This is a genomic window from Nocardia sp. NPDC004168 (genome assembly GCF_040610355.1).
In the GTDB taxonomy this organism is placed as follows: domain Bacteria; phylum Actinomycetota; class Actinomycetes; order Mycobacteriales; family Mycobacteriaceae; genus Nocardia; species Nocardia sichangensis.
The window spans coordinates 168,548-282,315 of the sequence record NZ_JBEXME010000005.1; the positions used below are offsets into that span (position 1 = coordinate 168,548).

Genomic DNA, 113,768 nt, shown 5'->3' on the forward strand with positions numbered 1-113,768 from the left:
GACATCGACACGGATCGCCGACGGCGCCCAGGCGACGCCGGGCATGTCCGCGCGCACCTGCCGGCCGGGATGGTTGATCTGCATCCACACCCGCGCGCCGCCGCTCTTCGCGGCGACGGCCCACCGACGGAACGGTTCCAGCGGCGACTCCGCGTCCAGGACGACTCCGCCCGGCCCGGTGAGCGCCTCGGCGTGGACCATGACATTGCCGGTGATGATCAGTCCGACCCCGCCTCGACTCCAACGTCGATAGAGCCGGAACAGGGACTCGTCGGGGAGTTGACCGGTTGCGGCCATGTTCTCCTCCATAGCGGCCTTGGCCAGCCGGTTGGCGACCACGGAGCCGTTCGGGAGGGTGAACGGCGCGAAGACCGGTGAAGTCCGCTCCGCGCCGCCTGACCTCGCAGGGATGGGGGCTGTTGATGGCATCGCCGCTCCTGAATGCGGTAAGTTTACATTGCTAACATGAGCCTAGAAAGGGATGTAAGCGATGTCAACTTCGGCGAAGAGGAGTGGCTACCATCACGGCAACCTCAGGGCGTCGCTACTGACGGCGGCGATGCACCTACTCGAAGTCGGCGAACCGTTCTCGCTGCGTGCCATCGCTCGCGAGGCAGGCGTGTCGCCGACCGCGCCCTATCGGCACTTCGCCGACCGCGACGCCCTGGAGTCCGCGCTGGCCGTGCAGGGCTTACGTGACCTGAAGGCGGACCTGAGCGACGGACGCGAGCTCCCGACATCGGCGGCGGGGCTCGGCGAGCTGGCGGTCGCCTATGTCGAGTTCGCCCTGCGCCGGCCGGCGTTGTTTCGCCTGATGTTCGGCAACGCCTGCGACGAGGGCAACGAGGAGCGGGTCCAGGCGGCAGCGGAAATCCACGATCTCGTACAACTCGCGATGAAGCAGGTCTTCCCGGACGGCGACCCCCAGGCGCTGGCCTCGGCATGGTGGGCGCTGGCCCATGGCATGGCATACCTACACCTGGACGGCAAGCTCCCGGCGGAGTCGAGCCACGAAGTGGCCGATCGAGTGCGCGCCGCGTTCGCCGCGATCCTTTCCGCGCGCACACAGTAGGCCGGCGCCGCCCAGAGTGTGCCCACTCACACCGACACGGGTGTTGACAGTGCTCACATCCCGCCCTAGCCTTGCCAATGTGCGCAATGTAAACATTCAGGAGGATGACCAACCATGAGCAAACGCATCTTGAACGTCGTCACCAACGTCGGCCACTACGACGACCCGTCCCACCCGACCGGTTTGTGGTTGTCCGAGCTCACCCACGCCTGGCAGGTCTTCGAAGAGCACGGATTCGAGCAGACCATCATCAGCCCGGCGGGCGGCCCCGCTCCCCTCGAACCGCGGTCACTGAAGTTCCCCAACTACGACAAGACCGCGAAAGCCTGGCGTGCCGATCCGGCACGGATGGCGCTGCTGGAGAACACCGTCAGCCCCGACCAGATCGACTCGGCCGACTACGACGCCATCTATTTCACCGGCGGGCATGCGGTGATGTACGACTTCCCCGACAGCGAGGGCCTGCAGCGCATCACCCGGGAGATCTACGAGCGCGGCGGCATCGTCTCCTCGGTCTGCCACGGCTACTGCGGCCTGCTCAACACCAAGCTCTCCGACGGGTCCCACCTTGTCGCCGGTCGCAGGGTGACCGGGTTTGCCTGGCAGGAGGAAGTCCTTATCCGCGTAGACAAGCTCGTGCCCTACAACGCCGAGGACGAGATGAAAAAGCGCGGCGCCCGCTACGAGAAAGGCAAGCTGCCGTTCCTCTCCTACGCCGTGGTCGACGGCAACCTCGTGACCGGCCAGAACCCCGGATCAGCCAAGGAGACGGCGAAGAAGGTCGCCGCCCTGCTGTGACCCCTCCGCACCGGCGTCCGACCCGAAGTGGATGGCCCACGCGCCGCCGAGCCGGGCGGACATCTACCGCTGCCCCGCCTGCCGTACGAACGATTGTTCCTCGGCCCGTGACAAGCAGGTGTAGTCCACCGCTGGATACAGGGCTTCACGCACGACAGCGTCGGGGTGACCCACGGCTGCGGTTCGATGCAGCTCTGCTGGACGGTTGCGCTGCCCCTGAAACGACGGGATCGACCGGATCGGCGCCACCCGCTCGGACGCCACCGCCGTGGCGTCCGGCAGAAGCGACGGACCTCTCCAGCCTCTGGATCGACGAAGCCGACTTCGAACCCTCGAACTGGCTCCGCCGCTACCCCGCTTGGCACCAGGTGCAGACCATGCCCCTGGCTGGTCACCGACCACCTCCCACTCCGACGCTTTGGCATAGGTCCAGGGAGTCGAACCGGTGTGTATGCCAGATAAGGCGTGAGCGTTCCTCGGGATAAGGCTGGGTAGTCGGCTGGGCGCTGTAGACACGAGTGGATCGGCTTCCCGGATCGTAGGACGCCCAGCCAGGGTTTCCGGTGGTCGCGAAATGCACCCAGTCGCTGCGCATTTGATAGGAGACCTCCAGGACCTCATTCGCGGCGTTCGGGTAGGCCAAGGGGTGGCCACGCACCTCGTCGGCGCTGAGCGTGCCGAACACAAGCAGCATGTCGAGGCTGTGCGAGGCACCCTGATCCCGGCGGAAGCTCCAGCACAGTTCATAGAGCCACACGGGTCCATGCCCGGCGTATTGGGCATCGGCGAGATGCAGGCTCGGCATCCGAAGCAGCCAGTCGGAGTTGACGAGCTCATACAGCTGTTCAGGGGCGGCCTCCGGGTAGGCGGCGCGGTATCCGCCGCTGCTGTCCGAGACGGGCGCGAGACGTTCGAGTGCGGCGGTCGCCTGCTCATCGGTCATCTCTGTGCCGCGCCGGGCGTTGAACAGCGAGTACTCGTCACGGGTGTGTCCAATGAGCAGATCGATACCCCGCGCGGCACCGTTGGCGAGCGAATGCCACGGCGCAGCAGGCAGTACGACGCCATCGACAACCGGTGAGAACGGCGTAGGCGTCAGCGCCGTGGGTCCCCACGATTCGACGAATTCGGGCATCTTCCGACTCACCGCGTCGGTCGCCTCGATCAGCGCACGCGGCGGGATACCGGCGAGCTCATCGACGGTGGCGCGCACACCGAGTTCCGCGGCGATCGTCGCGGAGATCGCGCCGGCGAGCCGTGGGGAGAAGTACGTGCCCGGCAGGCTCTGCGATATCGCACGACGAAACAGCCCCGCTGCCATGGGCATAGCGAGCAGCGCCGCGACAGAACCAGCCCCTGCGGACTGGCCGAACACAGTGACGTTGCCGGGATCGCCGCCGAACGCGGCGATATTGTCCTGTACCCACCGCAAGGCTGCGATCTGGTCGAGAATGCCGCGGTTGTCCGGGGCTCCGGCGATGTGGGCGAAACCTTCCACGCCCACTCGATAGTTCATGCTGACCATCACCACACCGCACGCGGCGAGAGTCGCACCGTCCTGGTGCGGGTTGCTGGCGGCGCCCTCGAGGTATCGGCCCCCGTGAATCCACACCATCACCGGCAGCCGGGCGGTACCAGGCTCGGGTGACCAGACGTTGAGCGTCAAACAGTCCGCGGAATCATCATCGGCGCTGCCGGACACCGACGACATCACCGAACCTCGATGGCTCGCTTGGGGAACCGGTGGACCGAACTCCAGCGCGTCGCGGACACCATCCCAGCGCTGTACTGCAACGGGAGCCGCGAACCGACGCGCGCCGAATGGTGACTCGGCGAAGGGGATGCCCCGGAAGATCGCGACTGCGTTCTCCCACCTGCCGCGCACAATCCCCGCAGTCGTTCGGATCTCTGGTTCGAAACGCCCCCAACCTTCAACGCGCACATCAGAACCCCCGCCAGTCACGCCCACCACCCCGTCCATGCCGTTCGTCGACGCCAGATCGCGGGTGATCATGCCACAGTGGCCGAGAATTTCGAGACATTGGCCAGATACACATTTACGGTCGTCAGATTCACTGATACTTGGCCAGTTTCATTGAGACGGGACACTCCAGGTCCAGTCGTCTCCGAAATCAGCCCTCCAGTTCTGACCTCCGATAAGTGAACCTTATCGGCGGTCAGGACGACGCTTCATGTCCGGCTACCGTTGTGATAATTACGTTTCGTAGCGTTGGTAGTGACGTAACTAAACCGCCACGAAAAGAGCGAAAAACTGGGTACCCCCTCTGCTGACTTCAAATGTCAGTTCTCATCTGATCTGCCGGGATAGGTGATAACCGAAGTGGCTTGCCTGTCGGGACGGGCCGAAGGATGCCCTCTGCCCAAAGCCGTATCCCCCGCGAGCTTCGTGAGGACGTCGGCCGTGTCGCTCGCAACGCCGAGGTGACCCTGGAGCAGATCGCCGCCGATTTCGGGATCCACCCGGTGACGCTGGCGAAATGGATGCGCCAGGCCGACGTCGAGGAGGGAACCGAGCCGGTGTCCGGCGGCATCCTGCGTACCGATCGCGGATCGCAAGCCCGGCCGATTCCGCAGCCGAAAGTTCGCACGCCCCGACTCTTCACGGCATGACCGGATCGGTGGGCCGCGTCGGCGCGGCCGGTGACAACACCTGATCGAACGGACCTATAACGTCACTGTGACGCATGGTGTTTCCGTGCGTCAGCGCGCATCGGACGGCACTAGCGCAGGCGAATTGTCACTCGACAGACTCCGCAAGTGCCGCCGCTTCGGTGCCGTAGGCTGGCATTCCTGCGCCGAAAGTCGTGGCGCGAACGAGTCCGTCATCGTTAGGAACACGGGAGCCGAACCATGGACGATCGATCCAGTGTGGTCGCGGTTCCGGAGTCGGTGCGCACCGAGTTGCGTCGTGGGGTGCGCAGCGTGCTGGTCGATGCGGCGGCACTGCGGCTGGTGCGTGACCGTTTCGATGACGATCAAGCCGGATCGCTGCGGCGGTATCTCGAAGCGTCGCAGTCGGCGAACACGCTGCGCGCTTATCGGGCCGACTGGGTGGCGTGGTCGGCGTGGTGTGCCACCGAGGGGCGTCAGGCATTGCCTGCCGACGCGCTCGACGTGGCCGTCTATCTCGCGGCGGCGGCCGACGCCCGCCGCGCCGGCGGCGAATGGGCGTTCAGTCCCGCGACTTTGGAACGCAAGTCGGCCGCGATCGCCGCGGTGCACGCGGCCAACGGCCTGCCGTCACCGACTCGATCCGATGTGGTGCGCCTGACGCTGCGCGGCATCCGCCGCACCCGGCGGGCGCAACCCCGACGTAAACGCCCTGTCCTGCTGCACACTCTCGATCAACTGCTGGGCGGACTACCCGAACCGGGCTGGCCCGCCGAACCCGCCCGGCGCCGGGATTCGCTCGTGCTGCTCGTCGGTTTCGCCGGCGCCCTTCGCCGCAGTGAACTGGCCGGTCTGCGCATCGGGGACGTCGAAGTCGGTCTCGACCACACGACCGGCGAACCGATTCTGTTGATCCGGCTGCCCGCGACGAAGACCGACCCTACCGGCGCGGCCGAACAGCGCGTGGCGCTCCCCCGTGGCCGCCGTCCCGCGACCTGCCCGGTCTGCGCCCTCGCCGACTGGCTACGCCTACGCGAAACACACGCCGCTGCGGGGACTATCGGTGTCCGGTCCTGGCTCGCCGACCTTCCCGCGAGATCGGCCGACATCCACCGTTGCCACGGCTTCACCGGCACCACGCTCACCGACGCGGATCTACCTCTCTTCCCCACCGTCAACCGGCACGGCGCGATCGGCGACCGCGCCATGTCCGGGCGGGCGGTCGCCGAACTTGTCAAGCGTTATGCCGCCAGGGCCGGGCTGGACCCCGACCTGTTCTCCGGACATTCGCTGCGCGCCGGCTTCGCCACACAGGCCGCGCTCGGCGGCGCCAGCGACCGCGAGATCATGCGTCAGGGACGCTGGACCAACCCGCGCACCGTTCACGGCTACATCCGCACCGCCAACCCCCTGGAAGACAACGCAGTGACCAAGCTCGGATTGTGAGCCCGGAATCAGGATGAATCGCATTGAATGCAACACCGCATTCTCGCGATGAAGGCTGCGACGCACATCGAGAGCAATTGCCACCCTCGCGGGTCACCGCGAAAATCTCGCCCTTGATTACATTTTCCGGCCGTGCACGGGTCCACCTGGCTCGGCGTGCCGGTAAGGATCGTGTCACCTGGTACATGAAGCTGTCGTAAAAGCCCCGCCGAGGATCTGCCGGCCGACTTCGAGGAACGCCGCATTTCGCACTACGAGAAGCTGGGCAAAGCCCTGGATCCGACGAAATTCATCAATGACCTGCGCGAGGAGATGGGCGCCGAACTCGACGCCCTGCACGCCGCACTGCCGCACTGTCCCTGGTTGGAGATCAAGGAGCGCCGGCAGGGCGCCATCAAGCTGCTAGGGCTACCCAAGGCGCTGGAGCCGCGCTACCGAAGTCGTGAATTGCAGCGGGAGATCAACAGCGGCCTGAACGTGGTCGAGTCCTGGAACAGTGCCAACTCGGTCATCTACTACGGCAAGACCTCCGAGATCGCGTCCAACCGGCGCGACGAGCAGGAGATGAGTGTGCTGCGCCTGCTCATCTGCCAGGCCGCCCTGGTCTACGTGAATGTCCTGATGATCCAGGACGTTCTCGCCGATCCGGACTGGGACGGCGTACTTGCCGCCGAGGACGAGCGCGGCCTGACCCCGCTGTTCTGGTCGCATGTACTGCCGTACGGCGAGGTCGAACTCACCATGACTACCCGCCTTGCTCTCGGCGGATGACTCCGACTCACTCCATCGAGTGTGAGTGGCGCACATCACATCGCATCGTGTCATGTCTCGGTGATCCGCGGTGTCTTGAGGGCATGACCGAACACAACACACACCACAAGGTCGTCGTTATCGGCGGCGGTTATGCCGGCACAGTCGCGGCCAATCATCTGCGGCTGCGCACCGACGTCGATATCGCGCTTGTGAATCCCCGCCCGAGGTTTGTCGATCGAGTCCGGCTGCACCAGTTGGTTGCCGGTACCGGCGATGCGACGGTCGATTACGGCACGCTGCTCGGTGAAGGCATCGAGCTGGTGGTCGACAGCGCCACGCGCATCGACAGCGCCGCCCGCACGGTGCGACTGGCGTCGGGGGGCGCGCTGGACTACGACCATGTCATCTACGCGGTCGGCAGCACGGCGGCCATACCGTCGGTGCCTGGTGCGGCCGAGTTCGCTTTCCCCATCGCTGAATTCGAGGCTGCGCAGCGGCTGCGCGCCAGGCTGGACGAGTTGCCCCTCGATGCTCCGGTCACCGTGGTCGGCGGCGGGGCAACGGGTATCGAAACGGCCGCTGAACTCGCCGAACAAGGACGCATGGTCACTCTGGTGTGTGGTGGATGCCTGATGCCGTCACTGAGTGCGCCGGGTCGCCGTTACGTCGCCAAGTGGATGTCGCGGCACAATGTCGTCGTGCTCGAGGCCAGCAAGGTGACCGAAGTCCGGCCGGATGCGGTCGTTTTCGCCGACGGGGGGATGCGTCCGAGCACGCTCACCATCTGGACGACCGGATTCGGCGTGCCGAAGCTGGCGGCAGACAGCGGGCTTCGCACCGATGCCCTCGGCCGGTTGCTCACCGACGAGACACTGACGAGCATCGACGACGAGCGCATCGTGGCGACCGGCGACGCCGCCGCACCTTCAGGGCAGCCGCTGCGGATGAGTGGCCAGGGCGCGGGCCCGCTCGGGGCGCAGGCCGCCGATACCGTGCTGAGCCGCGTCGCGGGCACCGAACCCGCGGCGATCGACCTGGCCCTGTTGGGAACCTGCGTCAGCCTCGGCCGCCATGTCGGTATCCGGCAGCTCGCGCGCAAAGACGACATCGCGATCAACCTCTACATCGGCGGTCGTGCGGGCGCGAGAATCAAGGAGATGACCTGCAAGATCGGGGTAAGCAAAATCCGCCGGGAGGCCCGCAAGCCGGGTTCGCTGGCCTGGCTCAAGGGCGGCCCGCGTCCTGAACAGTCGTCCTCCACCGGACAGGTGGTCGGGTCCGCATGATGACCGACGAGCACACCGAGCGTTTCACCTTGCTGCGGCCGTTGCTGTTCACGATCGTCTACGAAATCCTGGGCTCGGCGACCGAATCCGACGACGTGCTGCAGGACAGCTATCTGCGATGGGCCGAGGTGGACCTTGCGACGGTGCGCGACACCAAGTCGTATCTGGCCCGGCTGGTGACCCGTCAAGCGCTCAACTCTGTGCGCGCCGGCACGCGCCGTCGTGAGGACTACATCGGCCCGTGGCTGCCTGAACCACTGCTGGTCGACGAGCACGACGCATCGGCGGATATGGTGCTCGCCGAGTCGGTATCGATGGCGATGCTCGTTTTGCTGGAAACACTCACTCCACACGAACGTGCGGTATTCGTGCTGCGCGAGGTGTTCGGCTTCGACTATGACGAGATCGCCGCAGCGGTGGGCAAATCCGTGATGACGGTGCGCCAGGTGGCCCACCGTGCGCGCTCCCACGTACACGCGCGGCGTAAACGCTTCGAGCCCGTCGACGCAGCCGAGATCGCGCACATCACCGAACAGTTCATGACAGCGGCGACCACTGGTGACACGGCCGGGCTGCTCTCGCTCCTCGCTCCCGAGGTCACCTGGACCGCCGACAGCGGCGGCAAGGCCACCGCGGCGCGGCGACCGGTGGTGGGCGCGGAGAAGGTGGCCGCAGTCCTCATCAAACTGTTCCACGCCAGGCAGCCGACGTCGGACATGCGGATAGAGATGGTCACCTGCAACAACACGCCCGCGATGGTCGCCTACCGCGGCGAGCTGCTCGAAGGTGTCTTCCTGATCGAGATCTCCGACGGGCAGATCACCAACCTCTACGCCATCCGCAACCCGGACAAACTCGCCACGGTGACGGTCCCGCGCAGGATCAGCCGGTAAGGCCGGACGATGTCGTGGTGTTCCGTATGCCGATCCGCCACCGGAACACCGGGCTCGGCAGCCAGGTCTACGACTGGGCCGACCCGTTCGGCAAGCTGTTCCTGCAAACCCTTACCATGGTTGCCGAATTCGAGGCTAACCCGATCACCTGCGGACCCGCGAGGGCATGGCCAAGGCCCGCGCGAAAGGCCGCCTCGAGGGCAAGCAGCCGAAACCATCTCTCGCCGAGCGGAAAACGATCCACCGCCGCTACCACGACCCCGCCGATGACGCGAGCCTGGCAGACCTCGCCGAGGAATACAGCGTCGGCCGCTCCACCATCCACCGCATCATCAGCGCAGCCGCACCACGCGCATAGCGCTCATGTACCTGGTGACACGTTCCTTACGGTCACCCCGCCTCGTGGGCACGTCTCCTGATTTCCGGGGTGGCACCGATCTCGCGGCAAGTCGCCATGACAAGCGGCGGTCGGACAGTCGGCGGCCGGAGCGGATCACAGTATTTCATGGCCCGCGCCGATCTCGGCACTGCCGACTCCCTGACCTGGGATATGACAGAACGAGTGCGTCAATTTGAACCGAAGGCCACCTGTTCGACTTTCTCGTTTGCGCGAAGCGGCATTTTATGTCCGCTGCGACAGGCCGATACCGTCGAATTCACGGAGTGGAATTTTCGGTCGGCCGAAGAGTGCGCGGCCGCATTGCGCGCCGGTGACGTAACCTCGGCGGAACTGACCGACGAAGCGATCGCTCATATCGAGCGGGACGGCAAGGTGGCGGCCGGCGTTCTTTCGTAGCGGCCGGCGACGGTGCGGGGTTGTTCGAGCCGGTTGATACCGCGGCGAGCATGTTGCGTGCCGGTAGATAGCGGGTCGAACGCCGGTGGCCGGCGTGGCAAGCGGCGGCGGCCGGCCCTTGTGAGGTGAATGGCGTTCACCTATGGTGGTGAACGCCATTCACCTCCGAGAGGGTTTCGCTGTGCCCATTGATTCGCACCCGTCGACGTCTCCGACTGCCGACCGTGGCGTCATGGCCGTTCTGGCGGCTGGTGGCATCGTCACCACGCTGGTGCAGACCGCAGTCGTGCCGCTGCTGCCGCAACTGCCCCGGCTGACCGGCGCGGCACCGGTCGATGTCGGGTGGGTGGTCACACTTACGCTGCTGACCGGCGCGGTCGCCACCCCGCTGCTTGGGCGTGCCGGGGACATGTACGGCAAGCGGCCGATGCTTCTGCTCGCGCTCGGGGCACTCGCCGCCGGGTCGCTGGTGTGCGCATTCGCCTCCACCCTCCCGTGGCTGTTGGTAGGGCGGGCGCTGCAGGGTGTGGGCGCGGCGGTGGTGCCGCTGTCGATCAGTTTCCTGCGGGGTGTGCTGCCGCCGCAGCGGACGGGTTCCTCGGTGGCGCTGATGAGTTCGACGGTGGGCATCGGCGCGGCTCTTGGTCTGCCGCTGGCCGCGCTGTTGGTGCAGTACGCGGACTGGCACGCGATGTTTTGGGCCATGACCATGCTCTCGACGGGTGTGCTCGCCCTGGCGTGGCGGCTGCTGCGGAAAGAGCTGGTCCGGTCGCCGGGGCGTTTCGACCTACTCGGGGCGTGCGGGCTGAGTGCGGGGCTAGTGTTCTTGCTGCTGGCTTTGTCGAAGGCAGGTGAGTGGGGCTGGGGCAGTTGGCGGGTTCTCGGCCTGTCGGGGGCGGCGCTGCTGATCCTGACGGGCTGGACTGTCCACCAGCGCCGCGTGTCGCGGCCACTGGTGGACGTGCGCCTCGCGATGCGTCCGGCGGTTCTGCTGCCCCACCTGGCCGCGTCGCTGGCCGGGTTCGCCTTCTACGCCAACTCCCTCGTCACCGCGCAACTGGTCCAGGCGCCCCGGGTCACCGGGTACGGTCTAGGGCTCTCGGTGGTGGCGGCGGGTGTATGCCTACTGCCCAGCGGTGTGATCATGGTGTTGTGTGCTTCCTTGTCCGCCCGCCTGTCCGCCGCCCGCGGGGCCAAGGCCACCCTCACCCTGGGCACGATGATCATCGCGGGCGGCTATGGCCTACGCATCGCCGACAGTCGGCAATTGTGGGCGGTCATCGTGGGCGCGGCCGTGGTCTCGGTCGGCACGGCACTCGCCTACTCCGCCCTGCCCCTGCTGATCATGCGGGCGGTGCCGCTGGAGCAGACCGCGGCAGCGAACGGCCTCAATGTTCTCATGCGCACCATCGGGCAAGCCTTGTGCAGCGCGGTGGTCGCCACCGTGCTGGCCCAGCACACCCGCCCGTTCGCCGACACGGCGGGCGTGGCCGTGGCGGCGCCGACCCTGAACGGGTACCGGATGGCCTTCGCCGTCGCAGGCGCGGTCGCTCTGCTGGCCTGCGCGGCCGCCTGTCTCGTCCCGCGCCAGCCGCGATCCGCGCCGTCCCTCCTCCAGGAGCCTGAACAAGATGTCCGACCCGAACTCCCCCTCTCCGCGCAGTGCCCGCCTGCGATCGAGGTCCATAGATCCGCCGAAGCCCGACCCGGCCCAGGACCGGTCGGCACGACCGCGTGATGCCGACGCCCGCCGTGCGGACATCCTCGCCGCAGCCCGGCGCGCCTTCGCACGCCACGCCTACGCCGACACCACCATCGCCGCCATCGCCGACGACGCAGGCGTGAGCCCGGCGCTCGTGATGAAGTACTACGGCACCAAGGAACACCTGTTCACCCAGGTCTTCACTTTCGACGCCGACGCCACCGCCCTCTTCGACGCCCCCTTGGACCGCCTCGCCCGGCACATGGTCTTGCATCTGATCGCCACCCAACGCGGAAAGACCCGCGACCCGATCCTGCGCATCGCCTTCTCCCGCCACCACTTGGAACTCGGCGGGCAGGCACGAGCCAACTTCCGCACGCAGGTCATCGACGCCCTCGCCGCCCGCCTCCCTGGCCCGGGCGCCCCGCTGCGAGCGGAGATGGCCATCGGTGTGCTGCTCGGCCTCGGCGCCCTCTACGCGACCGTCCAAGCCGACCAGCTCACCCAACTGGACCCCGACGAAGTCGCCGACCTGTACGTCCCACTCCTGCAACCCCTGCTCTGCGGCGAGGCCCCGACGGGCAGCTGACCAGCGCGGGATTGGCCGAACCCCCACTGGGTGGGGTGCCAGTGGCCTTGTGTAAGTGCCGTGGAGAGAAGCCCGTACCTGATATTTGCTGGCGATATGCTGACTGAGTGCTGTCAGTCCAGGCGCCGATGCTGGCCGTCTCCGGACGGCCACCGCGGGAGCACGGCCGGTGGGCGTTGGAGATGAAATGGGACGGCATTCGCGCCCTCGCGCGGTGCCGGGCGGGGGAATGCCGGTTCTACAGTCGCAACAATCGGGATCTCAGTGGGTCATTTCCTGAGCTCACGGCGGTTCTCGCCGAACTGGGCGAGGGGGGTGAGCTGATCCTCGACGGGGAGATCGTGGCGCCGGATCCGAAGACGGGGGCGCCGTCGTTCGCTCGCCTGCAACGGCGGATGCATGTCGTCTCCCCCAGCGCGGAATTGCTGCGAGGATTCCCGGCGCAGTATCTGGCGTTCGATCTCCTGGCTGTCGAGGGTGCGTCCATCATGAACCTGCCCTACACCGAGCGTCGCGAGCGTTTGGCGGAACTGGCGCTGGACCGGCCTCTGGTCCGGACCCCGCCGTACTACCACGATATCGACGCCGACACGCTGCTCGACGTCGCTCGCGAACACGGCTTGGAGGGAATAGTCGCCAAGCGTCTCGATTCCGCCTACTACCCCGGGCGGCGGTCTCCGTTGTGGATCAAGACGCCGCTGCGCAAGACGACCGAGGTCGTCGTAGCGGGCTGGCTGCCCGGTACGGGCCGTTTCTCCGCGACGTTCGGCTCGCTGGCGCTGGGTGCCTACGACGACAACGATCAGCTGGTGCACGTCGGCAATGTCGGCACCGGCTGGACCATGCGCGACCGCCGTTCGCTGCAAGTTCGCCTGAACGAGCTGTCCCGCTCCGACACGCCCTTCGACGTCCCTCCGCCGCGCGCGGTGGCGGCATCCGCCCACTGGGTCGAGCCGGTCCTCGTCGGCGACATCGAATATCGCGAAGCCACCTCCGAGGGCCTGCGCCACCCCAGCTGGCGCGGGCTGCGCCCCGACAAGTCTCCGCGTGAGGCGAAAATGCCTTTATAGAACCAAATGCACCGCTGTATTGCTGATTGCTCGCACCGTTTTGGCTCGTAGATCGCTCGTCAGCGTAGGCGTACATCACCGCTGACTGGAACTGCGCTCCTGCCGATCCGCGTTCGGGTGGCGAATCGCTACCACGCGAAGTTCTGCGAGCGGGATTGACCGGGTCGTGCGGATCAGTACTCCCAGGGGTCGAGCCCCGCCTCGTATGCGGCTGCCTCGTCCTTGTCGTGCAGGAAACGCGGGTCCACCACGCCCTCGAGTGAAGTGTCGCTGATCGGTCCTGGATGCCACTCATTGCGCACGAGTTTCAGCAGGAACTCGGCCATTCCGCACGGATACACCGACCACTCGTGGTTCATGCGGGAGTACACCGCGACTGGCCATCGATCCGGGTCCTGGTCCGTCGTGATCCAGCACAGAGTGTCGGCCGCAGCTGTTCCGCCCCAGATGAGCAGGTCCTCGAGCCGATACCGGCCCCTGTCGGCGGGAGCCCACTCGTTGACCCCCTTGTCCGCGAGCGCTGCCTGCGAGAGCCTCGATACCTTCACCATCCGCGCCTCCTCCGAGGAGACGACAGGGGTGAACACGACGACCATCTCCTCGATCGTGCCGCTGCCGAAGGCTGCAACGAAGGACCGATAGTCGGCCGGAAAAGCAGTTTCGTAGATCTTCTCCGCCGCACTCCAGTTGACGGTGTCCCCGCAGGTCGGCCCGATGCACGACAGCACTTCTCCGAGGCCCGCCATGGCGGGCTGATCCTCACTCACGCTCCAGTTCCCATCGAGTCGGTGCCCCACCATGTTGTGGCATTGTTTGTCCTTCAGGCTGTGCATCTCTCGTCGGGGCGCGCCATATCCGCCCGGTTTCGGCGAATGCTACTGCACCCCTATGACCTATCCGTCGACGCGAATGGAACGGAAGCCTGGAGCCAGGCGATCTCCCGCAAATGTCAGCGCCGGTCGCCTCGCTGCTCACTGGGCCCGGCGCTGACCGATTCAGTCAGCGCGCTATGCGGCTACTTAAGACTGGTGTCAGGGCTTGATCCCGGCCAGGATCGAGTCCCAGGTGCCCGGTGGGAGGCTCCCTATGTGGCTGCCCCCGGCTTGTTCGGTGTGGCTCACTAATGGCCTGCGTCCCATCGGGTTACCGTGCGGGTGCGGCTGGAAAAGGTCTGCCCTGGCTCGAAGTAGCGGTGCCCTTCCCGCACGGACACCCAGTTCGTTCGGACTTCTGGAAGGACGGCGGGCGCAGGTGCGGGTGTTCGCCACCGGCAACGGCTACGTGATGTCCGGTTCCGGGTCGGCAGTGCTGCCACCGCAGTCGAATGCGTCGTCGGCCGAGTCACCGTCGCGGGTCGGCTCCGCCCGAAGCAGTTGCGGCTGAGCCCGATCGCGCCGAGCTTGCCTCCTCGCGCAACGTGATCTGGTCGCGAGTTGATCGTCGAGGTCGACGACCTGGTCGCCGGAGGCCCGTAGGCCAGGCCCGGCGTCGAGCGGCCGGTCGGTGCCTAGCGGCTCGGGGAACCAACCTCTTCAGAGGAAAACGCGAGCGATCTCCAGCCACCGCCGTGCGTCCGCGCCCACCGCGGTGAGGTCGGTTTCGGCCAGGGACCTGCGCTGGGTGACTCGAAGACAGAAGTCGAAGGCACTGCCCTGCACCCGTTGCCCGGCATCTTCCGGGCCCCAGCCCCAGGTCCGGCCGTCGGGCCCCGTCAGCTCGACGCGAAATGGCTCTGCCGGAGTTGGCAATTGGGCCGCGTAGAACGACAGCTCTCGTCCTACGACTCCCAGCGAGGCCACATGGCGGAGCCGATCCGTCGGACGGTGTGAGACGCCCAGCGCATCGAAGACATCCTGCCCGTGCGCCCACGTTTCCATCAGTCGAAGCGGCACCATGAGCGCGGCGGTCAGCTGCGAGCCGTACCACGGAAACCCATGGTCCAGTGGAACATCACGCAGCGTCGCCGCCACCTCGGCTCGACCGGCACGCCATTGTTCCAGCAGTACCGAGCGCGGTTTCGCCGCTCCCGCGGCGGCGTCGTGATCGGCGTATCGCCTGCCTGCGGCTTCGGCCCGCTTCAGCACGGCGTCGAATGCCTGTGGGGTCTGTATGGCGATGAGAACGTTCGCATCAGTTGCGGCAAGATGAGCGATCTGGTGGGCGATTGTCCACCCTGTCGCCGGTGTGTCCTTGGACCAGTCGGCTTGCCCTGATACCAGGGCGTCGAGTTCATCTCCTTCAGCAACCGAGTCGGGCAGAGCAAGATCGCGCTCCACATCGGACATGTCAAGGCGTAGTCCAACATCCGGTATCGCCTTCACACGCATGGTCGAACATGATCACCATCAATGTAGCCGCCGACCGTGCCACGCAGCCGACGCATCCGGAAATCCCGCGGAACCGGGTAGTCCGCCCCAGCCTGTCCGGCCGGGGCGGACCTGCACCGGTTCCGCGCCCGCGCGCTCAGACGGTCGCGACCGGAGCCCCTGCGCCGGTCGCGCCGACCCGGCGACGCCGCCTCGGCGCCAGTAGGGTCGGGTGCTTCACGGACCAGGCCGCGAGCGAGCAGATCAACTCCTTCACGCGGGCGGCCTTGCGGCCCACGTCGACCTTGGAGGTCGGCTGATCCTCCTTGGTCACCTTCTGCACGATGGCATCGCGGCGGCCGAGGCTGATGCACTGGCTGTTGTAGCCGATGGGGGCATCGGGAATCTCACGTCCGGTCAGCCGAGCGGCAATGGCATCGGCGCCCAGCCAGGCCATCGGGGAGGCGGTGGCGCAGCCCATGCGCAACATCCTGCCACCCACTCCCGCGGCGTGCGCGGCATCGCCGACGGCGTATACATCCGGGTGCGAGACCGAGCGCTGGGTAGCGTCGACGACGATCCGCCCGGTCTCGGAGACGGTCAGAGTGCTGGCGGCCGCGATCGGGTGCACGGCGAATCCCGCTGTCCAGACGGTCATTTGCGAAGGGATCTGCGCTCCCGATCGGGTGACCACGCCATCTTCGGTGACCCTTATGACGTCGGCGTGCTCGTGGACGGTGATACCGAAGCGTTCGAACGCGCCGCGCAGGTGGCTCTGTGCCTTCTCGTCGAGCCAGTCGCCGACGCCGCCGCGCGCGGCCATCGCGACCTTCAGATCCGGGCGCGCCTCGGCGATCTCGGTGGCGACCTCGATACTGGTCAGGCCACCACCTACGATCAGCACGGTCTCGCCCGCCCGCAGCCGGCTCAGACGTTCCCGCAGCCGCAGCGCCGCCTGCTTGCTCGCCACCTGGTGGGCGTGTTCGACAACGCCGGGCACGCCGAAATCGGCGACGGTGCTGCCAAGGGCGTAGACGAGTGTGTCGTAGGCGAGGGTCTCGGCCCCCTGATCGCCGATCAGTTCGACGGTCTTGCGGTCGGCGTCGACCGAATCGACCCATGCGATGCGCACCTGGACGCCGGTGCCCGCGAACATCTTCCGCAGTGGACGAACCGGCAGGTCCTGCCCGGCGGCGAGCTGGTGCAGGCGCACCCGTTCGACGAAGTCGGGATCGGCGTTGACCAGGGTGATCTCGACGTCGTCGCGGTGCAGTCGCTTGGCCAGGCGGCCGGCTGCGGTGGCTCCGGCGTACCCGGCTCCGAGGACGACGATGCGGTGCTTCATGGTGTTGCTCCTGTCTCGGTGGGTTCGGAGCTTGAACCGGACAGCCGCACGAATGCTGACAGGAGCAGGGTGTGATGTGGGTCACCATAAATCGGGCAGGGGTTCTCCCGGTGCGTAGGTGGCCCACTGGCGATTGGCGAATGCCAGCTTGTCGGGGTTGACGTGGGCGTGCACGGCGGCGATGCCGTCGGCGGTCACCTCCAGCACCACGACGCCGACGATGCGATCCTCGGCCACCAGGATCAGCGCGGGCCTGCCATTGACGATCGCGGCGAAGGGTGTGGGCTTGCCGCCGAGCTTGTCCCACTTGGCACCCGTAGGTTTGATGGCCAGCCGCACGAACATCGCGATGCGCTCGGCGCCGACGAGCGGCCTGTTCAAGGTGGCGAAGAAGGCGCCGCCGTCACCGATGATGGCGGCGTCATCGGTGAGTAACCGCACCAGCTCGTCGGTTCGTCCGCTGACCGCCGCGGCCAGGAATTCCTCCACGATCCGGCGGGCGGCGGTCTCGTCCACCTCGATACGCGCCCTTTCCACGGCCAAGTGCTGTTTGGCGCGGCGATAGACCTGCTGGCAATTCGATTCTGTGATGTCGAGCAGGTCGGCGATCTCGTGGTGCGAGTAGCCGAAGGCCTCGCGCAGTACATACACCACGCGTTCCTTGGCGGTGAGCCGTTCCATGAGCGTGAGCATGGCGATCGACACCGATTCGCGTTGTTCGACGGTGTCGGCCGGGCCCAGCATCGGGGCGCCAGCCAGCAGCGGCTCCGGAAGCCATTGCCCCACATAGGTTTCCCGGCGCGCACGGGCGGAGGTGAGCTGGTTGAGGCAGAGATTGGTGAGCACCTTGGTCAGCCACGCCTCGGGCGTCTCCACGTATTCGCGGTCGGCGGCCTGCCAGCGCAGATACGTCTCCTGCACCGCGTCCTCGGCGTCGCCGGCCGAGCCCAGCAAGCGGTAGGCGATCGCTTCCAGGCGACCCCTGGAGCGTTCGAACAGATCGGCCTCGCGCGTGAGCAACATGTCGGTCATGGTCGGCCATGCGCACCGGTCGTGTCCAGCGGTAGCGGTCCCCAACCAGCTTGCTCGGAGGCGTCGCGCACGTGCCGGCCGCGACCGGGAACTCGCACTCGCCGACAAGCAGCTCATCCTTCAGCACAACGCTCGGGGGCGTATCCGGCTTCGACATGCACAGTGCCGCCGGCACAATATTGTTCGGTCGAGTCACGGTCGCAGGCCAGGACCGGTGGACTGAACGCGTTCGTCCTCGAAGTCCAGCCGGTAGACCGCGGGCATCGGCATGGCGCGGCTGAATGCCCAGTCGACCTCGCCGCGACCGAACGCGATCAGCGCCCGGGAGATGAACGTCCCGTGGCTGCCCACGACGACGGTCCGGCCGCGGTGCCGGTGCGCCAGCGTCGTCAGGATCGCCGCGGCCCGGTCGGACAACTGTCGCAGGCTCTCGCCACCGGGCCTGGCGAGCGACGGCTCGGCCCAGTTTTCACAGTAGTAGCGCGCATAGTCGGGTGTCGGGCCGATCCCGGACTCCCACTCGCGCAGATCGTGGTCGGTTTCGATGGGCAAGCCGGTGCGACGTGCGAGCGGTTGGATGGTTCGGACTGCGCGGAGGTAGGGGCTGGAGAAGATCACGGTGGGCGACAGGGCTGCCAGGTCGGTGACCAGCAGCTCGGCTTGTTGTTCGCCTGCCGCGGTCAGTGACCGCTCGTAGTCGCCCGGCCCTCCCGCGCGAGGGGTGAACGGCTCAGCGTGACGGACCAGGACGAGAGTGGAGCGGGCAGTGTGCCGGGTAGCGATTCGTCGCACCACATCGGGAAGCAACGTGTGTTCGGCGTGCAGCACCCGCGCGCCGAGTGTCTCGACGGTGTCACCCGGCTGGACCGGTACCTCTACCTGGGCGATGATCTGTCCGGTGTCGTATTCGTCCGAGACGAGGTGGACGGATACGCCGCTGACGGGATCTCCGGCGTCGAGGACGGCTTGATGCACGTGCCCGCCGTACATACCGGGGCCGCCGTGTCGGGGCAGCAGTGCGGGGTGGACGTTGATGATCCGTCCGGAGAACTCCGCTCTGGTGCGCGGCCCGATCTTCTTCAGGTATCCGGCGGTGACCACCCAGTCGGCCGAGTACTCGACGAGCGCGGCGCGGATGGCTTCGTCGGGGTCGTCGTGGGTGCGTCCGGACAGGTGGCGGGCGGGAATCGCGTTGTCGCGGGCGTAGCGCAGCGCACCGGAGTCGCTGTTGTTGCTGATGACGAGCACGATCCGGAACCGTGCGTCCGCCACAAGGGAAGCTCGGTGCAGCGCACGCAGATTGGATCCGTTGTGGGAGGCGATCACCGCGACGCGAAGTTCCGGCACGGCTTCGTAGTCTGGCACAGCGAACTCGCCATGGTCGGTGTGATCGACGCTGGGCGTCGCGGAGGGCGAAGCGGCCGGGTTCGCTTCTCTGCTGCGGGTTGCGAACTCGAACGGCCGGGCCACAGGCAGGTCAGCGAAGGTCTTGCGGCCGGTGGGCGTGATCTTCGACGGATGCGGGCCACTGATCGATCCGAGCCTGCGGGGTGCGGCGGCGGGATCGCAGGAGGTCGCGGAAGCCGCGATCGGCGCGCAGTTGCGAATGTGCGCGTGCCGCATAGTGTTCGACGTGGCGGGCGGTGGGATGCCTGCGCCGGGCTTCGGCGAGCCATCCGGTGGCTTGGCGGAGGGCTTCGGTGCGGGTAAGGGGTGGGTCGGTGGGGAGCAACAGGGTGGCGTGGTCGGGGTCGACGACGATCGCGGAGCCGAGGTGTTGCAGGCAGCGGCCGATGCCGAGGTCGTCGTCGAGGGCGCGGTAGGCGGTCAGGGCGAGCTGCCAGCAGCGCAGGGCTCGGCGGGGTTCGCCGCGGGCCCACCACATCGTGCCCATGGTCTCGTGGGTCTGCGCGCGTCCGTCGGGATCGAGGCCGGCGCGGGTGAGGGACTCGGCGAGTTCGAGACGATCCTGCGCGGCGTCGAGGCGTCCTTGCCGGATGTGCACGACGGCGAGATTGATCAGGGCGCACACCTCACCGGCGACGTCGTCACGCGGCAGCAGCCACCACGCGGTCTCCAGCTGCTCGGCCACCTTGTCCAGCACCGGCGAGCCGGCGTCCAGCTCCCGCAGCGCCGCCTGATGTTCCCAGCGGGCGGCCAAGCTCGTCGACAATCGCCGCGGCCGGTAGCCGCGCGGCCGCTCGGTGAGCCGTCCCGCCCGCAACAACAGCAGATCGCGGTTCAGCTCGTCGGTTTCGGGAAGCGAGCACAGATCGTCGGCCACTCCGCGCCCGTTCTCCCCCAGGCCGATACGCGCGTACCACACGTCCAACGCGTTGCCGATGTCGACCAGGTGCGCGACGGCCGCCGGGGGATAATCCACACCTCGAGCCGGTGGATCCGGAGAATCCGGTGGATTCACTCGAGCCGCGCACGCGTCCACCAGGGCGCGCAGGTACGGTTCCTCGGTTTCGAACCAGCGGCGAGCGCCCACCGCGAAACGCCGTGACTCCAGCGCGATGGCCCAGCGCCCCGCGCGGTCGGCGTAGTGGTGCAGCAGCGCGGTGAGCGCCGCGGCCCACTGCGGTCCGGCGGTGACCGTCGCTCGATCCGGCAGCCTGGGCACTTGTCGCACGCACCACCGCTGGGCACCGTGCCCGGCGAGAATTCCGCGGCGGTGCAGACCGTCCAGCAGTCTCGCCGCGGTGCGGGCCGAGGGTTCCCGTGCCAGCGGCAACCGTCCCGGCGTGTCCCGAATGGCGTTGAGCACCGCCAGCAGCGCGACGGTTTCATAGTCGTGCACCGGCAGGTCCCGCAGGACCGCGGCGATGAGATGCCCGTCGAGCGCCGCGACCGTCCGTCGCGGCGGCGCGGCTTCCCGTGGCCTCCGGTCGGCGAGCGCGGGGCCCGGCTCGATGAGACCGGCGATGAGGTCCATGTCGCGGGCGGTGCGCATCTTGGTGCGATACCCGCGTGCGAACCGGTACAGCGCGTAGGTTGCCGCCGCGGCGATGAACAGCACCGACAACCAGCGCAGCGGCCCGTTGAAGAACTGCACGACGGCGTTCTCGCCGAACGAATTCACCACCAGGGTGCGCACCAGTTCGAACAACACCGTGTAGGCGACCAGCGACGCGGTGCCAAGGAACCCGATCCAGATCGAGGATCTGGGTGTGGCGGTCTGCCCGACCGGTTCGGTGTGCTCGGTCGAGGTGCTCACCCGATTCCTCCCTCGCCGCCGGCGGCTCGCGTCATCGCAGCACTCCACCGGTCAGGCCCGGCACCACCCAGCGCCGCCAGGTCACCAGCAGCAGCGCCACCGGCAGCACGGCCGACGCCAGCGATCCCGCGGCCAGTTGCGCGCTGTTCTCGCCGAATTGCCGTGCTCCGCCCCACAGCAGCAGCGACCACGGGCTCGCGCCCGCTCCGCTGACCACGAGGCCGATGAAGAAGTCGTTCCACACCTGCACGAACTCCAGTACCGCCACCGCTCCCAGCGCGGGTCCGGAGGAGGCCAGCACGCGCTGGGCGATGGTCCCCGGACTGGCCAGTCCGTGCAGTGCGTCCGCGGCGGTGCTGCCCGGCGGGGACAGCATCGCGCCGCGCAGCACGAGGATGGCGATCGGCAGTCCGGCGGCGGCGTGCACGAGGATCAGCGGGATGCGGGTTCCGGACAGTTCGTACGTGTCGACGAGACCGTCGATCGGCCCGAGGTAGGTCTGTGCGGGCATCACCGCCAGCACCACCAGCGCTACGACGGCCAGTCGTGCGGCGGTGCCGTTGGGTCGCAGCGCGGCCAGCCGGTAGGCCACCGGCGCGGCGGCGGTGACCACGACCACCGTGACGATCCCCGCGACCCAGGCGGTGGTCTGCAGCGAACGCCACAGTCCGTCGTCGCCCGACACCAGAGCTATGGCCGAGAAGCCGAAGCCGTCGTGCGTACGCAACCCGGTATAGGCGAGCACGCCGATCGGGTACAGCACCAGCACCGACACCAGCACGATGCCCGCCGCCCGCACCGGACCGATGCGCCGCCGTCCCGCCACCGAGATCGCGCGCACCGCCGACCAACTCGCGCGGTGATGGCGTACGTCCACTTGCAGCAGCCAGGCGACCGCGCCCACGAGTACAGCCAGCGGCAGCGCGTAGGCCGCCGCCGCGCCGGGCTCGGCGTCGGCGGCCAGCCGCCACCAGTGCACGGTCGCGCTGTCGACCTGGTATTCGAGCGCCCCCGGCACCCCGATCAGCACCACGTCGAACACCCGCGCGGCCGCGACGCCGACGGCCAGTCCGGCGATCAGCAGCACCGGCCGCAGCAACTCGTACAGCCGGACCGCCAGCGGTCTGCCGTCGTCGCGGTAGAGGTACCCGGCGCGCGCCGGATCGGCTTCGATCGCATGGATTCCCGCGCGGAACAGCGCGGTGAGGAAACCCAGCCAGGTCCACAGGAACGCCGACCCGAGCATCGCCGCCAGCCACCACCGGTAGAGCCCGACGTCCTCGATGTCCAGCCACCGCGCGCCGTTGCCGAAGATCACCCGGAACGCCACCCCGGACACGAACGCCGACACCCCGAACGGCACGATCAGCGGCAGCCACAACCAGCGCGCCGCCCGGCCCCACCAGGCGATCGCCAGCGCCGCGAGCAGCAGCCCGATCCCGAACGCCACCCACAACAGTGTGCGCAGGTACGCGCCGCGACCGTCGGCGTTCATCGTGCCGCCCAGCAGCCACAGTCCGGCGATCGTGGCACCGATCGACGACGGCCACAGCAGAATTCGGATCCACGGCACACCCCGCCGCCTGCGCAGCGCGGCGGGCAGCAGCGCACCGGTCGCCGCGACCGCGCACGCGAGCACCGACAACGGGCTGGCCCGGGCGGCGATCAGCACGGTCCATCCCGCCGGTAGCACCAGCAGCGCCACCGTCAGCAGCGTCGCCGGCAGCCCGGCCACCCAGCCCAGCCAGCGCCGTGGCCTGCCGCCCGCGACCAGCGGCCCGCGCATGCGGCGGGTGGCCAGCTCGATGCGCAGACCGTTGACGTCGAAATCCGGAGGCATTGTCATCGGCCCCGCCGATCGACGTCGTCCAGCGCGGCGATGGCACGGTCGGTGGCCTCGGTCGTTCGCGCCTGCCCGCCATCGCCGATCGCGATGAGGAACTCCGTCAGCACCCGCCACAATCCTTCCCGTCCGCCCACCGGCCCGATCCGGTCGGACAGATCGAAGGTGCTGCGCGCGGCGAGCTCACCTGCCGAGGGCGCCAGCAGCGGCGAGTAGTCCGCCTCGGTGCGCAGGTTCGGGGCGAGAAAGCCGCCGTAGCGCTCGATCCACGGCAGGGGGGCGCGAGCGGCGGCCAGTTTCTCGACCAGTTCGTCCGCGCGCGGGGTCGCCTGCCGCGTCACCACGATCACGTCACCGCCGACGATCTTCGGCCGCCCCGGCGCGGTGTCCACCGGCGGGAAGGCCACCACCCCGACGGCGTCGTCGATCTCGCGCCCGGACGCGCGGACCGCGCTGCGCACGATCGGTTCGGCGAAGTCCGGCGCCACGACCGCCGCGGCCCGGCGATGCTGGAACACCTCTCGGATGGCGTCGGAGAACTGCCTGGTCAGCGCGACGCCGACGCCACCGGGGAACGCGTGCCGCTGTCCCCACAGAATCCCTAGATGACCGAAGGCGGCCCGCACCGCCGGGTTGTCCCATTCCCGTTCCCGGTGGTTCTTGGAGGCCAACTCGTCGTAGATGCGGGGTGATTCGGCGAGCAGGACGTTCTCGAAGAAATCGGTGAGCACCCAGCCGTCGGCGGCGGCCAGCGCCAGCAGGCGGGTCGGCGTCTGCGCGATCACCTCCATCCGGTCGACCCAGCCGTCGAGCGTCCATGCCGCCGGCTCACCCAAGCCGTGGGTGTCGAACTGTTGGCGGTCGAACCACACCAGCGATTTGTCCGCGGCTTTGAACGGCACACCGTAGAGCCGACTCTGGTAGCGCAGCAACAGTTGCCAGGGTTGGGCGTAGCGGGTGCCGAGTTCATCGGCCCACACCGTCTCGGCGAGGGGCCGCAGTTTGCCCGCGTCGGCGAGTTCGCGCACCCGCCCGGCTTGCGGAAGCAGCACCACGTCCGGCGCGGAGCGGCCGCCTGCGGTGAACGCGGTGTCGGTGTTGTCGCCGAGGGGGATGACCTCGACCTCGAAGCCCAGGTCCAGCCCGTCCAGGACGGCGTGGAAGGCGGCGAGTTCCTGGCCGCTCCAGGACACGCCGACGCGCACCGCGTCCGAGCTGCCCAGCAGCACCTCCGGCGCGCACGCGGCAGCCAGCGGGAGGACCATTCCCGCTTGCAGCACCGCTCTGCGCGTCCCCATCGACCCCCGATGTCATTGCGTGCCAGTCGAACTCGATTATGCGTCAGAGTCGTCGCGCCGGTGGCCGCTTCGAAAACTCTCGTGCGCGGGCGCGGACGCCTCTGCTAGCGTCACCGGCATGGAGCGCGCAGCTGTGACGACGACGCCGGAATTCGTCCCGGCGCGCTGATCCACGTTCATTCCAGCTCCGGGGCGAGTGCCCCGGGGTTTCGTCTCGTGGTCACTCGCCCTGTGTCGACGAGGAGACCATCATGCCCGACCACCGCGGCCTCGGCCGTGCGCTGAATCTGTTCGACACCGACCCGCTCATCGGCGCGGGACTGCCGTTCTGGCTGCCGGACGGCGCGGCCGTGCGCCACGCCCTCGAGGATTACATCCGCGCCGCCGAACGCCGCGCGGGCTACCACCACGTGTATTCGCCGGTGCTCGGCAAACGTGAACTCTACGAATTGTCCGGACACTGGGAGCATTACCGCGACGAGATGTTCCCTCCGATGGATCTCGGCGGTGAGCAGGTGGTGCTGCGCCCGAGCCTGTGTCCCCATCACGCGCTGCTGTTCCGCTCCCGTGCGCACAGCTATCGCGAATTACCCCTGCGCATAGCGGAATTGGGTGGCATGTATCGCTCCGAGCTCTCTGGCGTGCTGGGCGGATTGACCCGGGTGCGCGGGATCCAGCTCAACGACGCGCATATCTTCTGCACCCTCGATCAAGCCGCCGACGAGGTCGCCGCAGCGCTGGCGATGATCGCCGACGCCTATGCCGCACTGGATATCCGCGCCGCCCGCTACCGGTTGTCGCTGCCCGGTCGCGGCGGGAAATACGTTGCCGCTCCGGGTTTGTGGGAGCGGTCGACCGCCGTGCTCACCGCCGCCTTGGACGAGCGCGGCCTGCGTTACGACGCGGTGGACGGCGAAGCCGCGTTCTACGGCCCGAAGATCGACGTGCAGGTGCGCGACAGCGCGGGACGGGAGGCCACTCTGTCCACCGTGCAGGTCGATTTCCATCAACCGGAGCGGTTCGATCTGCGCTACACCGGCGCCGACGGCGTCGCGCACCGTCCGGTCATGGTGCACCGCAGCATCATCGGCAGCATCGAACGGGCCGTGGCCCATCTGATCGAATGCCACGGCGGCCGGTTCCCGGCCTGGCTGGCGCCGACCCAGGTGGTCGTGCTGCCGGTGACCGAGGCCCAGCACTGCGCGGCCGCCCGATTCGAACGCCGTTGCCGCGAGAGCGGGCTGCGGGTGGCGGTCGCGCCGCCGGATCGCGGCAGCCTCGCCGCTCGCATCCGGGAGCACCGGCTCGCGCCGTATCAGGCGATCATCGGCGCGGAGGAACTCACCGCCGACCGTGTGGCGTTGCGGCTGCGTGACGGCCGCCGCCTCGACCCGTTGCCCGCCGCCGAAGCGCTCGACCGCATCGCCGCTCTGCTCGCCGCCCACAGCGCGGCATTGTGGGACGACTGCTGACGGGATCGCGGCGGCAGCCCGGGTCGGCATGATGTGAGCCTTGCCACAACGTGGTACGTGCGCGTACCGTACGGGTGGTACATCGAAGTACCACACGAGGAGGTGGGCGTATGCCCGCTGTGCGACTTCCCGACGGGCCATCCACCCCGCCGATCGTGCAGAACCTGCAGATCCTGACCGGGCGCACCCGGACCTGGCGGCGCATGCACGACCGTTACGGATCGGCCTTCACCATCCAGATGCCCCGATTCGGGCGGTCCGTCGTACTCGCCGACCCCGCCGAGATCAAAGCCCTGTTCACCGCGAGCGCCGACCTCGTCGACAACATCGACATCAACCTCGGTCAATTCCTCGGCCCCGGTTCGCTGTTCGCGCTCAGCGGGAACGAACACCGCAAGCAGCGCAAACTGCTCACCCCACCCTTCCACGGCCGCAGACTGACAGTGTACGAATCGCTCATCGAAGAGGAAGCCGTCCACGAGATGGCCTCGTGGCCCTCGGGCCGCGAGTTCGCGACGATGGACTCGATGATGCGGATCACGCTGAACGTGATCCTGCGCGCGGTCTTCGGCGCCGAAGGCGCGGATTTCGAAGAACTGCGCCGACTGCTGCCCAGACTCGTCCTGATCGGCTCCGGTCTCGCCGCGATCCCGGTTCCCCAGCGGGCGCTGGGCCGGTTCGGCCCCTGGGCCCGCTTCGCGGCCTACCGCCGCCGCTACGACGAGATCGTCGGACAACTCATCGACCGCGCCGCCAGCGACCGGATCGAGGAGCGCGACGACGTGCTCGCGATGATGCTGCAAGCGCGCTACGACGACGGCTCGGCCATGTCACACAGTGAGATCGCCGACGAATTGCTGACCCTGCTCACCGCCGGACACGAGACGACGGCGACCACGCTGTCGTGGACGATCGAGCGGCTGCGCAGGCACCCGGATATCCTGCGCCGCTTGGTCGCCGAAGCCGACGCGGGCGGATCACAACTGCGCGAGGCGACGCTGCTGGAGGTGCAGCGCGTGCGGCCGGTCATCGACGCGACCTTCCGGCAGGTCCGGGCCGAAACCCTGCAACTGGGCCGGTGGACCCTGCCCAAGGGCCAGAAGGTCGTGGCCAACATCCGGTTGATGCACGACAACGAGGAACTCTTCCCCAATGCCCGCGCCTTCGACCCCGACCGATTCGTCGGCGTGCGCCCGGGCACATTCAGCTGGATCCCGTTCGGCGGCGGCAGCCGCCGCTGCATCGGCGCCGCGTTCGCCACCATGGAGATGAACGTCGTGCTGCGCACGCTGCTGCGCGATTTCACGCTCGAACCCACCGATGCCCGCGACGAGCGCACGCACTTCCGCGGCGTCGCGCTCGTCCCGGCCGAGAAGGGCCGCGCCGTGGTGCACCGCCGCACACCGCCGTCCAGTGGGCAAGCGCTCGACCGCACCGCCGAGGCGGCGGTATGAGCGAGCAGTTCGCCGAAGTCGGCCGCGGCGTCACCCTCGCCTACGAGCAGCACGGCTCCGGCGGTGTCCCACTGCTGTTGATCGCCGGATTGGGTCAACAGTTGCACGAGTGGCCCGACGGGTTGTGCGAGCTCTTGGTCGCGCGCGGCTGCCAGGTCATCCGTTTCGACAACCGGGACGTCGGCCGCTCGACGCACGCGAATTTCCCGCCACCGGCGCCGGTGCAGATGCTGCGGCGGCGCTGGCATCGCGAGCAGTACACGCTGGCCGATCTGGCCGCCGACACCGTCGGATTGCTCGACGCGCTCGAGCTGCCCTCGGCGCATCTGGTCGGCATGTCGATGGGCGGAATGATCGCCCAGACCGTCGCCGCCCACCATCCCGCCCGGGTCGCATCCCTGACCTCGATCATGTCCACCACCGGCGCCGCGCGGGTCGGCCGCCCGGCCTGGTCGACCTGGCGGTTGATGTTCGCCCGACCGGCACGCACCCGCGACGAGCACATCGATCGCACCGTGCGCATGTACCGGCACATCCGCTCGGCCGGATACCCCTTCGACGAGTCCGCCGTGCGCGCGCGAGCCGCCCGCACCTGGGATCGCGACCCCAGGCCCGCAGCGGGCGTCGGCCGGCAATTGGCGGGCATCGTGAAATCCGGTGACCGGACCCGCGAACTGCGCGCGGTCACCGCCCCGACCTTGGTGCTGCACGGCGACCGTGACCGGATGGTCGCCCCGACCGGCGCCCGCGCCACCGCTCGCGCGATCGCGCACGCACGCCTGCACAGCCTCGCGGGTATGGGCCACGACCTGCCCGCCGCGGTGTGGCCGACACTCGCCGACCTCATCCACGAACACATCCGCACGTCCGAAAGCAGGAGCATCGATGCCCCGCACCCGTAGGCCGTTATCCGGCCGCCCGGTCATGATCACCGGCGCGGCCTCCGGGATCGGCCGCAGCCTCGCCCGATTGCTTTCCCGCACCGGCTCTCCCGTCGCGATCGCCGATATCGACCAGGCCGGGCTGAAGGAGACGGCGGCGTCGCTGACCGGGCCGGTGCTGACCCGCGTCCTGGACGTGCGCGACGCCGCCGACCAGCTCGCCTTCGCCGACGAAGTCCGCGACTGGCTGTCCGCGCCGCTGGCCGCGGTGTTCAACAACGCCGGTGTCGCGGTCTCCTCCTCGGTGCTCGACGCCGTCGCCGAAGACGACGAATGGCTGCGGCGCATCAACTTCGACGGAGTCGTCAACGGCACCCGCGCCTTCCTGCCCATTCTCGTCGAGCAGGACCACGGCGTGATCGTCAACACCTCCAGCGTGTTCGGGCTGCTGGGCATGCCCAACCAAAGCGCCTACTGCGCGGCCAAATTCGCCGTCCGCGGGTTCACCGACGCCCTGCGCCAGGAACTGCGCGGCACCGGGGTATCCGCGGTGAACGTCCACCCTGGCGGCATCAGCACCAACATCGCCCGCAACGCCCGCGTCCGCAAGGACCCCGAGGGCCGGGGCCGGACGCACGAGCAGATGGCGGCGGAATTCGAGACCATAGCACTGACCACGCCGCAGAAGGCGGCCGAAATCATCCGCCGCGGAGTGGAACACGGCAAGTCCCGCATCCTCGTCGGCCCCGACGCCTACCTGTTCGACGCCCTGGCACGGGTGACACCCACCCACTACTACGGTGTGGTCGCGCTGCTCGAGCGCAGCCTGCGCACCCGGGAACCGAAAGGAGCACGGGTATGAGCGAACACCTCGACGTCCTCATCATCGGAGCGGGCCTGTCCGGCATCGGCGCGGCCCACCACCTGCAGGCCGCCTTCCCGCACCGCACCTACGCGATCCTCGAAGCACGCGACACTCTCGGCGGTACCTGGGACCTGTTCCGCTACCCCGGAGTGCGTTCGGACTCCGACATGCACACCCTCGGATATCGATTCCGCCCCTGGACGCAAGCCGAAGCCATCGCCGACGGTCCCGCGATCCTGCGCTACATCCGCGAAACGGCCGCCGACGCCGGCATCGACCGGTTCATCCGGTACGGGCACCGGGTGACCGAAGCATCCTGGTCCAGCGCCGAGTCACGCTGGAAGGTGTCGGCCGAACACGACGGCGGCACCCGCGAATTCACCTGCGACTTCCTGCTCGTGTGCAGCGGTTACTACCACTACGACGAGGGCTACACCCCGCAGTTCGCCGGCATCGGCGACTTCCGCGGACAGCTGGTGCATCCGCAGCACTGGCCCACCGACCTCGATCACGCGGGCAAGCGGGTGGTCGTCATCGGCAGCGGCGCCACCGCGGTCACCCTGGTACCCGCGCTGACCGACACCGCCGCGCACGTGACGATGCTGCAACGCTCCCCGACCTACATCCTGCCCGTGCCCGCCCGCGACGCCCTGGCCAACCGGCTGCGCGCACTCCTGGGACCGAAACGGGCCTACACCGTGGTCAGATGGAAGAACGTGCTGGTCAGCACACTGATCTACCAGCTGAGCCGACGGCGGCCCCGGCAGATGCGCAGATTCATCCGCAACCTGACCGTCAAGCAACTGCCCGCAGGCTACGACGTCGACACCCATTTCAAACCCGTCTACCAGCCGTGGGATCAGCGGCTGTGCCTGGTGCCGGACGGCGACCTGTTCCGCGCCATCCGCGACGGCCGCGCCACGGTGGTCACCGATCGCATCGACCGGTTCACCGCGACCGGGCTGCGCCTGGCATCCGGCCGCGAGCTCGACGCCGATGTGGTGGTGACCGCGACCGGGCTGCGACTGCTCGCGCTCGGCGGCCTGCGCCTCACGGTGGACGGACACGAGGTCGCACTGCAGCACACCATGGCCTACAAGGGCATGATGCTCAGCGGAGTGCCGAATTTCGCGTTCACCATCGGCTACACCAACGCGTCCTGGACACTGAAAGCCGATCTGGTCAGCGAATTCGTCTGCCGACTGCTGCGGCACATGGACGCAGGCGGCTACCGGCAGACCACCCCGTGGCCCGACCCCGCCGTGACACCCACACCGCTGCTGGACTTCCAAGCCGGTTACGTATTGCGCGACATCGACCGATTCCCCAAAGCGGGTTCGCGGGCTCCGTGGCGGCTGGGCATGAGCTACGCCCACGACGTGCTCACCCTCCGCTACGGCCGCATCGATGACGGCACCATCCGCTTCACCCGCGGCGGCACACCCTCCGACGACGACCAGACGATGGCATCGGCACACGATTCCGGGCAATCCACAGCCTGACATCCGGCCGCGGACTCGGGCCGGACGCGACGAACCGAAAGGAGTAACTAACCTGATTCTCGTGACCCGCGCCGCGCCCGTACCCCGCACCTCCGCCGACAACGGCACGGATTCGGGGTTCCGCCGCCGCCTGCTCGACGCCATGGCCGCCGCCGTGCGCGAACGCGGCTACCAGGACTCGACCGTCGCCGACGTGGTTCGTTATGCCCGCACCTCGCGCCGCACCTTCTACGAGCACTTCACCAGCAAACAGGACTGCTTCATCGCCCTGCTCAGCGAGCACCACAAGGACATGATCCAGCGGATCGATGCCGCGGTCGACCCGCACATGGCTTGGCGCACCCAGGTGCGCCAAGCCATCGAAGCGTGGATACGCACCGCCCAGCAAGAGCCATCCCTCACTCTCAGCTGGATCCGTGTCGTTCCCGCCCTCGGTGACGACACGCGCCAGTTGCAGCGCGAGGTCGGCGAGTCGTTCGTGGCGCTCATCCAGAAGCTCGCCGACACACCCGAATTCGCGGCCGCCGGACTACGGCCGCCGTCCCGCCAAGTGGCGACCATCCTCTTCGGCGGCTTCCGCGAACTCATCGCCACCACCGTGGAAGACGGCGACGACATCGCGGACATCATCGACGTGGCAGTCGAATCCGCGATCGGGCTGATCGGCCCCCACCGCTAGCGCCCGGCCGCGCTCACCGCGCGGCGTCGACGAACGCCCCATCGGTCAGCACCGGCACCACCCCGCTGCTGTCGAGTTCGGTGGCCGCCGCGACATCCTGCGCGAACCCGCCCTCGGCGAGTTCGCGGCCGGAGGCGCAGTCCCGGATCAGCGCCGCCACATCGGCGATCCCGCCGTACGCCACCGCGGCGGCGTGCGCTTCCGGAGACAGCGGCCCGACTGCGCTGCGCGCCAGTGCCGCGGCGACCGCCCCCGCACCGAGCCAGTCCTCCACCGCTGGCCGCAGCCCGTCGCGGCCGGGCCAATGCTCACCTGCCGCGATCACGGCGACCGGCTGGCGCGCGCTTCCCCATCCTCGCCCGGCGATCCAGCGAGCGACCGCGCTCGCGTTGCGCAGGCACGCCGCGACCACCGGCACACCGCTGACGGCCGCGGAGATGGCCGAACCATTGGGCGAGGGCAGCACGAGCCGCTCGGCGACCGGCGCGCACCGCAACGCCGCCGGAGACAGCGACCACGGCTGCCGCTCCGATACCGCCCGCCGCCCCACCGCCAGCTCCGCGCCGTGCCGCGCGGCGAACTCCGCCGCACCGCCGTCCCGCCACGGATAGGGCAGCACTCGCGTCCCGGCTTCGACCGCGACCGACACCGACGTTGTGAACGACAGGACGTCGACCACCACCACACACGCGCTCCCGGGCCCCAGCGCCAGCGCACCGGTCAGCCCCCACTCCAGCCGCACCCCCCACGGCTGCTGCCGCGCCCACTCCGCGATCTCCGCCACGAACTCCCCTCCCGATCGACACTGCCGAGGTCTGCCACGAATGACGCTGTCCCCCGCTGGACCAGGGCGAACGCGTACTCGCCCCACATGAACGGGTCCCCGCCGCCCGGCCCGGCGAACTCGGCGACCGACGCTCGGCTCAGCCCTGCTTGGGCCGGTCGGGCCGGTAGAACCACTCCTCCAAACCGAAATCCTCCCGAATCTTCTTCTGGTCCACGAGGAACTGCTTGGTTCCCGTCAGCAACTGGATGCCCAGCGGCGCGAAGATCTCGTCGGGAATGTAGCTCTCACGCGCGGTGGCGCGCACCACCGCTTCCGGCGATTTCGACTGGGACACCTCGTAGTTCACGTAATCGTCCCAATGCGCCTTCGCATACCGGTTGGCCTCGGCGATCACCGACTGCCACGCGGCACCGAACTGCGGATGGCTGTCGAGGAAGTCCTGGCTGCTCACCGAGGAACTGGTACCCGCGAGATCGGGATGATTGTCGTGAATCGAGTCGACCTGGTGGAAACCCTTGGCCAGGAACGCGTGGAAGAACGACGACGGGTTCACATCCGGCAGCGCGACCGCCGCGATATCGCCGCCGTTGAGCGGAGCCTCCGCGTCGGTGGCCAGCAGATGCACCAGCTGGGCCTGGATGCCCTCGGCCTTCAACGCACCCTGCAGATACCGATCGATGTAGGAGCCCGACTGCACGCCGATCTTCTTGCCCGCCAGATCCTTCAGCGTCCGGATCGCCGGATCCTTGGCCACCACGCCCGCGTTGTAATCCACCGCCGCGATGGCCAGCAGCCGCGTCTTCAACCCGCTGCCACGCGCGACCAGAGCAGGCGTGTCACCGTAGGTGGCGACGTCGAGGCGGCCGCCGACCAGCGCCTGGTTCAGGTCGGGACCGTTGGGGAAGCTGTAGACCTCGATGGCGTCCACCCCCAGCGGCTTCAGCGCGGGCAACAGGGCTCCGCGCTGATGGGCGAAGCCGACCGGCCCGGTCAGCACGTTGCCGGTGCCGATGGTGCCGATGCGGAGGGTCTTGATCTCGGCGCGGGTCGCCGAGCCCGCGTCGTCCGACCCGCAGCCGGTGAGAACCAGCAGCAGGGCGGACACGACAGCGGGCACGATCAGCCGGAGTATGCGCATGATTCGCTTTCGTTGTTCAGAGTTCCGACAACCGCGGCGGCGGAGTGCCGTGCGGCAGACGCGGCCCCACCGCGACCAGACTGCCCGGTTGGCGGCCGCGGCCCCAGCCCAGCTCTTTGCGGTAGCGGCCGATGTGCTCGCCGCGCACGGTGTCGTGATCGGCCAGCGGCGTCGACTCGGGGTCGACGTACAGCGCGTCCGTGGGGCAGTAGGCCTCGCACATGAAACAGGTCTGGCAATCGGACTGCCGCGCGATGACCGGGATTCCGCTGTCGGTGCGGTCGAAGACATTCGTGGGGCACACGTCCACGCATTTGTCGCAGCCGATGCAGTCACCAGCGCGCAAGATCTCGATCATCACGCCACCGCCGAAGTGGTCGCCGCCGCGGACGTCGCCGTCCACACCTCGTCCAGCCCGCCGGACAGGATGTGATGGTGCTGCTTCGGGTCCAGATCCGGATGATCGGCGCGTTTGCTCATCCCGCGCGTCTCCGTCCGCGCCAGCGTCGACCGGTACATCAACCGTCCCACGGCGGTGATGGCCGCGGCCTGCCGAGCGCGCACCCGCTCGTCCCCCGTGCCGCCGCCCAAGCCGCGGGTGGCCTGCTCCCACACGTTGTCCAGCCGCTCCAGCGCGGGCCCGACCCGGTCGCCGTGGCGCAGGTAGTTCTTCTCGAACGGGATCAGCTCTTGCTGCGCGGCTTCGACCACGTCCGCCGCCCGGACCGACTCGGCGCTCTGCGGCCGCAACCCGGTGCGCCCGGCACCGCGCAGATCGGCACTGCGCGCCCCACCGGAGCTCAGCGCGAACAACGCCGCGCCGCGGCCCGCCCAACTGCCCGACGACATCGCCCACGCCGAATTGTGGCTGCCGCCACCGGTGAAACCGCCACAGATCCGCTCCCTGGTCGCCGCGTCACCCGCCGCGTACAAGCCCGCGACCGAGGTAGCGCAGTCGTCGTCGACCACATCGATGCCGCCGGTGCCGCGCACGGTGCCCTCGGCGAGCAGATCCACCTCGAACCGGTCGGTGAACGGGTCGATACCGCGCCGATCGAACTGGAGGAAGAAATTGGGCTGCCCAAGCCGCATCTGCGCCTGCACCGCCGCGTCGGCACGATCGAGTTGCGCGAACACCTTCTCCCGCAACAGTGTTCGCGCGATCACCGAACGGCCCTTGGTCGAGCCCGCGCCCTCGAGTACCCGCCCGTCCTCGTGGAAGAACGTCGCGTAACCGTAGTAGGCGGTCTTGGTGATCGTCGACCCCTTCGGCACGATCGCATAAGCGTTGGAGAACTCCATCCCCGAGAATCGGGCGCCCACCTCGGCCGCCATCAGCGCGCCGTCACCGGTGTCGACATTCGTGCCCAGCGCCCGGGACAGGAACGCGCAACCGCCGGTGGCCAGCACCACCGCACCGGCCGCGATGCGATAGTCCCGGTCGGCCTGACGCTGGTAGCCCGCCGCGCCGCGCACCACGCCGTCGTCGTCGACCAGCAACTCCAGCGCGGGCGAATGGTCCAGGATGCGCACCCCGGCACGTTTCACCCACGCCCGCATCCGGCGCATGTACTCCGGGCCCTGCACGCCGGTACGGATCTGCTCACCGGTGGCCGGATCCACAGGGAACGGATACCGTCCCTCCACCGCGAGCCGATTCATGTTCGCGTAGGTCTGATCCAGCACCCGGTCCATCCAATAGTGATCGGCCAGATGCCCACCCAGCGCTTCCCGGCTGGCCTTCGCGTTGGCCCGCGCGGTCGCCTCCGGCGCCACGTACCACACGCCGGTGCCGGACGGGGCGGTGGCGCCGCTGGTCCCGCAGTAGCCCTTGTCCACCAACGTCACCTCGGCGCCGGCCTCGCGGGCATGGATCGCGGCCCAGCAGGCGGCGGGCCCGCCGCCGATCACCAAGACGTCCGTACTGATCTGCAACGGTTCACTCATACGTCTGCTCCTGTCGGTGCCTCGGGATTCACGCCGAGTGCGAGCAGCAACCGGCGCCGGAGTGCGGAGAATTCGGGGTCGACCACCGAACGCGGGCGGGCGACGGTGATGTCGAAGGATTCGGCGATGCGGCCCTCGCGCAGCACGAGCGCACGGTCGGCCAACAGCAGCGCCTCCTCCACGTCGTGGGTCACCAACAGCACCGACTGGCGGTGCAGCGTCCACAGGCGCGCCACCAGAGCCTGCACTTTCAACCGGGTCAGCGCGTCGAGGGCACCGAACGGCTCGTCGAGCAGCAGCAGTTCCGGATTGCGGACCAGCGCCCTGGCCAGCGCCACCCGCTGCGCTTCCCCGCCCGACAAGGTCGCGGGCCACGCATCCGCTTTCGCGACGAGCCCCACTTCCTCCAGCGCCGTCAACGCACGCGCCTTGCCGGCCCGGTCGACGCCGAGAACGACGTTGCGCCACACGGTGATCCACGGAATCAACCGGTGCTCCTGGAACACGATCGCCTTCGATCCCGGCACGTCGAACGACCCACTGAAGCCGCGGTCCAGCCCACCGATTCCGCGCAGCAGCGTGCTCTTACCGGACCCGCTGGCGCCGAGCAGGGCGACGAACTCCCCCGGCGCGATATCCAAGTCGACCCCGCGCAGTACCGTGCGCCCGCCGAAAGCGCGCACCGCCCCGCGGATACGGACACCGGTCCCGATGGTGGCGGTCATCTACTTCCCCTCGTATCCGGTGCGCCAGGCCAGGAACCGGTGTTCCAGCACGCGCACGAACAGATCGGTGAGCAACCCCAGCACCGCGTAGATCACCAGGACCAAGAAGATCTGATCGGTCCGCAGGAACTCCTTGGCATCGTTCATCAGGAACCCGAGACCGACCGGCGTGGTCTGCATCTCCGCGACCACCAAGGTGAGCCAGCCGACGCCCAGTGCCTGCCGCAAACCGACGAAGATCTGCGGCAACGCACCGGGCAGGATGATCTTGGTGGTCAACTCGAACCGGTTGAGGCCCAGCGACTCCGCCGCCTCTACCAACCGCCGGTCCACACCCCGGATCCCGGCCAGCACGTTCAAATAGATCGGGAAGATCGGCGCGACGATGATCAACGCGATCTTGAACGAATCGCCGATGCCGAACCAGATGATGAACACCGGCACCAGCGCCAGCGTCGGCAACATTCGCAACGCCTGTAGCGGGCCGTTCACCAGATCTTCGGCGACGCGGAACAACCCGGCCGCCACCCCGCACACCAGACCGATGCCGATGCCGATCGCCAACCCGACCGCCACCCGACGCCCGGAGGCCGCCAGATGTTGCCACAGCTCGCCCGACCTGATCAGCTCCCACCCGGCCTCGAGCACCTCCGTCGGCGCCGGAGTGGTCGTGCCGAGCCAGGATCGGGCGCCCAACTGCCAGACGATCACCGCCAAAATCAGCCCGGAAGACGCTCTGGCCAGGCCGATCAGCTTCCGGATGAACGGGGCCGGGCTTTCGACGACCGCCTCGGCAGGGGCGGAAGGCGGCGCGGATGTGGTCGGATCCAACTGCAATGTCATCTGACGCGGTCCTCACACGAGAAGTACTGTCCGGAACAGTAAGGTGCGCAGACGGTTCACAGAATGATTGCGATCAGCGCGATCCTGAACCCGCGCGCGGGTCCTTTCACTCCTGCCGCACCACCCCCATCAGGCACGATGCGGGCATGGACGGGCGAAATCCGCACGGGGCAAGCGCTTTGCTCGGCCGCTGAGGGGCGCACCTTTCTCGGCACACCCGGCCCACCGGAGCGGATCGCGAGGTGATCCCGGCTCAAGTGGCCCTACCCGGACCGAGCAACGCTCACCCTACGGCGGGGAGATCGTCCAGCGCGCCGATGAGGGGAGTCAGTCGCTCTAGTTCTTCCCGATGTGTGGCGCTGAGCAAGGCCAACGTTTCCTTGCCCGCCTCGGTCAGCGTGAGGTGTACGACGCGACGGTCGGTGCCCTGCCCTCGTTTCCGAGTGACGAGGCCGAGTTGCTCGGTGCGATCGATCAGCTGCACCACGCTGTGGTGGCGGGCGGACAGGTAACCGGCGACCTCCCCGATGCTCGGCCCGCCGGGGTGGGAGTGTCCTCGGATCGCCAGCAGGAGTTGGTGCTGGGTGTCGGTGAGTCCCACTTCGGCCGCCCCACGCTCACTCCAGCGCAGCAGCTGGCGCAGCACGGTACGAAACGCCAGCAGCCGCGTGTATTCCTGGTCGGTGAGGTGGCCCGATGAGGACATCGACCCTTCCATCATGGAGTGATATTATCACAGGATGATATAAGTGAGCGGCGATCAGGACGGGTCGCGTTCCTGAACCGATCGTGAGCCGCCCGGCTCGGGAGAGCTTCGATACGCCACTACGTCCGAAGGGTGGTGGAAACATGAGTAGTGAAACCATGATGAGCCGGCATCCCGACATCGTGGAATTGCGGGAGAAGTACGAGCGCGCCTCCGAGGCACCCGACGCCCAAGCGGTCACCGGCCTGATGTTCCTGACCGGGCTCTACCTCGCGATTTCCCCCTGGGTCGTCGGGTTCAACGGACTCTCCACATTGACCGTCAACAACCTCGTCGTCGGCATCGCTCTGGCCATGCTCGCACTCGGGTTCGCCTCGGTGTACGGCCGGACGCACGGCATCGTCTGGGCCGCTCCCCTGATCGGCCTCTGGACGATCGTCGCCCCCTGGATCGTCAGCGGCAACGTCGATACCACCTCGACGATCTGGAACAACGTCGTCACCGGCGCCGTCGCCGTGCTGCTCGGCCTGGCCTCGATGTTCCTCGGAATGCGCAGGACCGGGGGACTCACCGGCCCAGCACCTCGAGCGGAAGCGACGCGAACCCAGCGCCCGTCCGGGCTCGGGCCGGAGACCTCCACACGGTGAAAACGCAGTTCCCCGAGCGCTCTGCCGAGTGAGCGAATCGACGCTACGCGCGTCCAGCTGATTCGGCCCTGGCCGGCACGCGTGTCCGGTCCAGGCCCTCGGCGAGCGCGGGCACTGTTCCCAGGCAAACACCGACTCCACCGGGTTGATGCTCAGCTTCGCCACCTGCCTCATCGGGTTTCGCGGTGCGGCCGCTCGGGCGGACGAAGGGATCCGATTCTTCGCCCGGCACCTGAAGTGAGGCGGAGCCGTCAGGCCGGCAGCAGACGATAGGAGCTGTCGGCCGGTATCCCGCACATCGACGACAGGTCCCGACCCTCATCGATGGTGGTGACCAGCAGAGTCACAACCGCACCGAGCGCGGCGGTACTGCCGCGCTCGGGGGCGGCGCACCTCAGAATCGTGTGGTGAAGGTCCCGCCGGATCCGCTGCCGCACAGAGCTGGGGATCCGTTGCCCCACAAGGCTATCCATTCGATCGTCGCTGTACTCATCCAATGATGGCTGCTGTGTCGGACGCAAGCCGTCTGCTGAGCGACCGCGCCGTCTTGTGCCCTGTGTCACAGTCCCAATTCACTGTGACGTATTGACCATCGACGGTCCGTCCAGCATGGTGTCGATAGGTTAACAAGCGCTCAGTTACTTGCTGGAAGGTTCACAGTCATGCCCGAAGCCGTCATCGTCTCTGTCGCCCGCTCGCCGATCGGTCGCGCAGGCAAGGGTTCGTTGCGGGATCTCCGGCCCGACGACTTGGGGGCGCAGATCGTCCGGGCCGCGCTGGCGAAGGTGCCTGCCCTCAGTCCGAACGGCATCGACGACTTGATGCTCGGGTGTGGCCAGCCCGCCGGTGAGTCGGGCTTCAACCTCGCTCGAGTCGTGGCGATTCTGGCGGGCCTGGATCGGGTGCCCGGCACAACGGTCAACCGGTACTGCTCGTCCAGTTTGCAGACGACCCGCATGGCGCTACACGCCATCCGGGCCGGCGAGGGAGACGTCTTCATCTCCGCCGGCGTGGAGACCGTGAGCCGCTACGTCACGGGCAGTGCCGACGGCCTGCCCGGCACCGAGAACCCCGTATTCGCCGACGCGGTGCGCCGTACGGCGAAATTCGCTGCGGGCGGCGAGGCCTGGACCGACCCGCGCACCGAGGATCTACTGCCGGACGTCTATATCGCGATGGGGCAGACCGCGGAGAACGTGGCGCAACTGTGCGGTGTGAGCCGTGCCGAACAGGACGCTTTCGGTGTCCGCAGCCAGAACCTCGCCGAGGCCGCCCTCGCCAACGGATTCTGGGAGCGCGACATCACCGCGATCACCCTGCCCGACGGCAGTGTCGTCTCGCACGACGATGGCCCGCGGCCTGGAGTCACCCTGGAGAAGGTCGCCGAACTGAAGCCGGTGTTCCGGCCCGACGGGACGGTGACGGCCGCAAACTGCTGCCCGCTCAACGACGGCGCCGCCGCGGTCGTCATCATGTCGGACACCAAGGCCGCCGAACTCGGCCTGACGCCACTGGCTCGGATCGTCGCGACCGGAGTCAGCGCGCTGTCGCCGGAGATCATGGGCTTGGGGCCGGTGGAGGCGTCCAAGCAGGCGCTGGCCCGGGCCGGGATGACCATCGATGACATCGACCTGGTCGAAATCAACGAAGCCTTCGCCGCCCAGGTCATCCCGTCGGCGCGGGAGCTGGGCGTCGACTTCGACAAGCTCAACATCAACGGCGGCTCGATCGCGGTGGGTCACCCATTCGGCATGACCGGCGCCCGCATCACCAGCACCCTGATCAACTCCCTGCAGTTCCACGACAAGCAGATCGGTTTGGAAACGATGTGCGTCGGCGGCGGTCAGGGCATGGCGATGGTGCTCGAGCGCCTGTCGTAACCGCTGACTCCGCGAAAGGGATTCAATGATGAACAGATTCGAAGGCAAGACAGCGATAGTCACCGGTGCGAGCCGGGGCATCGGGCTCGGCATCGCGCAGCGCTTGGTGGACGAGGGGGCGCGAGTCGTGATCACCGCCCGCAAACAGGACGCGCTCGACGAAGCGGTGGAAGCACTGGGCGGGCCGGACCGCGCGCTGGCCGTCGCGGGCCGTGCCGATGACGTCGAGCACCAGGCGGAGACCGTCGCTCGCGCGATCGACACGTTCGGTAGCGCCGACCTCCTCGTCAACAACACCGGCATCAACCCGGCGTTCGGGCCGATGGTCGATCTGCCGTTGGACGTGGCCCGCAAGATAGTCGAGGTCAACTGCCTGGCCGCGCTGTCGTGGGTGCAGCAGGCGTATCGGGCCTGGATGAAGGACTTCGGCGGCGCGATCGTGAACGTGTCGTCGGTCGCCGGTCTCAAGCCGGCGCCGGGCATCGGCTTCTACGGTTCGAGCAAGGCGATGCTCACGCACATCACTCAGGAACTCGCGGTCGAACTCGGCCCGAACCTACGGGTCAACGCCGTCGCCCCTGCGGTGGTGAAGACCAAGTTCGCCACTGCTCTCTACGACGGCAGGGAGGACGAGGTCGCCGCGGCGTACCCGCTGAAGCGGCTCGGCGTGCCCGAGGACATCGGCAGTGTGGTGGCGTTTCTGCTCTCCGACGACGCGAGCTGGCTGACGGGGCAATTGCTGGTCGTGGACGGCGGCGTCACGCTGACAGGCGGAATCTGACATGGCGCGGATGAAAGCGTGGCGAGTCCATGAGCTGGGCGAACCGGGCACGGTGCTGCGGCTGGAGGAGGTGGAAGTTCCCGAGCCCGGCCCGAGCCAGGTTGTCGTGCGGGTCCGCGGCGCCGCGGCGAACTTTCCCGATGTACTGATGTGCCGCGGCCTCTATCAGGTCCGGCCGCCGTTGCCGTTCACGCCCGGCGTCGAGTTGTGTGGCGAAGTGGTGGCGGTCGGTGCCGACGTGGCCGGGATCGCTGCCGGTGACCGGGTGCTCGGAGGCGCGGCGCTGCCGCACGGTGGTTTCGCGGAATTCGCCGTGCTGGAGGCCGCCCAGACCTTCCCAGCGCCGCCGTCGTTGGATGACGCGGAGGCGGCTTCGCTGTTCATCGGCTACCAGACCGGCTGGTTCGGATTGCATCGGCGCGCCGGATTGACCGCGGGCGAGACCCTCCTGGTGCATGCCGCGGCAGGTGGCGTGGGCAGCGCCGCAATCCAGCTCGGCAAGGCCGCGGGCGCCCGGGTGATCGGAGTTGTCGGTGGCGCCGAAAAAGCCTCCTACGCCGAGGATCTGGGCGCCGACGTGGTCATCGATCGGCATCAGCTGGACTTCGTCGACGTTGTGAAGGACGTAACCGGCGGTCGTGGCGCCGACGTGATCTACGACCCGGTCGGCGGCGAGGTGTACCAACGGTCCACGAAATGCGTCGCCTTCGAGGGCCGCATCGTGGTCGTCGGATTCGCCGGCGGCGAGATCCAAGCACCGGCATTGAATCATGCGCTGGTCAAGAACTATTCGATCCTCGGCCTGCACTGGGGTTTGTACAACACCCAGGATCCGAGCGCCGTCGCCGAATGCCATCGCGCGCTGACCGCACTTGCCGCCGACGGCGCGATCCGTCCTCTGGTCGGCGCGCGGCTGGGACTGGCGGAGGTCGCCGGCGCCGTGCAGCGACTCGCGGACGGCAAGACCGTCGGTCGCGTGGTCTACACCCCCTGAACTCAGCATTTCCACCGCAATCACATCTTCGAGGAGTATTCATGACCGATCCGACACAGCGGACCGCCATCGTCACCGGCGCGGCTCGCGGAATCGGCGCCGCTGTCGCCCGGCGGCTGGCCGCCGACGGTATGGCAGTAGCCGTGCTCGACTTGGACGAGGCCGCATGCAAGACGGTCGTCGACGACATCGAGGCAGCCGGTGGACGCGCGCTCGCGGTCGGTGTCGATGTTTCCGACGAGGCCGCGGTTACCCAGGCGGTCGATCGCGTGGCCGCCGCGCTCGGCGCACCGACGGTGCTGGTCAACAACGCCGGGATCCTGCGTGACAATCTGCTGTTCAAGATGAGTGCCGACGACTGGGATGCCGTCATGAACGTGCACCTGCGCGGTTCGTTCCTGCTGGCCCGGGCAGCGCAGGCGCACATGATCGAGCAGAAGTGGGGTCGCATCGTCAACCTGTCCAGCACCTCGGCGCTCGGCAACCGTGGCCAGGCCAACTACGCGGCCGCCAAGGCCGGGCTGCAGGGATTCACCAAGACGCTCGCACTCGAACTCGGCAAGTTCGGCGTCACCGCGAACGCGGTCGCCCCGGGTTTCATCGAGACGGAGATGACCGCGGCCACGGCCGCCCGGATGAACATCTCCTTCGAGGAGCTCAAGGCGGCGATGGCCGCCCAGATTCCGGTTGCCCGTACCGGCACTCCCGCCGACATCGCGCACACCGTGTCGTTCCTGGTGAGCGAGGGGGCCGGCTTCGTGTCCGGCCAGGTGATCTACGTGGCCGGCGGCCCACGGAACTGAACGGAGGAAGGAGAGCTGTGCAGATATTCCAGGGCCTGTCCGAGCTGGAGGCCGCGGTCGGCACCCACCTCGGATACAGCGATTGGCACACGGTGACCCAGGAACAGATCGATCGCTTCGCCGAAGCTACCGGGGATCACCAATGGATCCATGTGGATCCCGCGAAAGCCGCCGCCGGACCGTTCGGCACCACCGTCGCACACGGGTTTCTCACCCTCTCGATGGTGCCGATGCTGGCCGGTCAGGTATACGCCGTGCGGGGCCTGTCCATGGGTGTCAACTACGGCACCAACAAGGTCCGATTCCCCACTCCGGTCCCGGCCGGATCCCGGGTCCGAGCCGGTGTCGAACTGGTCTCGCTCGTGCCGGGCACGATCGGGTCGCAAGCAGTGCTCCGAGTGACCGTGGAACTCGACGGCTCGGACAAGCCCGCGTGTGTGGCCGAGACGGTCGCGGTGCTGGTGCCGTGACGGCCGATCAGAAGGATGACAGATGACTCGACCCGACGCGGTCCGCGACGATCTGCGGCGCGGGGTGGAAGCCGTACTCGAAAAGCACGATCCGGCCACCACCGATGCCGTGACCTTTCACCGAGCCAGGTTCGACGCGGGCCTGGCCTGGGTTCACTTTCCGATCGGGCTCGGTGGCCGGGCCGTCGACCGGGAACTGCAACCGTTCGTCGACGCCCTGTTCGAGCAGGCCGGATCTCCGGACAACAACGCGGCGATCAACGGTATCGGTCTGGGTATGGCCGCGCCGACGATCCTCGCCCACGGCACGACGGAACAACGGCTGCGCTTCCTGCGTCCGCTGTGGAGCGGGGAGGAGATCTGGTGCCAGCTGTTCAGTGAACCGGGGGCAGGCTCGGACCTGGCCGCGATCGCCACCAGGGCAGTGCGTGACGGCGGTGACTGGGTCGTCAACGGGCAGAAAGTGTGGACTTCGGTCGCGCATAAAGCGCAATTGGCGATCCTCGTGGCACGCACCGATCCCAGCCGCCCCAAGCATGCGGGGCTGACCTACTTCATCTGCGATATGACCGCACCCGGAGTCGAGGTGCGGCCGCTGCGGCAGATCACCGGCGAAGCGGAATTCAACGAAGTCTTCCTGACCGACGTTCGGATCCCCGACACGCACCGCCTCGGCAAGGAAGGAGAAGGCTGGCGAGTCGCAACCACCACTTTGAACAATGAGCGCGTCTCGATCGGGGGGCGCGCGCTCCCCCGCGAGAGCGGAGTGCTGGGCGCCGCCGCCGGCCTCTGGCGCGAATTCCCGGAAAAGCGCACCCCCGAATTGCACCACCGGCTGTTGCGATTGTGGGTGGATGCCGAGGTCTCCCGGCTGGCGGCGACCCGGCTGCGTCAGCAGGTGGCCGGCGGCCAGCCCGGGCCGGAAACCTCCGCCGTCAAGCTGTCGTTCGCCCGAGTCAACCAGCAGGTTGCCGGATTGGAGGTCGAACTGCACGGCGAGGACGGCCTGCGATACGACGATTGGACGATGGTGCGCCCCGACCGGGTCGATTTCGCCGGTCGTGGCGCCGGTTACCGCTTCCTGCGGGCCAAAGGCAATTCGATCGAGGGCGGAACCTCCGAAATCCTGCGCAACATCATCGCCGAACGGGTCCTCGGGCTGCCGGGTGAACCCCGTGCGGACAAGGACATCGCCTGGAAGGACCTGAGCCGATGAGCGACATCCTGCTGCTCGATACCGATGTCGAGACCTCCTTGCGCAGCGCGGTGCGTGACCTGCTCACCACCCGATGCGACCCGTCCGCGGTCGCGCGGGCCTACGACGGCGATCGGACACTGACCCGGACGCTGTGGACATCGATCACCGACGACCTCGGGCTCGCTGGTCTCCTCATCCCCGAGGACCGCGGCGGAGCGGGCGGTACGGCCCGTGACGCCGCCGTCGTCCTCGAGGAGTTCGGACGGTTCGTCGCACCGGTCCCATTTCTGACCAGCAGCGTCGTTGCCGCGACCGTCCTGCTCGCGGGCGACTCCACGCTGGTCGGTCGGCTCGGCGACGGTAGTTGCAGCGCAGCGCTGCTGACGCCGTTCTCCACCGCGCTCGCGACGCACATCCCGACCTTGACGGCTGATGCGGAGGGCCGGCTGTCCGGACTGGTTACCAGCGTCGCCGGCGCGCTCGACGCCGATGTGCTGCTGGCCGCCGTCGAGACGGCCGACGGCACGGAGGTGCACGCGTTGACGGCCGCCGCGGCGCAGATCAAGCCGGTGGTCTCCCTGGATATGACCCGCCCGCTGGCTGACGTCGCTGTCGACTCCGTGCCGGGCCGGGTCGTCGTCGCCGCCGAATCCGGTTGGGCAGCTATCCAATCCGGCTTGACACTCGGCGCCGCACTCCTCGCGTCCGAGCAAGCCGGAATCGCCGCCTGGTGCCTGGAGACAACCGTCGAGTATCTGAAGCTGCGACGCCAATTCGGCCGGGTGGTCGGCGGATTCCAGGCGATCAAGCACCGCCTCGCCGACCTGTACGTCGAGGTCGAGTCGGCCTCGGCCGCCGCGCGGTATGCGGCGGGAACATACGCGGCCGACGACCCCGACAGCGTGATCGCCACCGCTGTCGCGGCGTCCTATTGCAGCGATATCGCGGTGCGGGCCGCCGAGGAGGCCATCCAATTGCACGGCGGGATCGGCATGACCTGGGAGCACCCGGCACACCTGTACCTCAAACGCGCGAAGGCCGACCAGATAGGACTGGGAAGTCCCGGCCACCATCGGAGATTGCTGGCGGACCTCGTCGGGCTGCCCGCGTGAGAAAGCTGAATGCACTGAACATGCTGCTCACAGGTGCCGATACCGGCAAACTCGTGCTCGTTGTGTAGAGCCATACTGTCCAGGTGACCGATACAGAGGACCTATCGCGCGCGGACCAGACCCGAGCGCGGCTGCTCGACGCCGCGGTGGTGGCCTTCGCCGAACGCGGCTTCCACGGGTCGACCACCCGCGACATCACATCGATCGCCGGGGTGAGCACGGGGACGATCTACGTGTATCACCGTTCCAAGGAAGAGTTGCTCTACCAGATCTCACGCGCCGGTCACCTGGAGACCCTGGAGCGCGTCCGCACTGCCATCGCTTCGGCACAAGACCCCGCCGAGCAACTGATCGCCGTGATGCGGGAGTTCACGATCCATCACGCCCGCTCCCACACCGTCGCCCGAATCATCAATTATGAGCTCGCCGCACTGAGCCCAGAACATCAACAGGAGATCAAGGCAATCCGGCGTGCGATCGAGGGCGAGGTCCGGTGCTTGATCGAGCGCGGGGCGGCCGCGGGGGTGTTCGAGAACTCGAATACCCATATGGCCGCGGCCGCTCTACTTTCGCTGGGAATAGATATCGCGCGCTGGTACCACGAGGGTGGCTCCTGGTCACCGGAGGACATCGGCGACTATTACGCGGACCTCGCGCTGCGGATCGTGGGCGGTCGAAGGTCGAGCCCCCCGGAGTCCGCTCGATCGTGAAGCGGTCAGGATGATCATGCGGAGCGACGCCGCGGAACTGCTCGCGAGGATCGCGGGAGAACTGAGCCGACATGCGCTCGGCTTGTCCGAACGTTTGACGGAGCAGATGCTCCACATCGAGCCGGAGCTGCGCGGCGACAGCCGCGTGGAGTCACTACTGCGGGCCAGCGTCACCGGCAACGTCGTGATCGCGTTGCATATCTACGAGCTGGGGCTCGACATCGACGAACTCGAAGCTCCCACGGAGGCATTGGAATACGCCCGGCGCATGGCCCAGCGCGGCACTTCGATCGCCGCCCTGCTGCGGGCCTACCGCATCGGGCAGCGACTGTTCAACGACCACATGCTCGGCGAGCTCACCGCGGCGACCAACGACGTCGCCCTGATCACCTCCGCAGTGGCCGAGATGACCGACCGCTCGTTCGCCTATATCGATCGGGTCTCCCAACAAGTCGTGACCGCCTACCAGGACGAGCGGGACCGGTGGCTGCAGAACCAGATGGCCGTCCGTACCGCGAGGGTGCGCTCGATCCTGTCCGGACAGCGCGTCGACCCGGATGACAGCGAGCGCACACTGGGATATCGGCTCGACCGAACCCACCTCGGCATGGTCATTTGGTCCGACGCGGGCGCCGACCAACTGCGCGTGGCCAAACAAGTGGCGACGGCCATCGCCGATCAGTTGTCCTGCCAAGGACCACCGCTGCTGATCCCGGCCGACGAATCGACCCTGTGGGCGTGGCTCCCGCAACCGGAACTGGATGTCGATCCCGCCGCGGTGCGCACTCCGGAGCAGACATGGGCAGCGGTGGGCAGACCTGCCACCGGACTGGAAGGCTTCCGACTGACCCATCGCCAGGCGGCACAAGCGCAGGTCGTCGCGATGTCCGCACCGGCACCGCAGCGCGCGTCGATGTCTTGTTCGGCTCAGCTCGGGCCGATCGCGCTGATGTGCTCGGACCTGACCGCCACCCGGGCATGGATCAGCGAAATTCTCGGGTCGCTTGCGCGTGATGACGATGCCACGGCGCAACTCCGCGAGACCGCGCGTGTCTTCCTGGAGACGAACGGCAGCTTCCAGACAACGGCAGAGCGGCTGGTGCTGCACCGCAACACCGTCCAGTACCGGATCCGCAAGGCGGAGGCGGTACTGGGACATTCGCTTCGGGAGCGACGACTGGAGGTCGAGGTCGCCCTGCTGGCCTGCCGATGGCTGGGGTCGACCGTGCTGCAGCCCGTGGGGTGACCGAGACATCCGTCGTGCGCGGCGCACGATCCCTCCCGCTATCTTCATGCGCTCACAATATGGTCCAGGTCACATCACCTTCCTAACGTGGCGTTCACGCAAGTGAGCTGCCGAGTTAGCAAGGAGATCGACATGCACTTCGCTGCCCTGCCCGATATACGTGCCGGAGGCTTCCCCACCAACCCGTGTCTTGCCGACGACAATTCGGGAAGTATCACCAACGCCGAGTTCCTCGACTTCGTGCGGAAGTACGCCGATCGGTTGTCGGAGGCGGGGATCGGTGTCGGCGATGTCGTGGCCGTGATGTTGCCGAACCGGCTCGAATTGATCGTGACATTGTTCGCGGCTTGGCGGCTGGGTGCCGCGGCGACGCCGATCGACCCGTCGTCGACCGCGGCCGAGTCCGACTATCAGCTGGCCGATTCCCGCGCGCGCGTCCTTGTCTGCGCTGACGAACGCGAGGCCGGCCAGGCCGATCAACCGCAGCGAATTGCGCTGGCGGAGCTGAATCGGCACGAAGGCCGCGGCGGCGCCGCGGAAGCGACCGAGTTCTCCAACGACGCGCTCGCGTTGATCATCTACACCAGCGGCACCACCGGACGTCCCAAGGGCGTCGAGTTGACGCACGCCAACATCATGGTGATGGCCGAGACGATGGTCGCCGGTATGCGGTTGACCGCCGAGGACCACAGTCTGCTGATCCTGCCGCTGTTCCACGTCAACGGCATCGTGGTCAGCGTGCTGTCGCCGCTGCTCGCCGGCGGCCGGGCCACTGTCGCGGGCCGGTTCTCGCCGCGGACCTTTTTCGACAGGGTCGAGGCGGCGCGGCCGACCTATTTCTCCGCGGTACCCGCCATCTACGCCATGCTGTCGGCGCTGCCGGCGGAGATCCGGCCCGACACCTCCTCGGTCCGGTTCGCGCTCTGCGGTGCGGCTCCGATGCCGGTCGAACTGCTCACCCGATTCGAGGAGCGCTACGCGATCCCGATCTACGAAGGCTATGGCCTGTCGGAGGGGACGTGCGCGAGCACGGGCAATCCACTCGACGGTGTCCGCAAACCCGGCACCGTCGGTCTCGCGCTGCCGGGCCAAGAGATCGCCATCGTCGACAGCGACGGCAATTTCCTCAGCGCCGGATCGGTGGGCGAGGTCGTGGTCAAAGGCCCGACCGTGATGCGGGGATATCTGGGCCGGCCGGAGGAAACGGCCAAGGTGATCGTCGATGGCTGGCTGCACACCGGAGACATCGGTCGCATGGACGCCGACGGCTACCTCACCCTGGTCGACCGCATCAAGGACATGATCATCCGCGGCGGAGAGAACATCTATCCCAAGGAGATCGAGTCCGCGATCTACACCCACCCACAGGTGCTCGAGGCCGCCGTGATCGGTCGACCGCACCCGGTCTACGGCGAAGTGCCCATCGCCTTCGTGTCCTATCGCGACGGTGCCGCGGTCGAGCCGGAACAGATTCTCGAGCTACTGCGGAAGTCTTTGGCCGCCTACAAGCTTCCCGAGCTGATCGTGACCGTAGACGAGATCCCGAAGAACCCCGTCGGGAAGATCGACAAGCGGATTCTGCGCCGCCGCTCGGTCGATGCCACCCTCTGACCCCCTCCTCTCCCTCTCGAAAGACACCTGCCATGGGATTCACGAAACCCGATCTTCCGGACATCGACTACGCCGAATGGAAGACCCGCCCGCGCGGTGAACGGCTGCGCACCGTCGCCGAGCACTGGGTCGAGCACGGCTTCGGCACGCCTCTTGCCGTCTACCTGCTCTACCTCGTCAAATGCGCCTTGTACGTCCTCGGCGCGGCCGCGGTGATCTCCCTGACCCCCGGGCTCGGGGCGCTCACCGACATCAGCTCGTGGTGGACCGAACCGATCGTCTACCAGAAACTCGTCGTCTGGACTCTGCTGTTCGAAATACTCGGGCTCGGATGCGGGTTCGGACCGCTCACCATGCGGTTCCTGCCGCCGCTCGGCGGGCTGCTGTACTTCCTGCGTCCCGGCACCCTGCGGCTGCCGCCATGGCCGGGCAAGGTGCCGTTCACCCGTGGTGACGAGCGCGGGCTCATCGATGTCGCCTTGTACGCGGTCGTCCTCGGATCCGGAATCCAGGCGTTGCTCGCCTCCGGCCGCGGCGTTCCGCCGGTGGACGGCGGCCATGTAGGCCTGCTCGATCCCATGGTCGTCGTCGCTCTGGTCATCGCCCTCTGCGTGCTCGGGCTGCGAGACAAGACGGTGTTTCTGGCCGCACGCCCCGAGCACTACCTGTTGATGCTGCTGATGTTCTTCGTCCCCTTCGCCGACATGGTGATCGGATTCAAGCTGGTCATGCTGGCGCTGTGGTGGGGTGCGGCCACGTCCAAGCTCAACCATCACTTCGGGCACGTGGTCGCCGTCATGATGAGCAACAGCCCCGTCATGCGACTCGGATGGCTCGAGCGCAAGATGTACCGCAACCCACCGCAGGACCTGCGGCCGTCACGTATCCCGGCTCTGCTGGCTCACGGCGGCACCGTCGTGGAATACCTGGTTCCCGCCTACCTCGTGTTCCTCGGCCACGGCGGCCCACTGACCTGGGCGGCGATCATCTTCATGGCCGTTTTCCACCTGCACATCATCTCCACCGTCCCGATGGGCGTGCCGCTGGAATGGAACATCTTCTTCATCTTCAGCCTGTTCTACCTGTTCGGACACTACGGCTACATCCACGTCCAGCAGCTTCGATCACCGCTGGTGCTCGCGATGATCCTCTTCTCCGCACTTGTCGTGGTCGTGGGACATATTCGGCCGCAATGGGTTTCGTTCCTGACATCGATGCGCTACTACGCAGGCAACTGGGCCACAAGCGCCTGGTGTTTCCGCGGGGACGCCGAGCTGAAACTCGAGCAGCACGTCACCATGAGCGCCGCGCTGCCGGTCACCCAGCTGACCAAGCTGTACGGCCCCGAGACCGCCGACATCCTCATCCAGACCGGGCTCGGCTGGCGATCGATGCACACCCACGGCCGGGCACTCAACGGCCTCATCGCACGCGCCGTCGACAACCCGGAGGACTACGCCGTCCGCGACGGAGAGATTGTCGCAGGCCCGCTGCTGGGCTGGAACTTCGGTGAAGGGCACTTGCACAACGAACAGCTGCTGACAGCGCTGCAGCGGCGCTGCCAGTTCGAGGAGGGCGAGCTTCGCGTCGTCGTCCTCGAATCTCAGCCCATCCACCGGCAACGCCAGGCATACCGCATCATCGATGCCAGAACCGGAGTCATCGAGGAGGGCTACGTACTGGTCGAGGACATGCTTGCCCGCCAGCCATGGCCGGAGCCGGACGATCTGTTCCCGGTTCATCCTCTCCACCACGACGACACCCAGGATCTGCCCTCGGCGCGTGCGCGATGACCACGGCGATCGTGGTCGGCTCCGGCCCGAACGGACTGGCTGCCGCCGTGACACTGGCCCGGCACGGGGTCGACGTCACCGTGCTGGAAGGTGCCGCCACCATCGGCGGCGGCACCCGCTCCGGCGAACTGACCCTCCCCGGTCTGCTGCACGACCACTGCGCCATGGCCCACCCCATGGCCGTCGGCTCACCGTTCTTCGCCGGAATCGACATGGCCCGCTACGGATTGAAATGGGCATGGCCGGAAATCGACTGCGTTCACCCGCTCGACGACGGAACAGCGGCAGTGCTGTATCAATCCGTCGAAGAGACCGCGGCGGGCCTCGGGCCGGACGGGCCGATCTGGCGCCGCCTGTTCGCCGGCCCCGCCGCTGGATACGAACTGCTGGCGAAGGACGTCATGCAACCGCTCCTACGGATACCGTCACATCCGCTGCGGCTGGCCCGATTCGGCATCCCGACCCTGATCCCCGCCGCCGCACTCGGACGGCTGTTCCGGACCGAGCGGGGACGGGCGTTGTTCGCCGGGAACATGGCGCACGGCTGGCAACCACAGCACCGGATCCTGTCCGCGGCGATCGGTCTCGGCATCACCACCGCGGGCCATCGCTACGGGTGGCCCGTTGCGGTGGGCGGCTCACGCGCTATCACCGAAGCCATGGCGGCGGCGCTGAGAGATCTGGGCGGAAAGATCGAGACCGGGTTCTGGGTCGAGTCGCTGGACCGACTGCCGCCGGCCGACCTCGTGATGTTCGATCTTGCCCCGGCCGCTATCGCCGACATCGCCGGTGACCGGCTGCCGTCACGGGTCGCCCGGGCGTACCGACGCTTCCGGCACGGGCCCGCCGCATACAAGATAAGCCTCGCCATAGCGGGCGGCATTCCCTGGACCAGCCCGCACGCCAGGAAGTCGGGAAGCCTGCACATCTGCGGCAGCGCAGCTGACGTGGTCCGCGCCGAACGCGCTGTGCATCGAGGTCGGCTTTCCGACCGACCGTTCATCATCGTCGGACAGCAGTACCTCGCCGACCCAACACGCTCACAAGGAAACATGCACCCGGTCGACATGTATTCCCATGTGCCACAAGGGTATTCGGAGGACATCACCGAAGTAATGCTCGACGCGGTCGAGCGGTTCGCACCGGGGTTCCGAGACCGCATCCTCGCCACCACCGTCGTAGGCCCCATCGACATGCAGGCCTACAATCCCAACTATGTGGCCGGAGACATCCTGACCGGCGACAAGAGCATCCGCCAGCTGGTCTTCGGCGGACCACGCATCACCAGGCGCCCCTATCATGTGGCGAACCGGATGTTCATCTGCTCGGCCGCCGTCCCGCCAGGGCCGGGAGCGCACGGGATGAGCGGATACAACGCCGCGGTCGCGGCCCTGCGAGAATTCGCCGCCCCACCGAGGCATCGATCCGCAGTGCCGCGCGGCGGGAACGGCCCGAACTCCCCCGAACATTGATCGCAGCGCGCGTCGCGTCGACCTGGGCGGCTACTGGGACAAGCAAGGCCCCGACCTGCTCGACCACCGCGATCCCCTGTCGGTCCAGACCCCTGCACCGGTCAACGCGACGCCCACCGAGCAAGCGCACCGAGCTCAGACCCGCCGCATCACCGACACGACCTTGCCGAGCACCACCGCTTCGTCACCGTCGATCACCTCGTAGGCCGGATTGCGCGGCTCGAGATACACATGACCGCTACGCCGCCGGTACACCTTCACCGTCGCTTCTCCCTCGATCATCGCCGCCACGATCTCACCGGAATGCGCCTCGTGCTGCTGTCGCACCACCACGACGTCGCCGTCACAGATCGCCGCGTCGATCATCGAATCACCACGCACCCGCAACCCGAACACCGTGCCACGGCCGACCAACTCGCGCGGCAACGTCATCGTGTCGTCGGTATGCTCCTCGGCCAGGATCGGAGCACCCGCCGCGATATCGCCGACCACCGGCACCGCCACCGAATCCTCCGCCATCTCCCGCCGCACCGGAGCCCGCAGGAACATCCGCACGTCGATCGGACGCGACACCGTCCGGCCGCGGCGCAGAAAACCTCGCTCCTCCAAGCTCTTCAGATGCTTGGACACCGACGACGCCGACCGCAGACCCACCGCGTCACCGATCTCGCGCGTATTCGGCGGATACCCGTACCGCAGAACCCAGTCCCGAATCGTGGCGAGAATCCGCTGCTGGCGCGGCGGCAACGTCGAGGTGTCGAGGTGCTCGAACGCGTCGAGCGGGTCATATCCGGTCACCCGGGGAATGGTAGAGGCACGGGCCGACACTACGGACCGGCCACCACACCGGGCACGCCGAACAACTCCTGATCGGGTTCGGGAACCCAGCAGGCGGCGGCGGTATCCCGGTTGTAGCTCTCCGCGACATGCTCGATCAAATGCCGCAATCCCGGATGCCGGTCACCCGCCGACCACAGCAGCGCCAGCGGATAGGCCGGAGTGGGATCCACGATCATCAGCCGCCGCACGTTCGGATGCCACGGCGTCTGCCCGCCGTCACCGGCGAAGGTCGCCAACGACGACGAATCCGCGATACGTTCGACGATTCCCGCCATATTCTCCAGCGGACCCCCGGTATCGATCGGAATCCCGCTGAACGCGCTGAGTTCTCGATAGAAATCGGCCCACTCCGACGGCACGGCCGCACCGGGCACCCACACCGGATGCCCCGCGACCTCCCGCAACCCGATCGTCGACCGGCCCGCGAACGGATGGTCCTTACCCACGAGCAGATACAGCGGCTCCAGATACGCCGGAGCCGCGACGATGTCACCGGGCAACGCCACCGGGCCGCCGTGCGCGCGAGCCAAGGCCACGTCGACCAGACCGCTGCGCAGCGCCTCCCGCGACGTCGTGATCATGTTCGACATGACGATCTCGGTCTCACAGCGCGGATGACGCGCGAGATAGAACTCCATCAACTCCGTCGCGGCCATACGCTTACCCAGAACCGCCACCCGCAACGGCCGCACCCGCTCGCGCACGGACCGCACCGCCGCCTCGGCGCCCACGAGCAGTGAACGCGCATGCGGCAACAGCCGAAGACCCGCTGCGGTCGGCGCGCTGCCACCGCATCCACGCTCGAAAAGCTCCGCACCCAACTGCGCTTCGAGTTTCGCGATGCGCTTGGACACCGCCTGCTGGCTGATACCCAGCACAGCGGCGGCGTGACCGAACTGCTCCTCCTCCACCACCGCGACGAACGCCCGCAACGCCGCCAGATCCAGATCCACCATCACCTCCATCGACCAGGCAACCTCCGCCTTGCTCGGCGACCTCACAACGCTTCCGCGCCCGTCCGCTCCGGCGGGCGGACCACCTCCACCTGCGTGAGCGGGCCCGCATAACGCTCGATCTCCACCAAAGTGAGCTGCCCGGCGCACCCTTGGCTGAGCGTCGAGGACGGACGGTCGGCGATCAGCACGTTCGGATTACCGTGACGGCAGAACGTCGGATCCGCCGGGTCGGGGTCGTACCACGCGCCGGTGGACAGCTGCGCGACACCGGCTCGCACCCCCTCGTCCACGACCAACCCCGCCAGGCAACTACCCCGATCGTTGAACACCCGCACGATGTCACCGGCACGCAGACCGCGAGCCTCGGCGTCCGAGGGATGCATCCGGATCGGTTCCCGCCCGGAGATCTTCACCGACTGGCTATAGGCGCCCACGTCCAGCTGACTGTGCAACTTCGTCCGCGGCTGGTTCGCCACCAACTGCACGGGGAACCGCTCCGCCGCCGCGCCACCGAGCCACTCCTCCGGCTCCAGCCACACCGGATGCGGCGGGCAATCGGCGTACCCGAAGCCATCGATCGTCGACGAAAAGATCTCGATCTTCCCGCTGGGCGTGCTCAGCGGGTACCGGTCCGGGTCTGCGCGAAAGTCCGCGGCAAGCACCTGCCGTGGGTCCGGCACCGGAAGCTCGAGCGCCTCGCCGGACCAGAACGCGTCGAAATCCGGAAACTCCTGTCCCGCACGCGACTGCTCTACGCGCCACCGCTCGTACAGATGCCGCAGCCACTCCGCGACCGAACGTCCTTCGGTGAACTCCTTGCCGACCCCGAGCCGATCCGCCATCTCGGCGAAGATCCGATAATCGTCGCGCGCCTCAGCAGGCGGGCGGGTCAGCGCTCGCATCGGAAAGAACGACCGGTCACCTTCGCCCGCGCCGTAGTCATCGCGCTCGATGGACATCGTCGACGGCAACACGATGTCCGCGTGCCGCGCGGTAGCCGTCCAGAACGCATCGTGCACCACCACCGTGTCCGGCCGTTCGAACGCCATTCGCAAACGGGCCAGATCCTGATGGTGATGGAACGGATTGCCGCCACACCAATACACCAACCGCACATCCGGATACATCAGATCCCGACCGTTGTACCGATAGGGCGCACCCGGATTCAGCAGCATGTCCGCGATCCGCGCGACCGGAATGAAGGCATCGACACCGTTGCGCCCCTGCGGAAGTCGCGGCACCGGCCCGCGCGCCGGTTCCCCGACGCCCGCGGCCGAGCCGTAACCATGCCCGAACCCGCCGCCGGGAAGGCCGATCTGCCCCAGCATCGCCGCCAGCACCACACCCGCCCACAACGGCTGCTCACCATGTCGCGCCCGCTGCAACGACCAACTCACCGTCACCAGAGTTCGAGCGGCGGCCATCTCGCGCGCCAGCATCCGGATACGCTCCGCCCCCACCCCGGTGATCGCCGCGGCCCACTCCGGATCCTTGACGACTCCATCCACCGCGCCACGAAGATACGCCGCGAAACGCTCGAAGCCGACCGTGTACTCACGCAGAAACGTCGTGTCCGCCAAACCTTCCGCGTCCAGCACCTGAGCCAGCGCAAGCATCATCGCCACGTCGGTGCCAGGCAGCGGCGCGATCCACTCGGCTTCGCTCTCCGGCGGGGTGTCGTCGCGCAACGGACTGATCGACACGAACCGGCAGCCCCGCTCCCGCGCCGCCGTGATCCAGCCCCGCACGTTGTGCCGGGAGACGCCACCAGGCGACACCGCCGCGTTCTTCGGTGACAGACCGCCGAAGGCCACCACGAGTTCGGAGTGCTCGGCCAGTACCGCCTTCGCCGTCGCCTGCTGCGTCAACCAGCCGATGTCGCCGATGACGTGCGGCAGGAAAACCGTCGAAGTGCCCAGACTGTAACTGTTCACGTGCCGGACGTAGCCGCCGAGACAGTTCAGGAAGCGGTGCAATTGACTCTGCGCGTGATGGAACCGCCCCGCGCTCGCCCAGCCGTACGAACCGCCATACACCGCCTCCGCCCCAAACCGCCGGTACACCCGGCCCAGCTCACCGGCCAGCAGGTCCAACGCCCGCTCCCACGACACCGGAACGAAAGCCTCCGAACCGCGCGGCCCCGGCCCCGGCCCGTTCTCCAGCCAACCCCGGCGGACATACGGCCGATCAATCCGAGTGGGGTGGTGCTGCGCAGAAGCGACGTTCCCGATCAACGGCATCGGCTCCGGATCACCACGCCACGGCCGGACCTCCGTCAGTCGTTCACCGTCGCTGTCCGCCTCGAACGCGCCCCAGTGGGTCAGATGCGTGGTCACCGCCCCACCGTAATCGGCCCCACCGACATCGCGGCGCCGCCCGTCCCCCCGCCAACGCCACCTCAGCCGGATTTACGGCGCAGCTCGAAGATCCGGAACACACGGCCGCCGGAGAGCTCGTACTCCATGGCATAACCTGGCCAGAACTCGACCGCCAGATCCCAGAAGGGCTTGCGCTCCACACCGTCGATCTCACGCACCGCGACCAGGAACTGCTCACCCTCGTGCCGGACCGAGGCAGTCTGCGCGGCACGCAGATTCGCCGACCACGCCGGATGTTCGGAACTCCCCCAATTCGAGCCGAGGACGATGAAGTCCGCACCATGCGGGACATACAGCAACGACGTGGTCCGCGGGATCCCCGTCTTCCGGCCCGGCACCGTGACCTCGATGGACGGCAACCCTGCCAGATCCAGGACACCCCTTCGCCCGCCGCTCACCCGCCGGATCACGCGCTCGAGCCGGAGCACGACCGGCGCCGACCGCATCACCCAGCGCTGCTGAGCGAGCCGTCTCGCCACGCGCGGCAACGGATTAGACACCACTTCAGGACACCTCTCCGTACGACTCGCAGGCTGGCAGGCGCTCTACAACAGATCTAACACCTCGTACCGACATCTATGCACAGTCGGCCTCTCGGTCTTCGATATCCATTGCGAAGTTTCTGTTGCGGTGCAGGTTTCGTATTGCATCCGTTTCTACGCAATCCCGCTGGTCACCGCACCGGACGAGGTCGCTGGTGATCCCCCGGCCCGGCCTGGCTGCGCCGATCCGGTTCGAGCCCGACCAGGCCGAACGCGATCTTGGATTGGCTCGTCCTGAGCGGAGTTGTGCGTGCACGATCGCATGGTGGTTCTGGGGGTGTTCCGTGGTTTTGAAGACGAGGAAATACATATTTCAATGCGAATATCTACGTATTAACATGCAAGTTGTTGCGATGTTAGTTGTTGAGGCTCCGCCACATCACCCTCCACGCAGTTCCGTTCCGCGCAAGTCCTCGAAGCGCAGCCCACTCCCCGACTTTCGAGAAAACGGACAAGCGACCAGTTACCCTGTCCCCCGTGCCGTCCTCCCCCACCCTGGTTCGAGCACCCGAAGGACGACGAGGACCAGCCCCTTTCGGAACAGGAGTTCGATGCGTTCACACCGCCGCCATGTCTCTGCCGCCTTGGCGGCCGTCGCCGCGGTACTGCTCGGAGGCGCCGCCCCAGCAGCCGCCCGCCCCGAGCCGCCCGCCGCGGTCACCCCGATGGGCCCGGATTTCCTCTGGGGCGTCGCCTCGTCGGGATATCAATCGGAAGGCCATGCCCCGGACAGCAACTGGTCCCGCTACGTCGCGTCCGGGAAAACGACTGACCCCTACCGGGATTCGATCGACTTCTACGCGCGTTACCGCTCCGACATCGCCCTTGCGGCCGATCTGGGCGTGAAGGTGTACCGCATCGGCGTCGAGTGGGCACGCCTCCAGCCCGAACCGGGCAAGTGGGACCTCGAGGGGCTGAAGTTCTACGACGATGTCGTCGCCGCGATCACGGCTGTCGGCATGCGTCCCATGATCACCATCGACCACTGGGTCTACCCGGGCTGGGCGGTCGACCGCGGGGGCTGGAACAACCCGGGCCTCGTCGAGGGCTGGCTGGCCAACGCACGAGCGGTCGTCGATCGCTACGCCCCGTTCCAGCCGTTGTGGGTGACGTTCAACGAGCCGACCTTCTACCTGCTGAACGAACTGCGCCACGGCGGACTTTCGCCCGCGGCCGCGCCCGCGATGCAAGACCGGATCGCCCAGGCGCACAACAGCATTTACGACTACATCCACCGGGTACAGCCGGGCGCCATGGTGACCAGCAATGTCGCCTACATCCCTGGCGGTGAGGATGTGGTGAACAAGCCGCTGGTGGACAGGCTCGACACAAAGCTCGACTACATCGGCATCGACTACTACTACGGCCTCTCCCCCGACAGCCTCACCGCCACGGCGAGTTTCACGGAGTTGTGGAAGAACCCGCTGCAGCCGGAAGGCATCTACTACGCGCTGCAACACTATGCGCGTCAGTTCCCCGGTAAGCCGCTCTACATAGTCGAGAACGGGATGCCCACCGAGAACGGCCTGCCCCGCGCGGACGGATACAGCCGCGCCGACTCACTCCGCGACACCGTCTACTGGCTCCAGCGAGCCAAGGCCGACGGCATGAACTTGATCGGTTACAACTATTGGAGTTTGACCGACAATTACGAGTGGGGCTCCTACACACCACGTTTCGGCCTCTACACCGTCGACGTCCTCACCGATCCCGCCCTAACGCGCAAGCCGACGGACGCGGTGGCCGCATACACCGACATCACCCGGACCGGCGGCGTCGCGCCCGGTTACCGGCCGACCCGTGCGCCGAAGGATTGTTCCTTCGTCGACGCGCCCGCCAGCTGTTCCGACCCGGTCACCGTCCCGCGGTGACACTTCGGGGCACACCATCGAGTGGAGGTGGACGATGACCGACGATCCCGTCGCGGTGCTGCGGCGCTGGGCCGATTCCGGCGGAATCTGGCGAGTCACCGGACGCCGGCCCGGTTCGGTCACCGTCGCCCTCTACCAGTGCACGGGCGGAGAGGAGGTCGACCGCCTGGTCTCTTCCGATCCCGAGTTGATCCGCTATCTCGGTGAGCGAACCAGCAGCGAGGACTGAACCGCTCAGCTCACGACCGATCCGGTCGCCCCCGCCCACAGCCGCTCCAGCACGCGCGCGGCCGGTTCCACGGCGGTGATCAGGCCGACCCCCTGCCCCGCGTCGATCGGCGCGACGGCGGGATCGTCAGCGGCGAGCGCCGCGGTGAGAGCGCGCTTGGCCGCCGCGTCCATGGCGAGCTCTTCTTCTCGCCCGGTCCACCGGTCGGTGAACCCGGTGCGCAGCACCCGCGCGGGAAACCTGGCGGGCCAAGGCAATTCCATTCCCACGTCGTACGCGCGGGTGAGCACCGCGTCGTCGCCGCGTGCCTCGATCAGAGCACGACGGCCCGCATCCGACAGCAGCGATTCCGAGGAGGCCGCCAGGCAGGTGCCGAGCCATGCGCCACTGGCCCCGGCGCGCAGCACGGCGGCGAGATCCCCCGGTGCGCCGATGCCGCCCGCCGCGAGCACCGGGACCGTTACCGCGTCCAGCACCTCTTCCAGCAGCGGCAGCAGCGACGCGTTCACGGCGCCGTGCCCACCACCCTCCACGCCGCGGGCCACGAGGACGCCGACACCGGCGGCTTGCGCACGCCGCGCGTCCTGCCCGCTGTACACCTGAGTGGCCGGGACGATCCCGGCGTCCGCGACTCGGGCGGCCCAGCCCAAGTCTTCCCCGAAGCTCACCGAGATCAGTGCGGGACGCGCCTCGATCGCGACCTCGAGCAGTCGCGGCTCCCCGGCGACCACCCAATCGACCAGGCCGATGCCGAACGGGCCGTCGATGCCGCGCAGGTGCGGCAATTCCCGCTGCAGCGCCCGGACCGATCCGGCACTGCCCATCCCGATCATCCCGAGCCCGCCGGCCGCGGTCACCGCCGCGGCGAGCCGTCCGCCCGCCACACCCCCCATCGGCGCATTGACCAGTGGAATGCGCGCACCCATCCGGTGCGCCCATGCGATCGCGTCGTGTGCGGGGAACTGTTCGCCGGGCATCGTCACGAGTTCCATCGCAGCACACCGTGCCATGAACAGTGCCGGGCCGCTCGGTCACCGCGGGTGGTCACCCGCGGTAACCGAGCATGTCCAGCAGTCCGTCGAGCTGGAGTTCGAACAATTCGTCGCGGTCGGCGAAAGTGTTGGTGCCGTACATGTCGAAGACGTCCGCGCTCACCGCCCCGAACAGGCCGACCCAGAACGTCACGCCGCGGACGACCAGCCAGTCGGGCACCTCGAGCGGGAACTCGTCGCGGATCACCGCGAAGCTGCCCGCGAGAGGCGCGGAGATCCGCGGCTCCTTACCGGGCGCGGCCAGTCGGCCGGCACGATGGGCCTGAGCGAACAGGGTCAGCAGTGCGGCGATCACCCGGGTGCCCGGCGCGGTGGTCTCGGTGGCGGGTGCGTCGTAGCCGGGAACCGGCGTACCGAACAACAACCCGTAGCGAGCGGGTTCGGCCAGTGCCCAACGCCGCACCGTGCGACCCAGAACCCGCAGCCCGTCGATCGGATCGTCCCCGGCCTCGGCCAGCGCCTCGTCGACCGCGTCGCCGAGGGCGTTGTAGCCGTCCACGACGAGCAGGGTCAGCAGCTCGTCGCGACTGCGGACATACCGGTAGACAGCCGAGGAGACCACGCCGAGGTCACGCGCGACCGCGCGCAGGGACAAGGCGGCGGCGCCTTCGGTCGCCAGGTGTTCGCGCCCGATCCGGACGATGTCGTTCATGGTCTGGGCCCTGGCGCGGGCGCGGGGTGTCGTCGGCATAACAGAAACGATGCGCGCATCCGAGAGCGTTGTCAACTATTGAGAGCATCGCTCTTAAACCGGGGCGGGCGACCACCGGCACCGCTGATCACCGGAGTGGTCGGCTGGTTCGAGCCGACTTGCGAACCGTTACTTACCCGGGAGTAGTGTTAGCCGAGTCACTGGCGACACGATCGAGGAGTTCCACATGGACCAGCGGACGACGGATTTCGACGTGCTGATCGTCGGTTCCGGGTTCGGCGGCAGCGTCACCGCGCTTCGGCTGGTGGAGAAGGGGTACGAGGTCGGCGTACTGGAGGCGGGCCGGCGCTTCGCCGACGACGAACTGCCCAAGACCAGCTGGGAGCTGAAGAAGTTCCTCTGGGCGCCCGCACTCGGCTGCTACGGAATCCAGCGCATCCATCCGCTGCGCAACGTCCTCATCCTCGGCGGCGCTGGCGTCGGGGGTGGATCGCTGAACTACGCGAACACTTTGTACGTACCGCCGGAGCCGTTCTTCCGCGACCCGCAGTGGCGTGACATCACCGACTGGCGCGACGAACTCACCCCGTACTACGAGCGGGCGCAGCAGATGCTCGGCGTGGTGCGGAACCCGCACATGACGCCCGCCGACGAGGTCTTCAAGGCCGTCGCCGACGACATGGGTGTCGGCGACACCTTCGTGCAGACGCCGGTCGGCGTGTTCTTCGGCGAGCCGGGCAAGACCGTGCCCGACCCCTACTTCGGCGGCGTCGGGCCGGAGCGCACCGGGTGCGTCGAATGCGGCGACTGCATGGTGGGCTGCAAGTACGGCGCGAAGAACACGCTCGTGAAGAACTACCTGTACCTGGCCGAGCAGGCGGGCGCCGAAGTCATCCCGATGACGACGGTCACCGAACTGCGTCCGCACCCGGACGGCACGTGGGACGTGTCCACGGCTCGTACCGGCGCCTGGATTCGCAAGCAACCTCGCACGCTCACCGCCGCGCACGTCGTGCTCGCGGCGGGCACGCGCGGTACCCAGAAATTGCTGTTCGCCATGCGCGACAGGGGTGTGCTGCCGGACCTGTCCGATCGGCTCGGCGTGCTCACGCGCACCAACTCGGAGTCGATCGTCGGCGCCGCGACCAAGCAGGTGCGCCCCGGCACCGACTTCACCAAGGGCGTCGCGATCACCTCGTCCATTCATCCCACTCCCGACACGCACATCGAGCCGGTCCGCTACGGCAAGGGCTCCAACTCGATGGGGCTGCTGCAGACGCTCATGGTCGACGGTGGTGGCCGGATCCCGCGCTGGCTGCGCTTCCTCGGCCTGGTGCTGCGGCACCCGATGAACCTGCTCAGCTTCTTGAGCACGAAGAACTGGAGTGAGCGGACCATCATCTCGCTGGTCATGCAGCACTTGGACAATTCGATCACCACCTACACCAAACGCGGCCTGTTCGGCCGCAAGCTGACCAGCAAACAGGGCCACGGCGAACCCAATCCGACCTGGATTCCGGTGGGCAACGACGTCACCAGGCGGGTCGCGGAGAAGATCGGCGGCATCGCGGGCGGTAGCTGGGGGGAGATCTTCAACATCCCGCTCACGGCCCATTTCCTGGGCGGCGCGGCGATCGGGGCCGATGCCGAGCACGGTGTGATCGACGGCTACCACCGCGTGTACGGCTACCCGACGCTCAGCGTCGTCGACGGGGCGGCGGTCTCGGCGAACCTGGGCGTCAACCCGTCGCTGACGATCACCGCGCAGGCCGAGCGGGCGGCGGCGTACTGGCCGAACAAGGGCCAGGTGGACGCCCGCCCACCGGTGGGCACGGGATACCGGCGTATCGCTCCCATCGCACCGGTGAATCCGGCGGTTCCGGCGACTTCGCCCGCGGCGCTGGTGCTTCCGATCGTGGAGATCCGGGAGACGCCCGCCGCCGGATAGCTCCGCCGCCGGTCTGATCTGCCGGAATTCGACGGCGGCGGGCGAGTGCGGGGCCCGTCGCCGCGAAAACCCGAACCGACCGCGCAGCAATCTCGCCTCAACTAGCCTTTATCTGGTCTTTTGTCGCTGCGACAGCCAGGAGGCGATCCGTGAGCACACTGCGGCGCATGTTGCTCGGCCCCGTGGCGATGGCGACGGTCCTCATCCTCGCGATAGCGGGGTGCGGCGGCGACGGAGCGGACTCCACGCGAGCGGGAGCACCGTCCAGTTCCGCGGTGCTGCCCAACCGGATCGCCGGTGTGCCGATACCGGACGGCCGGATCGACGATGCCCTGGGCGAGCTGGACCGGCTCGCGGAAGACCTGTTCGCCTCCTCCGGGGTTCCCGGCATGGCGGTCGCCGTCGTTCACGGCGGAAAGGTCGTATACAGCAAGGGATTCGGCGTTCGCAACGTCGTCACCGACGAGAAGGTCGACCCGGATACGGTCTTCCAGCTGGCGTCGTTGTCCAAGCCGGTCGGGGCCACGGTCGTCGCCCGCCGGATCGCCGCGGGAGGCGTCGAATGGGACACTCCGGTGCACCGGCTGCTGCCGTCCTTCGCCCTCGCCGATCCCTACGTCACCGAGCACGTCACGATCGGGGATCTGTACGCGCATCGCTCCGGACTGCCCGATCACGCGGGCGACCTGCTGGAGGATCTCGGCTACGACCGCGGTCAAATTCTCGACCGGCTTCGGCTGTTGCCGCTGGGCACGTTCCGCGATTCCTACGAGTACACCAATTTCGGGCTGACCGCGGCCGCCGTCGCCGTGGCCACCGCGGCGGGAACCGATTGGGAGACGTTGTCCGCACAGACCATCTACGGTCCCCTCGGCATGAATTCGACCAGTTCCCGCTACACCGACTTCGTGTCCCGCGCGAACCGCGCGGAGGGGCACGTGCTGATCGAGGGGAAGTACGAGCAGGCGAACCCACAGCGCCAACCGGACGCGCAGTCCCCGGCGGGAGGCGTCAGCTCCTCGGTGACCGACATGGCCACATGGATGACGATGGTGCTCGCCGACGGCTCCGCCGGAGGCTCGGTCCTGGTGCCATCGGAGGATCTGCTGCCCGCAATCTCTCCGCAAGCCGTGTCGGCGCCACCGAAAACGCCGGACGCGCGGGCCGGGTTCTACGGATTCGGCTTCAATGTGAGTGATTCCGCCGCAGGCCGCGTCGTGCTCGGTCACTCGGGAGCGTTCGGCCTCGGCGCGGCCACCGCGTTCACCCTGATCCCCTCGGCCGACGTCGGCATCGTGACGCTCACCAACGCGGCCCCGATCGGCGTGCCGGAGACGCTGAACGCGGAGTTCGCCGACCTGGTGCAGTTCGGGGAGGTCCAGCAGGACTGGCGCACTCTGTATCGAACGGCGTTCCAGCCGCTCGGAGCACCGGCCGGGGCGCTGGCGGGCAAACAGCCGCCCGCCGACCCCGCCCCCGCGCGACCGGCGGCGGCATATGCGGGTACCTACGACAACGCCTACTACGGGCCGGCGACGATCAGCGCCACCGATCAATTCCTCACGCTCACCCTGGGCCCGAACAACATGACCTTCCCCTTGAAGCACTGGAACGGCGACACCTTCGTCTTCACGCCTCCCGGCGAGAACGCCCCGCACGGATCGGTCTCCCAGGCGAGGTTCGACGGCGACAAACTCACCCTCGAGTACTACGACACCGAACACCTCGGCGTGTTCACCCGACGGTGACGGTCGCGCCCACCCCGACCGCGACCCCGGGCTCCGGCGCACGGCCCGCAGCCGGTCGCGGACGCCGTCCATCCGTTTCCCGGGGGTTTGCCGACCACCGTTGCGGGAAGTCGCTGAATGCAGGAGAGGAGGCAGCGATGACCGGACCGAACGAGACATACGACCCGCCGCAGGACACCGGCGCGCCCGACGCGGTCGAGACCGATGCGGCGGCCCTCAGCAGCGCCGAGGATCTGGACGAGGATCGGCTGCGTTCCGACCCGCTCGAGGCCGGAATGGACCCACCGGAGCACTGGAGCGGCGTCACGAAGTACGGCGTGACGCAGTGGGAGCAATCTCATCCTCGACCGCTCGGCGACCGGCTCGCCGAAGAGGAGCCCGACACCGATGCCGGAGTCCTGGAGACCGAGGCCACCGGCACCGGGGACGACCGAAAGCTCCAGGACATCACCGACGACCGCGACCAGGTACTCGCCGCGCACCGCTACGAGGAGGAAATCGGTGTGGCGGCCGATGTCGCGGGCGGTTCGGTGGCCGATGACATCCGGCACCCGGCCCCGCCCGAATGAACTGGAGCATGCCCGCCTGATCGGTACCGCCGTGGCCCGGCCCGCCACCCGGATAAGACATCCGCCGTATATGGCGCGATCGCTTCCGGCGCGGCAGGGCCGGGCGCGGATGGAGTTCTACTCGTCCGGGAGCAACACCAGACAGAACGTATGCCCCACCGGGTCGGCATAAACACGGAAGGCACCATCGGTTTCGTCCTGCACGAGTGTCGCGCCCAACGCGAGCACAGCGGGCTCGGCTTGCTCGATATCGTCCACCAGGACGTCGAAATGTACTTGCTGTGACCCCTCGGGATCTGGGAAGCGCGGGGGCTGGTAGTCGGGCGCCGTTTGGAACGCGATGCGCCGACCTGATGCCTCGACCAGCACCACCCAGTCGTCGTCATCGTCCTCGAGCAGATCTCCCCCGAGTAACTCTTGATAGAACCTGGCGAGTTTGCGCGGCTGAGGGCAATCCAGCACGACGCTGCGCAACTGTCCGACCCCATTGTTCGATGCCATATTCCGACCTCCAGACCTATGCCATTCGTCGTTGCCTACCCGCGCCGCTCGGTGGCAAACGCGGGCGGTACATCCGAGCGCCGCACCAGTCGCCGCTGCGACGGATCACACGGGCCGAAGGCAGGCCGGACCGAACGCAACGGCCCGCCCGGCGCTACGAAACACGCCGGACGGGCCGCTTCCCCGTTCGCCATGCGACGCCGCCACGTCACACAGCTTGATCATGGTAAGCGCCCACGCCTGGCATATCCGGCAGCCACGCCGGATCATCCGATGTCCGATCGATGCGGCACCGTCGTGCACGCAGGTCATTCGCCGTGCGAGGCTCGCCAGAGCGTGTGCTCACGGCTGATCGCTTCCTCGGCGTCGGATACGGCGTCGGCCCAAGCGGCTTCGGTGTCGTTCTGTTCCAAGACCTCGGCGACGATGCTCAATTCGTTCGAGGCGACGGCATAGGCGGCGGCGCCGGTACTGTGCTGACGGGCCGACGACCAGGCGGCCAGGCCCGCCACCCCCGCCGCGAAAATGCCTGCGAGATCGAAGTTCACCGCGTTGAACGCCTTCGCCAGCGCTCCCGCGACACCCGCGACATCGAAAACGAGTGCCAGCGTGCCGAACAACTGAGACCTGCGCTGGTGGTATCCGGATTTTCCCGCATACCACCGTTGCTGTTCCCGGATGCGGTCGTTCAAGTAGACGCGGCGCCGTTCGTCGAACGGTGCGGAGCGCAGCCGCCGCATGCGATCGGTGATGGCCGGGGCGGTGGTCGGCCGCAACGCCAGCGCCGAGATATCCTGACGCAGCAGCATCAGTCGCTCGATCAACATCCGATCGGCCTCGCCCGGAGACAGCGTCCCGACGAACGGCGCACCCTGTACCGCGTACTTCCAGGTCAAGGTCTTCACCGATTCGGCGAGCGCGCGACCCTCGTACCAGGACTTACCCGGACGTCCGCGCAGAACGCCCACATCGACCGCGAGGATTCCGACGAAGGCCATCGCCGTGAGGATGGCCGCGATATCGGTGCCCGAAGCGCCGACGCGTATGGTGAATGCCGCGCACGCCGCCGCCACCACGGCCAGCCAAAGCCGAGCTCCGTAGGCGCGAAGATAGAACTTCTGGCCGTACAGCGACGCCGTGTCCGCGGACTGGAACAGCCCGGGGTAGTCGTCAGCCTGCCGCACGGGCCGCGGGACGCGTTCGAACCGACATGGCCGAAGCGTAACAGGCGACAGGTCCGTATCGAATCCTTTTGCGCTGCTTTCGAATTACGAGTCGACCATCGCCGATCGCCATTCCCGACCACGCATTCGCGACATCAACCACGGACTTGCAGATCCGCCATCAGATACCGGGTGGCGGCCCGATGACCGTCGGTCACGGCGATCCGGGCCGTCCGCGGGGTGGTGCCGGAATTCGGTGAGCGGCTGTCCATTCGCGACCAGTGATAGAGCACTTGCGCTTTCAGGAACGCCCGGTCACTCCGCTTGTCGCAGAGGAAGATGACTTCGGCAATGGGAAAGCGGTCGATCACACGTTGCAACTCGAATCGTGTTCCCGCGTTCGCCGGCACGTATCCGGCGAGGTCGAGCACGACGTAGTCGACCCGGGACAGCAGTGTGTCCACCGCCGCCTGCCAGAAGCTGACGTGGCAGAGGATCGAGCGAACGGGATAGCTGCCCGCGGGGTCGCGGACCTTGACCGCCAGATCGGTCACCCCGAGCAGCCGCCTGCGTCCGGGTGGAAACGGTACGTCCGAGTGTTTCGCCAGTTCTTCGCGCAACATGCGCGGTGACGCCACGAACATGGTGCGGAAGGCATTGCGCCTGCGCACGTCTCGCACCTCCTCCGGACTCACCGACGCGGCGCTGCGCAGGAGATGCACATACCCGAACTCGCGCCACGCGCCGCGCAGGAATTCCCGGGCGCGCGCCCGATTGTCGAACAGGCGCAGATAGGCGATCTGTACCGGCTTCGCGCCGATCACATTCGACCGCGGCGAGACCTCGCGAAGGTCTCCCCTGCCCCGCGGCGGGGTGGTGAACCGCACGGTGAGCGCCGGAATCTCGCTCGCGCGAGACCAAGTCGGGTCCGGGCCGATCGGGCTGATCCTGGCGCTGTAGGCGGGGTCTTTCGACCACTTCTCGACCGTCCGGCTCGCATTCCAACGCCGCCACCGCAGCGCGACCGATGCCAGCAATACCGCCGCCGACAGGACCATCAGGCCGAGGACGGCAGGCTCCAGTTCCGGCGCCGGACGTTGCGTTCCGTCGGGTTCCTCCACGGTCACCCCGTAGACCAGGACCAAGACGAACAGCGCGACCGGCACCACGCCCCAGAGCAACCGTCGGCTCGCGGCCGCGCCGTGACTTCGGACCTCCTGCACCGTGGCCATGTGCGTGTCCAGCGGCGGCACCAGCATGGCGATCTGATCGGGATCACGGTCCACGCGTCGCCGCAGCGATCGCGCCCGCAACCCCTGCGATGCGTCGGCGACGGCCTCCGCACCGGCGGCGAACGCCCCCACCCCCAGCACGGCCAGCGGAAACAGCACCAGCTGCCGCCACGTCGACAGGTCCACCGCGGGCACCCAGGCCGCCAGCAGCTGCGGCCCGCGAGCCCAGACCACGACAACAGCCGCCACGGCCGCCACGAATCGAACGGCGTTTCCAGCCGCCGACCGCAGCGACGCGGTCTCCTCGCCCCGGACGCGAGCGTACAACTCGCCGCCGCTCATTCCGCTGACCACCGCTGGCGTACCGTCCCGCCCCTGTGCCGACGAACATCCGTATACCGATGGCTGCGCCTGTCGCGCCGGCGATATCGCCGGGCATGTCAGCCGCTTTCACCGGCGAGCACCAGTATGGACCCGAGCCGGTGAAGACACATTCGTTATCGGCCGGGCCTATATGACGCGGACCGGCGCGGATTTCGGGAAGACGACCGGCAAGGCCATCAGTGCCCGGTGGAACGGTCCCGGCCGCCATTGCAGTTCGGCCTTGCCCAACTGGATTTCCGGCAGAGCGTCGAACAGCTGGTCGATGGCGTTCTGCACCGTCATGTAGGCGACGGATTTCGCCGGGCACGCGTGCGGACCCGCACTCCACGCCAGATGGGAACGATTGCCGATACGACTGCCACCTGGCTCGTCGGTCCCACGGATCTGAGGATCGTTGTTGCACCCGGCGAGGCTGATGACCACCGGCTGGTCCGCGGGCAACCAGACCCCGTCGACCATGATCGGCTGCCGTGGGTACGTCGTGCAGAAGTTCGCCATCGGCGGATCGTTGAACAAGACCTCGTCGAGCGCGTCGGTGGTGGACAGGTTCCGTCCGAGGACGTCACCGAAGCGGAACCGGTCGTCGGTGATCATCAGCAGCACGGCGTTGGTGATCAGATTGCGCTGCGCCTCGAATCCGGCCCCGTAGAAGCTCATCAGCTGGGCGAAGATCTCGATGTCGTCGAGTTCGGTCGAGTGGTGAGCCAGCCGCGAGGTGACGTCGTCGCCGGGATGTTGGCGCTTGAGCCGGATCAGCTGCATCAGCGCATCCTTGAGCATCTTCATGCCCTCGGGCCCCCGCACCGTGTCGAAGCGCGCGGCCATACCGGTGGCGACTCGCTCGCCGATCTCGGCCGGGCAGCCGACCATCTGGTTGAGGACTTCCAGGACCAGCGGAAACGCGTACTGGGTGACCAGATCGGCGGATCCGTCCGCGCAGAACGCATTGATCAACGGGACGGCGATCTGTTCGACCGTGGTAGGCACGTCGAACAAATCGATCCCGTCGATGGCGTCGACGGAAGCATGCCGGTAGCGATCATGGGCGAGTCCGGTGTTGTACCGTGCCGCCGGATACCACTCCATCATCGGCCGCACCGGAGAATCGTCGGGAATGGTCTTCTGCCAGGTGCGCGGATCGGCCGGGAAATGGTCGGGATCGCTGAGGATGCGCACCGCGGTCTGGTAGCCGATCACCAGGGTGGCAGGAACGCCGGGCGCCAGCTCGATCGGAACCAGCGAGCCGTGCTTGCTCCGCATCTCGCGGTAGGCATGGTGCGGGTCGGTGACGAACTCTTTCGTATACATCTGGACGCGCGGGGCGTCCGCTTCCGTCAAGGGTCCGTGCTGGACGGGGCACGCTCCGGTTCCAGTGGTGTGCGGCGCGGCCATCGGGGACTGTGGTGTGGTCAAGAACGTGACTCCAGGTAATGGAACTGCAATTCGACGAAAGTGATCTGTGAGCGGGTACACGTGCCTGCCGAGACCTGTCGTCCAGAGCTCGGCGACCCGCATACGCTAGCAACATAGCAACGCTCCGATCCCTCCGCTGACGAAGGCGGCGCCGACATACGGCCGAGAGGCACGTCGGGACAAGGCAATTCGCGGAATTTCGGCACGAAAGCACGCTGTGGGCGCTGGTCGGGAGCGCACGATCCGGTCGCCGCGCATCTGCTCCGGGTCGTGTTCCGCACCTGGGGGGCGTCGCCGCTCCCCTGCGGTCACGCGCGGTCGGCTACCGCACGGCAGATCACTGTTCGGGTCCCCCACCGCCGGCCAGGCCAACCGTCGTCGCGGCCGCCTGCCGCGCGTCGTCGACCGTGCATCGGCCGAGTCCGCAGGCGGTGGCGACACCGTAGGCCTCGCGTCCGGCGGCTTGCTCGAAGAGAGCGAGCGCGCGGGCGCTGTCCTCTTCGGAGTCCGGGGAGACGACACCGGCGATCACTTTCCAGTCGGGATCGAGTTTGCGCAGTGGTGCGTAGAACCGCGGGTCCAGCGGCGCCGGCTCGGCGCCGTAGGCGCACGGGATGTGCACCGGCGGCAGTGGTGTGCCCTGTTCACGCAGCAGCCGTGCCGTGCGGCCGAGCAGCTTCACCGCCGGAGTGAGGGTGCGCGGGGTGAGCAGGCTCTTGTGCTGATAGTCGCCGTAGCACAGGTGCACGATCGCTTCCGCGCCGATTCGGTGCATCCGGCCGAGGAAACCAGCGAGTTGCCGCGCGACGAGCGGTGCCAGGACCCACTGCGAACGTAGTCGTTCGGCCTTGACCATGCTCAGCAGTGCGATCGGCGACTCCAGCTGCCAGACCACGCGGTCACCGTACCGTTCAACGACCTCGGTCATCTCCTGAATCACCGCTTCGGTGAACACCGGCAGCTGCCGAAGCGCGCCGACCACGAGCCCGGAGCGCCGCACGGCGGGCCAGACGGGAAGCCCACCGGAGACCGCGGCGCCCGCGAAGACGAACATCGCCAGATCCAGCGGACTGGGTTGGCTGATCTGGACTTTCGTTCCGGCCAGCTCCGGACGGTCGCTCCGCAGCGATTCGAACGTGTCCACGACCTGGCCGATCCGCTCGACCCGGTCCATCGAGACGTGCCGCGGCTCCAACGTGCGCCCGGATCTCAGGCCGTAACTGGGGAAGTCGCTGTAGTCGGCGTACTCGCCGGGGCGGACGATCTCGAAGACGTCGGCATGCTGCTTGCGCGTGCGCAGATAGTCGAGAATCCAGTCCGGATCGAGATCGCAAGGCACGGCGGTCACCGGCCGTCCCTCGCTGTGGTCGGCAAACCATTGCATGACGGCACGATCACCCGTCATCAGCTCGGCAGGCAGGCTGCCGACATAATGCGCGTATCTGGTCATCTGTGGCTCTTCTGTTGTCTGGACGCGCGATCCGCGACCCGGGAGCATTCCCGTTACGCCGATCGGTAGCTGTGCAAGCGTACACGGACACGCCGGAATCCCGCACCCCCTGATGTTCCCACGCTATCGACCAGCGGATGAACGTTTCCGAAGCCGTTCCGCCGTCGCGGCAGGTGCTGCGGTGGCCGAGTCGGCCAGCCACTGCGGACCGGGACCTGTTGTGTGCCAATGGCTTAACCCCATGCTTCGATGCGAGCCCCGAACGGCGGCGACTACCGCGACAAAAGCACCGGACGAACCCAACGCCCACCAGACCCGGCACAGCGGTCACTATTGCACTGACTCCAGCAGGCGTGCAGCCGATACGGGGTGCTTGCCGGCATCGTTCGGTGATCGGCAAAGTCGCGGATCACGCACCCTTCGGCTGCGCAGCAGCAACTTCCTCGCACAACACTGACCCGGGGTCGGCACCGGTCACCGTAGTCCGGGGCGACCGACCGCAGCAGTCCGCGCCGCGTCCTGGACGAATTGCGGCGAGGCATTCCGAAAATTTCCCACGCGCAGGCGTATTCGCGGTCTACCATCGGTGTCGTCCGAACCGATCTGCTGGATAGGACAATTCGACGGCGCCTGGTCCGTATCGGCGTCGTGTCGTGTTATCGCTTTGCTGTGCACCACTGATCAGATCCGAACAGACGCAGACCATCGACAGCGTGCTCGTCGATCGTCTCGGTATCCATCTCGGGGGTGAGGGCCACGCATGACCATCGAAACGCCTGTCCGCGACAATTCCGGCTCGCCTGGTAGCCGCGACCCGCTGAGCGTCTCGACCGGCTCGCGGGATCGCGTGATGTCTCGTCGGCAGCGCTGAGAGCTTTCCGATCCGAGCATGATTCGCTCGGGATGACCAGGTCGCCGCAGTACCGCTGAGCGCAGGCGCATCGATCGACCTCGGACGCGGCGATGCCCGGAATTCATCGAACCCGTAGTGCGACAAGCGCTGCGGTACGTCGCCGACGCGGCGGTCGCGAGAACCACTCAGACAGAATGGAGTCCCCGCATGGCCTTCGAGTTTCTCGTGCCCGCTCTCACCGCACTGGTCGCGGTGGTCGTCTTCGTGGCGGGGGATCGCCTACATCCGAAGGCATGGCGGCACACCGACGACGACACCGTCGGCGCCCTGGTGCTCAACTTGATCAACACGATCTTCATGGCGGTGGTGGCGTTCATCGTCGTGATCGCCTGGCAGCAGTACGACAACGCGCGCAATCACACCATCGCCGAAGCCAAATCGCTCATCGACACCTACTGGGCCGCGCACGGGATGCCCGAACCCGACCACACGCGCATCCAAGGACTGGTGCGCGATTACACCGAGCAGGTTCTCACCGCGGAATGGGCCGTGATGGCCGACGACGGTCATCTCAGTCAATCCACCCAGGACACCCTCGATACCCTGCGCGACGCCGTTGCCGCGGTGAATCCGGCCGATCCCGAGGTCGACACACTTCGCACCAGTGCGCTGACCAGCCTCGACGCGGTGGCGCAGGCACGTGCCGATCGCGCGCTGGACGCCGGTTACCGCGTTCCCGGCTTCCTCTACCTGGCCATGTGGATCTGCACGGTACTGCTGCTGTTCAGCGTGGTCCTCTCCGGCGTCCAGGTCACCAAGCGCACCGTCGTGACAACCGCGCTGCTCGGCGCCATCGTCGGCGTGGTGATCCGGGCGATCTACAACCTCGACGAGCCGTTCTCCGGTGGGAACGTGGTCCCGAAGGAGGCCTTCGAACTCGCACTGTCCCGGTACCAGCACACGACGTGATCTTCCGGCCGGTTCCGACTACGACGAGGCGACTGCACATGCGACGCGAGCGAAACACATCTCGAACACCGAGAATGGCCAAGGGATTGGCCGCTGCGATGCTGCCCCTGACCATAGCGGCACTCGTGGCCCAGCCGCTGGACGCCTCGGCGGAGGCACCGCCGTGGCCGCCGTTCGGCGACCTCGCCACCGGGAGTGCGGGGACCGGATCCGAGCCGGTGGGCGCCTTCGCGGGCGGTGGTTCCAGCGGCGGCCGCGCCACATCGTCCGGTAGCGCCGCTGCCGAAGGTGAGACGTCCGGTGGGTCCCTGAGTCTCGGCCCGATTCGGCTGCCTTCCGGCAGCGCCGGCCTCGTCGCCACCGGCAGCGCCGGGACCGCCGGCGCTCGCGGCGGTCCGCTCGCCACCGGCGATGCGGAAACCGGCGGCGCGGCACGCCCGGCGCCCCACTCGGACGTCACGGCGGAACGACCGGCCGCGACGCCGGGAGTCGACACCGGCAGCGTCCAGCTGGCGTGCACCGGCAGCGCCGTGACGGGCAGCGCGTTGCTCCTGCTCGGGCTCGTGACCGGCAGCGGTTTCGGCTCCCTCGTACCTGGTCTCATCGGCCCCGGATCGAGTGGATCGGGCGTGGGCAGCGCCGCCGCAGGCAGTGCCGCTACTGGCAGCGCAGTGCTGACGTGTCTTCTGCTGCTTCCCACCACCCCGCCCCCGCCTATGAGCCCCCTCCAACTCGGTCCGCCTGCCCCGGAACTCCCTATCGTTCCGGCTCCCGCAGCTGCCCCTACACCGATACCGCCGCAGGCCGAACGTCCCCTACCCGAGCCGCGCCCTGCCCCACAGAACCGGCCACGCGGACGGGACATCCAACCCGCCGAACCGGCCCCCGACCCGGCCGTCTGGAACCTCATGAGGCTGATGACAGTGCTGGTGGTCACCGTCATCACCGTCGTCGGTATCCGCCTCGCACCCGGCCCCAGACGAACCCGTTAGATCTCCGATCCGCGCAAGGATGGTGCGGGTGCCGAAACAACCGGCACCCGCACCGTCCTCACTACTCGGAGTCCCTCCGGCACACCTCAGCGGGGCGCCATCCGGATGGCGCCGTCGAGACGGATGGTCTCGCCGTTGAGCATCGGGTTCTCCACGATGTGGCGCGCGAGCGCGGCGTATTCGCTGGGGTCGCCCAGGCGCGAGGGGTGCGGGACCTGCGCGCCGAGGGACGCGATGGCCTCGTCCGGCAGCGTGGCGAACAGCGGAGTGTGGAACAACCCCGGCGCGATGGTCACGACCCGGATCTTGATGGCCGCGAGGTCACGCGCCACCGGCAGGGTCAGGCCGACGATTCCACCTTTGGACGCCGAGTACGCCGCTTGCCCGATCTGGCCGTCGAAGGCCGCCACGGACGCGGTGTTGATGATGACACCGCGCTCCTCACCCACCGGATCGGTCTTCGCGATCCGTTCGGCGGCCAGCCGGATCACGTTGAAGGTGCCGATCAGGTTGACGTTGACGACCTTGGTGAAGTCCGCCAGCGGGAACGCCCCGTTCTTGCCCACGGTCTTGATGGCGTTGCCGATACCCGCGCAGTTGACCGCGATCCGCAGATCGCCCAGCTCCTGCGCGGCGTCGAGGGCCGCCGTGACCTGCTCCTCGTTCGTGACGTCCGCCGCCGCGAAGACCACGCCGTCGCCGAGTTCTTTGGCGACGGCCTCGCCGGAGGACGACGGCAGGTCGATGATCACGACCTTCGCTCCCTTGCCGTGCAGCTCCCGCACGGTCGCCAAGCCCAGTCCCGACGCACCACCGGTCACGGCCGCGACCGAGTTGCTGATCTCCATCCCACTCCTCTTCTCCGGGTTGTCGAACGACAGCGCGAAACGCCGTCCGACTGGTCCGCGCTGTCACCCCGACACGGGGAGCCAGGCGCCGTGACCAATCGAGACACGGCGACAGGCTAACCGTACGGGCAGCACTAAGTAAACAGTCATTCTTCTTCGAATCGATACGCCGGTCGTCCAATGTCACCCGAACCCCCTGCAAGAGCGCGGAAATCGTCGTGATGGCAAGCTGTTGGTTATGGCCGATATTCGCCTGGACGTCTCCGACGCCATCGCCACCATCACACTCGACCGCCCGCGGCAGCTCAACGCGTTCACCACCGCGATGGGCGCGGAGCTGATCGATGCCTTCGATACCTGCGACCGGGACGATCGAATTCGCGCCGTGATCATCACGGGCGCCGGACGCGCCTTCTGCGCGGGCGCGGACCTGTCAGCGGGTGCGGAGACCTTCGCCGCGGGCGACCAGGACGCCGCGGAGTCCTTCCGCGACAGCGGCGGCGAGGTCGTCCTGCGTATGTTCGAATCTCGCAAGCCCATCATCGCCGCCGTCAACGGCCCCGCCGTCGGCGTCGGCATCACCATGACGCTCGCGGCGGACTTCCGCATCGCCGTCGACACCGCCCGCATCGGGTTCGTCTTCAATCGACGTGGCATCGTTCCCGAGTCCTGCTCCAGCTGGTTCCTGCCCCGGCTGGTCCCCATGCAGACCGCACTGGACTGGGTGTACTCGGGCCGCCTCGTCGACGCGAGCGAGGCCCGCGAAGCGGGATTGTTCTCCGCGCTGCATCCGGCGGACACCCTGCTCGACGAGGCGCGTGCGCTCGCGCGCCGCGTCACCGAGCATTCCGCGCCGGTCTCGGTAGCCTTGTCCCGGCAGATGCTGTGGCGCAACCTGGGCGCCGAGCATCCGATGATCGCGCACCGCATCGAGTCCCGCGGCATCTACCACCGAGGCGCGAGCGCCGACGCCAGGGAAGGCGTGACCGCCTTCCTGGAGAAGCGCCCCGCGCGCTTCCCCGACAGCGTCGATCGCGACCTCCCGGACCTTTTCGGCGACGATCTCGCGGTCCCGCCGTTCCGGCCGTGAGTCTCTCGGCGCTGATCACCGACCTGTCGGTGCGTCAGGATCCGTCGACGGTGGCGAGGAACTCCCGCAGCAACGCGGTGATCGCCGCGGGTTGTTCCAAGCTGCTGGTGTGACCGCAATCCGCGATGGTGTGCAGGCGCGCGCCCGGGATCGACGCGGCGATGCGCTCGGCTCGCGCGGGCGGCGTCGCGCTGTCGTCGGTGCCGACAGCGACGAGCGTCGGCATCGTGATGGCCGCGATCTCGTGTTCCACCGAAGCCCGGTCGGCCACGCCGAGGACTGCCCTGCGAACGGCGGCACGATCACAGCGCCGCAGGCGTGCGGCCCACGCATCGATGACGGGCCGATTCGCGGGGTCGGCGCGGAAACTCGGCCCGAAAAGGTGCGGTTCGATCCTGCCCAGCACCGGTTTCGCGCCGAACAAGCGCAACGCGAGCGCGAGCCGCTTGTACTCCTCGATCTTGCCGGGGTCCTCCGGCTCGGCGCTGCTGTCCAGCAACGTCAGTGAGCGCAGCAGCGGGCCGTGCCGCGCCGCGATCCGCTGCCCGACGAAGCCGCCCATGGACAGACCGACCCAGTGCACCGGAGCGATCCCGAGTCGCCGGATCACCGCGACGGCGTCACCGGCGAGGGTGTCCATGTCGTAGCCGTGAGCCGTCGCCGGGGTCGCGCCCTGGCCTCGCCAGTCGATCGCGACGCAGCGATAGTGCTCGCGCAGCACCTCGATTTGCGGCTGGAACATCCAGCCGCCGAACAGCAGTCCGTGACCGAACACCACGGTGGCCGCCTCCGGGCGGTCGCGCGGCGTTCCGGTGTCGGCATAGGCGATCGGCACGCCATCGACCGTTATCGTGGGCATGAGTTCGTCCTGCTCCGAAAAATCGCGCTACACCGAAATCGACAGTTCCGCGGGTCCACGCACGTTGATCCGTCCGTTCCAGCGCAATTCGTCGATAGTCGCCTCGGGGAACCGCCGCACGAAGCGAGTGAAGACGGCCCGTGCCTCGAGCCGGACCAGCGCCGCGCCCAGGCAGTGATGGATGCCCGCGCCGAACGAAAGGTGCTGCTGCGCGTTCGGCCGGTCGAGGCGCAGCTCGTCGCCGTCGACGCCCCAGAACTCGGGATCGCGATTGGCGGCGCCGACGCAGGCGAGCACCAGGCTGCCCGGCGGAATCACCGAGCCGCCGATCGGCATGGACTCCACGGTGATCCGGCGCATCAGTTGCACGGGGGTGTCGTATCGGAGCAGTTCGGCGACGGCGTTCTCGGCGAGTGCGGGGTCTTCCCGGAGTCGTCGTGCCTGGCCGGGGTGGCGCAGCAGGGCGAGGACGCCGTTCGCGAGGTGGTTCACGGTCGTCTCGTGGCCAGCGATGTAGAGCAGCATGACCTGGGCGACCAGCTCGTCCTCGCTCAGCACATCGCCATCGTGTTCGGCGGTGATGAGCCTGCTCAGCAGGTCGTCGCCGGGTGCGGCGCGTTTCCAGCGGACCAGGTCGCCGACCATGGCGAACAGTTCCTGGTTGGCGGACCGGACCTCGGCCTGCAAGGCGGGATCGGGCAGTGGTTCCAGCGCCAGCACGAGTATCGCGGTGAGTTCGCGCAGCCTGGTGTGCTCGACCACCGGGACGCCCAGCATCTCGGAGATGATCGCGAAGGGCACCGGGAACGCCAGTCCCGCGACCACATCCGCGGTGCCCGCCTCGGCGATGCGGTCCAGGGCGGCATCGACGAGTGCCTCGGCCCTGGGCCGCAACGCCTCGATCGCGCGGGGTGTGAACGCCTTGGCGACGAGGCGGCGCAGGCGGGTGTGATCGGGCGGATTCCGGTCCAGCATGGACAGTCCGCGCATCATGCGGTTTTCCTTGCCGAGCTCGCCGCTGTCGCTTTTCCAGGTCGGCAGACGGGTCAGATCCTGTTCGTCGACCGACTGCGCCGACCGCTGCAGCGCGGCGGCATCCTCGTACTTCGACACGATCCAGAATCCGAGCGGGTGCTCGTGCACGGGTGCGGCGGCCCGCAGCCGGTCGTAGTGCGGATAGGGATTCTCGGCGAAGCCCGCGGCGAACGGATCGAACACGAAGCTGTCGGTGGTCACGGCCACTCCTCCTGGTTCACGAGTTGACCAGTTTCACGTTGCGCATGGTGACAAGTGCGGTGGCGCAAAATGTTTCGTCCTCGTGGCCGACCGAGAAGACGTCCGCGGCCGCGATGGTGATGAGCACGCCGGGCTTGATCACCCGGCCTCGGGCGACGACCTTCGGCCCTTTGGCCGGGGCGAGGATCTTCACCGTGTAATCAATCGTCATGTTCGCCCATCCCGGCTGGAGCAGGGTTCCCGCCGCGGAGCCCGCAGCGAAATCCGCTAGGGAGCCGAGCACTCCACCCTGGAAGAACCCGTCGTGCTGGGTGAGTTCCGCGCGATGCGGCTGGATGATCTCGGCCTCGCCGGGGGCCACCCGGCCGAAGGTGAAACCCAGGTGCCGGGCGGCGGGCATACTGAGCACCGCGCCCGTCACGACCGCTTCGAAGTCGGGGTTCGCCGCTTGCCATGCCCGCATGTATTCAGCTCCTCGTCCGCAGTTGCGCCGGTTCTTCCACGCGCGGCGACCAGACCTCGAAACCGCCCGCCAAGTAGCGCTTCCTGGCCGCTGCCCGCATGATCTTCCCGCTGCTCGTCTTCTGCACCTGACCGGAGGAGGTCAGCACCACCTCGCCGACAGTCAATTCGTGCTCCCGCACGACCGCCGCCCGGATCGCGCCCACGATGTCGGTGACGTCGTCCTCCGGCGCGTAGGCACGCTTGACTTCTTGCACCACGACGATCTGTTCGCCGTCGCGTCCGGGCGCCGAGAAGGCCGCGCCGCCGCCGATCCGCAGCGCGGGATGCGCCGCCTGGACGGTGTGTTCGATGTCGTGCGGGTAATAGTTGCGGCCGCGAACGATAATGACATCTTTGAGCCGACCCACCACGTACAGCTCGCCGTCCACCAGCACACCGAGGTCGCCGGTGCGCAGGTAGATCCGTGCGGGATCATCGGCGCAACGTGCCCGAAAGGTCTGCGCGGTCGCCTCGGGTTTCTCCCAATAGCCCTGTGCGACATGATCTCCCGAGACCCAGATCTCGCCGATCCGATCCGGCGGGCAGATTCGTCCGGTGCCGGGATCCACGATGCGGAGTGCTTCCTTCGGCAGCACCCGGCCCGAACCGGCGACGGCGCGCATACGGTCCGCATCGCCATCGGCGTAACGCCCGCGCCCGAGCGCTTCGATGTCCAGGTCGAGCTTTGTCGGTCCACGCCCCTTCCGGCTGCCCGTGACCAAAAGCGTGGCCTCAGCGAGGCCGTAGCAGGGATACAGCGCCCGCGCGTCGAATCCGTATGGCGCGAATGTCTCGGCGAATCGCGTCAACGTCTCCGCGCGGATCGGCTCTGCGCCATTGAACGCCACCTTCCAGCTGCTCAAATCCATCCGCGGCGCCTCCCCCGTGCCCGCGCGCGCGACGCAGGCGTCGAAAGCGAAATTGGGACCGCCGCTGGTGTGCGCGCGATAGCGGGAGATGGCTTCCAGCCATAGCAGCGGTCTACGAACGAATGTCGCCGGTGACATGAGGATGCTGGTCGCCCCGACATACAGCGGCTGCAGCACATTGCCGATCAGACCCTGGTCGTGGAAGAACGGCGCCCAGCCGACCACCGTCGAGTCCCGATCGTGGCCGAAGGCCTGCCGGATCATCTCCTCGTTGGCCAGCAGATTGCGATGCGTGACCATGACGCCTTTGGGAGTCGCGGTGGAACCGGACGTGTACTGCAGGAAGGCGACGGAGTCGAGTCCGGCGGCGATGGCCGTGCGATCGGCGTGCGCCGGGGGCAGGTCGTCCACGGCGAGCCAGTGCCCGACCGGGCAGATCGGCTCCAGCACCGGCCGCACCGTCTCGATCATCGCGCCGACCGTCAGCACCGCGGCGGGCCTGCAATCGAACACGATCGAACGTGTCGCGTCCTGCACTCGGTCGCGGCGCGGTGGATTCACCGGCACCGCGATGATCCCTGCGTAAAGGCAGCCGAAGTAGGCGACGATGAAGTCGAGGATCTGCGGGAACACCAGCAACGCGCGGTCACCCGGCATGCACCGCGAACCGAGTTCCTTGGCCACGGGCAGCGCGCGCTGGTGCAGTTCGAGATAGGTCAGGGCCGCTGCCTCCGAACCGTTCTCGTCCAAGAACACGTAGGCGGTCCGGTCCGGCTCGCCCGCGGCGCGGCGCTCGAGGATATCGGGAAGCAGAATGGTGTCCGGCATGTCGGGTCCTCACTGCAATGCGGCGGTCATCGCCGCGGCGACGGCGGCGCGATGCCGATGGTGGAAGAGGTGGTCGCCAGGGAATCGGTGATGCGTTCAGCGCGGCGAGCGCGCGGGCCAGTTCGAACGCGACCAGCGCACCCATGCTGTGCCCGTAGAGGGCGACGCGCATCGCACCCCACTGCACGAGCTGCGGCAGCAACCCGTCCACCGCGTCGCCGACGCGGCGCAGCGGCGACTCGCCCGCGAGATCTTCTCGTCCGGGCAACTGCACCCGCACCGTGGCGATGTCCGCCGGGAACAAGTCCGGCCAGCGGTTGAACGAGGACGCGCCCGCACCCGCGCGCGGAATGCAGATCAGCCGCACGGGCGCGTCGGTGGACGTCCACCGCAGCCACGATTTCGTCGATCCGGGAGCCGTCATCGGACGTTCCGGAGCGTGACCGGAAGGCTTTTCAGCCCCCGGATGATGAAACTGTGGTCCTGCCAGTCGAGCTCGCCGTCACGCAACTCCACATCGCCCGAGTGCCGGTACAGGCGGTCGAAGGCGACCTCCGCTTGCAGTGCGGCCAGCTGCCCGCCCAGGCACCCGTGCATGCCGTGCCCGAACGCCAGATGGTCGACGGCGGTGCGCGTCAGGTCGAACTCGTCGGGACGGTCGAACGCGGCGGGGTCGCGGTTGGCAGCGCCCAGACAGACCAGCACCTGGTCACCGGCCGAGATGCGATGTCCGTCGATGTCGGCATCGCGGGTGGCCAGGCGCTTGGTGAGCTGGAGCGGACAGTCGTAGCGCAGCGCCTCGATGACCGCGGCCCGCACGCACTCCGGCCGGTCCCGCAGCAGCGCGGCTTGGTCCGGATGGCGCAGCAGGGCCAGAACTCCGTTGCCGATCAGGGATTTCGTGGTCTCGTTGCCCGCGACGAAGCACATGATGCAGACGAAGACGAGTTCCTCGTCGCTCAGCGTGTCGCCGCCCGCGGTGCGCGCGGCGAGCAACCGGCTGATCAGATCGTCGCCGGGCCGGGAACGCCGCTCGGCGAGCACCGCGTCCAAGGCCGCGGCGAACTCCTCCACGACCGCGGATACGCGCGCGAAGTCCCTGGCCTTCATCAGGCCCGGCTCCAGCAGGAACCGGATGTCGTGGGTCCAGGGGCCGACCCGTTCACGCAGATCACGCGGTAGGTCCATCCACTCGCACAGCACCGCCACCGGCAAGGGCGCCGCGAGTTCGGTGATCACGTCCAACCCGCCCGCGTCCCGCGCTCGCCGCAGAAGCTCCTCCGTCGCCCGCACGACCACGGGGCGCAGCTCGGCGATCGCCGAGGCGGTGAACACCCGGTTCACCAGTCCGCGCAGTCGCGCGTGGTCCGGATTGTCGGTGAACACCAGTGATTTGCGGCCCAGCCGCTGGATGCGCGCGACATCGCGCTGCCCGAATCGCTCGGCCTGCTCGCCGACCAGCCGGGGAATCAGCCCGGCGCTGAAGGAGCGGTCACGCAGCACGCCGCGGACATCGGCATGGCGGGTGAGCACCCACATACCCAGCGTCTTGTGCACCGGCTGTGCCTCGCGAAGCTGCCGGTAGAGCGGATAGGGGTCGCGCCGGAACTCGGCGCCGAAGGGGTTGAACCGGACTCGTGCACGGCTCGCCTGGACCTGGTCGTGTGCCCGTACTTTCATCCGGTCCGCACTTCCCGGCCGGAGAAGAAGCGATCGCGGTAGGGCGCGAGCACCAGCCGCAGCAGCCCGATCTTGCCCATCCGGAAACCGAGCGCGGACAGCTTGAGATACCGCTCGTAGCGGGCGACCACTTCCGGGCCGACGACCTCGACGGCTTCCGCGCGGTTCGCCCGCAGTCGGCGTGCCCATTCCGCGCAGGTCCACGCGTAATCCAGACGGCCGTTCGCGACGGAGCGGATCTCGAAGACGCCGTCGGCCGCGGCCGCTATCTCCGCGAACGTCGGCAGGTCCGCGTCCGGGAAGATCTCCCGCTGCATGAACCCGCTCGCCTGCGCACGATCCATATTGGCGTAGACGATCGTCTGCAACGACAGCACACCGTCGTCGTTCAGCCAGTCGCGGCAGCGGGTGAAGAACTCCCGATAGACCCGGATCTTCTCGGCAGGCGCGTCATCCGGCCGGGCGAAGTGCTCGAAGGCGCCGATCGAGATGATGCCGTCGAACCGGATGTCCGGTTCGTAGTGCGCCCAGTTCTCCAGCAGCACTTCGACACCCGCCAGGTCGCGAGACCGCACGAACTCGGCCTGCTCGGCGCTGAGGGTCAGCCCGACCGACCGAGCGACCCCATGCCGCCGGGAAAGACGTTCCAGGATCGCACCCCACCCGCAGCCGATGTCCAGCACCGCCGCGGCATCGTCGGCGCCGATCGCGTCGAGGTGGAACCGCAGCTTGCGGTCCTGGGCCACCTCCAAGGTGTCCTCGCCGGTCGCGCGCAGCGCGCAGGAGTAGGTCAACGACGAATCGAGCCAGAGCCGATAGAAGTCGTTGCCCGCGTCGTAGTGGTGCCGGATCGCGGCCGCCGCCGCGTCCGCCCGATCGGCGCCGATGGATGTGGGCACGGCTACGTCACGCTCCAGCGGCTCTGCTCGTGCAGATAACCGGCCACCGCGTCGATATTGGGGTTCTCGAACAGGTCCTCCGGCGCGAGATCGACGCCGTACCGCTGCTCCACCTCGATCAGCAGCGCGACCGCGAGGGCGGAATCCACACCCAGCCGGTCGAAATCGGCGGCGGGGTCCACCGCTTCCGCCGGAATCTCGAGCAAGTTTCCGAGGTACTCCCTGCACCAGCGGACGATGGCTTCTCTACTCGTATCCATGTTGCGTATTCCTCACGCTGCGTTGCCGACGGGATCGGCATTTCCGGAAAGACGTTTGGACGCCATTCGTTTCGCGGACGGTACTTTCAGATCCCAGGCCAGCCCGCAGCTCTCGAGCATTTTGATGACCCAGAATCCGGGATCGAGCCGATACCAGTCCAAACCGAAGGACGGCGACTCGGGAAACGCGTGATGGTTGTTGTGCCACGACTCCCCCAGCGTCACCAGAGCGAAGACGCCGCCGTTATGGCTGTTCTCCCGCGAGACATAACGGCGGGTGCCGAACATGTGCAGGAACGAATTGATCGCCCAGACGATGTGCTCGAGAACGAAGATCCGCACCAGGCCGCCCCACAGCAGGCCGCTGACCGCCCCGGTCCAACCGAGCGACACCACCCCACCGACCACCGCGGGAAGCAGCAGTCCCAACGCCACCCAGTAGTAGTAGAGGCGGGCTACCCGTACCAGGCCGCGATCCTTGATGAGGTCGGGTGCGTAGTGCACGACGTTCGGGTACTCGTGGCGACGCATCCACAGGAAATGCGAATGCGCCAGGCCGCGTAGCGTTCCGCGCAGACCACCGCCGGAAAGGTTCGGCGAGTGCGGATCTCCTTCGCGATCGCTGTATTCGTGATGCCGCCGATGCAGGGCCACCCAGGACACCACGCCGCCCTGTCCGGCCATCGAGCCGAGCACCGCCAGCACCGCGGCGACCCACGGCGCCGCCGTGAACGTGCGATGGGTGAACAGCCGGTGGTAGCCGACGGTCACGCCGAGACCGGTGGCCAGCCACATCGAGAACAGCAGCAGGAATTCGGTCAGGCCGAACGGATGCACCCGGAGAAAGGCGAACGCACCAGCCGTGCCGAGAATCGGCAGAATATCGAATAGCAGGAAGTGCCGACGTTGCAGCCGATGAATGTAAGGACTGTTGATCGTCTTCCTGCGGGGTTCCGGCTTCTCGCCGTTCGGATCACTGTCTTCGGCAATCACTCGACTACACCTCGTAGGTCCAGGGGCCCGATCTCGCCGGCGGGACCGCTCGACCGTAACCCCGCCGGCGAGAGGAACTTCGGCAGAGCAAGAGCCCCCGATCGTGGGATCGAAAGCGTCTATGTCACCACCACGCCACGACGCGCAGCGGAAACGAGCCCATCCCGCGCACCGGCGCAGGCAGTGCGACGAGTCTGGCGCCGGTGCCGGGGAGCGCGTCCAGGTTCGTCATCTGCTCGATGATCGGGATTCCCGCGCCCAGCAGCGTGTGATGGCACGGACGTGTCGGCAACGACGTGTCGTCGACGTCGAGCGAGTCGATGCCCACCAACGCCACATTGGCGGCGACCAGCGCATCGGCGACCTCACCGATCAGGAACGGATGCCCGGGCTCCCGGTACGCGGCCGAACCCCACTCGGCCGACCAACCGGTGTGCACCAGCACCGCCTTGCCCCACAGGAGCGCGGGATCACCGAGCAGGTCGGGGCCCACCGCGCGCAGTCCCCGCGCGCGGATAAGGACGATCGGCACGTTGAACAGCCGTTCCAACGGCAACTCGGCGATGTCGGCGCCTTCGGCGTGGAAATGGTAAGGCGCGTCGATGTAGGTCCCGGTGTGGCCGACCATATCCACGCGTGCGATGTCGTAGGCCATGTCGATCAGCGGCGATCGGTCGCGCGCCACGGCCGTGGTGACGCGTGGTGCGGGCAGGCCCGGATAGGTGAGCATGCCGTCCGAGACCGGATGCGACAGCTCCACGATCGCTCGGCTCATACCTGGGACGCTACCGGCCGATCCCGTGCCCGTACACGGAGTCGTCGCGGAGCCGGACGCGGTGAAAGCGCCGATCGCGATCGGCGCATGCGCGTCGCGCCGAAGAAGCGCAGAATGGACACCGGAAGGTCATCATGCGAGCGCTACAGGGCCTGCTCGGCGTCGTGCTGGGGATCCTCACGGCCGTGCTCGGCACGGTACTGGGGCTGGTCGCGGCCGTGCTGTGGCTCGTCGGCGCGATCCTATGCGTGACGGTGATCCTGCTTCCGCTCGGTCTGCCGGTCACCAAACTCGCCCGCCGCCTGTTCACCCTCTCCCGGCAACTCATGCATCTGCCCTGACGGCCGTCGCCGCGGGTCGGTCGATCAGGTTTCGTATGGCTTCGATGACGGGGCCGGGCATCTCCTCCGGCAGGAAGTGTCCGCACCGCACGGTCCCGGCGCGAAGATCGTTCGCCCATCCCGACCAGATCGATAGGGGATCGAACGGAAGCACGACCTCGCCCGGATCCTGCCAGAGCGCGGCGACGGGCATGGTCAACCGGCGGCCCGCACGACGATCGGCTTCGTCGTGGACGTTGTCGATGGAGGCGCTGGCCCGATAGTCGGCGCACACCGCGCGAACGGCGCCGGGCGCGCGGGCAGCCGCGAGGTATGCGGCGCGGGCTTCCCCGGGAATCGCGCCGGGTATCCGGCACCAGTCGTCGAGGAAGTGCCCGAAGAACAGATCGGGGTCGGCTCCGATCATGCGCTCGGCCACGTCGGAAGGTTGTGCGAGCAGGTACAGATGGAAGGCGAAGATGCCGGATGTCCCGTGCAGGGTGGACCACATGTCCGCGGCGGGCAGCACGTCCAGAATCGCGAGATGGCTGATCGCGTCCGGGTGGTCCAAACCTGCACGGAACGCGACCAATCCTCCTCGATCGTGGCCGGCGAGCGCGAATCGCTCATGGCCCAGCGCCCGCATGAGCCCGATGATGTCGGCGGCCATCGTCCGTTTCGCGTAGGTGCTGCCATCCGGCTCACCGACGGGCTTGTCGCTGTCGCCGTAGCCGCGCAGATCCGGGCAGATCACCAGATGGTCGCGAGCGAGGTCCGTCGCGACGTGCCGCCAAGCGAAATGGGTCTGCGGAAAGCCGTGCAAGAGCACGATCGGGGCGCCTGCTCCGGCCATGGCGACGTGGAGACCGACATCGCCGAGCGTCACGCGATCGTAGGCGAATCCAGCAATCCTGTTGCGCATCTCCCGGACAGTAGGACATGGCACCGACAAGCTCTGGGCACGTGCGCCGGCCGCGCCCCGACCGAAAATCATTGCGGCGCTGACGATCGTTATCTCGAGTTAAGACCCGTCGGAAAGCAGCGAGAACTGAGATCCGCGGCCGCGACCAATGCCCGTCCCTGCTCGATGAATTCGTCACCGGTGAGGAAACGGGTGAGTTCCCCCGCCGCGGACGAGACGCGAAGGCTGCCCGTCAGCAACCGGGGGGCCTTCGCCTCGCTCACGAACGCCGAGAACATCTCCGCCAGCGCGCTGACCGGACCCGCCGAGCGCTGCACCGCCTCGGCCACAATGATCCCGACCCGTTGCGACTCGGCCATGAGGGCGTAGCGGACCAGCGCGGACTTGGTGCCGAAACGGCGATAGACCGTGGCGACGCCGACACCGGCATGCTCGGCGATGCGGACCATGGTCGTCTCCTCGAAACCCATCTCGGCGAAGCAGTCGCGGGCGGCCTCGACGATGCGGCGCGATCGGGCGTCCAGCGCGGCAAGGTCGGCCCGCCGTTGTGGCTGCTGCTGCGCCCTTTCACCGGTCACGTGATCCAGGTGTGCTCGGCCGAGGTCATACACCCCCGACGTCCGCCGCATGGCCGGGTTCGAGCTGAAGCGGCGCCACCATCTCGAGTTCGCCGTGTACGTCCGTGTGCTGCAAGCGGCATGGCGTCTGCTGCCGGATCGGTTGCTGCTGCTCCCGCTGGCCTACAACCGCCTGCAATACGAGAAGCTCGTCCGCTACCACCGCGAGTACGCGCTGGACTCCTTCGCGCCGCCCCCGGGCTCGACGGGCGGTTGCCCGGTCTGAGACGGCCACTCCTCGCCGGGGCAAGGCACGCCGCACCGCACTGGAAGACATACCGGACTGGGTATGCAGGTGTCGAAGCTGGTGCTTGCCAAGGTGATTCAGCGGATTCGGCTACACGACTCGGCGATTCACCGGCTCGGGCAGGCGGCGCGGCAGGTAGCGTGTGCCGATATGGCGACCCCCTTGGCGTACACGGCCACCTACTCCCATCCGGCCGACGCGCTTCGCGCGGCGCTGGCCGACGAGCGGTACTGGAAAGACCGCGTCGAGGAGGTCGGCGGAGTTCTCGTGGAGTTCGATGCCGCCGAGGACCGTTTGCACGTGCGAATGGTGCAGACCATAGCGGCGGCCGAGTTGCCCGGCGCCGTCACCGCGGTGCGCCCCGAGGGCCTGGTCGTCACCCGCACCGAGACCTACACCCAGGAGGGCGGCAGTTTCGACGCCGACGTCGAGGGTGTGCCCGCGCGGGTGAGCGGCACCGTCCGGCTCACCGAGCAGGATGCCGCCGCGGTGGCGGTCGTGGACGGCGCGGCCGAGGTGGGGATCCCGTTGTTCGGCAAGAAGATCGAAGCGGCCGTCGTCGCACGGCTGGTCGACATGCTCGCCGCGGAAGCGGAATTCACCGATACCTGGATCACGAACCACTGACACGCCGACCGGCACCCGGAGTCGATCGGGCATCAAGGATCACGCGGGGGCGGCCACCTCACCGGTCTCGTGCTCTGTACCGGTCGCGGTCCGACGACCCAGCGCCGGCGCGATCAACTCCACGGTGTCGTGCAGGATCTGCTCGTAGTCGGCGCGGTGGAACTCGTACGGAAGCTCCAGTCGCAGTTCCGAAGTCTGCGCGAGCACCGGATCGGCCCGCAGCCGATCGATGATCTCCTCGGCGGGCCCGACCAGGTCCGGGGCGAACAGGACGCGCCGCGGCCCCTGCGGCCCGAGGGTGCGCTCGCGCCTGCTCTCCGCGTACTGCCGGTACCGCTCGCGAGTCGCGCGGTCGGCACTGTCGAACGGAACGATCACCCGTCCCACCGCGACCCGGGCGGGCCGAGCCGGATCCACCAGTCCGCGGTACTCGCCGATCAGGCTCGACTGGGTGGTGGTGAAATCGTCGCTGTGCTCGCCGAACACGATGTTCCCCGTCAGGAGGTTCAGCCCGTTCTCCCCTGCCCAGCGCACCGAACGGGTGCTGGCCCCGCCGTACCACAGCCGGTCGATCAAACCGGGATTGTGCGGCTGTAACCGCGGCCGCTGGGTGTTGCCCGGGGAGTGGATCACCGTGTCGGCGTCACCGAGATAGTCGCCCCGCAGGTTCTCGATCAGCCGGGCGATCCGTCCGTAGGAAAGGTCGTAGGTGCGCCAGTCCCCGTCGAAGACCAGGCCGCCGAGCAAGTCGGCATGCGGCGGCGTGCCCGCACTGAAACCGGCTTGCAACCGGCCCCGCGACAGCACATCCGCCAGCGACAGATCCTCGGCCAGCCGGAACGGGCTTTCGTAGCCGATGGGAATCACGGCCGTGCCCAATTGGATTCGACTGGTGCGCTGACCGGCGGCGGCCAGGAACACCGCTGCCGACCCGACGCCGTGCTCGAGATGACGCTGCCGGATCCACGCACCGTCGAAACCGAGGCTTTCGCCGTACTCGAACAGCCGTAGCGTGTCCTCGAGCCCGGAGTACGGATCGTCGTCGGGATAGTTGCCCGGCGTCAGGAACGACAACGTCCTGATCCGAGGTGTCGTGTCGCTCATCGGTTCAGCCGCGCTCGTACGGCAGCTTCTCACCGGCTTCGATCGCGACCGGGAGCCGGTTCTCCGCGGGCGGCAACGGGCAGGTCGCCAGGTCGGTGTAGGCGCAGGGCAGATTCGCGGCCCGATTGAAGTCCAGCTCCACCGACCCGTCGGCATCCGGCGGCGACAGCTGCAGCACCCGGTTGGCGGCGTATGTGGTGACCCCGGAGGTTTCGTCGGTGAAGAGCACGGTCAGGGCGCCGGGGTCCTTGCCGGGGAAAGCGGTCAGGCGCAGCGGCCGTCCGTCCAACTCGAACTCGACCTGCCCCGGCGCGTCGTAGACGTGTTCCAGTCCTTCGACAGCGGCGCCGACCGTGGTCGGCTGCGGCTCCGGGAAGGCGACATATCGCCCGGAGACCACCCACTTCGGGTGCGGCGCGTAGGCGGGCGTGCCGCGAAATGCCGTGCGCAGCGGGTTGTCCGGGTGCCGTGGCCGAACGATGTCGTGCCCGCCGCGCTTGGCGACCTCGATCACCGCGTCACCCCAGACAGCGTTCACGCCGCCGCGTTCGGGGATGACCCCGAACACATGCCTGCCGCGCACGGGTGTCCCGTCGACCACCAGCTCCTCACCGTCGTCGAGCACCACCGTCACACCGTCGGCGCCGGTGGACCAGGCACCCGGCGCGTCGGAGAATCGCTGCGGCGTCTCGGCCAGCCAGTGCAGATCGGTGATGGCCAGGAATCCGTGCGGGTCGGCCAGTCGCGCCTCTTGTCCGCGCTGCCAGTCCTGCCAGTCGGCGACGAAGGCGTCGGTCGGAGTTGCCGCGGCGGCCTGCGCTGTCATGTGGTGCTCCTCGTCTGAAGCCGTGTCCGCCCCGGTTCGGTGCCGTCGCGACGATTCGAGCCGAGACGTGCGACACCGCTCCGGACGACGAACGGAGGTGATACCGGATTCAACCGCACGCGCCCGTGCGCGAACAGAATTGCGATCAGCCCGAACCCAATCGCCGCTCACGGAGCATTCATCTGGTCGTGTGCGCACCGCCGTTGATGTGAATCGTCTGGCCCGTGATGTGCCGGGCGTGCGGGGAGGCCAGGAACTCGATCAGCCCGGCGACGTCATCGGGCTCACCCGCGCGTTTGTCGTGCGTGGAGTCGATCAACCAGCTACGCCGTTGCTCGCTGAGTTGCCCTTGGAAGAAATCGGTGTTCTCGATGTAACCGGGCGCGACCGTGTTCACCGTGACACCCTTCGGCGCCAGTTGCGCCGACAAGCCGGCCGACCACGCCGCCAGCGCCGCCTTCGCGGCGCCGTAGGACCCCGCGGCATACTCCGCGCCGATCGAGCCGACATTGATCACCGCTCCACCGGGTCGCAGCCGCTCCCGCAGCGCCGAGGTGGTCAGGACCGCACTCAAGAGATTCGTCGACAGGTTCGCCGTCCACTGCTCGGCCAACTCCGCCAACGACACCGCGGCACCGTTGCCGACGACGAGATCGGTGTTGCCCCCGGCCATGTTCACCAGCACATCCACTTCGGGCCCGACCGATTCGGCGAACCGCTCCACCTCCGTTGGAATCGACGCATCACAAACGATTCCCCGCACTCCGAGTTCCTGTGCCGCCCGCTCCACCCGTTCCTTCGAACGCCCGGTGATCACCACGTCCGCCCCGCCTTCGGCGAACCGCTGAGCCACCCGGCGTCCGATTCCCCCGCTCGCACCGGTGACGACGACCGTTCCGCGCATTCTCATCTCCTCTCGGTATATTTAGCGCTAAATGTACCGAGGGGAGAGACTTCCGGCAATGACGCACGAAGCACACGACGAGATACCGTCGCCCGCCCGGATAGCCGCGGCATGGCGCCGCGAACTGCCCGGCGCGCGAGTCGAGTCGATCGAGATCCTCACGCCGCTGTGGCGACTCGCCAAACTCCTCGCCGACGAGCGACAGCGCACCCTCCAGCGGCTCGGCATCGACGAATCGACCCTCGACCTGCTCAGCACCCTGCGCCGATCCGGTCCGCCCTACCAGCTGACCACCCGCCAGATCGCCGCCCGCAGCCTCGTCACCGCGGGCGCCGTCTCCCAGCGCCTCGCCCGTGCGGAAGCGGCCGGGCTGATCACCCGCGAACCGACCTCGACCACCCGGCGTGGCGTCCTGGTCTCGCTCACGCCGGACGGCCATCGCCACATCGAACAGGTCGTGCCCGCCCTACTGGAGCACGAAACCGCCTTGACCGACCAACTCGCCGCCGACGAACGCACCGTGCTCACCGCGGCTCTGCGCACACTCGAGGCGGCGATCCGATCCGCCGAACCGGCATAGACCCCCGCGCCGACTCGGTCAGGCGCCGGACAGATCCGCGGACAGGTCCCTGATTTCCACGACCGGCCCGGCTCTGACCCAATTCGCCCGAGGCCGGATCGAGGATCGCGTTGCGGTAGACGGCGAAACCGCGCACAGCGTGCCGGAATACGTCCGGCGATTGAGCGAACACGGTCCACCAGTCACCGGGTGTGGCATGGATCGTGCCGTGATCGACGGCGGGATCCTTGCCGGGGCCGAACAGCCGGTCGTAGAAGAAGGGGATTCGTTCGATGTGATTGCTGACACGTCGCCTGTCAAGGCTCGATCCGCCGACCCCGGCACCAGGGCATTCGAGCGAAGCCCCGGTGCCGAGAAGACAGCGTCAGAGAGGTCGCGGCTCCGGTGTACCGGCGTGACCGCGCCACGCCGCACGTGGCCCGATGCCGTGGAATCGCCCGCTCCGCAGCGAGTCGGCCAGCGCGTCCTCGACAGAGGAGTGAACGGGCCGCAGGGCGTCGAGGTCGAGGACGGCCACGACGCGGGCCACTACCAGCCGGTCACCGACCACTCGCAGCCGGACGCCCCGGCGCAGGCATGCCTCGGATTCTTCGGCCAAGATCAGCAGCGAACGGCAGGACATGAAGCCGAGACCGCTCGCATCGATCACGATCGACCCCGGCGCCGCGGTGGTCGCTCCGGCCTCGTATAGCAATCGCCGCCACGCGGGCAGCGTGTAGGCATCGACTTCACCATGGACGTGGACGACGGTCGCGTTGCCGCGGTGTTCGATGGTCGCGTCCAGTCCGAGGAGGGCGTCTTTCCACCCGTCCGACGAGGGGTGGGCGGCGCCGCCGAGACCGTGCAATTCTGTGCTCATAGGGCACTCGATTCATTTCGCGCCTAGCGCGCTCGATACCGGCCCACCCTGCATCCTCAAGACAGACCCGTCCCTTATTGCTAACAGAGACATGCCCATCTGTACAGCGGTGCGGATCCGAGCGGTTACCTGGACAGGTCGTGGGACGGGCTGCGGTACCTGTTGGAGTCGGCCGAGGCGGGAGGCCGCGCGCTGCTCAGCAGGCGCCCAACTGCGGAACCGATCGACGGCGACCCGTCACGGCCGGATAGGAACAGCACGTAGCCACGCCGGGCCGTCACGGATTTCCCATGGCCGCACGCCGATCGTATGAGCGGTTCCCGCCGACCGTGAACGCTGACATTTGTTCAAGACGAATCTTCGGTCGCCCAGCAAGGTAGTCCCTGTACGGACCGTCCGAAGGAGAACCAATGGCTGAGACCAGCGCCGCTGCGGCGTCGAGTCGGTGTTCGGATCCAGATCCGAAGTGGCAGTGGAGTTTCGGATCGAAGATGCCCAACTGATCGGCGATTTCAGCAAAAAGGGAGGCATACTCGTGCGGATCCTCATCTCCGGTGCAAGCATCGCCGGACCGGTGCTGGCGTACTGGCTCACCAGGCACGGCTTCTCCGTCACCGTCGTCGAACGCGCGCCGACCCTGCGCAAGACCGGCGGCCACGCGGTCGACCTGTTCCGGCCCGCGATGGACATCTCGCAGAAGATGGGCGTGCTGGCGCGCATCCAGGAACGGGCCACCGGCACGAACCGGATGACACTCCACCCCGAAGGCACGCGGCGGCCCGCCAGCGTGGATCTCGCCAAGATCTTCGGCGCCACTTCCGACCAACACGCCGAGATCATGCGCGACGACCTCAGCGAGATCTACTATGACGCCGCCTCCGACGACGTCGAATATCTCTTCGGCGACTCGATCACCGCGATCTCACCCGAGGGCGAGGTGCGGTTCGAGAAGTCCGCGCAGCGCCGCTTCGACCTCGTCGTCGGCGCGGACGGGCTGCACTCCACTGTGCGCCGCCTGGTCTTCGGCGAGGAATCGCGCTTCAGCGCCTTCGCCGGGGCCTATCTCGGGGTGATGACCCTGCCCGGCGCCTACGGCTGCGACAGCGAACTCCACATCCACGTCGGTGTCGGCCGCACCGCAGGTATCTACGGTGTACGCCACCTCGGCGAGGCGCGTGCGTTGTTCCTGTTCCGCAGCAACTGCGAACTCGACTACCACCGCCACGACGTGTCACGGCAGAAAGAGCTGCTGCGTAAAGCATTCCACGGTTTCGACACCGACGTGGACCGCTGGCTCGACGAACTCGACCACACCCCGGCGTTCTACTTCGACTCCATCACCCAACTCCGCATGGACACCTGGTCCCGAGGCCGGGTGACGCTCGTCGGCGACGCGGGCTACTGCCCCGGCCCGGCCGTCGGCGGCAGCACCACGCTGGCCGTCGTCGGCGCGTACGTCCTCGCCGGAGAACTCGCACGAGCGGGCGGCGACCACGAGCGCGCCTTCCCCGCCTACGAACACGCGATGGCCGAACACATACGCGGCGGCCACGCGGTCGCGCTCAGCGCAGCCAAGACCCTGATCCCCACATCCCGCCTCGGTGTCTCGGGACTGGTGCAGGCCACCCGACTGTTATCCGCCCTGCCCGCAGGCCCCGGCCGCGCCTTCCTCCGCCTCGTCACCAAAAGCACACGCGTCTACAACGCTATGACCGTCGACGACTATCCACCACCGCCCACCGCATCAGGAGGCCTGGGTGGCGACCCGTTCAGCCCTCGGACGTCAGACCCTCGAAGGTCAGGGTGAGCAGACGGCGAGCATGGTCGGCATCGCCGTTGCCCGCGTGTGCGATCGCGGAGACGAGGGTCATCAATTCGGTCACCTCGAGATCGGCTCGAATGAGACCGGCGGCTTGGGCATCCCGCAACAGCGGCATGGCAGCGGCATCGGTCATGCGATGCCACGCTGCGACTTCCGGGGTTTCGTCGCCGTCGCGAAGTCCATATGCGTTGACGAACGCCTCGCGCAAGCCTCGGCTGACCGCGATGTGATCGATGACCGCATTCAACCAGCCGAGCAAGGCGTCACCGGCCGCACCGCCGCCCGCTAGATCGGTGGCCGCGGCACACAGCGCGTCGATCCGCTCGCGGTACACGGCCGTGATGAGGTGCCCGCGTGTCGGGAAATGCCGGTACAGGGTGGCATTGGCGACACCGGCGGCGCGAGCGATGTCATCGAGCGAGGCGGCGGCGCCGAAACGATTGAACGCGCGCTCCGCGGCGGCGAGGAGCCGGTCACGGTTGCGCCGGGCGTCGGCGCGCGGCCGCGCGCCCGGGGACGGCTCGGAGGTGGTCGGCACGAGAACTCTTGTCTATCCGGGGACAGTCCCCGTATCGTACGGCACCATAGCGGGGATAGTCCCCGTTTATCGGTTCAGGAGAGTGACATGAACAATCCGCTGAGCCCGGCCGCAGTGAGCGAGGCGATCATCGACGCCAGGGCGACCGGTGATCTCGACACCGCGCTGAGCTACATCGCCGCCGAATCACGGGACCAGGGACAGTCGATGACCCGGGAAGACTGGCGGCGGAAATGGCAATCGATGTGGACCGGCGCGCCGGATCTGCAGGTCGTCGTGGAAGCGACTATCGAAAGCGGAGAGTGGGTCGCGCACCGGTACACGGTTCGCGGCACGCACACCGGGGATTTTCTCGGCCTGCCGCCGACCGGTCAGCGATTCGAGACGATGGGCATGGACATGATCCGAGTGCACGACGGCAGGCTCGTCGAGCACTGGATGGTCGCGGAACCCTTCCAGGCGGCCGGATAGGCGACAGAGCGCGAGCTACGCGCGGGCGAAGTTCGCCCTGCGCGGCGCTCTCAGTAGAAGACCGGACCCGGGACGCCGCCGCCGACCGCGATGGCGTCGCCGGTGATCGCGATACTGCGGGGTGACGCGAGGAAGGTCACCACGTCGGCGACTTCCGCGGCGTCGATGACCCGGCGCAGCGTATTCTTCGCCAGCTCGGCTTCGAGTTCGGTGACCGTATTCCCCGACTCCTCGGCTTGCGCGGTCAACCGCTGGGTCAGGCGTTCGGTCCTGGTCAGCCCCGGATGCACGACCGTCACATTGATGCCCTTCGGACCGAGCTCGTCCGCCAAATTCTTGGTCAATGCCGAGACGCTGATGTTCCGAATCGTCTGGGCGATGGAATTCGCCTGGCGCGCACCGAGTCCACTGATGTTGATGATCCGGCCCCAGCCCTGCTCGACCAGATGAGGGGCGACCGCGCGGGCGGTGCGCAGATATCCGAGCACCTTGATCTCCACTTCACGCCGCACCACATCGTCGCTGGTGGCCGCCAGGTCGGCGCTCGCGCCCGCACTCCACGGCGTGGCGGCGGAGTTCACCAGGATGTCGACGCCGCCCAATTCGGCGACGGTGCGCTCCACCAGCGCCTCGACCTGGCCGTCGTCGCCGGTGTCGGTCGGTATCGCGACCACTCGCCGACCCGTCTCCTCGGCCAATGTCCGGGCAGCGGCCGCGAGCGGTTCGGCCGCACGCGCCGCGATCACCACATCCACACCTTCGTTGGCGAGCCCGCGAGCGACAGCCAATCCGATCCCTCGGCTGCCGCCGGTCACGATCGCGCGTTTTCCATCCAGATCGAGATTCACCAGGCTGACGCTAACAAGCCTGTCGATCCCGGTAACCGATCCCGCTCGACATGATCGGAACTACGCGCTGCCCCGCGTCCATTTCCGGTTCTTCCGGGGCGCGGCGAAGCTCAGCCGTTGCCGTAGACGCGATCCGGCGAGATCAACACCACCGCCCGGCGCTCGGCGGCCATCACTCTGTCGTACTCGTCCCAATCCTCGTGCACGCCACCGGCCGCGGTGAACACCTCACGCAGCAGCAACCGCAACCGCTCGGCATCGACCCCGGGGGCCGGGTCGTCCGGACCGGCGATCCACACCGGCCCCTCGGCGGCGCACCATTGCCAACCGACACGGACCACGATCGTGGCACGCGCCCGGGCCCGCAGGTTGTCCAGTTTGCGCACGCCGCCGCGTACCACCATGCCGACCACGTCGGCACCGGTCGCCGGGTGTCGCAATACGCCGGCGTTGACCAGCGACGACTGGATCGTGTTGTCGGCTCGAAGGGTGGAGACGACACAAAGTCCGTGGTCACCGGCGATCAGCCGGGCGAAGTCCGCGAGATCGGTCACGCCGGAAGTCTACGTACTCGAGCGGGCTCGGGCCGTCGGGAACAGCGAGCTGCGCAGTACCGCTGATATTTTCCGCACAACGCGCTCGGTAACACACCCGGCCACGCCATGCGCGCGCCGTGGCAGTGCTTGCTGCCCGGGCTCAGAGAAGATCGCGGCTCAGAGTCGGCCGACGATTCGTTCGGGCGTGACCCGGACGACGACCATCGGAGTATCCCCGTAGGTGGCCGCGGCTTCCGGATTGTGCTCGCGATAGGTCTTGCCGGTGTACTTCAGCGCCAAACGATCCCGTATTTCGAGACCGCCTTCGGTGGACAGGGTCGCGGTACCGTGGATCGCGGCGTAGGTGTAGGGCTGCTCAGGTGGGTTGACCAGCACGCCGACTCGGGCGTCACGGCGCAGGTTGCGCTCTTTGCGACTGCCCTCCCCCACGACGAAGAGGACATCGTCCCCGTCTCGCAGTATCCACACCACCGATTGATGTGTGCTGCCGTCGGGCTGGATCGTGGCAACGACACCGAATACGGGCGAGTCGAGGACCTGCCGCAACCTGGCCGGGGAAATGCCCGACGCCGCCGACTGCAACCGTCCGAGCAGCTTCGTCGTCTCGCCGTACAACCGCGCGGCCGCGGCGGTGTCGAACTCGGGTCCGTGCACGTCCAACGGCTGTCCCTGCGCGATCGCGGTCAGCGCCTCGACCGGCGGATCATCCAGTACCGCGAGGATCGGGCGGATGGCCTCGTCGATCGGTCTCGCGGTGTGGCGCATCGTTTCGATCCTGGCCGCCATCTCGGCGTCGTAGTCGCCGGACAGGGCGGTGTTCACCACCCCCGGATGCACCAGCACGTATCGCACTCGCGCCGACACCGGCCTGCGCGCGAACTCGATGCCGAGCAGATCGTTGAGCTGACCGCCCTGCGCGAGCGCGTGCAGGCCGTGGTAATCGCGCTCGAGACCCAGGTCGTCCCAGCGGATCTCGCCGGTTCCGCTGCCCGGACCGGCCACATTGACGATGACCGGGTTCGGGGCGGTGTTCAGCAGGTCGATCAGTTCGTAGCTGAGCACGAATCGGCTCAGGTAGAACAGCGCGAAGGTGTATTCGAACCCTTCCGCGGTCACCAGCCGATCGGACCGGTAGTGCCTGGCACAGAGCACCAGGGCATCCACCGTGGTGAAACGGGTTCGGATGGCGTCGACGGCGGTGCGGGTCGCACCGATCGAACTGAGATCCGCGGGCACGAAATGCGCACGGTCGCCCGCCCCGAGCTCCTCGGCTGCCGCGAGAAGGCTCTTGCCTTTCTCGGCGTCTCGCCCGACGACCACGACGGCGTCTCCAACGGCAAGCCGCTTCAGGGCGACAGCCCGGCCGATCCCATCGGTACCACCAACGACCACAACATATTTCATGACACAAAATTAACCGACCAGTTCAAATAAGTCATCTTCACAGTACTGCTTGTCACACTATTTGGTTCAATGAAGCCGAACTACGGACCGAGCAGAGATCGGTATATACATCAAATTGGTTTGATGTAATGTGGGCGAGGTGGGTACCACGGATCGAGTGCCGGTTCCGCTGCTGATGCGCATGACAGCACATCCGCTGCGGTGGGCGTTGATGACCGAGCTGGCGGCGAGTGATCGCCGGGTGCGGGAGCTGGTGCAAGCGGTCGGGGAGCCGCAGAATCTGGTGTCGTATCACCTACGGCTGCTGCGGTCGGCCGGGTTGGTCGACGCGCGCCGCAGCAGTTTCGACGGCCGCGACAGCTACTACCATCTCGACCTGTCCTGGTGCGCGGCCGCATTCGGTGACGCCGCGGTTGCTTTGCATCCGGCGCTGGCTCCGTCCGGCCGCCCATGGCCGAAGGACTGTTCGGTGTTGTTCCTGTGCACCGGTAACAGTGCCCGGTCGCCGATGGCCGAGGCACTGCTGCGGCACCGCGTGACCGGCGTCCGGGTCGCCAGCGCGGGCAGCCATCCCAAACCGCGGATCCATCCGAACGCGGCGCGGGTGCTCCGGGAGGACTACGGGATCGACCTGGGTGCACAGCGACCGCAGGCGCTCGATGCGGTCGCCGACCGCCGCTTCGATTACGTGATCACGTTGTGCGACAAGATCCGCGAGGTACCCCGCGACCACGGCCGCGCCGTCGCGACGCATTGGAGCCTGCCCGATCCGGCCACGACCGGCGACACCGACCGCGCCACATATCCGGAGTTCCGTCGTCTCGCCGCCGAACTCGACACCCGCACCGGGTTCCCACCCATGCCCACCGCCATGTCCTCGGCACACAACAACTAGGAGATCCAGCCATGACCACGACCGCACCGATCGAACTCGCCCGAGTCCGCTACCTCATCGACGATGTGGCCGCGGCGGTCGAGTTCTACACCACCCACCTCGGGTTCACCGTCGACTTCGACGCCTCCCCGGCCTTCGCCGCAGTGGTGCGCGGCCCGCTGCAGTTGCTGCTGGCGGGGCCGAAGAGTTCGGCGGCACGCCCGATGCCCGATGGCGCTACCCCGGAACCCGGCGGCTGGAATCGTCTCCAGCTGGTCGTCGACGATATCGCCGCCGAGGCCACGCGGCTGCGAGCCGCGGGCGTCACCTTCCGCAACGACATCGTCGACGGCCCCGGCGGGCAACAGGTGCTCCTCGAGGACCCCTCCGGCAACTTTGTCGAACTGTTTCAGCCCGCGCCCCGCCCGACAGCACGCTGAGAGCATCGACTCATGCCGGTCGACAAGCTCGCCGCTGGTGTAGCGGCCACCGATGGTCACCGCGGGCCGCGGTGGCGTGATCCGCGGCTGATCGCCGTCGTGCTGCCGCCGGTCGTGTTCGTGGCCGGCGCGGTACTCGTTCCGCACCTGGGTGCCGACCAGATCCGCAGTTGGGCACAAGAAACCGGTCCGTGGCTGCCGCTGGTGTTCTTCACCGCGCACGCCGCCGCGACCATCGTCCTGCCACGGATCGCGTTCACTCTCAGCGCCGGACTGCTGTTCGGTCCGGTCACCGGCGTCGCCGTCGCGATCGCCGCGACCACGGTCAGCGCGGTCGTGGCGTTCCAGCTCGTGCGCGTGGTCGGCCGCGAGGCCGTCGCGGCCCGGCTGCTGACCCATCCGGCGGTCGCCGCGGTCGACCGGCGCCTGGCCCGCCGCGGCTGGCTGGCGGTGGGGTCGCTGCGGCTGATCGGCCCGGTGCCGTTCGCGCTGATCAACTATTGCGCTGGCCTGTCCTCGGTCCGGCTCGCGCCCTACCTGGTCGCCACCGTCGTCGGCGTGCTGCCAGGAACGATCGCGGTCGTCGCGCTCGGCGACGCTCTGACCGGGCACACCAGCCCGGCCTTGCTCGCGACCACCGTGGCCTGCGCCGCGATCGGAGCGGCCGGACTGCTCGTCGATGCCCGTCTCGGCGCCGACGAACCAGTAACGAACGCGCCTACGACACCGGCAGCCGGCGCTACCTCCGATCCAGCCTGCTCATCCGCGGTTGCGCCGACAGCTGCAATTGCCCGGTCCAGCTGTCGGTTTCGTGTGCGATCACCTCGTTGACCCGGTAGGAGAAATCCCGCAGCAGTCCCATCCTGCGGTCGATCTCCCCATTCGAATTGGCGGGCGCGCGGGAGACCGAAGCCCACTCGAGTTGGAAGTCGCACAGCATCGCGTTGATCGACTGCGCGCTGCGGATGTCGCGCGCCCACGCCGTCGAGACACCGAAGAAACGGTCGCATGCCGCGCTTCCGGCGGCGCAGGCGAGCAGGATGTATCCCCAGCTCGGGTCGATGGCGTGGACTCCGGCGGTGGTCAGCAGGGGCACCAGGATTCCGAGTAAGCCGAGCACGATCATCGCCGCGGTGAGGGCTAGGCTCGCCCGCCGCTTCGTTAGACCGTCCCGCGAATACCACTCGCGCGCGTCCATGGCGTACGCCTCGACACGTTGGAACAGCCGGGCAAGGGTCTCATCGGAACTCGACCAGTCGGCGGAGCGGAGGTCCAGCGAACGCGGTACTCCGAGATCCTGCGAGCGATCCCCGCCGATGGGCGATCGGTGCTCTGTCACGGCCCGTACTGTATCTCGCCTACGGCTCCAGAATCACCTTTCGGCCGTTTGCCAGGCGACCGGAGCGGCGTCGGCAACCCTACTCGGCACTTCCGATCGGCACCGCCGGATGCACCGTTTCATCTTGTGCGGCAAGGTTTTTCAGCTCGCAGCTAGATCGTGGACTGATTCCGCGTCGACCGCGCCGAGGTGTTGCGATGCGTGGATCGACGAAAGTTGCGACTTAGTAACGGATTCGGGCGACACGTGGTCTCCAGGTAAGTCGCCGGTCAATTCCGGCACCGCTGCCGGAAAGATTGCAACGGCACCGAATCGGACTCTGCTACAGATCTTTCGACGGCCGCCTACGATGCGGACGAACGGCGCCGCACCGATCGCTGTCCGACGTCGGCAGAATGCACCGAACTCTTCCCGAACGCGGTAGTCCGTCTGCTCGAATGTTCACACAGACCTGGAAGCCGAAGTGCCGGGCGAAGGGTGGGGTGGCCGGGTGAGCCGATCTCCATTTCCGCACCTGCGCCCAGGCGCCCCACCGAGATTTCAAAATCGCGCTGATCGCAACCATTCTCCGAGCGTTCGGCAGCTCTTAACGTCCGGATAACCCTGCTGCCTACCGTGCGTGAGGCCGACCGCAGTCGGGACCGCCCTGTCCACCCGGGTTCCCGACGGCGAACCCTTGTCCTCGAGTTCGGAGCGAAGTGCAGCCAACGCCGTGGTCAGCAAAGGACACTCGACTCGAGCGAGAACCCAGCGCGGCGCCGGGACGGCACGGCGAATTCCGTGCATCCCTGTCGGCGTTGCGGGGCCACTGGGGCTACCTGTGCGCCGTGGCCGGCAGTATCGTCACGCTGATCCTGCTGTTCCAGCCGTGGCTCAGGGCTGTGGGCGCCGACGGCAAAGCCAGTGCCGATGCCTTCGGCCGGATCACCGCGACCACTTCCTACCTGAACGTCTGGTCGTCGTCGCAGCCGCCCACCGCGCGGATCAGCGGCGCCCTGGCACTGCTGTCCGCGGGCGCGATCGTCCTCACCGTCTGCGTGGTGGTGGTGAATCTCCGGCTTCGCACCGAGGTCCTGTCACGCACGGCGACGGCGTGCGCGGTGACGACCGCGGCGCTGGTCCTGCTCACCGTGCTCTACGTCAACAGCAAGGCTCCCGAGCTGCGCGCCATGCTCGCCCGCTCCACGGACTTCGGCGGGCAGGTCGGCATGGTGACGAGTTGGGCGTTCGGCAACGGCAGCCTGATCGCGCCGGGAGTCCGGCAGGTCTCCTACAACACCGCGGGTCTCACCCACTGGGCTCTGCTCGCAGGTATCACTTCGCTGGGCTCGGCCGTCATCGCCGTCGCCCAATGGGCCTACAACCGTCCGGCCACGGCGCTGCGCCTGCCACGGCGTACGGCCGGTGCGCGTTCCGGCGAACCGGCCGGACGCGTCGAGTGAGCAGGCCCGCGGACCACCGCACGCTCCGCTGACGCCTCGATCTGCCCGCCGGCCGGACACATGGCCGGCCGGCGCATCGGCGGCCTCCACGATCCCGCGCGACGGACGGCCGATCGCCGAGGGACTTCACGATGCTGAAAGTAATCGGCGTAGCGGACTTTCGGCCCTACGGGCACGACCCACGCTGCGGGCACAGTCTTGCCAGGTGAGTCGGTGGGGCGAGAGCAGTGGAGGATGGGATGTCGCTGGTGTCGGAGGTGTGGTCGTCGACGTCGTTCCCGGAAGTCGCCGTGTTCGCCACCGGCCGAGTACCGGCCCTCGAGCGGGAACGCTTCGCCGGTACGGTCGGCCGTCTGCTGCGGCGATTCCCTGTCGCGGGCGCCGCCCGCCTGCGGATCACGGCCCCGGACCGCGACGACGGCCCGATGGTCGTCCAGGTGAATCTGTCCGTCGGTGACACCTGCGCGCGGATCCAGACGTTGGCGAATCGTCGTGGTGACGCGTTGCCGACGGTGATCCGGTTGCAACGGCAGATCAAGGCGTTGCAGAAGCCGTGGGAGCCGCGGCCGTGGCCGGATCCGGACCGTCGGCCGCTGGACACACCCGGCCCGGGAGAACTGGTCCGCCGCAAGGCGGTTGCGCTGATGACGGGCTCGCTGCCCGCGGCGACGGCGCTCTTGGACGCGATGGATTACGACGCGCATCTGTTCACCGATGCCGAGACCGGCGAGGACGCCGTCGTCTACCGCGCCGGACCGTTCGGGCTGCGGATGGCGCGCCAGCACAGTGTCCATACGCCACACTCGATCGTCGGCAGTTCGGGACTGTTCACCATCAACCCCCGACCGGCACCGGCGCTCACCGAAACACGAGCAGTGGAACGGGTATGCGAATACGGGTTGCCGTTCCTGTTCTACACCGACCCACCGTCGGGACGCGGCCATCTGATGTATCGCCGCTACGACGGCGGCCTGACGCTCGTCGCACCCCGCACCGGCGCCATCGACACGGCGACCGCCTGAAAGTCGTCACTTCCCCGGCGTTATCCGTCCGGCCTCGGTCGTCGCTGATCGCGACCGGGCCGGGCCGGGCCGATCATCTCTCCCTTCCGAAGCAATGCGCAAAGAAAGGCGGACACGACGTTGGCGCGTGATCTGACACAGCTGGAGATCCTCACCGAGCTCGAACCTTTCGCGGGTGCCGCGTTGAACCGGCACCTGTCCATGGTCAAGGAGTGGCATCCCCACGACTACGTGCCCTGGGACGAAGGACACAACTTCGCGATGCTGGGCGGGATCGATTGGGAGCCAGGGCAATCACGGCTCTCGGAGGTGGCGAAGGCGGCCTTGATCACGAATCTGCTCACCGAGGACAACCTCCCGTCCTATCACCGCGAGATCAGTGCCAGCTTTTCCCGAGATGGTGCGTGGGGGTCGTGGGTGGGACGATGGACCGCCGAGGAGGCCCGCCACAGCATCGCCCTGCGTGACTACCTGGTCGTCACACGGGGCGTCGACCCGGTCGCGTTGGAGAACGACCGTATGGCGCACATGTCCACCGGCTTCGGCGCGCCGGTGGAGCGAGCGGACACCGACTTCGACGGCGGGTTCCTGTACTCGGTGGCGTACGTGTCCTTCCAGGAGTTGGCCACCCGCATCAGCCACCGCAACACGGCGGCGGTCTGTGACGACCCGGTCGCCGACCGCATGCTGCAACGCATCGCCGCCGACGAGAACCTGCACATGATCTTCTACCGCGGCATGTGCGGCGCCGCCTTGGATCTGGTGCCCGATCAGGCCATCGAAGCGATCGACCTGATCGTGCGCAACTTCCGGATGCCGGGCACCGGCATGCCCAACTTCCGGCGCAACGGCGTCCTCATGGCCAAACACGGCATCTACGATCTGCGCCAGCACCTGGAAGAAGTGCTCCAACCCGTCATCCGGCAGTGGAACATCCTCGACCGCGACGACTTCGGGCCACGCGGCGAGCAAGCCCGCGAACGACTCGCCGCCTTCTTGGACGACCTCACGGAAGTGCGCATTCCCCGGTTCGAGGAACAACGCGACCGTGCCCTCGCTCGGGAAGCACGCCGGGGTGTCGGCGCCGCTGCGGGATAGTACGACCGGGTAGGTCCTCCCCGCCGAGACGACCGTCAGCCCACATAGCGACGCGCGGGGGAACGGCGCTGCGATTCTTCCAGCAGCACGAGGCCCGCCTCCACTGGCGGTGGCAGGACTTTTCGTTCGCGCAGCACCCACGGCATCCCACGCAGTGTGTCCAGGACGGCCGCGGCGGTCGTCAGGTCGGCCGGGGCCGATCCGAGTACGACGGCGGTCCGCCGGGCGGCGCTGCGGGCCGGGCGGCGCAACCACAGCGTCCACAACGTGTTCCGGATGCCGAGCCTGCGACGGTGCGTCGGATCACGGGTGGTGGACGGCTCGTGGTGGATCAGGATGTCCTCCATCCAGCACATCCACCAGCCGTGCGCCGCGAGGTCGAGGGCGAGCAGTTCCTCTTCGCCCGCGAACCACAGACGCCGGGAGAAGCCGCCGACCTCCCGGAACGCGCTGACCCGGAAGGCGGACAGCGCGGCCATCACGCCGAGCAGAGCGGGACCGGGCAGCCAGTCGGGCCCGACGACCGGTGAGTCGCGCAGTTCCGGCGTGATCGGGTCTTCTCGGAGATCGGGTGCGACCAGGCATCGTCCGGTCACCGAGCCGAGGCCGGGGTATCGGTCGAGCACATCGGCGGCGCGGGTCAAGGCGCCCGGCTGCCATCGGGTGTCGTCGTCGCAGAACGCGACATACGGCGTTGCCGTCCGCTCGACCGCGATATTCCTGGCCACCGCGCCGAGGTTCTCCGCCGAGCGGATGAGTATTACCGAGGGGAACGCCGCGGCGACCGCGTCGGCGGTGCCGTCCGTGGACCCGTTGTCGACGAGGATGATCGGCGCCGCGTCGGGCAGCGTGGTCATGTGCGCCAGGGTGCGCAGCAATTGTTCGCGCCGGTTGCGGGTCATGATGACGACCGTCATTCGTTCCGTGACCATCCGTCACTTCCTTCCGTGGGCGAGTTCCAGCGTCCTGGCACGGCGCTCGACCTCCGGCGGCAGCGTGCGCCGCTGCGCCAGCGCCCTCGGCAGGCGGCGAACGACCCCCGCGAACGCCAGCAACATTCGGGGGTCCCGCGCCGCTCGGCGCAACAGGCCCGCGGACTCGGCAGCGGACCGCCGCAGCGGCCGCCGCATCCAAGCGATCAACGCGTTGTTGCGCTGTTCGGTCCGTCTGCGCCACGCGTGCGGCGGGCGCCGCGCCGAGGGGTGGTGATGGGCGCGCACTCGCGCCACGTAACAGAGGTCCCAGCCGCACGCCGCCATATCGAGTGACAGCAGGCGTTCCTCGGCGCCGAAATGCAACAGCGGGCTGAACCCGGCGGCCTGCAGATACGCCTCTCTCCGGACGATCGCCGCGCAGGCGAGGAAGCCGAGAACCAACGGGCCCGGCAGACCGGGGGGATGCCCGAGCGGGCTGCTCGCCATCAGTTCGTTGACGGGATCGTCACGGTGGTCGGCGCCGACGAGCGTGCGTCCGGCGATCAGGCCGAGTCGCGGATGGGCATCAAGCACCCGCTCGGCTTCGCGCAGCGCGTCCTCGGCCCACCACGAGTCGTCGTCGCTGAACGCGACGTAGGGCGTGCGGGCCAGTGCGACGCCGAGGTTGCGCGCCGCCGCGCCGAGATTGCGGGGCAGCCGGACGACGCGCACATCCGGGAATGCCTCCGCCGCGCCGACCGTGCCGTCGACCGAAGCGTTGTCCAGTACCACGATCGCGGGAGCCGGGCGCAGTGCGCGCAATTCGGTCAAGGTGCGGGCCAGTTCGGCCGCGCGGTTGCGGGTGGCGATGACGACGGTGGTCTTCGCCACCGTCGGCGCGCTCACGCAGGCCGTCCCGCGAGCAGTTCGTCGAGCAGGTCGCTGGTCAAGGCGTCGGCCGAGGGGAACTCCCGCCGCCGCGCGCGTTCGCGCCCCGCCGGTGCCAGGCACCAGCGCCACCACGGGTCGAACGCGCCCGCGTCGGCGGTCTGCTCGGCGGACACCAGCGCAGGCCAGTCCAGCGCCCTCGCCTGCGCGGTGACCTTCCCTCCGCCCGCGATGGGATCCACCGCGAGGACCGGGATCCCGGCTCGCAGGCCCAGCACCAAGCCGTGCAGTCGAGTGGTGATCACCGCGTCCAGGCGAGCGAACACCGACGCGAGCTGGTCGGGTGTGCGGCACAGGCGCCAATCGTCGGACGTCAATCTGGTGTCGAGCGGTAGTCGCGCGCAGTCGAGTTCGCGCAGCCACCGCAGCAACGCGCGATGCACCGACCGGTGCCGCCTGGCCACGCCGTACTCGGCCTGGCCAGGGGCGAAGACGACTCCCACCACGGGGACGCTCACCGTGGACGCCCCGACCGCCATGTCCGGTCGCGCGATGGACGGACCGTCGCGCGGCAAGATGCGGTGGAACCCGGTGACCGCGGCATCGGCCGGATCGAGGATGGAGACGCCCACCGCGATGCGTCGGCAGTTGGCGTACCGTTCGTGCAGGAACCGGACCTGTTCACCGTGCGCGGGCCCACACACGAACACCAGGTGCGAATATCGCCCGGAGTCCGCGTCGTCCAGATTCATCCCGTCGGAACGAAACCCCGGGCTCCACGCTGTGTCGTGGGGTATCGCGGCGGAGACCAGCGCGTCACACACTCGGCTCATGCTCAACACGTCCCCGGCCGTCGCTTCCCCGTGCAGGAAGCTGGGCCACCCGGTGACAAGTACCCGCATGTCTCTGCCCATACCCGCTGCGTTCCAGGTCAATCAGCCGCGACGGCGACCTCTCCGCTCGGTGACCGCGAAGACCGGGGTGCGGCGTCCTAGCTCGGGGCCGGGCGCAGGTGCACGACCTTCGTCTGGGTCATCTCGTCCAGCAATTCCGGCCCGTAACCGAAACCGGACCCGCTGGCCCGCCGCGGGTGCGCCGCTCCCCCGGGCGCGCCGCCGAACACCGAGTTGATCTTCACCGTCCCCACCGGCAGTTCCCGCCAAGCGTGCTGCGCGTTGGCCATCGACGGCGTGAGCACGGTGGCCGCGAGCCCGTAGTCGTCGGTCGCGGCCTCGGCGATGCCCTGCTCGAACGTATCCACCACCCGTACCGGCGCGATCGGACCGAAGGTCTCCTCCCGCATGATCCGCATGGCCGGATCGCACTGTGCCAGCACGGTGGCCGGATAGTGCGCACCGGCGCCGTCCGGCAGCACACCGCCCGTCAGCAGTTCGGCGCCGCGCTCCACCGCGTCGCGGACGTGCGCGTGGACCTGCTCGCGATGATGACGGTCGACCAGCGGCGCCGGGTTCCAGGACTCGGCTTCGGCCACCAGCGCCGCCAGGAAGGCCTCCGCGACGTCCCGGTGCACGAAGATCCGCTCGACGGACACGCAGATCTGGCCGGAGTTCGCGAACGCGCCGAGCGCCGCCTGCCCGGCCGCCCAGACGGGATCCACACCGGCGTCGACGACGAGCGCGTCGTTGCCACCGTTCTCCAGCAGTGCCTTCGCACCGGTGTCGGCGACGCTGCGCGCGATCGACCGTCCCGTGGCGGTGCTGCCGACATGCGCGATGACGTCCACATCGAGACGTGCGGCGAGCAGCGCGCCGACCCGGCCGTCGCCTTGCACCGTCTGCAGAACGCCGCCGGGAAGCGCTCGGGAAAGCAACTCGCCGAGCAGAGCTCCGGTGTGCGGTGCGCGTTCGCTCGGCTTGTACACGACCGTGTTTCCCGTGACCAACGCCGCGCCGAGCAAACCGCAGGACACCGCGACGGGATCGTTCCACGGCGTCAGCGCGACGACGACGCCGCGGGGCTCCCAGACCATGAGGTCGGTCGCCTCGAAAGCTCCTTGCAGACTTCGGCCTCGGTGCAACGGTCCCAGTTCGGCATATTGCTCGAGCGTCGCGGCACCGGCCAGCACCCCCTCCTTGCTCTCCGACCGTGGACGTCCGGTTTCGATCCGATTGAGTTCGGCCAGTTCATCGGCATGCTCGCGGAGCAGGGCAGCACCGGCGCGGACCGCGACGGCCCGCTCGGCCGCCGTTGTTCGCGCCCAGCTGGTTTGCGCGCGATTCGCCAGATCAACCTGCCGATCGATCTCGGCGGCATCCGACATGGGCACCTTGCCGACGGTGGCGCCGCTGGCGGGATCGAAGATCTCGATTGTTTCGGTCGCGCGGAGTTCAGTGGCCGACGGGGCAGCATGGGGTGCGCTCATATCGCGGCCATTGCCTGGCATCAATGGTTCAAACCGGTCGCGCGTCGGCCGCATCGGTACCGCCGCGCGGCAGTCCCAGGACATCGACATAGCCACAAGTTTGCTATCGGGCCACGCCGACCAGGTTTGATCCGGCGGCAATAGGCAAGAGCTACCGGCATGGCCGGAAAGATCGAGCGGCTCACGGTGCTGCTGTGGCACGTGCACGGCTCGTGGACGACGTCGTTCGTCCGAGGGCGGCACCGTTATCTGCTGCCCGTGGTGGAAGGCGGCGGGCCGTGGGGCCGTGGACGGTGCGGCCGCGACTGGCCGTCCGCCGCGGAGGTGCCCGCTGACCACTTGCGCGAAACCGAGCCGGACGTGGTCGTGCTCCAGCGCCCGGAGGAAATCGAGCTCACCGAACGATGGCTCGGTCGTCGTCCCGGACCCGATATTCCCGCGGTCTTCGTCGAGCACAACGCGCCGCGGCCCAGCGCTGCCACCAGCAGGCATCCGCTGGCGGACCGCGCCGACATCCCGCTCGTGCACGTCACGCATTTCAACGACTTGATGTGGGACAGCGGACGCGCGCCCACCCGGGTGGTGCCGCACGGAATCGTCGACCCCGGCGCGCGCTACACCGGTGAACTGCCCCATGGCGTGGCGCTGATCAACGAGCCGATGCGGCGCGGAAGGATCACCGGGAGTGATCTCCTGCCCGACTTCGCGATGGCGGGACCGATCGATGTGTACGGGATCGGAGCCGGCGCCTACACGGCGAACAGGTCCACCGGGCACCCGATCCGCGGCATCGGCGACTTGCGGCAGTCGGCATTGCATCCGGACATGGCGCGCAGAAGGGTGTACCTGCACACCGCGCGCTGGACCTCGCTCGGATTGTCCCTTCTCGAAGCCATGCACCTGGCCATGCCGGTGGTAGCCCTCGCCACCACCGAGGCCGTCATGGCGGTGCCGCCCGAAGCCGGTGCCGTCTCCACCGATGTCGCGGTGCTCACCGCGAAGTTCCACGAGTTCCTCCACGAACCCGATCTCGCGGCGCTGGCGGGCAAGTCGGGACGGCAGTTCGCGCTCGAGCACTACGGCCTCGAGGTCTTCCTGCGCCGGTGGGATGCCCTGCTCGCCGAGGTCACCGAATGAAGGCAGTGTCCCGGAGAGAGAAGGCGGAATCATGAAGATCGCGATGGTGTCCGAACACGCCAGTCCGCTCGCGGTGCTGGGCGGCGTCGATGCCGGTGGGCAGAACGTTCATGTCGCCGAGCTGTCCGCTGCCCTGTGCAGGCAGGGGCACGAGGTCACCGTCTACACGCGCCGCGAGGAGGCCGACGCGCCCGACATGGTTACCGCCGAACAGGGTTACCGCGTCGTCCACGTCCCGGCCGGTCCCGCTCGTCCGCTGCCGAAGGACGAATTGCTGCCGCACATGGTCGAATTCGGCATTTTCCTGCGTGAGCACTGGCGCGACCTGCGGCCGGATGTCGTGCACGCGCATTTCTGGATGTCCGGACTCGCCGCCCTGTCGGGGGCACGCCCCACCGACATTCCGGTCGTGCAGACCTTTCACGCGCTGGGCGTGGTGAAGCGCCGCCACCAAGGTGGGAACGACACCAGTCCGGCCGACCGGATACGCCTCGAACGACTGATCGCCGGACAAACCGACCGGATCATCGCCACCTGCACCGACGAGGTGTTCGAACTGGCCAGGCTGGGCGTACCCCGGTCCAAGACTTCGGTGATGCCGAGCTCGCCGACGACCCGGAGGGCAGGCGGCTGCTGGCCCTGGCGGACGAACTCGGCGTACGAGAACGGCTGCGCATGCTGGGCCGGGTGCCGAGGACCCGGATAGCTCCGCTCCTGAGATCGGCGGACGTGGCCGTGTGCACGCCGTGGTACGAGCCCTTCGGGATGACGCCACTCGAAGCGATGGCGTGCGGCGTTCCCGTGGTGGCCACCGCGGTCGGCGGCCTCATCGATACCGTCGTCGACGGTGTGACCGGCAGGCTGGTTCCACCGCGGGAGCCCGCGGAACTGGCCGACGCGGTCGGCGAGCTGCTGACCGCACCAGGGGTCCGGGAGCGCTACGGCCGCGCCGGGCGCGAGCGTGTCGAGTCGCGCTATTCATGGGATCGGATCGCCACCGAAACCCTCCACGCGTACCGCCGGGTGACCGCACGCGCGGGCGCGCGCAACGGACATGGGCCCACCGACAGCCGTTCGCTCGACGGCACCAGCGATAGCGGCAAGCTTGCTCCCGAGTCACCGTCGACAGATCGTGGTCTTCGCGCGAGCGGCCGCGGGTAGGCCACAGCATGTCCGAACCCTGCGAACGCGCGTTGGTCACCGGTGGATGCGGTTTCGTCGGATCACACCTCTGTGAGCAGTTGCTCGACGCGGGCACCGTCGTGGTCGCGCTCGACAACTTCGCAACGTCCACACCGGACAACGTCGCCCGGCTGCTGGCCCGTCCCGGATTCGACCTCATCCAGCACGACGTCACCGAGCCGCTGCCGACGATGGGCTTCTTCGATGTCGTCTTCCACCTCGCGTCGGCCGCGTCGCCACCGGACTACCTGCGACTGCCGATCGAGACGCTACGAGCCGGCTCCCTCGGCACCGCCAACGCCCTCGATTCGGCCGAGCGGCATCGAGCTCGTTTCGTGCTCGCATCGACCAGCGAGGTCTACGGCGACCCGGGTGTCCACCCGCAACCCGAGCATTACTGGGGTCACGTGAATCCGGTCGGGCCGCGCAGCGTCTATGACGAGGCGAAGCGGTATGCCGAGGCTTTCACGATGGCATTTCGCCGGGAGCGTGGCGCGAACACCGGGATCGCCCGGATCTTCAACACCTACGGTCCCCGCATGCGTACCGACGACGGCCGGATGGTGCCCACCTTCATCGCACAGGCGTTGGCGGACGCACCGCTCACCATCGCGGGAACCGGCGAGCAGACCCGCTCGCTGTGTTATGTCGAAGACACGGTGCGCGGCCTGCTCGCGTTGGCGTCGACCGACCATCCGGGGCCGGTCAACATCGGCAATCCGCACGAGATATCCGTCCGCGGCCTCGCCGAGGAGATCCGAGCGGCAACCGGCAGCCGTTCCATCGTGACGTATGTCGACAGCGCGATCGATGATCCGAAACGGCGCTGCCCGGACATCTCGCTGGCCCGGCGCGAATTGGGCTGGTGGCCGTTGATCGGCAGGAAGGAAGGACTGCGCCGCACGATCGACTGGTTCGCCGGGCGCACCGCCGAGTCGGCCGAAGAGTCCGTGCGCTGAGCGGCGCCCGACGGCGGATCGGTTTAGTCGCGACTTCACCGGGTAGCGCCCCCCTTGTATGCCAGCGGGCGAACCGGGTCCCGCGCGTCTCGAACCGCGTCTCGAACAGAAAGGCGGCCCGTGCGCATTCTCGGAATCAACGCGGTATTTCATGATCCTGCTGCGGCTCTGATCGTGGACGGCGAAATCGTCGCGGCCGCCGAGGAAGAGCGGTTCACCCGCCGCAAGCACGGCAAGCGCCCGGTGCCCTTCTCCGCATGGGAACTGCCCGAACAAGCCGCCGCATGGTGTCTGGAGCGAGCGGGATTACGCCCCGACCAGCTCGACGCGGTGGGCTACTCCTACGACCCGGCACTGGTCGATCATTCGCTCGGCGGTCTCGATCGGAAAAGCGAGGCGACCAGAACGGACTACGCGTTCCGAGCGCCCGCTTTCCTCGCGGCCGCGTTGCCCGGACTCGATCCCACCATCGTGCGTTTCGTGCGACATCACCTGGCGCACGCCGCGTCCGCGGCCCTCGCGGCCCCGTCCGGCGACTCGGCGGTGCTGGTGGCCGACGGACGCGGCGAGAGCCAGTCCTATCTCGCCGGGGAATATCGAGACGGCAAGTTCGTGGAGCTGGCGGCACAGCGGCTGCCGCACTCGCTCGGACTGATGTACGAGGACCTCACCGAGCATCTGGGCTTCACCCGGTCCAGCGACGAGTACAAGGTCATGGCACTGGCCTCCTACGGCACCCCCCGATTCCTCGATCGGTTCCGCCAACTCGTGTATTCCACCCGGGACGGTGGTTTCCGTACCGAGGCCGTGAACTGGTCGGACTTCGCCCCCACGGTCATCGGCGGTGAGTTCGGCCGAGACCACGCCGACCTCGCCGCCAGCGTCCAACGACGACTCGAGGACGTGCTGCTCGAGTTGACCTCTTGGCTGCATCGCCAGACCCGGCAGCGAACCCTCACGCTGGCCGGCGGCATCGCGCTGAACTGCGTGGCCAACAGCCGTCTGCACGCCGAAGGCCCCTACGAGCGGATCTGGGTCCAGCCTGCCGCGGGCGACGCGGGCACCGCACTGGGCGCCGCGCTGCAATTGGCGGCCGAGTTCGGGGAGCGGGTCACCCCGATGCGGGGCGCCGACCTCGGCCGCGAATGGACGGACGCCGAGCTGGAAACCGTGCTCCGCACGGCCAAGGTCCGGTACACGAAATCCAACGACATCGCGGCGGACGTGGCGCAAGCGCTCGCGGAAGACCAGGTGGTGGCCTGGTTCCAGGGCCGGTCCGAATTCGGCCCGCGCGCACTCGGCCACCGTTCGCTGCTCGCTCACCCCGGCCGGTCGGCGAATCTCGAACGCCTCAACGATGTGAAGGGGCGCGAACAGTTCCGGCCGCTGGCACCGATGGTGCTCGCCGACCGGGCGTCCGAGATCTTCGGACGCGGGCCGCTGCCGAGCCCGTACATGCTGTTCGTGCACGACGTCGCGCCGGAGTGGCGAGAGCGGATTCCCGCCGCGACACATGTCGACGGCACCGCGCGGGTACAGACCGTCGATCCCGCCGACAAGCCGGTTTTGGCACGCATGCTGGCGGAGTTCGAGCGGCACACGGGTCTGCCGGTAGTGATCAACACCAGCCTGAACACGGCGGGCAGGCCGATGGTCGATTCACCGCGCGACGCCCTCGAATGCTTCGGTTCGGCACCCATCGATCTGCTCGCCATCGGCTCATTCGTGGTCCGTCGCCCATGAACGGCCCCACCGTGGACTACAGCATCGTGATCCCGACCATGGGCCGGGAAAGTCTTCGCGCGCTGCTCGAGTCGCTGGACACGGCGTCGGGACCGAAACCACGGGAGATCATCGTGGTGGACGATCGGCCCCGAGCCGGGGACCTACCGTTGCCCGCGACGCTGTCTTCGGTTCAGGTCATCCGCTCGGGCGGACGCGGACCCGCCGCGGCCAGGAACGCCGGGTGGCGGCATGCCGAAGGAACCTGGATCGCTTTCCTCGATGACGATGTGCTCACCGCGCCGGATTGGCCCGCCCGCTTGGCGGAGGACCTGCGTGATCTCGACGACAACACGGCGGCTTCCACGGCCCGCATCGAGGTTCCACTGCCGAAGCACCGCAGGCCGACCGACGCCGAACGCGGGATCGCACGGCTGGCCACGGCGCGGTGGATCACGGCGGACATGGCCTATCGCCGGTCCGCGCTGATCGCGGTGGGTGGCTTCGACGAACGGTTCCCGCGGGCGTTCCGCGAGGACGCCGATCTGGCACTCCGGGTCTGCCTCGCGGGTTACGTCATCGCGCCCGGACAACGCGTCACTCGCCACCCGCTTCGCGAATCGGGACCGATGGCCAGTGTCCGAGCACAACGCGGGAACGCCGACAACGCCCTATTGCGGCGGAAATACGGCGCTCGATGGCGGCAGCGGATCGGCGAAGAGGCCGGACTTCTCCGCCGCCACGCGTTCACTACGGCCGCGGGCGCGGTGGCCGTGGCGCTCGGCGTCGCGGGCCGCAAACTGCCCGCCCTCGTTTTCGCGGCCATCTGGACGGCGCTGACCGGTGCATTCGCAGCGCGCCGGATCGCACCCGGACCCCGAACACCCGGCGAGATCGGCCGGATGACGCTGAGCAGCGCGCTGATTCCACCGGCCGCGTGCTGGCACCGACTGCGCGGCGAGCTGCGTCACCGGAACGCGACCCACGCCTCGCCGCTGGCGTTGCTGTTCGACCGCGACGACACCCTCATCATCGATGTCCCCTACCTCGCCGACCCCACCGAGGTCCAGCCGGTGCCAGGAGCCGCCGACGCGCTGCGGAAAGTGCGCGCGGCGGGCATCCAGCTCGGCATCGTGAGCAACCAGTCCGGCGTAGCGCGAGGATTGATCAGCCCCGAACAGCTCGCCGCGGTGAACGCCCGAGTCGAGGATCTGCTCGGACCGTTCGCGACCTGGCAGGTGTGCGTGCACGGCGAAGGCGACGGCTGCGGGTGCCGCAAACCAGAGCCGGGCCTGATCCGGCAGGCCGCCGCGGATCTCGGCGTCGACATCGGCAGGTGTGTG

General features: G+C 67.9%; 109 protein-coding genes and 2 pseudogenes (2 of these 111 running past the window's edge). 57 read left to right on the plus strand and 54 right to left on the minus strand.

Annotation, left to right across the window (positions count from 1 at the left end; all coding sequences use genetic code 11):
- Positions 1-429, minus strand: the 5' portion of a protein-coding gene (locus ABZW96_RS12615) for an NADH:flavin oxidoreductase/NADH oxidase family protein (protein WP_355074033.1). Its footprint begins 855 nt before the window's first position; only the first 429 of its 1,284 coding nucleotides appear in the window; it begins with the start codon at positions 427-429; its stop codon lies beyond the left edge, outside the window.
- Between the two features lie 61 nt (positions 430-490).
- Between ABZW96_RS12615 and ABZW96_RS12620 the strand changes: the two genes are divergently transcribed.
- Entirely contained in the window at positions 491-1,072 is a 582-nt protein-coding gene (locus ABZW96_RS12620) for a TetR/AcrR family transcriptional regulator (protein ID WP_355074034.1), read from the plus strand.
- A 114-nt stretch (positions 1,073-1,186) separates the two neighbouring features.
- On the plus strand, positions 1,187-1,870 hold the full coding sequence (locus ABZW96_RS12625) for a type 1 glutamine amidotransferase domain-containing protein (RefSeq protein ID WP_355074036.1): 684 nt from the start codon (positions 1,187-1,189) through the stop codon (positions 1,868-1,870).
- Positions 1,871-2,261: 391 nt separating this feature from the next.
- On the opposite strand, the gene ABZW96_RS12630 is transcribed toward ABZW96_RS12625, so the two are convergent.
- On the minus strand, positions 2,262-3,884 hold the full coding sequence (locus tag ABZW96_RS12630) for a carboxylesterase family protein (RefSeq protein ID WP_355074037.1): 1,623 nt from the start codon (positions 3,882-3,884) through the stop codon (positions 2,262-2,264).
- Positions 3,885-4,240: 356 nt separating this feature from the next.
- Between ABZW96_RS12630 and ABZW96_RS12635 the strand changes: the two genes are divergently transcribed.
- From ABZW96_RS12635 to ligD, 10 genes are all read left to right on the plus strand, one after another.
- Positions 4,241-4,501 (plus strand): hypothetical protein, encoded by a 261-nt coding sequence (locus ABZW96_RS12635; protein ID WP_355074039.1) that lies wholly within the window; start codon positions 4,241-4,243, stop codon positions 4,499-4,501.
- A 240-nt stretch (positions 4,502-4,741) separates the two neighbouring features.
- A complete protein-coding gene (locus tag ABZW96_RS12640) occupies positions 4,742-5,947 on the plus strand; it encodes a site-specific integrase (protein ID WP_355074040.1) in 1,206 nt (401 codons plus the stop codon).
- Positions 5,948-6,259: 312 nt separating this feature from the next.
- Positions 6,260-6,718 (plus strand): Tn3 family transposase, encoded by a 459-nt coding sequence (locus ABZW96_RS12645; protein WP_355074041.1) that lies wholly within the window; start codon positions 6,260-6,262, stop codon positions 6,716-6,718.
- Between the two features lie 83 nt (positions 6,719-6,801).
- Positions 6,802-7,986 (plus strand): FAD-dependent oxidoreductase, encoded by a 1,185-nt coding sequence (locus ABZW96_RS12650; protein ID WP_355074043.1) that lies wholly within the window; start codon positions 6,802-6,804, stop codon positions 7,984-7,986.
- Positions 7,983-8,879, plus strand: a complete 897-nt coding sequence (sigJ, locus tag ABZW96_RS12655) for an RNA polymerase sigma factor SigJ (protein ID WP_355074044.1) — start codon at positions 7,983-7,985, stop codon at positions 8,877-8,879. The genes ABZW96_RS12650 and sigJ (ABZW96_RS12655) overlap by 4 nt, the downstream gene beginning before the upstream one ends.
- Positions 8,880-9,045: 166 nt before the next feature.
- The gene (locus tag ABZW96_RS12660) at positions 9,046-9,237 is read left to right on the plus strand and encodes a hypothetical protein (protein WP_355074046.1); all 192 of its coding nucleotides are present in this window, start codon (positions 9,046-9,048) and stop codon (positions 9,235-9,237) included.
- A 147-nt stretch (positions 9,238-9,384) separates the two neighbouring features.
- Entirely contained in the window at positions 9,385-9,675 is a 291-nt protein-coding gene (locus ABZW96_RS12665; protein ID WP_355074048.1) for a hypothetical protein, read from the plus strand.
- 232 nt (positions 9,676-9,907) lie between these two features.
- Complete coding sequence (locus ABZW96_RS12670) at positions 9,908-11,413, plus strand: MFS transporter (protein WP_355074050.1); 1,506 nt, start codon at positions 9,908-9,910, stop codon at positions 11,411-11,413.
- Positions 11,307-11,966 (plus strand): TetR family transcriptional regulator, encoded by a 660-nt coding sequence (locus ABZW96_RS12675; RefSeq protein ID WP_355074052.1) that lies wholly within the window; start codon positions 11,307-11,309, stop codon positions 11,964-11,966. Before ABZW96_RS12670 ends, ABZW96_RS12675 begins: the two co-directional genes overlap by 107 nt.
- A gap of 128 nt (positions 11,967-12,094) precedes the next feature.
- Positions 12,095-13,036 carry a non-homologous end-joining DNA ligase gene (ligD, locus tag ABZW96_RS12680; protein WP_355074435.1) on the plus strand — a complete coding sequence of 314 codons (942 nt, stop codon included), beginning with the start codon at positions 12,095-12,097 and terminating at the stop codon, positions 13,034-13,036.
- Positions 13,037-13,209: 173 nt separating this feature from the next.
- On the opposite strand, the gene ABZW96_RS12685 is transcribed toward ligD, so the two are convergent.
- The 8 genes from ABZW96_RS12685 to ABZW96_RS12720 form a co-directional block, all read right to left on the minus strand.
- Complete coding sequence (locus ABZW96_RS12685) at positions 13,210-13,803, minus strand: hypothetical protein (protein ID WP_355074053.1); 594 nt, start codon at positions 13,801-13,803, stop codon at positions 13,210-13,212.
- Positions 13,804-14,568: 765 nt separating this feature from the next.
- Positions 14,569-15,321 carry a TIGR03084 family metal-binding protein gene (locus ABZW96_RS12690; protein WP_355074054.1) on the minus strand — a complete coding sequence of 251 codons (753 nt, stop codon included), beginning with the start codon at positions 15,319-15,321 and terminating at the stop codon, positions 14,569-14,571.
- 178 nt (positions 15,322-15,499) lie between these two features.
- Complete coding sequence (locus ABZW96_RS12695) at positions 15,500-16,687, minus strand: FAD-dependent oxidoreductase (protein ID WP_355074055.1); 1,188 nt, start codon at positions 16,685-16,687, stop codon at positions 15,500-15,502.
- An 81-nt stretch (positions 16,688-16,768) separates the two neighbouring features.
- Entirely contained in the window at positions 16,769-17,710 is a 942-nt protein-coding gene (gene sigJ / locus ABZW96_RS12700) for an RNA polymerase sigma factor SigJ (protein WP_355074057.1), read from the minus strand.
- A gap of 201 nt (positions 17,711-17,911) precedes the next feature.
- Positions 17,912-19,066 carry a formyltransferase family protein gene (locus tag ABZW96_RS12705; RefSeq protein ID WP_355074059.1) on the minus strand — a complete coding sequence of 385 codons (1,155 nt, stop codon included), beginning with the start codon at positions 19,064-19,066 and terminating at the stop codon, positions 17,912-17,914.
- Positions 19,067-19,196: 130 nt separating this feature from the next.
- Positions 19,197-20,939 (minus strand): tetratricopeptide repeat protein, encoded by a 1,743-nt coding sequence (locus ABZW96_RS12710; protein ID WP_355074061.1) that lies wholly within the window; start codon positions 20,937-20,939, stop codon positions 19,197-19,199.
- 31 nt (positions 20,940-20,970) lie between these two features.
- Complete coding sequence (locus ABZW96_RS12715) at positions 20,971-22,785, minus strand: hypothetical protein (RefSeq protein ID WP_355074063.1); 1,815 nt, start codon at positions 22,783-22,785, stop codon at positions 20,971-20,973.
- Entirely contained in the window at positions 22,782-24,080 is a 1,299-nt protein-coding gene (locus ABZW96_RS12720; protein ID WP_355074065.1) for an ABC transporter substrate-binding protein, read from the minus strand. The genes ABZW96_RS12715 and ABZW96_RS12720 overlap by 4 nt, the downstream gene beginning before the upstream one ends.
- Positions 24,081-24,331: 251 nt before the next feature.
- Between ABZW96_RS12720 and thrS the strand changes: the two genes are divergently transcribed.
- The 6 genes from thrS to ABZW96_RS12750 all read left to right on the plus strand — a co-directional run bounded on the left by thrS (position 24,332) and on the right by ABZW96_RS12750 (position 30,933).
- A complete protein-coding gene (gene thrS, locus ABZW96_RS12725) occupies positions 24,332-25,552 on the plus strand; it encodes a threonine--tRNA ligase (protein WP_355074066.1) in 1,221 nt (406 codons plus the stop codon).
- Positions 25,553-25,662: 110 nt separating this feature from the next.
- The gene (locus tag ABZW96_RS12730) at positions 25,663-27,006 is read left to right on the plus strand and encodes a cytochrome P450 (protein ID WP_355074067.1); all 1,344 of its coding nucleotides are present in this window, start codon (positions 25,663-25,665) and stop codon (positions 27,004-27,006) included.
- Entirely contained in the window at positions 27,003-27,908 is a 906-nt protein-coding gene (locus ABZW96_RS12735) for an alpha/beta hydrolase (RefSeq protein WP_355074068.1), read from the plus strand. The genes ABZW96_RS12730 and ABZW96_RS12735 overlap by 4 nt, the downstream gene beginning before the upstream one ends.
- Complete coding sequence (locus tag ABZW96_RS12740) at positions 27,892-28,749, plus strand: SDR family NAD(P)-dependent oxidoreductase (RefSeq protein WP_355074070.1); 858 nt, start codon at positions 27,892-27,894, stop codon at positions 28,747-28,749. The genes ABZW96_RS12735 and ABZW96_RS12740 overlap by 17 nt, the downstream gene beginning before the upstream one ends.
- Positions 28,746-30,254 (plus strand): NAD(P)/FAD-dependent oxidoreductase, encoded by a 1,509-nt coding sequence (locus ABZW96_RS12745; RefSeq protein WP_355074071.1) that lies wholly within the window; start codon positions 28,746-28,748, stop codon positions 30,252-30,254. The genes ABZW96_RS12740 and ABZW96_RS12745 overlap by 4 nt, the downstream gene beginning before the upstream one ends.
- Before the next feature lie 61 nt (positions 30,255-30,315).
- Positions 30,316-30,933 (plus strand): TetR/AcrR family transcriptional regulator, encoded by a 618-nt coding sequence (locus ABZW96_RS12750; RefSeq protein WP_355074073.1) that lies wholly within the window; start codon positions 30,316-30,318, stop codon positions 30,931-30,933.
- A gap of 13 nt (positions 30,934-30,946) precedes the next feature.
- Here ABZW96_RS12750 and ABZW96_RS12755 read toward each other — a convergent pair whose 3' ends face one another.
- From ABZW96_RS12755 to ABZW96_RS12785, 7 genes are all read right to left on the minus strand, one after another.
- A complete protein-coding gene (locus ABZW96_RS12755) occupies positions 30,947-31,717 on the minus strand; it encodes a 2-phosphosulfolactate phosphatase (RefSeq protein WP_355074075.1) in 771 nt (256 codons plus the stop codon).
- A gap of 139 nt (positions 31,718-31,856) precedes the next feature.
- A complete protein-coding gene (locus ABZW96_RS12760) occupies positions 31,857-32,858 on the minus strand; it encodes an ABC transporter substrate-binding protein (protein ID WP_355074076.1) in 1,002 nt (333 codons plus the stop codon).
- 16 nt (positions 32,859-32,874) lie between these two features.
- Positions 32,875-33,216, minus strand: a complete 342-nt coding sequence (locus tag ABZW96_RS12765) for a 4Fe-4S dicluster domain-containing protein (protein ID WP_355074077.1) — start codon at positions 33,214-33,216, stop codon at positions 32,875-32,877.
- On the minus strand, positions 33,216-34,805 hold the full coding sequence (locus tag ABZW96_RS12770; protein WP_355074079.1) for an FAD-binding protein: 1,590 nt from the start codon (positions 34,803-34,805) through the stop codon (positions 33,216-33,218). The genes ABZW96_RS12765 and ABZW96_RS12770 overlap by 1 nt, the downstream gene beginning before the upstream one ends.
- Entirely contained in the window at positions 34,802-35,530 is a 729-nt protein-coding gene (locus tag ABZW96_RS12775) for an ABC transporter ATP-binding protein (RefSeq protein ID WP_355074080.1), read from the minus strand. The genes ABZW96_RS12770 and ABZW96_RS12775 overlap by 4 nt, the downstream gene beginning before the upstream one ends.
- The gene (locus ABZW96_RS12780; RefSeq protein WP_355074082.1) at positions 35,531-36,373 is read right to left on the minus strand and encodes an ABC transporter permease; all 843 of its coding nucleotides are present in this window, start codon (positions 36,371-36,373) and stop codon (positions 35,531-35,533) included.
- A 283-nt stretch (positions 36,374-36,656) separates the two neighbouring features.
- A complete protein-coding gene (locus ABZW96_RS12785; RefSeq protein ID WP_355074084.1) occupies positions 36,657-37,079 on the minus strand; it encodes a MarR family transcriptional regulator in 423 nt (140 codons plus the stop codon).
- 143 nt (positions 37,080-37,222) lie between these two features.
- On the opposite strand from ABZW96_RS12785, the gene ABZW96_RS12790 reads away from it, so the two are divergent.
- The 13 genes from ABZW96_RS12790 to ABZW96_RS12850 all read left to right on the plus strand — a co-directional run bounded on the left by ABZW96_RS12790 (position 37,223) and on the right by ABZW96_RS12850 (position 51,796).
- A complete protein-coding gene (locus ABZW96_RS12790; protein WP_355074085.1) occupies positions 37,223-37,726 on the plus strand; it encodes an SPW repeat protein in 504 nt (167 codons plus the stop codon).
- 662 nt (positions 37,727-38,388) lie between these two features.
- Positions 38,389-39,606 carry an acetyl-CoA C-acetyltransferase gene (locus ABZW96_RS12795; RefSeq protein WP_355074087.1) on the plus strand — a complete coding sequence of 406 codons (1,218 nt, stop codon included), beginning with the start codon at positions 38,389-38,391 and terminating at the stop codon, positions 39,604-39,606.
- 25 nt (positions 39,607-39,631) lie between these two features.
- Positions 39,632-40,387: an SDR family oxidoreductase gene (locus ABZW96_RS12800; RefSeq protein ID WP_355074089.1), complete on the plus strand. Its 756-nt coding sequence runs from the start codon at positions 39,632-39,634 to the stop codon at positions 40,385-40,387.
- A 10-nt stretch (positions 40,388-40,397) separates the two neighbouring features.
- The gene (locus ABZW96_RS12805) at positions 40,398-41,381 is read left to right on the plus strand and encodes an NADPH:quinone oxidoreductase family protein (protein ID WP_355074437.1); all 984 of its coding nucleotides are present in this window, start codon (positions 40,398-40,400) and stop codon (positions 41,379-41,381) included.
- 41 nt (positions 41,382-41,422) lie between these two features.
- Positions 41,423-42,184, plus strand: coding sequence for a 3-oxoacyl-ACP reductase FabG (gene fabG / locus ABZW96_RS12810; protein WP_355074091.1), 762 nt, complete (start codon positions 41,423-41,425; stop codon positions 42,182-42,184).
- 17 nt (positions 42,185-42,201) lie between these two features.
- Positions 42,202-42,654: a MaoC family dehydratase gene (locus ABZW96_RS12815; protein WP_355074093.1), complete on the plus strand. Its 453-nt coding sequence runs from the start codon at positions 42,202-42,204 to the stop codon at positions 42,652-42,654.
- 22 nt (positions 42,655-42,676) lie between these two features.
- The gene (locus ABZW96_RS12820; RefSeq protein WP_355074094.1) at positions 42,677-43,870 is read left to right on the plus strand and encodes an acyl-CoA dehydrogenase family protein; all 1,194 of its coding nucleotides are present in this window, start codon (positions 42,677-42,679) and stop codon (positions 43,868-43,870) included.
- Positions 43,867-44,964, plus strand: a complete 1,098-nt coding sequence (locus tag ABZW96_RS12825) for an acyl-CoA dehydrogenase family protein (protein ID WP_355074096.1) — start codon at positions 43,867-43,869, stop codon at positions 44,962-44,964. Before ABZW96_RS12820 ends, ABZW96_RS12825 begins: the two co-directional genes overlap by 4 nt.
- A gap of 83 nt (positions 44,965-45,047) precedes the next feature.
- Entirely contained in the window at positions 45,048-45,674 is a 627-nt protein-coding gene (locus ABZW96_RS12830) for a TetR/AcrR family transcriptional regulator (protein ID WP_355074098.1), read from the plus strand.
- A 16-nt stretch (positions 45,675-45,690) separates the two neighbouring features.
- Positions 45,691-46,920, plus strand: a complete 1,230-nt coding sequence (locus ABZW96_RS12835) for a helix-turn-helix domain-containing protein (protein ID WP_355074099.1) — start codon at positions 45,691-45,693, stop codon at positions 46,918-46,920.
- 132 nt (positions 46,921-47,052) lie between these two features.
- Complete coding sequence (locus ABZW96_RS12840; protein ID WP_355074101.1) at positions 47,053-48,531, plus strand: AMP-binding protein; 1,479 nt, start codon at positions 47,053-47,055, stop codon at positions 48,529-48,531.
- A 32-nt stretch (positions 48,532-48,563) separates the two neighbouring features.
- Positions 48,564-50,324 (plus strand): DUF3556 domain-containing protein, encoded by a 1,761-nt coding sequence (locus tag ABZW96_RS12845; protein WP_355074102.1) that lies wholly within the window; start codon positions 48,564-48,566, stop codon positions 50,322-50,324.
- Entirely contained in the window at positions 50,321-51,796 is a 1,476-nt protein-coding gene (locus tag ABZW96_RS12850) for an NAD(P)/FAD-dependent oxidoreductase (protein WP_355074104.1), read from the plus strand. The genes ABZW96_RS12845 and ABZW96_RS12850 overlap by 4 nt, the downstream gene beginning before the upstream one ends.
- 135 nt (positions 51,797-51,931) lie before the next feature.
- Here the strand turns inward: ABZW96_RS12850 and lexA are convergent, their stop codons facing one another.
- The 4 genes from lexA to ABZW96_RS12870 all read right to left on the minus strand — a co-directional run bounded on the left by lexA (position 51,932) and on the right by ABZW96_RS12870 (position 56,449).
- Entirely contained in the window at positions 51,932-52,594 is a 663-nt protein-coding gene (gene lexA, locus ABZW96_RS12855) for a transcriptional repressor LexA (RefSeq protein ID WP_355074106.1), read from the minus strand.
- A gap of 29 nt (positions 52,595-52,623) precedes the next feature.
- On the minus strand, positions 52,624-53,637 hold the full coding sequence (locus tag ABZW96_RS12860) for a LysR family transcriptional regulator (RefSeq protein WP_355074108.1): 1,014 nt from the start codon (positions 53,635-53,637) through the stop codon (positions 52,624-52,626).
- Positions 53,634-55,928 carry a molybdopterin-dependent oxidoreductase gene (locus tag ABZW96_RS12865; protein ID WP_355074109.1) on the minus strand — a complete coding sequence of 765 codons (2,295 nt, stop codon included), beginning with the start codon at positions 55,926-55,928 and terminating at the stop codon, positions 53,634-53,636. Before ABZW96_RS12865 ends, ABZW96_RS12860 begins: the two co-directional genes overlap by 4 nt.
- Positions 55,929-55,990: 62 nt before the next feature.
- Positions 55,991-56,449 carry a nitroreductase family deazaflavin-dependent oxidoreductase gene (locus ABZW96_RS12870; protein ID WP_355074111.1) on the minus strand — a complete coding sequence of 153 codons (459 nt, stop codon included), beginning with the start codon at positions 56,447-56,449 and terminating at the stop codon, positions 55,991-55,993.
- Positions 56,450-57,063: 614 nt separating this feature from the next.
- On the opposite strand from ABZW96_RS12870, the gene ABZW96_RS12875 reads away from it, so the two are divergent.
- Positions 57,064-58,383, plus strand: a complete 1,320-nt coding sequence (locus tag ABZW96_RS12875) for a family 1 glycosylhydrolase (RefSeq protein ID WP_355074112.1) — start codon at positions 57,064-57,066, stop codon at positions 58,381-58,383.
- A gap of 34 nt (positions 58,384-58,417) precedes the next feature.
- Positions 58,418-58,612 carry a hypothetical protein gene (locus ABZW96_RS12880; protein ID WP_355074114.1) on the plus strand — a complete coding sequence of 65 codons (195 nt, stop codon included), beginning with the start codon at positions 58,418-58,420 and terminating at the stop codon, positions 58,610-58,612.
- Between the two features lie 5 nt (positions 58,613-58,617).
- On the opposite strand, the gene ABZW96_RS12885 is transcribed toward ABZW96_RS12880, so the two are convergent.
- Positions 58,618-59,538, minus strand: a complete 921-nt coding sequence (locus tag ABZW96_RS12885; protein WP_355074439.1) for a nitronate monooxygenase — start codon at positions 59,536-59,538, stop codon at positions 58,618-58,620.
- A 118-nt stretch (positions 59,539-59,656) separates the two neighbouring features.
- Positions 59,657-60,355: a WHG domain-containing protein gene (locus ABZW96_RS12890; RefSeq protein ID WP_355074115.1), complete on the minus strand. Its 699-nt coding sequence runs from the start codon at positions 60,353-60,355 to the stop codon at positions 59,657-59,659.
- Between the two features lie 187 nt (positions 60,356-60,542).
- On the opposite strand from ABZW96_RS12890, the gene ABZW96_RS12895 reads away from it, so the two are divergent.
- From ABZW96_RS12895 to ABZW96_RS12905, 3 genes are all read left to right on the plus strand, one after another.
- Positions 60,543-62,264, plus strand: coding sequence for a GMC family oxidoreductase (locus tag ABZW96_RS12895; protein ID WP_355074117.1), 1,722 nt, complete (start codon positions 60,543-60,545; stop codon positions 62,262-62,264).
- A gap of 149 nt (positions 62,265-62,413) precedes the next feature.
- Positions 62,414-64,012 (plus strand): serine hydrolase, encoded by a 1,599-nt coding sequence (locus ABZW96_RS12900; protein WP_355074118.1) that lies wholly within the window; start codon positions 62,414-62,416, stop codon positions 64,010-64,012.
- A 137-nt stretch (positions 64,013-64,149) separates the two neighbouring features.
- Positions 64,150-64,581, plus strand: coding sequence for a hypothetical protein (locus ABZW96_RS12905; RefSeq protein ID WP_355074120.1), 432 nt, complete (start codon positions 64,150-64,152; stop codon positions 64,579-64,581).
- A gap of 117 nt (positions 64,582-64,698) precedes the next feature.
- On the opposite strand, the gene ABZW96_RS12910 is transcribed toward ABZW96_RS12905, so the two are convergent.
- The 5 genes from ABZW96_RS12910 to ABZW96_RS12930 all read right to left on the minus strand — a co-directional run bounded on the left by ABZW96_RS12910 (position 64,699) and on the right by ABZW96_RS12930 (position 70,724).
- Entirely contained in the window at positions 64,699-65,082 is a 384-nt protein-coding gene (locus ABZW96_RS12910) for a VOC family protein (protein ID WP_355074122.1), read from the minus strand.
- Positions 65,083-65,390: 308 nt separating this feature from the next.
- Positions 65,391-66,266 carry a DUF4231 domain-containing protein gene (locus ABZW96_RS12915; RefSeq protein ID WP_355074123.1) on the minus strand — a complete coding sequence of 292 codons (876 nt, stop codon included), beginning with the start codon at positions 66,264-66,266 and terminating at the stop codon, positions 65,391-65,393.
- Between the two features lie 134 nt (positions 66,267-66,400).
- Entirely contained in the window at positions 66,401-67,831 is a 1,431-nt protein-coding gene (locus ABZW96_RS12920) for a hypothetical protein (RefSeq protein WP_355074124.1), read from the minus strand.
- Positions 67,832-67,987: 156 nt separating this feature from the next.
- Entirely contained in the window at positions 67,988-69,253 is a 1,266-nt protein-coding gene (locus tag ABZW96_RS12925) for a cytochrome P450 (protein WP_355074441.1), read from the minus strand.
- A 358-nt stretch (positions 69,254-69,611) separates the two neighbouring features.
- Positions 69,612-70,724 (minus strand): hypothetical protein, encoded by a 1,113-nt coding sequence (locus ABZW96_RS12930; protein ID WP_355074125.1) that lies wholly within the window; start codon positions 70,722-70,724, stop codon positions 69,612-69,614.
- Positions 70,725-71,784: 1,060 nt separating this feature from the next.
- Here ABZW96_RS12930 and ABZW96_RS12935 point away from each other — a divergent pair.
- Both ABZW96_RS12935 and ABZW96_RS12940 read left to right on the plus strand, forming a co-directional pair.
- Positions 71,785-72,546 (plus strand): DUF4239 domain-containing protein, encoded by a 762-nt coding sequence (locus tag ABZW96_RS12935; RefSeq protein ID WP_355074127.1) that lies wholly within the window; start codon positions 71,785-71,787, stop codon positions 72,544-72,546.
- A 98-nt stretch (positions 72,547-72,644) separates the two neighbouring features.
- Positions 72,645-73,538: a hypothetical protein gene (locus ABZW96_RS12940; protein WP_355074128.1), complete on the plus strand. Its 894-nt coding sequence runs from the start codon at positions 72,645-72,647 to the stop codon at positions 73,536-73,538.
- A gap of 86 nt (positions 73,539-73,624) precedes the next feature.
- Here the strand turns inward: ABZW96_RS12940 and ABZW96_RS12945 are convergent, their stop codons facing one another.
- Positions 73,625-74,386 carry a 3-hydroxyacyl-CoA dehydrogenase gene (locus ABZW96_RS12945; protein ID WP_355074129.1) on the minus strand — a complete coding sequence of 254 codons (762 nt, stop codon included), beginning with the start codon at positions 74,384-74,386 and terminating at the stop codon, positions 73,625-73,627.
- Between the two features lie 238 nt (positions 74,387-74,624).
- Here ABZW96_RS12945 and ABZW96_RS12950 point away from each other — a divergent pair, with 238 nt between their 5' ends.
- Positions 74,625-75,476, plus strand: coding sequence for a crotonase/enoyl-CoA hydratase family protein (locus ABZW96_RS12950; protein WP_355074131.1), 852 nt, complete (start codon positions 74,625-74,627; stop codon positions 75,474-75,476).
- Between the two features lie 34 nt (positions 75,477-75,510).
- On the opposite strand, the gene ABZW96_RS12955 is transcribed toward ABZW96_RS12950, so the two are convergent.
- The 5 genes and pseudogenes from ABZW96_RS12955 to ABZW96_RS12975 form a co-directional block, all read right to left on the minus strand.
- Positions 75,511-76,335, minus strand: a complete 825-nt coding sequence (locus ABZW96_RS12955; protein ID WP_355074133.1) for an alpha/beta fold hydrolase — start codon at positions 76,333-76,335, stop codon at positions 75,511-75,513.
- 27 nt (positions 76,336-76,362) lie between these two features.
- Complete coding sequence (locus ABZW96_RS12960) at positions 76,363-77,571, minus strand: cytochrome P450 (RefSeq protein ID WP_355074135.1); 1,209 nt, start codon at positions 77,569-77,571, stop codon at positions 76,363-76,365.
- Positions 77,572-77,587: 16 nt separating this feature from the next.
- A complete protein-coding gene (locus ABZW96_RS12965) occupies positions 77,588-78,034 on the minus strand; it encodes a PaaI family thioesterase (RefSeq protein WP_355074137.1) in 447 nt (148 codons plus the stop codon).
- Between the two features lie 4 nt (positions 78,035-78,038).
- A complete protein-coding gene (locus tag ABZW96_RS12970; protein ID WP_355074139.1) occupies positions 78,039-79,772 on the minus strand; it encodes a fatty acyl-AMP ligase in 1,734 nt (577 codons plus the stop codon).
- 160 nt (positions 79,773-79,932) lie between these two features.
- A pseudogene (locus ABZW96_RS12975) lies at positions 79,933-80,076 on the minus strand (hypothetical protein); the annotation flags it as partial.
- Here ABZW96_RS12975 and ABZW96_RS12980 point away from each other — a divergent pair.
- Positions 80,060-80,215, plus strand: a complete 156-nt coding sequence (locus tag ABZW96_RS12980) for a hypothetical protein (protein WP_355074458.1) — start codon at positions 80,060-80,062, stop codon at positions 80,213-80,215. The pseudogene ABZW96_RS12975 and the gene ABZW96_RS12980 sit on opposite strands and share 17 nt — an antisense overlap.
- On the opposite strand, the gene ABZW96_RS12985 is transcribed toward ABZW96_RS12980, so the two are convergent.
- The 5 genes from ABZW96_RS12985 to ABZW96_RS13005 all read right to left on the minus strand — a co-directional run bounded on the left by ABZW96_RS12985 (position 80,193) and on the right by ABZW96_RS13005 (position 84,379).
- Entirely contained in the window at positions 80,193-81,452 is a 1,260-nt protein-coding gene (locus tag ABZW96_RS12985; RefSeq protein ID WP_355074141.1) for a cytochrome P450, read from the minus strand. The genes ABZW96_RS12980 and ABZW96_RS12985 overlap by 23 nt on opposite strands.
- Positions 81,449-82,351, minus strand: a complete 903-nt coding sequence (locus ABZW96_RS12990; protein ID WP_355074143.1) for a cyclopropane-fatty-acyl-phospholipid synthase family protein — start codon at positions 82,349-82,351, stop codon at positions 81,449-81,451. The genes ABZW96_RS12985 and ABZW96_RS12990 overlap by 4 nt, the downstream gene beginning before the upstream one ends.
- A 2-nt stretch (positions 82,352-82,353) precedes the next feature.
- Positions 82,354-82,611 carry an acyl carrier protein gene (locus tag ABZW96_RS12995; RefSeq protein WP_355074145.1) on the minus strand — a complete coding sequence of 86 codons (258 nt, stop codon included), beginning with the start codon at positions 82,609-82,611 and terminating at the stop codon, positions 82,354-82,356.
- A 12-nt stretch (positions 82,612-82,623) separates the two neighbouring features.
- On the minus strand, positions 82,624-83,604 hold the full coding sequence (locus ABZW96_RS13000; RefSeq protein ID WP_355074146.1) for a fatty acid desaturase: 981 nt from the start codon (positions 83,602-83,604) through the stop codon (positions 82,624-82,626).
- Positions 83,605-83,728: 124 nt separating this feature from the next.
- The gene (locus ABZW96_RS13005; RefSeq protein ID WP_355074148.1) at positions 83,729-84,379 is read right to left on the minus strand and encodes a cyclase family protein; all 651 of its coding nucleotides are present in this window, start codon (positions 84,377-84,379) and stop codon (positions 83,729-83,731) included.
- Positions 84,380-84,513: 134 nt separating this feature from the next.
- Here ABZW96_RS13005 and ABZW96_RS13010 point away from each other — a divergent pair, with 134 nt between their 5' ends.
- Complete coding sequence (locus tag ABZW96_RS13010; RefSeq protein ID WP_355074149.1) at positions 84,514-84,720, plus strand: hypothetical protein; 207 nt, start codon at positions 84,514-84,516, stop codon at positions 84,718-84,720.
- Here ABZW96_RS13010 and ABZW96_RS13015 read toward each other — a convergent pair.
- Together ABZW96_RS13015 and ABZW96_RS13020 are read right to left on the minus strand one after the other, a co-directional pair.
- The gene (locus tag ABZW96_RS13015) at positions 84,704-85,621 is read right to left on the minus strand and encodes an alpha/beta hydrolase (RefSeq protein ID WP_355074151.1); all 918 of its coding nucleotides are present in this window, start codon (positions 85,619-85,621) and stop codon (positions 84,704-84,706) included. The genes ABZW96_RS13010 and ABZW96_RS13015 overlap by 17 nt on opposite strands.
- Positions 85,622-85,710: 89 nt before the next feature.
- Positions 85,711-86,199, minus strand: coding sequence for a helix-turn-helix domain-containing protein (locus ABZW96_RS13020; RefSeq protein ID WP_355074153.1), 489 nt, complete (start codon positions 86,197-86,199; stop codon positions 85,711-85,713).
- Positions 86,200-86,248: 49 nt separating this feature from the next.
- On the opposite strand from ABZW96_RS13020, the gene ABZW96_RS13025 reads away from it, so the two are divergent.
- Positions 86,249-86,464 carry a hypothetical protein gene (locus tag ABZW96_RS13025; protein ID WP_355074155.1) on the plus strand — a complete coding sequence of 72 codons (216 nt, stop codon included), beginning with the start codon at positions 86,249-86,251 and terminating at the stop codon, positions 86,462-86,464.
- Positions 86,465-86,635: 171 nt separating this feature from the next.
- Positions 86,636-87,112: a DUF2505 domain-containing protein gene (locus tag ABZW96_RS13030; protein WP_355074157.1), complete on the plus strand. Its 477-nt coding sequence runs from the start codon at positions 86,636-86,638 to the stop codon at positions 87,110-87,112.
- Between the two features lie 39 nt (positions 87,113-87,151).
- Here the strand turns inward: ABZW96_RS13030 and ABZW96_RS13035 are convergent, their stop codons facing one another.
- The 3 genes from ABZW96_RS13035 to ABZW96_RS13045 form a co-directional block, all read right to left on the minus strand.
- A complete protein-coding gene (locus ABZW96_RS13035; RefSeq protein ID WP_355074158.1) occupies positions 87,152-88,216 on the minus strand; it encodes an LLM class flavin-dependent oxidoreductase in 1,065 nt (354 codons plus the stop codon).
- Positions 88,217-88,220: 4 nt separating this feature from the next.
- Entirely contained in the window at positions 88,221-89,042 is an 822-nt protein-coding gene (locus ABZW96_RS13040) for a DUF1684 domain-containing protein (protein ID WP_355074160.1), read from the minus strand.
- A gap of 178 nt (positions 89,043-89,220) precedes the next feature.
- Positions 89,221-89,946, minus strand: coding sequence for an SDR family oxidoreductase (locus ABZW96_RS13045; RefSeq protein WP_355074162.1), 726 nt, complete (start codon positions 89,944-89,946; stop codon positions 89,221-89,223).
- A 58-nt stretch (positions 89,947-90,004) separates the two neighbouring features.
- Between ABZW96_RS13045 and ABZW96_RS13050 the strand changes: the two genes are divergently transcribed.
- Positions 90,005-90,526, plus strand: a complete 522-nt coding sequence (locus ABZW96_RS13050) for a MarR family transcriptional regulator (protein ID WP_355074164.1) — start codon at positions 90,005-90,007, stop codon at positions 90,524-90,526.
- A 364-nt stretch (positions 90,527-90,890) separates the two neighbouring features.
- Here the strand turns inward: ABZW96_RS13050 and ABZW96_RS13055 are convergent, their stop codons facing one another.
- Entirely contained in the window at positions 90,891-91,385 is a 495-nt protein-coding gene (locus tag ABZW96_RS13055) for an anti-sigma factor antagonist (protein WP_355074166.1), read from the minus strand.
- A gap of 535 nt (positions 91,386-91,920) precedes the next feature.
- Between ABZW96_RS13055 and ABZW96_RS13060 the strand changes: the two genes are divergently transcribed.
- A complete protein-coding gene (locus ABZW96_RS13060; RefSeq protein ID WP_355074167.1) occupies positions 91,921-93,192 on the plus strand; it encodes an FAD-dependent monooxygenase in 1,272 nt (423 codons plus the stop codon).
- Here the strand turns inward: ABZW96_RS13060 and ABZW96_RS13065 are convergent.
- Positions 93,155-93,745 carry a TetR family transcriptional regulator gene (locus ABZW96_RS13065; RefSeq protein WP_355074168.1) on the minus strand — a complete coding sequence of 197 codons (591 nt, stop codon included), beginning with the start codon at positions 93,743-93,745 and terminating at the stop codon, positions 93,155-93,157. The two genes, ABZW96_RS13060 and ABZW96_RS13065, sit on opposite strands and share 38 nt — an antisense overlap.
- An 87-nt stretch (positions 93,746-93,832) precedes the next feature.
- On the opposite strand from ABZW96_RS13065, the gene ABZW96_RS13070 reads away from it, so the two are divergent.
- Positions 93,833-94,216: an ester cyclase gene (locus tag ABZW96_RS13070; RefSeq protein ID WP_355074170.1), complete on the plus strand. Its 384-nt coding sequence runs from the start codon at positions 93,833-93,835 to the stop codon at positions 94,214-94,216.
- 50 nt (positions 94,217-94,266) lie between these two features.
- On the opposite strand, the gene ABZW96_RS13075 is transcribed toward ABZW96_RS13070, so the two are convergent.
- The 3 genes from ABZW96_RS13075 to ABZW96_RS13085 all read right to left on the minus strand — a co-directional run bounded on the left by ABZW96_RS13075 (position 94,267) and on the right by ABZW96_RS13085 (position 97,025).
- A complete protein-coding gene (locus ABZW96_RS13075) occupies positions 94,267-95,064 on the minus strand; it encodes an SDR family oxidoreductase (RefSeq protein WP_355074172.1) in 798 nt (265 codons plus the stop codon).
- A gap of 110 nt (positions 95,065-95,174) precedes the next feature.
- Complete coding sequence (locus ABZW96_RS13080; protein ID WP_355074173.1) at positions 95,175-95,618, minus strand: pyridoxamine 5'-phosphate oxidase; 444 nt, start codon at positions 95,616-95,618, stop codon at positions 95,175-95,177.
- A 159-nt stretch (positions 95,619-95,777) separates the two neighbouring features.
- Positions 95,778-97,025 (minus strand): TIGR03618 family F420-dependent PPOX class oxidoreductase, encoded by a 1,248-nt coding sequence (locus ABZW96_RS13085; RefSeq protein WP_355074175.1) that lies wholly within the window; start codon positions 97,023-97,025, stop codon positions 95,778-95,780.
- A 139-nt stretch (positions 97,026-97,164) separates the two neighbouring features.
- Here ABZW96_RS13085 and ABZW96_RS13090 point away from each other — a divergent pair, with 139 nt between their 5' ends.
- From ABZW96_RS13090 to ABZW96_RS13100, 3 genes are read left to right on the plus strand one after another with little or no spacing between them, the layout of a single operon-like run.
- Complete coding sequence (locus ABZW96_RS13090; protein ID WP_355074177.1) at positions 97,165-97,920, plus strand: ArsR family transcriptional regulator; 756 nt, start codon at positions 97,165-97,167, stop codon at positions 97,918-97,920.
- Between the two features lie 11 nt (positions 97,921-97,931).
- On the plus strand, positions 97,932-98,339 hold the full coding sequence (locus tag ABZW96_RS13095; protein ID WP_355074179.1) for a VOC family protein: 408 nt from the start codon (positions 97,932-97,934) through the stop codon (positions 98,337-98,339).
- Between the two features lie 12 nt (positions 98,340-98,351).
- Entirely contained in the window at positions 98,352-99,170 is an 819-nt protein-coding gene (locus tag ABZW96_RS13100; RefSeq protein WP_355074181.1) for a TVP38/TMEM64 family protein, read from the plus strand.
- Here ABZW96_RS13100 and ABZW96_RS13105 read toward each other — a convergent pair.
- Positions 99,079-99,678 carry an SLATT domain-containing protein gene (locus tag ABZW96_RS13105; RefSeq protein ID WP_355074183.1) on the minus strand — a complete coding sequence of 200 codons (600 nt, stop codon included), beginning with the start codon at positions 99,676-99,678 and terminating at the stop codon, positions 99,079-99,081. The genes ABZW96_RS13100 and ABZW96_RS13105 overlap by 92 nt on opposite strands.
- 827 nt (positions 99,679-100,505) lie before the next feature.
- Between ABZW96_RS13105 and ABZW96_RS13110 the strand changes: the two genes are divergently transcribed.
- From ABZW96_RS13110 to ABZW96_RS13120, 3 genes are all read left to right on the plus strand, one after another.
- Positions 100,506-101,120: a hypothetical protein gene (locus ABZW96_RS13110; protein ID WP_355074185.1), complete on the plus strand. Its 615-nt coding sequence runs from the start codon at positions 100,506-100,508 to the stop codon at positions 101,118-101,120.
- Positions 101,121-101,359: 239 nt separating this feature from the next.
- Entirely contained in the window at positions 101,360-102,142 is a 783-nt protein-coding gene (locus tag ABZW96_RS13115; protein ID WP_355074186.1) for a sigma 54 modulation/S30EA ribosomal C-terminal domain-containing protein, read from the plus strand.
- A gap of 120 nt (positions 102,143-102,262) precedes the next feature.
- A complete protein-coding gene (locus ABZW96_RS13120; RefSeq protein ID WP_355074188.1) occupies positions 102,263-103,240 on the plus strand; it encodes an acyl-ACP desaturase in 978 nt (325 codons plus the stop codon).
- A 35-nt stretch (positions 103,241-103,275) separates the two neighbouring features.
- Here ABZW96_RS13120 and ABZW96_RS13125 read toward each other — a convergent pair whose 3' ends face one another.
- The 4 genes from ABZW96_RS13125 to ABZW96_RS13140 form a co-directional block, all read right to left on the minus strand.
- Positions 103,276-104,172 carry a glycosyltransferase gene (locus ABZW96_RS13125; RefSeq protein WP_355074189.1) on the minus strand — a complete coding sequence of 299 codons (897 nt, stop codon included), beginning with the start codon at positions 104,170-104,172 and terminating at the stop codon, positions 103,276-103,278.
- 3 nt (positions 104,173-104,175) lie between these two features.
- The gene (locus ABZW96_RS13130; RefSeq protein ID WP_355074191.1) at positions 104,176-105,060 is read right to left on the minus strand and encodes a glycosyltransferase; all 885 of its coding nucleotides are present in this window, start codon (positions 105,058-105,060) and stop codon (positions 104,176-104,178) included.
- Positions 105,057-105,944 (minus strand): polysaccharide pyruvyl transferase family protein, encoded by an 888-nt coding sequence (locus ABZW96_RS13135; protein ID WP_355074192.1) that lies wholly within the window; start codon positions 105,942-105,944, stop codon positions 105,057-105,059. The genes ABZW96_RS13130 and ABZW96_RS13135 overlap by 4 nt, the downstream gene beginning before the upstream one ends.
- A gap of 89 nt (positions 105,945-106,033) precedes the next feature.
- On the minus strand, positions 106,034-107,425 hold the full coding sequence (locus ABZW96_RS13140) for an aldehyde dehydrogenase family protein (RefSeq protein ID WP_355074194.1): 1,392 nt from the start codon (positions 107,423-107,425) through the stop codon (positions 106,034-106,036).
- 159 nt (positions 107,426-107,584) lie between these two features.
- Between ABZW96_RS13140 and ABZW96_RS13145 the strand changes: the two genes are divergently transcribed.
- From ABZW96_RS13145 to ABZW96_RS13165, 5 genes and pseudogenes are all read left to right on the plus strand, one after another.
- Positions 107,585-108,562, plus strand: a complete 978-nt coding sequence (locus tag ABZW96_RS13145; protein WP_355074195.1) for a glycosyltransferase family 1 protein — start codon at positions 107,585-107,587, stop codon at positions 108,560-108,562.
- Positions 108,563-108,593: 31 nt separating this feature from the next.
- Positions 108,594-109,588: pseudogene (locus ABZW96_RS13150) on the plus strand (glycosyltransferase); the annotation flags it as partial.
- 143 nt (positions 109,589-109,731) lie between these two features.
- The gene (locus tag ABZW96_RS13155; protein WP_355074197.1) at positions 109,732-110,703 is read left to right on the plus strand and encodes an NAD-dependent epimerase/dehydratase family protein; all 972 of its coding nucleotides are present in this window, start codon (positions 109,732-109,734) and stop codon (positions 110,701-110,703) included.
- A gap of 120 nt (positions 110,704-110,823) precedes the next feature.
- Positions 110,824-112,446, plus strand: coding sequence for a carbamoyltransferase C-terminal domain-containing protein (locus ABZW96_RS13160; protein ID WP_355074199.1), 1,623 nt, complete (start codon positions 110,824-110,826; stop codon positions 112,444-112,446).
- On the plus strand, positions 112,443-113,768 hold the 5' portion of the coding sequence (locus ABZW96_RS13165; RefSeq protein ID WP_355074200.1) for an HAD-IIIA family hydrolase. The gene runs 174 nt beyond the window's last position; 1,326 of the gene's 1,500 nt are visible here — the first part of the coding sequence; it begins with the start codon at positions 112,443-112,445; its stop codon lies beyond the right edge, outside the window. Before ABZW96_RS13160 ends, ABZW96_RS13165 begins: the two co-directional genes overlap by 4 nt.

Bases quoted from the DNA above. Each gene is read 5' to 3' on its own strand.
- ABZW96_RS13050 (WP_355074164.1), top strand. From the start codon at position 90,005: ATGACGCACGAAGCACACGACGAGATACCGTCGCCCGCCCGGATAGCC.
- ABZW96_RS12735 (WP_355074068.1), top strand. From the start codon at position 27,003: ATGAGCGAGCAGTTCGCCGAAGTCGGCCGCGGCGTCACCCTCGCCTAC.
- ABZW96_RS13145 (WP_355074195.1), top strand. From the start codon at position 107,585: ATGGCCGGAAAGATCGAGCGGCTCACGGTGCTGCTGTGGCACGTGCAC.
- ABZW96_RS12905 (WP_355074120.1), top strand. From the start codon at position 64,150: ATGACCGGACCGAACGAGACATACGACCCGCCGCAGGACACCGGCGCG.
- ABZW96_RS12845 (WP_355074102.1), top strand. From the start codon at position 48,564: ATGGGATTCACGAAACCCGATCTTCCGGACATCGACTACGCCGAATGG.
- ABZW96_RS12770 (WP_355074079.1), bottom strand. From the start codon at position 34,805: ATGAGTGAACCGTTGCAGATCAGTACGGACGTCTTGGTGATCGGCGGC.
- sigJ (WP_355074057.1), bottom strand. From the start codon at position 17,710: ATGTTGCTCACGCGCGAGGCCGATCTGTTCGAACGCTCCAGGGGTCGC.
- ABZW96_RS13035 (WP_355074158.1), bottom strand. From the start codon at position 88,216: ATGAGCGACACGACACCTCGGATCAGGACGTTGTCGTTCCTGACGCCG.
- ABZW96_RS12740 (WP_355074070.1), top strand. From the start codon at position 27,892: ATGCCCCGCACCCGTAGGCCGTTATCCGGCCGCCCGGTCATGATCACC.
- ABZW96_RS12760 (WP_355074076.1), bottom strand. From the start codon at position 32,858: ATGCGCATACTCCGGCTGATCGTGCCCGCTGTCGTGTCCGCCCTGCTG.
- ABZW96_RS12930 (WP_355074125.1), bottom strand. From the start codon at position 70,724: ATGACCAGATACGCGCATTATGTCGGCAGCCTGCCTGCCGAGCTGATG.
- ABZW96_RS12820 (WP_355074094.1), top strand. From the start codon at position 42,677: ATGACTCGACCCGACGCGGTCCGCGACGATCTGCGGCGCGGGGTGGAA.
- ABZW96_RS13040 (WP_355074160.1), bottom strand. From the start codon at position 89,042: ATGACAGCGCAGGCCGCCGCGGCAACTCCGACCGACGCCTTCGTCGCC.
- ABZW96_RS12890 (WP_355074115.1), bottom strand. From the start codon at position 60,355: ATGCCGACGACACCCCGCGCCCGCGCCAGGGCCCAGACCATGAACGAC.
- ABZW96_RS12785 (WP_355074084.1), bottom strand. From the start codon at position 37,079: ATGTCCTCATCGGGCCACCTCACCGACCAGGAATACACGCGGCTGCTG.
- ABZW96_RS12875 (WP_355074112.1), top strand. From the start codon at position 57,064: ATGCGTTCACACCGCCGCCATGTCTCTGCCGCCTTGGCGGCCGTCGCC.
- ABZW96_RS12765 (WP_355074077.1), bottom strand. From the start codon at position 33,216: ATGATCGAGATCTTGCGCGCTGGTGACTGCATCGGCTGCGACAAATGC.
- ABZW96_RS12825 (WP_355074096.1), top strand. From the start codon at position 43,867: ATGAGCGACATCCTGCTGCTCGATACCGATGTCGAGACCTCCTTGCGC.
- sigJ (WP_355074044.1), top strand. From the start codon at position 7,983: ATGATGACCGACGAGCACACCGAGCGTTTCACCTTGCTGCGGCCGTTG.
- ABZW96_RS13085 (WP_355074175.1), bottom strand. From the start codon at position 97,025: ATGAAATATGTTGTGGTCGTTGGTGGTACCGATGGGATCGGCCGGGCT.
- ABZW96_RS13005 (WP_355074148.1), bottom strand. From the start codon at position 84,379: ATGAGCCGAGCGATCGTGGAGCTGTCGCATCCGGTCTCGGACGGCATG.
- ABZW96_RS13055 (WP_355074166.1), bottom strand. From the start codon at position 91,385: ATGAGCACAGAATTGCACGGTCTCGGCGGCGCCGCCCACCCCTCGTCG.
- ABZW96_RS12985 (WP_355074141.1), bottom strand. From the start codon at position 81,452: ATGAAAGTACGGGCACACGACCAGGTCCAGGCGAGCCGTGCACGAGTC.
- ABZW96_RS12895 (WP_355074117.1), top strand. From the start codon at position 60,543: ATGGACCAGCGGACGACGGATTTCGACGTGCTGATCGTCGGTTCCGGG.
- ABZW96_RS12995 (WP_355074145.1), bottom strand. From the start codon at position 82,611: ATGGATACGAGTAGAGAAGCCATCGTCCGCTGGTGCAGGGAGTACCTC.
- ABZW96_RS12950 (WP_355074131.1), top strand. From the start codon at position 74,625: ATGGCCGATATTCGCCTGGACGTCTCCGACGCCATCGCCACCATCACA.
- ABZW96_RS12745 (WP_355074071.1), top strand. From the start codon at position 28,746: ATGAGCGAACACCTCGACGTCCTCATCATCGGAGCGGGCCTGTCCGGC.
- ABZW96_RS13010 (WP_355074149.1), top strand. From the start codon at position 84,514: ATGCGAGCGCTACAGGGCCTGCTCGGCGTCGTGCTGGGGATCCTCACG.
- ABZW96_RS12625 (WP_355074036.1), top strand. From the start codon at position 1,187: ATGAGCAAACGCATCTTGAACGTCGTCACCAACGTCGGCCACTACGAC.
- ABZW96_RS13045 (WP_355074162.1), bottom strand. From the start codon at position 89,946: ATGCGCGGAACGGTCGTCGTCACCGGTGCGAGCGGGGGAATCGGACGC.
- ABZW96_RS13125 (WP_355074189.1), bottom strand. From the start codon at position 104,172: ATGGTCACGGAACGAATGACGGTCGTCATCATGACCCGCAACCGGCGC.
- ABZW96_RS13135 (WP_355074192.1), bottom strand. From the start codon at position 105,944: ATGCGGGTACTTGTCACCGGGTGGCCCAGCTTCCTGCACGGGGAAGCG.
- ABZW96_RS13140 (WP_355074194.1), bottom strand. From the start codon at position 107,425: ATGAGCGCACCCCATGCTGCCCCGTCGGCCACTGAACTCCGCGCGACC.
- ABZW96_RS12885 (WP_355074439.1), bottom strand. From the start codon at position 59,538: ATGGGTGCGCGCATTCCACTGGTCAATGCGCCGATGGGGGGTGTGGCG.
- ABZW96_RS12730 (WP_355074067.1), top strand. From the start codon at position 25,663: ATGCCCGCTGTGCGACTTCCCGACGGGCCATCCACCCCGCCGATCGTG.
- ABZW96_RS12935 (WP_355074127.1), top strand. From the start codon at position 71,785: ATGGCCTTCGAGTTTCTCGTGCCCGCTCTCACCGCACTGGTCGCGGTG.
- ABZW96_RS12970 (WP_355074139.1), bottom strand. From the start codon at position 79,772: ATGCCGGACACCATTCTGCTTCCCGATATCCTCGAGCGCCGCGCCGCG.
- ABZW96_RS12835 (WP_355074099.1), top strand. From the start codon at position 45,691: ATGCGGAGCGACGCCGCGGAACTGCTCGCGAGGATCGCGGGAGAACTG.
- ABZW96_RS12665 (WP_355074048.1), top strand. From the start codon at position 9,385: ATGGCCCGCGCCGATCTCGGCACTGCCGACTCCCTGACCTGGGATATG.
- ABZW96_RS12720 (WP_355074065.1), bottom strand. From the start codon at position 24,080: ATGGGGACGCGCAGAGCGGTGCTGCAAGCGGGAATGGTCCTCCCGCTG.
- ABZW96_RS12780 (WP_355074082.1), bottom strand. From the start codon at position 36,373: ATGACATTGCAGTTGGATCCGACCACATCCGCGCCGCCTTCCGCCCCT.
- ABZW96_RS12645 (WP_355074041.1), top strand. From the start codon at position 6,260: ATGGGCGCCGAACTCGACGCCCTGCACGCCGCACTGCCGCACTGTCCC.
- ABZW96_RS12670 (WP_355074050.1), top strand. From the start codon at position 9,908: ATGGCCGTTCTGGCGGCTGGTGGCATCGTCACCACGCTGGTGCAGACC.
- ABZW96_RS13025 (WP_355074155.1), top strand. From the start codon at position 86,249: ATGGCCGGGTTCGAGCTGAAGCGGCGCCACCATCTCGAGTTCGCCGTG.
- ABZW96_RS12925 (WP_355074441.1), bottom strand. From the start codon at position 69,253: ATGGCCGCGCCGCACACCACTGGAACCGGAGCGTGCCCCGTCCAGCAC.
- ABZW96_RS13070 (WP_355074170.1), top strand. From the start codon at position 93,833: ATGAACAATCCGCTGAGCCCGGCCGCAGTGAGCGAGGCGATCATCGAC.
- ABZW96_RS13015 (WP_355074151.1), bottom strand. From the start codon at position 85,621: ATGCGCAACAGGATTGCTGGATTCGCCTACGATCGCGTGACGCTCGGC.
- ABZW96_RS12940 (WP_355074128.1), top strand. From the start codon at position 72,645: ATGCTGCCCCTGACCATAGCGGCACTCGTGGCCCAGCCGCTGGACGCC.
- ABZW96_RS13115 (WP_355074186.1), top strand. From the start codon at position 101,360: ATGTCGCTGGTGTCGGAGGTGTGGTCGTCGACGTCGTTCCCGGAAGTC.
- ABZW96_RS12675 (WP_355074052.1), top strand. From the start codon at position 11,307: ATGTCCGACCCGAACTCCCCCTCTCCGCGCAGTGCCCGCCTGCGATCG.
- ABZW96_RS12795 (WP_355074087.1), top strand. From the start codon at position 38,389: ATGCCCGAAGCCGTCATCGTCTCTGTCGCCCGCTCGCCGATCGGTCGC.
- ABZW96_RS12640 (WP_355074040.1), top strand. From the start codon at position 4,742: ATGGACGATCGATCCAGTGTGGTCGCGGTTCCGGAGTCGGTGCGCACC.
- ABZW96_RS12805 (WP_355074437.1), top strand. From the start codon at position 40,398: ATGAAAGCGTGGCGAGTCCATGAGCTGGGCGAACCGGGCACGGTGCTG.
- ABZW96_RS12945 (WP_355074129.1), bottom strand. From the start codon at position 74,386: ATGGAGATCAGCAACTCGGTCGCGGCCGTGACCGGTGGTGCGTCGGGA.
- ABZW96_RS12955 (WP_355074133.1), bottom strand. From the start codon at position 76,335: ATGCCCACGATAACGGTCGATGGCGTGCCGATCGCCTATGCCGACACC.
- ABZW96_RS12840 (WP_355074101.1), top strand. From the start codon at position 47,053: ATGCACTTCGCTGCCCTGCCCGATATACGTGCCGGAGGCTTCCCCACC.
- ABZW96_RS12775 (WP_355074080.1), bottom strand. From the start codon at position 35,530: ATGACCGCCACCATCGGGACCGGTGTCCGTATCCGCGGGGCGGTGCGC.
- ABZW96_RS12660 (WP_355074046.1), top strand. From the start codon at position 9,046: ATGGCCAAGGCCCGCGCGAAAGGCCGCCTCGAGGGCAAGCAGCCGAAA.
- ABZW96_RS12880 (WP_355074114.1), top strand. From the start codon at position 58,418: ATGACCGACGATCCCGTCGCGGTGCTGCGGCGCTGGGCCGATTCCGGC.
- ABZW96_RS12965 (WP_355074137.1), bottom strand. From the start codon at position 78,034: ATGCGGGCATGGCAAGCGGCGAACCCCGACTTCGAAGCGGTCGTGACG.
- ABZW96_RS12695 (WP_355074055.1), bottom strand. From the start codon at position 16,687: ATGAAGCACCGCATCGTCGTCCTCGGAGCCGGGTACGCCGGAGCCACC.
- ABZW96_RS12650 (WP_355074043.1), top strand. From the start codon at position 6,802: ATGACCGAACACAACACACACCACAAGGTCGTCGTTATCGGCGGCGGT.
- ABZW96_RS12980 (WP_355074458.1), top strand. From the start codon at position 80,060: ATGTCCGCCGGGAACAAGTCCGGCCAGCGGTTGAACGAGGACGCGCCC.
- ABZW96_RS12850 (WP_355074104.1), top strand. From the start codon at position 50,321: ATGACCACGGCGATCGTGGTCGGCTCCGGCCCGAACGGACTGGCTGCC.
- ABZW96_RS13155 (WP_355074197.1), top strand. From the start codon at position 109,732: ATGTCCGAACCCTGCGAACGCGCGTTGGTCACCGGTGGATGCGGTTTC.
- ABZW96_RS12715 (WP_355074063.1), bottom strand. From the start codon at position 22,785: ATGACAATGCCTCCGGATTTCGACGTCAACGGTCTGCGCATCGAGCTG.
- ABZW96_RS12620 (WP_355074034.1), top strand. From the start codon at position 491: ATGTCAACTTCGGCGAAGAGGAGTGGCTACCATCACGGCAACCTCAGG.
- ABZW96_RS12690 (WP_355074054.1), bottom strand. From the start codon at position 15,321: ATGTCCGATGTGGAGCGCGATCTTGCTCTGCCCGACTCGGTTGCTGAA.
- ABZW96_RS12910 (WP_355074122.1), bottom strand. From the start codon at position 65,082: ATGGCATCGAACAATGGGGTCGGACAGTTGCGCAGCGTCGTGCTGGAT.
- ABZW96_RS12635 (WP_355074039.1), top strand. From the start codon at position 4,241: ATGCCCTCTGCCCAAAGCCGTATCCCCCGCGAGCTTCGTGAGGACGTC.
- ABZW96_RS13100 (WP_355074181.1), top strand. From the start codon at position 98,352: ATGCCGGTCGACAAGCTCGCCGCTGGTGTAGCGGCCACCGATGGTCAC.
- fabG (WP_355074091.1), top strand. From the start codon at position 41,423: ATGACCGATCCGACACAGCGGACCGCCATCGTCACCGGCGCGGCTCGC.
- ABZW96_RS13095 (WP_355074179.1), top strand. From the start codon at position 97,932: ATGACCACGACCGCACCGATCGAACTCGCCCGAGTCCGCTACCTCATC.
- ABZW96_RS12790 (WP_355074085.1), top strand. From the start codon at position 37,223: ATGAGTAGTGAAACCATGATGAGCCGGCATCCCGACATCGTGGAATTG.
- ABZW96_RS13030 (WP_355074157.1), top strand. From the start codon at position 86,636: ATGGCGACCCCCTTGGCGTACACGGCCACCTACTCCCATCCGGCCGAC.
- ABZW96_RS12630 (WP_355074037.1), bottom strand. From the start codon at position 3,884: ATGATCACCCGCGATCTGGCGTCGACGAACGGCATGGACGGGGTGGTG.
- thrS (WP_355074066.1), top strand. From the start codon at position 24,332: ATGCCCGACCACCGCGGCCTCGGCCGTGCGCTGAATCTGTTCGACACC.
- ABZW96_RS12800 (WP_355074089.1), top strand. From the start codon at position 39,632: ATGATGAACAGATTCGAAGGCAAGACAGCGATAGTCACCGGTGCGAGC.
- ligD (WP_355074435.1), top strand. From the start codon at position 12,095: ATGCTGGCCGTCTCCGGACGGCCACCGCGGGAGCACGGCCGGTGGGCG.